At 71.2% G+C, this 115,343-nt stretch carries 95 protein-coding genes, 4 tRNA genes and 1 pseudogene (1 of these 100 cut by a window edge); 29 read left to right on the plus strand and 71 right to left on the minus strand.

The genetic code is table 11. The features are described 5' to 3' along the window. The 6 genes from E5083_RS13465 to hrcA all read right to left on the minus strand — a co-directional run. Positions 1-342 carry the beginning of a S41 family peptidase gene (locus E5083_RS13465; RefSeq protein ID WP_135785878.1) on the minus strand. The gene continues 2,871 nt to the left of window position 1, outside the view, so the window shows 342 of its 3,213 coding nt (coding positions 1-342); its start codon is at positions 340-342; its stop codon lies off the left edge, out of view. Positions 343-392: 50 nt separating this feature from the next. Beyond that, positions 393-920, minus strand: a complete 528-nt coding sequence (locus E5083_RS13470) for a hypothetical protein (protein ID WP_135785879.1) — start codon at positions 918-920, stop codon at positions 393-395. A gap of 78 nt (positions 921-998) precedes the next feature. Next, the gene (locus E5083_RS13475) at positions 999-1,745 is read right to left on the minus strand and encodes a 16S rRNA (uracil(1498)-N(3))-methyltransferase (protein ID WP_135785880.1); all 747 of its coding nucleotides are present in this window, start codon (positions 1,743-1,745) and stop codon (positions 999-1,001) included. Then, entirely contained in the window at positions 1,742-2,842 is a 1,101-nt protein-coding gene (locus E5083_RS13480) for a nitronate monooxygenase (protein ID WP_135785881.1), read from the minus strand. Before E5083_RS13480 ends, E5083_RS13475 begins: the two co-directional genes overlap by 4 nt. Before the next feature lie 76 nt (positions 2,843-2,918). Beyond that, complete coding sequence (gene dnaJ / locus E5083_RS13485) at positions 2,919-4,058, minus strand: molecular chaperone DnaJ (protein WP_030814887.1); 1,140 nt, start codon at positions 4,056-4,058, stop codon at positions 2,919-2,921. Continuing rightward, positions 4,059-5,075, minus strand: coding sequence for a heat-inducible transcriptional repressor HrcA (hrcA, locus tag E5083_RS13490; protein ID WP_135785882.1), 1,017 nt, complete (start codon positions 5,073-5,075; stop codon positions 4,059-4,061). Between the two features lie 158 nt (positions 5,076-5,233). Here hrcA and E5083_RS13495 point away from each other — a divergent pair, with 158 nt between their 5' ends. Beyond that, positions 5,234-5,956, plus strand: coding sequence for an MBL fold metallo-hydrolase (locus tag E5083_RS13495; RefSeq protein ID WP_135785883.1), 723 nt, complete (start codon positions 5,234-5,236; stop codon positions 5,954-5,956). Positions 5,957-5,990: 34 nt separating this feature from the next. Continuing rightward, positions 5,991-6,797 (plus strand): DUF3097 domain-containing protein, encoded by an 807-nt coding sequence (locus tag E5083_RS13500; protein ID WP_135785884.1) that lies wholly within the window; start codon positions 5,991-5,993, stop codon positions 6,795-6,797. Positions 6,798-6,800: 3 nt separating this feature from the next. On the opposite strand, the gene hemW is transcribed toward E5083_RS13500, so the two are convergent. The 4 genes from hemW to lepA form a co-directional block, all read right to left on the minus strand. Beyond that, positions 6,801-8,033: a radical SAM family heme chaperone HemW gene (gene hemW, locus E5083_RS13505; RefSeq protein WP_135785885.1), complete on the minus strand. Its 1,233-nt coding sequence runs from the start codon at positions 8,031-8,033 to the stop codon at positions 6,801-6,803. A gap of 36 nt (positions 8,034-8,069) precedes the next feature. After that, positions 8,070-9,935 carry a SpoIIE family protein phosphatase gene (locus E5083_RS13510; protein ID WP_208754049.1) on the minus strand — a complete coding sequence of 622 codons (1,866 nt, stop codon included), beginning with the start codon at positions 9,933-9,935 and terminating at the stop codon, positions 8,070-8,072. A 169-nt stretch (positions 9,936-10,104) separates the two neighbouring features. Then, positions 10,105-11,979, minus strand: a complete 1,875-nt coding sequence (locus tag E5083_RS13515) for an AMP-dependent synthetase/ligase (protein WP_135785886.1) — start codon at positions 11,977-11,979, stop codon at positions 10,105-10,107. A gap of 306 nt (positions 11,980-12,285) precedes the next feature. After that, positions 12,286-14,163, minus strand: a complete 1,878-nt coding sequence (gene lepA, locus E5083_RS13520) for a translation elongation factor 4 (protein ID WP_135785887.1) — start codon at positions 14,161-14,163, stop codon at positions 12,286-12,288. A 228-nt stretch (positions 14,164-14,391) separates the two neighbouring features. Here lepA and rpsT point away from each other — a divergent pair, with 228 nt between their 5' ends. Beyond that, positions 14,392-14,658, plus strand: a complete 267-nt coding sequence (gene rpsT, locus E5083_RS13525) for a 30S ribosomal protein S20 (RefSeq protein WP_030814907.1) — start codon at positions 14,392-14,394, stop codon at positions 14,656-14,658. A gap of 182 nt (positions 14,659-14,840) precedes the next feature. Here the strand turns inward: rpsT and holA are convergent, their stop codons facing one another. From holA to E5083_RS13550, 5 genes are all read right to left on the minus strand, one after another. After that, positions 14,841-15,830, minus strand: a complete 990-nt coding sequence (gene holA, locus E5083_RS13530) for a DNA polymerase III subunit delta (protein ID WP_202448114.1) — start codon at positions 15,828-15,830, stop codon at positions 14,841-14,843. 175 nt (positions 15,831-16,005) lie between these two features. After that, on the minus strand, positions 16,006-16,251 hold the full coding sequence (locus E5083_RS13535) for a hypothetical protein (protein WP_037856065.1): 246 nt from the start codon (positions 16,249-16,251) through the stop codon (positions 16,006-16,008). A gap of 55 nt (positions 16,252-16,306) precedes the next feature. After that, the gene (locus E5083_RS13540; protein ID WP_135785889.1) at positions 16,307-17,197 is read right to left on the minus strand and encodes a YceI family protein; all 891 of its coding nucleotides are present in this window, start codon (positions 17,195-17,197) and stop codon (positions 16,307-16,309) included. A gap of 116 nt (positions 17,198-17,313) precedes the next feature. Continuing rightward, positions 17,314-18,105, minus strand: coding sequence for an arylamine N-acetyltransferase family protein (locus tag E5083_RS13545; RefSeq protein WP_135785890.1), 792 nt, complete (start codon positions 18,103-18,105; stop codon positions 17,314-17,316). A 24-nt stretch (positions 18,106-18,129) separates the two neighbouring features. Further along, complete coding sequence (locus E5083_RS13550; RefSeq protein ID WP_135785891.1) at positions 18,130-19,245, minus strand: FAD-dependent oxidoreductase; 1,116 nt, start codon at positions 19,243-19,245, stop codon at positions 18,130-18,132. A 196-nt stretch (positions 19,246-19,441) separates the two neighbouring features. On the opposite strand from E5083_RS13550, the gene E5083_RS13555 reads away from it, so the two are divergent. The 5 genes from E5083_RS13555 (at position 19,442) to E5083_RS13575 (ending at position 21,791) form a co-directional block, all read left to right on the plus strand. After that, the gene (locus E5083_RS13555) at positions 19,442-19,684 is read left to right on the plus strand and encodes a hypothetical protein (protein WP_135785892.1); all 243 of its coding nucleotides are present in this window, start codon (positions 19,442-19,444) and stop codon (positions 19,682-19,684) included. Next, entirely contained in the window at positions 19,656-20,180 is a 525-nt protein-coding gene (locus E5083_RS13560) for a DUF6879 family protein (RefSeq protein ID WP_135785893.1), read from the plus strand. Before E5083_RS13555 ends, E5083_RS13560 begins: the two co-directional genes overlap by 29 nt. Positions 20,181-20,187: 7 nt before the next feature. Further along, a complete protein-coding gene (locus E5083_RS13565; RefSeq protein WP_135785894.1) occupies positions 20,188-21,036 on the plus strand; it encodes a helix-turn-helix domain-containing protein in 849 nt (282 codons plus the stop codon). A 156-nt stretch (positions 21,037-21,192) separates the two neighbouring features. Then, entirely contained in the window at positions 21,193-21,612 is a 420-nt protein-coding gene (locus E5083_RS13570) for an ATP-binding protein (RefSeq protein WP_135785895.1), read from the plus strand. Next, positions 21,609-21,791, plus strand: a complete 183-nt coding sequence (locus E5083_RS13575) for a hypothetical protein (RefSeq protein WP_167513531.1) — start codon at positions 21,609-21,611, stop codon at positions 21,789-21,791. The genes E5083_RS13570 and E5083_RS13575 overlap by 4 nt, the downstream gene beginning before the upstream one ends. Before the next feature lie 16 nt (positions 21,792-21,807). Here E5083_RS13575 and E5083_RS13580 read toward each other — a convergent pair whose 3' ends face one another. The 6 genes and pseudogenes from E5083_RS13580 to leuS all read right to left on the minus strand — a co-directional run bounded on the left by E5083_RS13580 (position 21,808) and on the right by leuS (position 30,405). Beyond that, entirely contained in the window at positions 21,808-24,312 is a 2,505-nt protein-coding gene (locus E5083_RS13580; protein ID WP_135785897.1) for a ComEC/Rec2 family competence protein, read from the minus strand. A 251-nt stretch (positions 24,313-24,563) separates the two neighbouring features. Further along, positions 24,564-24,881 carry a ComEA family DNA-binding protein gene (locus E5083_RS32140; protein ID WP_341869868.1) on the minus strand — a complete coding sequence of 106 codons (318 nt, stop codon included), beginning with the start codon at positions 24,879-24,881 and terminating at the stop codon, positions 24,564-24,566. Beyond that, positions 24,882-25,577, minus strand: a pseudogene (locus E5083_RS13585) (SLBB domain-containing protein); the annotation flags it as partial. Positions 25,578-25,696: 119 nt separating this feature from the next. After that, complete coding sequence (locus tag E5083_RS13590) at positions 25,697-26,542, minus strand: DegV family protein (RefSeq protein ID WP_135785899.1); 846 nt, start codon at positions 26,540-26,542, stop codon at positions 25,697-25,699. Between the two features lie 64 nt (positions 26,543-26,606). After that, the gene (locus E5083_RS13595) at positions 26,607-27,320 is read right to left on the minus strand and encodes a hypothetical protein (protein ID WP_135785900.1); all 714 of its coding nucleotides are present in this window, start codon (positions 27,318-27,320) and stop codon (positions 26,607-26,609) included. A 187-nt stretch (positions 27,321-27,507) separates the two neighbouring features. After that, positions 27,508-30,405 (minus strand): leucine--tRNA ligase, encoded by a 2,898-nt coding sequence (gene leuS, locus E5083_RS13600; protein ID WP_135785901.1) that lies wholly within the window; start codon positions 30,403-30,405, stop codon positions 27,508-27,510. A gap of 416 nt (positions 30,406-30,821) precedes the next feature. On the opposite strand from leuS, the gene E5083_RS13610 reads away from it, so the two are divergent. Then, on the plus strand, positions 30,822-32,015 hold the full coding sequence (locus E5083_RS13610) for a cytochrome b/b6 domain-containing protein (RefSeq protein WP_208754040.1): 1,194 nt from the start codon (positions 30,822-30,824) through the stop codon (positions 32,013-32,015). Then, complete coding sequence (locus E5083_RS13615) at positions 32,012-33,622, plus strand: NADH-quinone oxidoreductase subunit NuoF family protein (RefSeq protein ID WP_031183656.1); 1,611 nt, start codon at positions 32,012-32,014, stop codon at positions 33,620-33,622. The genes E5083_RS13610 and E5083_RS13615 overlap by 4 nt, the downstream gene beginning before the upstream one ends. Positions 33,623-33,681: 59 nt before the next feature. Here E5083_RS13615 and E5083_RS13620 read toward each other — a convergent pair. From E5083_RS13620 to E5083_RS13655, 9 genes are all read right to left on the minus strand, one after another. Continuing rightward, positions 33,682-33,754: transfer RNA gene (locus E5083_RS13620), tRNA-Ala, on the minus strand. A 105-nt stretch (positions 33,755-33,859) separates the two neighbouring features. Continuing rightward, positions 33,860-34,093: a hypothetical protein gene (locus tag E5083_RS13625; RefSeq protein WP_006136074.1), complete on the minus strand. Its 234-nt coding sequence runs from the start codon at positions 34,091-34,093 to the stop codon at positions 33,860-33,862. A gap of 322 nt (positions 34,094-34,415) precedes the next feature. Continuing rightward, a tRNA-Ala gene (locus tag E5083_RS13630) sits at positions 34,416-34,488 on the minus strand. A 107-nt stretch (positions 34,489-34,595) separates the two neighbouring features. Then, complete coding sequence (locus tag E5083_RS13635; protein ID WP_135785903.1) at positions 34,596-35,264, minus strand: histidine phosphatase family protein; 669 nt, start codon at positions 35,262-35,264, stop codon at positions 34,596-34,598. Beyond that, complete coding sequence (gene rsfS / locus E5083_RS13640) at positions 35,264-35,707, minus strand: ribosome silencing factor (RefSeq protein WP_031183654.1); 444 nt, start codon at positions 35,705-35,707, stop codon at positions 35,264-35,266. Before rsfS ends, E5083_RS13635 begins: the two co-directional genes overlap by 1 nt. 152 nt (positions 35,708-35,859) lie before the next feature. After that, positions 35,860-37,554, minus strand: a complete 1,695-nt coding sequence (locus E5083_RS13645; RefSeq protein WP_135785904.1) for a LytR C-terminal domain-containing protein — start codon at positions 37,552-37,554, stop codon at positions 35,860-35,862. Positions 37,555-37,571: 17 nt separating this feature from the next. Next, positions 37,572-38,249, minus strand: coding sequence for a nicotinate-nucleotide adenylyltransferase (gene nadD, locus E5083_RS13650; protein ID WP_135785905.1), 678 nt, complete (start codon positions 38,247-38,249; stop codon positions 37,572-37,574). A gap of 55 nt (positions 38,250-38,304) precedes the next feature. Next, complete coding sequence (locus tag E5083_RS31200) at positions 38,305-38,469, minus strand: hypothetical protein (protein ID WP_030814997.1); 165 nt, start codon at positions 38,467-38,469, stop codon at positions 38,305-38,307. A gap of 119 nt (positions 38,470-38,588) precedes the next feature. Next, positions 38,589-38,753: a hypothetical protein gene (locus E5083_RS13655; protein ID WP_130333618.1), complete on the minus strand. Its 165-nt coding sequence runs from the start codon at positions 38,751-38,753 to the stop codon at positions 38,589-38,591. A 102-nt stretch (positions 38,754-38,855) separates the two neighbouring features. Here E5083_RS13655 and E5083_RS13660 point away from each other — a divergent pair, with 102 nt between their 5' ends. Then, entirely contained in the window at positions 38,856-39,944 is a 1,089-nt protein-coding gene (locus tag E5083_RS13660) for a M48 family metallopeptidase (protein WP_135785906.1), read from the plus strand. A 10-nt stretch (positions 39,945-39,954) separates the two neighbouring features. On the opposite strand, the gene E5083_RS13665 is transcribed toward E5083_RS13660, so the two are convergent. The 5 genes from E5083_RS13665 to proB form a co-directional block, all read right to left on the minus strand. Then, positions 39,955-41,022, minus strand: a complete 1,068-nt coding sequence (locus E5083_RS13665; RefSeq protein ID WP_135785907.1) for an SCO2583 family membrane protein — start codon at positions 41,020-41,022, stop codon at positions 39,955-39,957. 89 nt (positions 41,023-41,111) lie between these two features. After that, positions 41,112-41,672: an SCO2584 family spore wall biosynthesis protein gene (locus E5083_RS13670; protein WP_167513533.1), complete on the minus strand. Its 561-nt coding sequence runs from the start codon at positions 41,670-41,672 to the stop codon at positions 41,112-41,114. 84 nt (positions 41,673-41,756) lie between these two features. Next, positions 41,757-43,043 carry a glutamate-5-semialdehyde dehydrogenase gene (locus tag E5083_RS13675; RefSeq protein WP_135785909.1) on the minus strand — a complete coding sequence of 429 codons (1,287 nt, stop codon included), beginning with the start codon at positions 43,041-43,043 and terminating at the stop codon, positions 41,757-41,759. Positions 43,044-43,118: 75 nt separating this feature from the next. Next, complete coding sequence (locus tag E5083_RS13680; RefSeq protein WP_030815012.1) at positions 43,119-43,544, minus strand: hypothetical protein; 426 nt, start codon at positions 43,542-43,544, stop codon at positions 43,119-43,121. Positions 43,545-43,704: 160 nt separating this feature from the next. Further along, positions 43,705-44,811 carry a glutamate 5-kinase gene (proB, locus tag E5083_RS13685; RefSeq protein ID WP_135786004.1) on the minus strand — a complete coding sequence of 369 codons (1,107 nt, stop codon included), beginning with the start codon at positions 44,809-44,811 and terminating at the stop codon, positions 43,705-43,707. Positions 44,812-44,979: 168 nt separating this feature from the next. Between proB and E5083_RS13690 the strand changes: the two genes are divergently transcribed. Further along, positions 44,980-45,708, plus strand: coding sequence for a L,D-transpeptidase family protein (locus tag E5083_RS13690; RefSeq protein ID WP_135785910.1), 729 nt, complete (start codon positions 44,980-44,982; stop codon positions 45,706-45,708). A gap of 70 nt (positions 45,709-45,778) precedes the next feature. On the opposite strand, the gene galE is transcribed toward E5083_RS13690, so the two are convergent. After that, positions 45,779-46,750 carry a UDP-glucose 4-epimerase GalE gene (galE, locus tag E5083_RS13695; RefSeq protein ID WP_135785911.1) on the minus strand — a complete coding sequence of 324 codons (972 nt, stop codon included), beginning with the start codon at positions 46,748-46,750 and terminating at the stop codon, positions 45,779-45,781. A gap of 280 nt (positions 46,751-47,030) precedes the next feature. Between galE and E5083_RS13700 the strand changes: the two genes are divergently transcribed. Both E5083_RS13700 and E5083_RS13705 read left to right on the plus strand, forming a co-directional pair. Continuing rightward, the gene (locus E5083_RS13700) at positions 47,031-49,262 is read left to right on the plus strand and encodes a bifunctional glycosyltransferase/CDP-glycerol:glycerophosphate glycerophosphotransferase (RefSeq protein WP_135785912.1); all 2,232 of its coding nucleotides are present in this window, start codon (positions 47,031-47,033) and stop codon (positions 49,260-49,262) included. Between the two features lie 27 nt (positions 49,263-49,289). Beyond that, complete coding sequence (locus E5083_RS13705) at positions 49,290-52,853, plus strand: bifunctional glycosyltransferase/CDP-glycerol:glycerophosphate glycerophosphotransferase (protein ID WP_135785913.1); 3,564 nt, start codon at positions 49,290-49,292, stop codon at positions 52,851-52,853. A gap of 72 nt (positions 52,854-52,925) precedes the next feature. On the opposite strand, the gene E5083_RS13710 is transcribed toward E5083_RS13705, so the two are convergent. From E5083_RS13710 to E5083_RS13755, 10 genes are all read right to left on the minus strand, one after another. Continuing rightward, a complete protein-coding gene (locus E5083_RS13710) occupies positions 52,926-54,986 on the minus strand; it encodes a glycosyltransferase family 4 protein (protein ID WP_244317491.1) in 2,061 nt (686 codons plus the stop codon). 215 nt (positions 54,987-55,201) lie between these two features. Next, positions 55,202-56,647: a GTPase ObgE gene (gene obgE, locus E5083_RS13715; RefSeq protein ID WP_135785914.1), complete on the minus strand. Its 1,446-nt coding sequence runs from the start codon at positions 56,645-56,647 to the stop codon at positions 55,202-55,204. Positions 56,648-56,774: 127 nt separating this feature from the next. Beyond that, on the minus strand, positions 56,775-57,029 hold the full coding sequence (gene rpmA, locus E5083_RS13720) for a 50S ribosomal protein L27 (protein ID WP_030815036.1): 255 nt from the start codon (positions 57,027-57,029) through the stop codon (positions 56,775-56,777). Positions 57,030-57,043: 14 nt separating this feature from the next. After that, complete coding sequence (gene rplU, locus E5083_RS13725) at positions 57,044-57,364, minus strand: 50S ribosomal protein L21 (protein WP_030815038.1); 321 nt, start codon at positions 57,362-57,364, stop codon at positions 57,044-57,046. Positions 57,365-57,566: 202 nt separating this feature from the next. Continuing rightward, positions 57,567-58,628 carry an iron-containing alcohol dehydrogenase family protein gene (locus E5083_RS13730; protein WP_135785915.1) on the minus strand — a complete coding sequence of 354 codons (1,062 nt, stop codon included), beginning with the start codon at positions 58,626-58,628 and terminating at the stop codon, positions 57,567-57,569. Then, complete coding sequence (locus tag E5083_RS13735; RefSeq protein ID WP_135785916.1) at positions 58,616-59,368, minus strand: phosphocholine cytidylyltransferase family protein; 753 nt, start codon at positions 59,366-59,368, stop codon at positions 58,616-58,618. Before E5083_RS13735 ends, E5083_RS13730 begins: the two co-directional genes overlap by 13 nt. Before the next feature lie 114 nt (positions 59,369-59,482). Next, the gene (locus tag E5083_RS13740; RefSeq protein ID WP_135785917.1) at positions 59,483-63,820 is read right to left on the minus strand and encodes an Rne/Rng family ribonuclease; all 4,338 of its coding nucleotides are present in this window, start codon (positions 63,818-63,820) and stop codon (positions 59,483-59,485) included. Between the two features lie 266 nt (positions 63,821-64,086). After that, positions 64,087-64,863: a TIGR03936 family radical SAM-associated protein gene (locus E5083_RS13745; protein ID WP_135785918.1), complete on the minus strand. Its 777-nt coding sequence runs from the start codon at positions 64,861-64,863 to the stop codon at positions 64,087-64,089. A gap of 46 nt (positions 64,864-64,909) precedes the next feature. Further along, positions 64,910-65,977 carry a hypothetical protein gene (locus E5083_RS13750; RefSeq protein ID WP_135785919.1) on the minus strand — a complete coding sequence of 356 codons (1,068 nt, stop codon included), beginning with the start codon at positions 65,975-65,977 and terminating at the stop codon, positions 64,910-64,912. Positions 65,978-66,016: 39 nt separating this feature from the next. After that, entirely contained in the window at positions 66,017-66,631 is a 615-nt protein-coding gene (locus tag E5083_RS13755; RefSeq protein ID WP_135785920.1) for a hypothetical protein, read from the minus strand. Between the two features lie 171 nt (positions 66,632-66,802). Here E5083_RS13755 and E5083_RS13760 point away from each other — a divergent pair, with 171 nt between their 5' ends. Together E5083_RS13760 and E5083_RS13765 are read left to right on the plus strand one after the other, a co-directional pair. Beyond that, positions 66,803-68,044: an alpha/beta hydrolase family protein gene (locus E5083_RS13760; RefSeq protein WP_135785921.1), complete on the plus strand. Its 1,242-nt coding sequence runs from the start codon at positions 66,803-66,805 to the stop codon at positions 68,042-68,044. A 131-nt stretch (positions 68,045-68,175) separates the two neighbouring features. Beyond that, on the plus strand, positions 68,176-68,529 hold the full coding sequence (locus tag E5083_RS13765) for a DUF805 domain-containing protein (protein WP_135785922.1): 354 nt from the start codon (positions 68,176-68,178) through the stop codon (positions 68,527-68,529). A gap of 65 nt (positions 68,530-68,594) precedes the next feature. Here E5083_RS13765 and E5083_RS13770 read toward each other — a convergent pair whose 3' ends face one another. The 11 genes from E5083_RS13770 to E5083_RS13820 all read right to left on the minus strand — a co-directional run bounded on the left by E5083_RS13770 (position 68,595) and on the right by E5083_RS13820 (position 84,190). Continuing rightward, complete coding sequence (locus E5083_RS13770) at positions 68,595-70,550, minus strand: TIGR03960 family B12-binding radical SAM protein (protein WP_135785923.1); 1,956 nt, start codon at positions 70,548-70,550, stop codon at positions 68,595-68,597. A 104-nt stretch (positions 70,551-70,654) separates the two neighbouring features. Next, on the minus strand, positions 70,655-72,160 hold the full coding sequence (locus E5083_RS13775; protein WP_135785924.1) for a CYTH and CHAD domain-containing protein: 1,506 nt from the start codon (positions 72,158-72,160) through the stop codon (positions 70,655-70,657). Between the two features lie 99 nt (positions 72,161-72,259). Beyond that, complete coding sequence (gene rodA / locus E5083_RS13780; protein WP_135785925.1) at positions 72,260-73,456, minus strand: rod shape-determining protein RodA; 1,197 nt, start codon at positions 73,454-73,456, stop codon at positions 72,260-72,262. Further along, a complete protein-coding gene (mrdA, locus tag E5083_RS13785; protein WP_135785926.1) occupies positions 73,453-75,699 on the minus strand; it encodes a penicillin-binding protein 2 in 2,247 nt (748 codons plus the stop codon). Before mrdA ends, rodA begins: the two co-directional genes overlap by 4 nt. A gap of 58 nt (positions 75,700-75,757) precedes the next feature. Next, positions 75,758-76,432, minus strand: a complete 675-nt coding sequence (gene mreD / locus E5083_RS13790; RefSeq protein ID WP_135785927.1) for a rod shape-determining protein MreD — start codon at positions 76,430-76,432, stop codon at positions 75,758-75,760. A gap of 13 nt (positions 76,433-76,445) precedes the next feature. Continuing rightward, positions 76,446-77,402 carry a rod shape-determining protein MreC gene (gene mreC / locus E5083_RS13795; protein WP_135785928.1) on the minus strand — a complete coding sequence of 319 codons (957 nt, stop codon included), beginning with the start codon at positions 77,400-77,402 and terminating at the stop codon, positions 76,446-76,448. Between the two features lie 165 nt (positions 77,403-77,567). Continuing rightward, positions 77,568-78,587 (minus strand): rod shape-determining protein, encoded by a 1,020-nt coding sequence (locus tag E5083_RS13800; protein ID WP_020940056.1) that lies wholly within the window; start codon positions 78,585-78,587, stop codon positions 77,568-77,570. A gap of 341 nt (positions 78,588-78,928) precedes the next feature. Then, the gene (gene ndk / locus E5083_RS13805; RefSeq protein WP_030814145.1) at positions 78,929-79,342 is read right to left on the minus strand and encodes a nucleoside-diphosphate kinase; all 414 of its coding nucleotides are present in this window, start codon (positions 79,340-79,342) and stop codon (positions 78,929-78,931) included. A gap of 61 nt (positions 79,343-79,403) precedes the next feature. After that, positions 79,404-79,769, minus strand: a complete 366-nt coding sequence (locus tag E5083_RS13810) for a DUF4233 domain-containing protein (protein WP_135785929.1) — start codon at positions 79,767-79,769, stop codon at positions 79,404-79,406. 12 nt (positions 79,770-79,781) lie between these two features. After that, positions 79,782-81,296, minus strand: coding sequence for a bifunctional tetrahydrofolate synthase/dihydrofolate synthase (gene folC / locus E5083_RS13815; protein ID WP_135785930.1), 1,515 nt, complete (start codon positions 81,294-81,296; stop codon positions 79,782-79,784). A gap of 269 nt (positions 81,297-81,565) precedes the next feature. Beyond that, entirely contained in the window at positions 81,566-84,190 is a 2,625-nt protein-coding gene (locus tag E5083_RS13820; RefSeq protein WP_135785931.1) for a valine--tRNA ligase, read from the minus strand. Positions 84,191-84,327: 137 nt separating this feature from the next. On the opposite strand from E5083_RS13820, the gene E5083_RS13825 reads away from it, so the two are divergent. Beyond that, on the plus strand, positions 84,328-85,365 hold the full coding sequence (locus E5083_RS13825) for a hypothetical protein (protein WP_135785932.1): 1,038 nt from the start codon (positions 84,328-84,330) through the stop codon (positions 85,363-85,365). 62 nt (positions 85,366-85,427) lie between these two features. Here the strand turns inward: E5083_RS13825 and clpX are convergent, their stop codons facing one another. The 5 genes from clpX to E5083_RS13850 form a co-directional block, all read right to left on the minus strand. Continuing rightward, positions 85,428-86,714: an ATP-dependent Clp protease ATP-binding subunit ClpX gene (gene clpX / locus E5083_RS13830; RefSeq protein ID WP_086692315.1), complete on the minus strand. Its 1,287-nt coding sequence runs from the start codon at positions 86,712-86,714 to the stop codon at positions 85,428-85,430. 170 nt (positions 86,715-86,884) lie between these two features. Continuing rightward, entirely contained in the window at positions 86,885-87,547 is a 663-nt protein-coding gene (locus tag E5083_RS13835) for an ATP-dependent Clp protease proteolytic subunit (RefSeq protein ID WP_135785933.1), read from the minus strand. A gap of 70 nt (positions 87,548-87,617) precedes the next feature. Then, entirely contained in the window at positions 87,618-88,235 is a 618-nt protein-coding gene (locus E5083_RS13840; RefSeq protein ID WP_086692310.1) for an ATP-dependent Clp protease proteolytic subunit, read from the minus strand. Between the two features lie 315 nt (positions 88,236-88,550). After that, entirely contained in the window at positions 88,551-89,900 is a 1,350-nt protein-coding gene (gene tig / locus E5083_RS13845; RefSeq protein WP_135785934.1) for a trigger factor, read from the minus strand. A gap of 174 nt (positions 89,901-90,074) precedes the next feature. Continuing rightward, positions 90,075-90,151 (minus strand) — tRNA-Pro (locus tag E5083_RS13850). A gap of 168 nt (positions 90,152-90,319) precedes the next feature. Here E5083_RS13850 and E5083_RS13855 point away from each other — a divergent pair. Next, positions 90,320-90,390, plus strand: a tRNA-Gly gene (locus E5083_RS13855). Between the two features lie 67 nt (positions 90,391-90,457). On the opposite strand, the gene E5083_RS13860 is transcribed toward E5083_RS13855, so the two are convergent. Beyond that, a complete protein-coding gene (locus tag E5083_RS13860) occupies positions 90,458-90,652 on the minus strand; it encodes a hypothetical protein (RefSeq protein ID WP_030814126.1) in 195 nt (64 codons plus the stop codon). Between the two features lie 454 nt (positions 90,653-91,106). Here E5083_RS13860 and E5083_RS13865 point away from each other — a divergent pair, with 454 nt between their 5' ends. Next, a complete protein-coding gene (locus tag E5083_RS13865) occupies positions 91,107-92,252 on the plus strand; it encodes an acyltransferase family protein (RefSeq protein ID WP_244317492.1) in 1,146 nt (381 codons plus the stop codon). A gap of 10 nt (positions 92,253-92,262) precedes the next feature. Here E5083_RS13865 and E5083_RS13870 read toward each other — a convergent pair whose 3' ends face one another. From E5083_RS13870 to E5083_RS13885, 4 genes are all read right to left on the minus strand, one after another. Then, positions 92,263-92,715, minus strand: a complete 453-nt coding sequence (locus E5083_RS13870; protein ID WP_135785936.1) for an HD domain-containing protein — start codon at positions 92,713-92,715, stop codon at positions 92,263-92,265. A 22-nt stretch (positions 92,716-92,737) separates the two neighbouring features. Continuing rightward, on the minus strand, positions 92,738-93,910 hold the full coding sequence (locus E5083_RS13875) for a PP2C family protein-serine/threonine phosphatase (RefSeq protein ID WP_135785937.1): 1,173 nt from the start codon (positions 93,908-93,910) through the stop codon (positions 92,738-92,740). Positions 93,911-94,149: 239 nt separating this feature from the next. Continuing rightward, a complete protein-coding gene (locus tag E5083_RS13880; protein ID WP_135785938.1) occupies positions 94,150-94,959 on the minus strand; it encodes an Fpg/Nei family DNA glycosylase in 810 nt (269 codons plus the stop codon). Between the two features lie 68 nt (positions 94,960-95,027). Continuing rightward, positions 95,028-95,513, minus strand: coding sequence for a ribose-5-phosphate isomerase (locus tag E5083_RS13885; RefSeq protein ID WP_135785939.1), 486 nt, complete (start codon positions 95,511-95,513; stop codon positions 95,028-95,030). A gap of 245 nt (positions 95,514-95,758) precedes the next feature. Between E5083_RS13885 and E5083_RS13890 the strand changes: the two genes are divergently transcribed. Next, positions 95,759-97,183: an amino acid permease gene (locus E5083_RS13890; RefSeq protein WP_135785940.1), complete on the plus strand. Its 1,425-nt coding sequence runs from the start codon at positions 95,759-95,761 to the stop codon at positions 97,181-97,183. Between the two features lie 69 nt (positions 97,184-97,252). Further along, complete coding sequence (locus E5083_RS13895; RefSeq protein ID WP_135785941.1) at positions 97,253-97,948, plus strand: alpha/beta fold hydrolase; 696 nt, start codon at positions 97,253-97,255, stop codon at positions 97,946-97,948. 70 nt (positions 97,949-98,018) lie between these two features. On the opposite strand, the gene E5083_RS13900 is transcribed toward E5083_RS13895, so the two are convergent. Further along, positions 98,019-98,597 carry a biotin transporter BioY gene (locus tag E5083_RS13900; RefSeq protein ID WP_135785942.1) on the minus strand — a complete coding sequence of 193 codons (579 nt, stop codon included), beginning with the start codon at positions 98,595-98,597 and terminating at the stop codon, positions 98,019-98,021. A 317-nt stretch (positions 98,598-98,914) separates the two neighbouring features. Between E5083_RS13900 and E5083_RS13905 the strand changes: the two genes are divergently transcribed. Together E5083_RS13905 and E5083_RS13910 are read left to right on the plus strand one after the other, a co-directional pair. Continuing rightward, positions 98,915-100,297, plus strand: a complete 1,383-nt coding sequence (locus tag E5083_RS13905; protein WP_135785943.1) for an amino acid permease — start codon at positions 98,915-98,917, stop codon at positions 100,295-100,297. 132 nt (positions 100,298-100,429) lie between these two features. Then, on the plus strand, positions 100,430-101,077 hold the full coding sequence (locus E5083_RS13910; protein WP_135785944.1) for a superoxide dismutase: 648 nt from the start codon (positions 100,430-100,432) through the stop codon (positions 101,075-101,077). A 123-nt stretch (positions 101,078-101,200) separates the two neighbouring features. On the opposite strand, the gene E5083_RS13915 is transcribed toward E5083_RS13910, so the two are convergent. Next, positions 101,201-101,863 (minus strand): mycothiol-dependent nitroreductase Rv2466c family protein, encoded by a 663-nt coding sequence (locus E5083_RS13915; RefSeq protein ID WP_135785945.1) that lies wholly within the window; start codon positions 101,861-101,863, stop codon positions 101,201-101,203. A 140-nt stretch (positions 101,864-102,003) separates the two neighbouring features. On the opposite strand from E5083_RS13915, the gene pepN (E5083_RS13920) reads away from it, so the two are divergent. Beyond that, the gene (pepN, locus tag E5083_RS13920) at positions 102,004-104,574 is read left to right on the plus strand and encodes an aminopeptidase N (protein WP_135785946.1); all 2,571 of its coding nucleotides are present in this window, start codon (positions 102,004-102,006) and stop codon (positions 104,572-104,574) included. Between the two features lie 206 nt (positions 104,575-104,780). Further along, the gene (locus E5083_RS13925) at positions 104,781-105,818 is read left to right on the plus strand and encodes a hypothetical protein (protein WP_135785947.1); all 1,038 of its coding nucleotides are present in this window, start codon (positions 104,781-104,783) and stop codon (positions 105,816-105,818) included. Here the strand turns inward: E5083_RS13925 and E5083_RS13930 are convergent. Next, positions 105,815-106,282: an NUDIX hydrolase gene (locus tag E5083_RS13930; RefSeq protein ID WP_208754041.1), complete on the minus strand. Its 468-nt coding sequence runs from the start codon at positions 106,280-106,282 to the stop codon at positions 105,815-105,817. The genes E5083_RS13925 and E5083_RS13930 overlap by 4 nt on opposite strands. Positions 106,283-106,482: 200 nt before the next feature. Here E5083_RS13930 and E5083_RS13935 point away from each other — a divergent pair, with 200 nt between their 5' ends. Both E5083_RS13935 and E5083_RS13940 read left to right on the plus strand, forming a co-directional pair. Beyond that, entirely contained in the window at positions 106,483-109,785 is a 3,303-nt protein-coding gene (locus E5083_RS13935; RefSeq protein ID WP_135785948.1) for a S8 family serine peptidase, read from the plus strand. A 331-nt stretch (positions 109,786-110,116) separates the two neighbouring features. Then, entirely contained in the window at positions 110,117-111,133 is a 1,017-nt protein-coding gene (locus E5083_RS13940) for an aspartate-semialdehyde dehydrogenase (protein ID WP_135785949.1), read from the plus strand. Between the two features lie 48 nt (positions 111,134-111,181). On the opposite strand, the gene E5083_RS13945 is transcribed toward E5083_RS13940, so the two are convergent. Next, on the minus strand, positions 111,182-111,676 hold the full coding sequence (locus E5083_RS13945) for a DUF1203 domain-containing protein (protein WP_208754042.1): 495 nt from the start codon (positions 111,674-111,676) through the stop codon (positions 111,182-111,184). 112 nt (positions 111,677-111,788) lie between these two features. Here E5083_RS13945 and pepN (E5083_RS13950) point away from each other — a divergent pair, with 112 nt between their 5' ends. Together pepN (E5083_RS13950) and E5083_RS13955 are read left to right on the plus strand one after the other, a co-directional pair. Next, positions 111,789-114,359: an aminopeptidase N gene (pepN, locus tag E5083_RS13950; protein WP_135785951.1), complete on the plus strand. Its 2,571-nt coding sequence runs from the start codon at positions 111,789-111,791 to the stop codon at positions 114,357-114,359. A 158-nt stretch (positions 114,360-114,517) separates the two neighbouring features. Beyond that, positions 114,518-115,051, plus strand: a complete 534-nt coding sequence (locus tag E5083_RS13955; RefSeq protein ID WP_135785952.1) for an NUDIX hydrolase — start codon at positions 114,518-114,520, stop codon at positions 115,049-115,051. The last annotated feature ends 292 nt before the right edge of the window (positions 115,052-115,343 follow it).

The raw sequence follows: 115,343 nt of genomic DNA on the forward strand, positions 1-115,343 counted from the left end.
GGCGGCGCTGACCGCGAGCACCTCGCCGTCCGGGGTCCAGTCGCGGACCTGGGTGCGGGCGTTGCCCCAGTGGGTCAGGCGCCGGGAGGGCCCGCCGTCCACGGGGGCGGTGTGCACCTCGGGGGCGCCGTCGCGGCGGGAGGTCCAGGCGAGGGTGGTGCCGTCGGGCGAGATGCGGGGGTGGTTCACGGGGACCCCGTCGGCGCTGACCCGCCAGGCCCGGCCACCGTCCAACGGGGCGACCCAGACGTCGTTCTCGGCGGTGAAGGTGACCAAGTCGCCCCGCACATGCGGGGATCGGAGGTACGAGGCGGCGTTTTCCGTGGCAGCACCGTGAGTCACGCGATCACCCTACGCGCGAACGTCCCTGTACGGACCCGGAATTGATCAGTCTATTTGCCCTGGACCGGGCGGCACGAGGGGTCGTTCTCGCACCACAGGGTGCGGGTGACGGTGACGGTCACCGTGGGCCGGGGCTGTCCCGGCGGCCGGTAGGTGGCGGGCGGGGTGTAGGCCGGGGCGGCCTCGCAGTTGCCGAGCCCGCTCACCCGGAAGACCTGCCGTCCGCCGACCTTGCCGACGAGATTGCCGCGCACACAGGCCCCGTTCACCGCGCGGGTCACCTTGCCGGTGACGGTGATGTCCCGCCCGTCCTTGGTCTTCCCCTGGCAGTCGACGGTGACCACGGTGGACTCGCTCGGCGACCCACTGGCCGACGACCCGCCGTCCTGCCGCCCGGTACAGGTCAGCCAACTCACGTCCACATCACGCTTCTTCAGCGCGTCGGTCGCCGTCGAGTCGGTGGTGTACGCGACCGAGGCCGCCCCCAGCTCCCCCGGCTGACACGCCGTCACCGCACCGACGACGAGCGCCACGAGCCCACCGGCGGCGAGCACCCGAATCCCACGCGAAGCCCCCATACACCCCAGCGTCCCACCGAGGCCCCCACGGCGGAAGGCCGCATACGGCCAGTCACCCGAACGTGCGGCGGGGGCGTCTCAGGACCAGCGGCCGGTGCGGCCCAGCAGGAGGGCGGTCGCGGCGGTGCCGGCGGTGGAGGTGCGCAGGACGGAGGGGCCGAGGACGCAGGCGCGGGCGCCGGCTTCCTCGAAGAGGGCCAACTCGTCGCGGGAGACGCCGCCTTCGGGGCCGACGACGAGCACGATCTCGCCCTCGGCGGGGAGTTCGGCGGTGGCCAGCGGGACCGACTCGTGGTCGAAGTCGGAGTGCAGCACGGCGGCGAAGTCGGCCTTCGCGAGCAGCGCGGCGACCTGCTTGGTGGAGGCGGCGTCCGCGACCTCGGGAAAGCGCACCCGGCGCGACTGCTTGCCGGCCTCGCGGGCGGTGGAGCGCCACTTGCCCAGCGCCTTCAGCCCCCGCTCGCCCTTCCACTGGGTGATGCAGCGCGACGCCTGCCAGGGCACGATCGCGTCGACCCCGGTCTCCGTCATGGTCTCCACCGCGAGTTCGCCCCGGTCACCCTTGGGCAGCGCCTGCACGACGGTGATACGCGGCCGGGGCTCGGGCTCCTCGCGCACCTCGGGAAGGTCGACGATCAGCCGGTCCTTGCCCTCGGTGCCGGTGACCCGGCAAACCGCGTACCGTCCGGCGCCGTCGGTGAGGACGACCTCCTCGCCGGGCTCCAGCCGCTTCACCGAGACGGCGTGCCGCCCCTCGGGTCCGTCGAGCACGTACCGGGTGCCGTCCGTGCGGAAGTGGTCGACGACGAAGACGGGCGCGGTCATCGCGCGTCCCCTCCCTGGGCTCGGACGGGCCGGTACTGGCGCCCCGACTCGCCCCGTACGAGGTTGAGTTCGGCGGCGAGGGTGCGGACGAGTTCGGCCGCGGGCAGCGGGCGGGCCAGCCGGTGGCCCTGGCCCGCCCAGAGCGACATGCCCTGGGCGTCCCCGGCGGCGGTGGCGGCCTTGCGCAGCGGCGAGGTCAGGTGGTGCACGTCGGGGTAGGCGGCGGGCGCGTACGGGCCGTGCTCGCGCAGGAAGCGGTTGGTCAGGGCGCGCGCCGGGCGCCCGGAGAAGGCGCGGGTCAGCTCGGTGCGCGGGAACACCGGGTCGGTCAGCGCCCGCTTGTGGACCTCGGGGGCGCCGGACTCGGGGGTGGCGAGGAAGGCGGTGCCGAGCTGGGCGGCGGTGGCCCCGGCGGCGAGGACGGCGGCGATCTGGGCGCCGCGCATGATGCCCCCGGCGGCGACGACCGGGATCTCCACGGCCTGCGCGACCTGGGTGACCAGGGACAGCAGGCCGAGCCCGGTGCCGTCGTTCTCCGCGAGGTCGCGGTGGGTGCCCTGGTGGCCGCCGGCCTCGATGCCCTGCGCGATCACCGCGTGCGCCCCGGCCCGCTCGACCGCGCGGGCCTCCTCGACGGTGGTGGCGGTGACCAGGGTGACGGTCCCGGCCCGGCGCAGCGCGGCCAGCGCCTCCGGGTCGGGCACGCCGAAGTGGAAGGAGACGGCGGCGACCGGGTCGTCCAGCAGCACGGCGAGCTTGGCGTCGTAGCCGTCGTCGCGGCCGCCGTCGGGGTCGCCGGTCTCGGTCTCGTACCAGGCGGCCTCACCGGCCAGTTGCTGCGCGTACAGCTCCACCGCGCCGGACTCGGCGTGGGCGGGCTGGGGCAGGAAGAGGTTGACGCCGAAGGGGCGGCTGGTCAGCCCGCGCAGCCGCTTGATCTCGCGGTACATGCCGTCGGCGGTCTTGTAGCCGGCGGCGAGGAAGCCGAGCCCTCCGGCCTCGGAGACGGCGGCGGCCAGTTCCGGCACGGCGACACCGCCCGCCATGGGGGCCTGCACGATCGGATGCACGACGAGATCGGCCAGTGCGGAGGACATGCCCGCATGGTGTCATGTCGGCCTGACAAGTCCGAATCCGGCCCGGGCGTGGGGGCGCGCGCGGCGCCCCCCGCCGTCAGCGTCCGTTGAACGCGTCCTTCAGCCGGGAGAACAGCCCCTGCTGGCCGGGCTGGAACTGCCCGGTGGGCCGCTCCTCGCCGCGCAGCTTGGACAGCTCCCGCAGCACCCGCTCCTGCTCGGCGTCGAGCTTGGTCGGGGTGGTGACCTCGACGTGCACGATCAGGTCGCCCCGGCCGCCGCCGCGCAGGTGCGTGACGCCCCGGTTGTGCAGCGGGATCGACTGGCCGGACTGGGTGCCGGGCCGGATGTCGACCTCCTCCATGCCGTCCAGCGTCTCCAGCGGCACCTTGGTGCCGAGGGCCGCGGCCGTCATCGGGATGGTGACCGTGCAGTGCAGGTCGTCGCCGCGCCGCTGGAAGGTGGAGTGCGGCAGCTCGTGGATCTCGACGTAGAGGTCGCCGGCGGGGCCGCCGCCGGGGCCGACCTCGCCCTCGCCCGCGAGCTGGATGCGGGTGCCGTTGTCGACACCGGCGGGGATCTTCACGGTCAGGGTGCGCCGGGAGCGGACCCGGCCGTCGCCCGCGCACTCGGGGCACGGGGTGGGGACCACGGTGCCGAAGCCCTGGCACTGCGGGCAGGGGCGCGAGGTCATGACCTGGCCCAGGAAGGACCGGGTGACCTGGGAGACCTCACCGCGGCCGCGGCACATGTCACAGGTCTGCGCGGAGGTGCCGGGGGCCGCACCCTCGCCGCTGCACGTGTTGCAGACGACCGCGGTGTCGACCTGGATGTCCTTGGTCGTGCCGAAGGCCGCCTCGTCCAGCTCGACCTCGATCCGGATCATCGCGTCCTGGCCGCGCCGGGTGCGCGAACGCGGGCCGCGCTGCGACGCCGTACCGAAGAACGCGTCCATGATGTCGGAGAAGTTGCCGAAGCCGCCGGCCCCGAATCCGCCCGCGCCACCGGCGCCGCCGGCCTGCGAGAGGGGGTCGCCGCCGAGGTCGTAGACCTGCTTCTTCTGCGGGTCCGACAGCACCTCGTAGGCGGCGTTGATCTCCTTGAACCGCTCCTGGGTCTTCGGATCGGGATTGACGTCCGGATGCAGCTCGCGCGCGAGCCTGCGGAACGCCTTCTTGATCTCATCCTGCGACGCGTCGCGGCGCACGCCGAGAACGGCGTAGTAATCCGTGGCCACTTACGACTCCGCCAGGATCTGTCCGACGTACCGTGCCACTGCGCGTACCGCTCCCATCGTTCCCGGATAGTCCATGCGGGTCGGTCCGACCACGCCGAGCTTGGCAACCGCCTCGCCGCCCGAACCGTAGCCGACCGACACGACGGACGTGGAGTTGAGTCCCTCGTGGGCGTTCTCGTGCCCGATACGCACGGTCACGCCCGGATCTTTGGCTTCGCCGAGGAGTTTGAGGAGCACGACCTGTTCCTCCAGGGCCTCCAGCACGGGCCGGATCACCAGGGGGAAGTCATGTCCGAAACGGGTGAGATTGGCGGTGCCGCCGATCATCAGCCGTTCCTCGTTCTCCTCGACCAGTGTCTCCAGCAGAGTGGAGAGCACTGTGGAGACCGTACCGCGATCCTCCGCCTCGAAGGCATCGGGGAGGTCCTCGACCAGTCGCGGTACGTCGCTGAACCGGCGCCCGGCCACCTTGCTGTTGAGCCGCGCGCGCAGGTCCGCGAGCGGTGCCTCGCCGAACGGGGCGGGGCAGTCGACCATCCGCTGCTCGACCCGGCCGGTGTCGGTGATCAGCACGAGCATCACGCGGGCGGGCGCGAGTGAGAGCAGTTCCACATGCCGCACGGTGGACCGGGTCAGCGAGGGGTACTGCACGACGGCGACCTGCCGGGTGAGCTGCGCGAGCAGCCGGACGGTGCGGGCCACGACGTCGTCCAGGTCGACCGCGCCCTCCAGGAAGTTCTGGATCGCGCGCCGCTCGGGCGCCGTCATCGGCTTCACACCGGCGAGCTTGTCGACGAAGAGCCGGTAGCCCTTGTCGGTGGGGATGCGCCCGGCGCTGGTGTGCGGCTGGGCGATGAACCCTTCCTCCTCCAGCGCGGCCATGTCGTTGCGCACGGTGGCCGGGGAGACGCCGAGGCTGTGCCGCTCGGTGAGGGCCTTGGAGCCGACGGGCTCCTCGGTGCCGACGTAGTCCTGCACGATGGCGCGCAGTACCTGCAGCCTGCGTTCGCTCAGCATGCGCACCTCCGTCACGTCGCCCCACGGCCCTTACGGTGTCCCGCCTGGCACTCTGCGCGTGCGAGTGCCAGACATCCCCGGCCAGTGTACGGCCGTGGGGTGCTCACCGGGCAAGGTCGGTGCCCTCCGCCCGGCTTGTCCAGAGCTAGCGTCCGGGTATGACGGTGACTTGGGAAGACCTCGGGTGGGAGCGCTTGGCCGAAGGGGTGGGCCGGTGCCGGCTGCCGGGCTGGGACTGCACGGTGGGGCTGGTGGTGGGCGCGGGCACGGCACTGGTGGTGGACGCGGGGTCGAGCCTCGCGGAGGGGGCCGCGCTGCGGGCGGCGGTACGGACGCTGGCCGGGCGCGATGTGACCCATCTCGCGCTGACCCACCCCCACTTCGATCATGTCCTGGGCGCTCCCGCCTTCGCCGGGGCGGAGGTCTACGGCGCGGTCGGCCTGGACGTGGTGTTCCGCCACGAGCGGGAGGCGCTGCGCCGGGACGCGGTCGAGCACGGGGTCCCGGCCGAGGAGGCGGAGGCCGCCGTACACGCCCTGCTGCCGCCCGCGCACCTGGTGTCCGGCGAGTGGACGCTCGACCTCGGCGGCGGCCGTCAGGCGCTGCTGGCCAACGTCGGGCCCGGGCACACCGCCCACGATCTCGCGGTGCTGGTGCCCGGCTCCCCCGAGGTCGTCTTCTGCGGCGACCTGGCGGAGGAGTCCGGCGAACCGCAGGCGGGCCCGGACGCGGTGCCGTCCCGCTGGCCGGACGCGCTGGACCGCCTGCTGGCCCTCGGCGGCGAGGACGCGCTGTACGTGCCCGGTCACGGAGCGGTGGTCGACGCGGCCTTCGTACGACGCCAACGCGACGCCCTGGCAGCGCGTTTCGGCGTGTCCTGAGTACCGCGCCGCGACTTCTCCTATCGTCTGCGGAATGCGCGACTACTCCCCCGACCTGACCGCCCCCTGGAAGAAGCCGCAGCCGGTGCCGGAGGTGGCGGCGGAGCCGGGACTGGTTGTCGAGGAGCCCGGTACGGGATTCTGCGGGGCGGTGATCCGCTGCGAGGCGGGGACGGTGACGCTGGAGGACCGCTTCGGCAAGCACCGGGTGTTCCCGCTGGAGCCGCGCGGCTTCCTGCTGGAGGGCCGCCCGGTCACCCTGGTCCGCCCGGCCGCCGCCGCCCCGGTGAAGCCCGCCCGCACCGCCTCCGGCTCGGTGGCCGTGCCAGGCGCCCGCGCCCGCGTGGCCCGCGCGGGGCGGATCTACGTCGAGGGCCGGCACGACGCCGAGCTGGTCGAGAAGGTCTGGGGCGACGACCTGCGCATCGAGGGCGTCGTCGTGGAGTACCTGGAGGGCGTGGACGACCTGCCCTCGATCGTGGCCGAATTCGATCCCGACGCCGACGCCCGCCTCGGCGTCCTGGTGGACCACCTCCTGCCCGGCACCAAGGAGTGGCGCATCGCCCAGTCGGTCACCAGCGACCACGCCCTGGTGGTCGGCCACCCGTACATCGACATCTGGGAGGCGGTGAAGCCCTCAGCTCTGGGCATCCCCGCCTGGCCCCGCGTCCCCCACGGCCAGGACTGGAAGAAGGGCGTCTGCAAGGCCCTCGGCTGGCCGGAAAACACCGGCGCGGTGTGGCAGGCGATCCTGGCGAAGGTGACGTCTTATCGGGACCTGGAGCCGGAACTCCTCGGCCGGGTCGAGGAGTTGATCGACTTCGTCACGGCCGAGGCGTAGTGCTCAGTCCACCAGATCCCGCACCACCGCGTCCGCCAGCAGGCGGCCGCGCAGGGTGAGGGTGGCGCGGCCCTCGGCGTAGGGCTCGGGGTTCAGCAGGCCGTCCGCAAGGGCGCGGGCGGCGGCGGCCAGACCGGCCGGCTTGAGCAGGGTCAGGGGGACGCCGTCGCGCAGGCGGAGCTCCAGGAGGATGCGTTCGACGCGGCGGTCCTCGTCGGAGAGGAGTTCGCGGCCCGCGCCGGGGGTGCGGCCGGCGGCGAGGGCGGCGGCGTAGGCGCCGGGGTGTTTGACGTTCCACCAGCGCACCCCGCCGACGTGACTGTGGGCGCCGGGGCCGGCGCCCCACCAGTCGGCGCCGCGCCAGTACAGCTCGTTGTGCAGGCAGCGGGCGGCCTCGGTGGTGGCCCAGTTGGACACCTCGTACCAGTGCATACCGGCCGCGGTGAGCAGCTCCTCGGCGATGAGGTACCGGTCGGCGTGCACGTCGTCGTCCGTCATCGGGACCTCGCCGCGCCGGATGCGCCGGGCGAGCTGGGTGCCCTCCTCGACGATCAGGGCGTAGGCGCTGATGTGGTCGGGGCCCGCGCCGAGCGCCGCCTCCAGCGAGGCGCGCCAGTCGTCGTCGGACTCGCCGGGGGTGCCGTAGATCAGGTCGAGGTTGACGTGCTCGAACCCGGCCGCGCGGGCCTCGGCCACGCAGGCTTCGGGGCGGCCGGGGGTGTGGGTGCGGTCGAGGATCTGCAGGACGTGCGGCTTGGCGCTCTGCATGCCGAAGGAGAGCCGGTTGAAGCCGCCCTCGCGCAGGGTGGCCAGGTAGGCCGGGTCGACGGAGTCCGGGTTGGCCTCGGTGGTGATCTCGGCGTCGGGTGCCAGGCCGAACTCGTCCCGGATCGCGTCCAGCATCCGTACCAGGTCACCGGCGGCCAGCAGGGTGGGCGTACCGCCGCCGACGAAGACCGTACGGACCTCGCGGGGGTCGTCGCCGAGCACCTTGCGGGCGAGCCGGATCTCCTCGACGACGGTGTCCGCGTAGTTGTCCCGCGAGGCGAGCACGCCACCGGTGCCGCGCAGCTCGGTGGCGGTGTAGGTGTTGAAGTCGCAGTAGCCGCAGCGGGTCGCGCAGTACGGGACGTGCAGATAGAACCCGAGGGGCCGCTCGGCGGCACCGGCGAGCGCGGCGGCGGGCAGCGCGCCGTCGTCGGGGACGGACTCGCCGTCGGGGAGTGCGGAAGGCATGTCCTCCATTGTCCCGCACCGCGCGCGGGACCCGGTTCACTGCGCCTGGAGTACCAGGAGCGCGAGGTCGTCCTCGGGGGCGTCCTCGCCGAAGCCGTGCACCAGGGCGCGGATGCGCTCCGCGATGTCCTCGGCGCTCAGGCCGGTGCAGCCGGAGAGGGCGCGGGCGAGGCCGTCGCCGTCGTCGAACTGGTCGGTGCCGGAGCGGCGCTCGGTGACGCCGTCGGTGACGCACAGCAGGCTGTCGCCGGGCCGCAGCTCGATGGTCTCGCTGGTGTAGGTCTCGTCCTCGACGACACCGAGCAGGGTCTGCGGGCGGGCGGCGGCGCTGACCTGGCCGTCGGGGTGCAGCACCAGGGGCAGCGGGTGCCCGGCGGAGGCGAGGGTGCAGCGGACCCCGCCCTCGACGGGGGTCAGCTCGCCGTAGAGCAGGGACAGGAACCGGGTCTGCGGGCCGTCGCCGGGGGCGAAGGGTCCGCCTCCGGCGGCGATCAGGGCGCGGGCGGCGGCGTCGGCGGCCTCCGTGGCGTCGTCCAGGAGGAGCTGGTTGAGGCGGTCGAGGACGTCCGCTACGCCGTACCCCTCGCGGGCGAGCAGCCGGAGCCAGGGGCGGGCGAGGCCGATGACGACGGCGGCCTCGGGGCCCTTGCCCTGGACATCGCCGACGGCGAAGCACCAGCGGCCGTGTCCGGCCGGGAAGAGGTCGTAGAAGTCGCCGCTGGGACCGCCCTGGTCGCGGGGTTCGTAGACGAGGGCGCTGGTCATGCCGGGGATCTCGGCGACCGCGCCGGGCAGCAGGCCGCGCTGGAGGACGGCGCTGATGGTGGCCTGGCGGGCGTACTGGCGGGCGGCGCCGATGGCGAGCGCGACCCGGCGGCCGAGGTCCTCGACCAGGCCGGTGACCTCGTCGGGGAAGCCGAGCAGGCCGCAGCGGCCGATGAGGAGGGTGCCGAGCGGGCGGCCCCCGGCGACCAGCCGGTAGGCGAGGGCGGTGCCGTGGGTGCCCTCGGGGCCGAGCGCGGTGCCGGGCCAGGGGTAGGGCTCGGGGCCGGAGCGCACGGTGTGGCGGGAGCGCGGAGGTTCCTTCTCCAGGGCCCGCTGGAGGTCCTCGATGCGGGCCTCGCTGGTGTGCCAGACCCGGGCCGGCCCGTCGCCGCCGCTGCGTACGGTCGCCTCGTCCTCCAGCCAGATCGCGCACCAGTCCGCGAGCCGGGGCACGATCAACTGGCCGGTGAGGGCGGCGACCAGGTTCTCGTCGAGCTGTCCGGCGAGCAGGTCGGAGGCTTCGGCGAGGAAGGAGAGCGCGCCGCGGCCGAGCCAGTCCCGGTCGCCCGCGGCGCGCTGCGGCTGCGGGGCGAGGGCCTCGGCGGCGACCAGGGCGGGGGCGGGCGCGGGACCGGCGGGTTCCTCGGTGCCGCCGGGCGGCAGGCGGGCCCAGACGGTCTTGCGGCCGGTGCGGTAGGTGACGCCCCAGGACTCGGCGAGCGTGGCGACCAGCCGCAGCCCGCGCCCGTGCTCGGAAGACTCCTGCGGGGTGTCGTCGGCGGGGTCGCGCGGGGCGCGGGCGGGGTGCTGGTCGTGGACCTCCACGGTGAAGGCGCCGTTCTCCTCCAGCCGCCAGTCGACCTCGACCTCGGTGCCGGCGTGGACGACGGCGTTGGTGACGAGTTCGCTGACGACGGCGGTGGCGTCCTCGCCGAGCCGGGCGGCGCCGTCGGGGCCGGTGAGACCGAGGCCGGCCCAGTCGGCGAAGGCGGCGCGGACCAGGGCGCGGGCCGAGCCGGGGGCGGCGGGGCTGCCGGGGAGGGTGGCCCGGCCCTCGGCGAGCGGGGGCGTGCCGGAGGGCGCCGGCGCCTCCTCCGCCCCGGCGCCGCCCGCCCGCTGCACGGGTATGGCCGCCATGTCCATGCGGCCAGGGTGACAGACAGGCGGGGCGCATAAGCACCGAGTCACCGAAGTGAACGCTCGTGACGGCGAACTGCGTTACCGCCCGGCCAGAACACGCTCAATTCCGGTCATGGCCGAAAGAGAACCCACCGGGGCGGCCGAAAACCACCCCGGCGGGTGCCGCTCACGCCTCGCGGGCGCCGTTGTACATCTCGTCGATCAGGCCCTTGTACTCCCGCTCGACCACGGGCCGCTTCAGCTTCAGGCTCGGCGTGATCTCGCCGTGCTCCACGTCGAGGTCGCGCGGCAGCAGCCGGAACTTCTTGATGGTCTGCCAGCGCTGCAGCCCCTCGTTGAGCTGCTTCACGTACCCGTCGACCATCTCGACGGTCTGCGGCGCGGCCACCACCTCGGCGTACGACTTGCCCTCCAGGCCGTTGTCGGCCGCCCACTGGAGGATCGTGGGCTCGTCCAGTGCGATGAGGGCGGTGCAGTAGTTCCGGTCGGCACCGTGCACCAGGATGTTGGAGACGTAGGGGCAGACCGCCTTGAACTGGCCCTCGACCTCGGCGGGCGCCACGTACTTGCCGCCCGAGGTCTTGATGAGGTCCTTCTTGCGGTCGGTGATGCGCAGATAGCCGTCGGCGGACAGCTCGCCGATGTCACCGGTGTGGAACCAGCCGTCGGACTCCAGCACCTCGGCGGTCTTCTCGGGCTGCTGGTGGTAGCCCTCCATGACGCCGGGGCCGCGCAACAGGATCTCGCCGTCGTCCGCGATGCGCACCTCGCAGCCGGGCAGCGGCTTGCCGACCGTGCCGGTGCGGTACGCCTCGCCGGGGTTCACGAAGGAGGCGGCGGAGGTCTCGGTGAGGCCGTACCCCTCCAGGATGTGGATGCCGGCGCCGGCGAAGAAGTAGCCAATCTCGGGGGCGAGGGCGGAGGCGCCGGAGACGCAGGCGCGCAGTCTGCCGCCGAACGCCTCGCGCAGCTTGCCGTAGACCAGGGCGTCGGCGGCCTTGTGCTTGGCGGCCAGCGCGAACGGCACGGAGGCGGTGCCGGTGCGGCGGAAGCTGTCCTGGGACGCCTTGGCGTACTCGCGGGCGACCTCGGCGGCCCACTGGAAGATCTTGTACTTGGCCGCGCCGCCCTCGCGGGCCTTGGCGGCGACACCGTTGTAGACCTTCTCGAAGATGCGCGGCACGGCGGCCATGTAGGTCGGCTTGACCACGGGCAGGTTCTCGATGATCTTGTCCACCCGGCCGTCGACCGCGGTGACGTGGCCGACCTCGATCTGGCCGGAGGTGAGCACCTTGCCGAAGACATGGGCGAGCGGCAGCCAGAGGTACTGCACGTCGTCGGCGGAGATCAGGTCGGTCGAGGCGGTGGCCCGCGCCATGTAGGCCCAGTTGTCGTGCGGCAGGCGCACGCCCTTGGGGCGGCCGGTGGTGCCGGAGGTGTAGATGAGGGTGGCGAGCTGCTCGCGGGTGATCGCGCCGACCCGCTCCTTGATCAGCTCGGGGTGCTGCTCAAGGTAGGCGGTGCCGCGCTTCTCCAGCTCGGCGAGGGTGATCACCCAGTCGCTCGTCTCGGCGCCCGCCGGGTCGATCACGACGACCTTGGCCAGCGCGGGCAGCTCGGCCCGCCGCTCCAGCGCCTTGGCGACCTGGGCCGCGTCCTCCGCGATCAGCACCCGACTCTCGGAGTCGGACAGGATGAACGCCGACTCGTCGGCGTTGGTCTGCGGATAGACGGTGGTGGTGGCACCGCCCGCGCACATGATGCCGAGGTCGGCCAGAATCCACTCGACGCGGGTCGAGGAGGCGAGCGCCACCCGCTGCTCGGACTCGATCCCCAGCTCGATCAGGCCGGCCGCGATCGCGTACACCCGCTCCGCCGCCTGGCCCCAGGTCAGCGACCGCCACTCGTCGGGGCCCTCGCCGGAGGCCGCCGGGACCGGGTACCGGTACGCCTCGGCGTCCGGTGTGGCCGCCACGCGCTCCAGGAAGAGGGCCGCCACGGACGGCGGACGGTTCTCGATCAGGGTCTGTGTGTCGCTCACGACATCCTCCGGGGCCCGCGACGGTGCGGCTGACTCGGTGCGGCTGGGTGGACTCACGCTGGTTCGAAGATGTTGCTCGAAGCTGTTGCCCGAGGCTGTTGTTTAACCCGCGAGTAACTAGCGAGCAGGGATCAGGGTAAGGGGCGACCGGCCACCGCGTAAGAGGCCACGGCCTGTCACTTCGCACCGGAACCCCATCGAGATCCGCCCCCGGACCGCCCCCCGTACGAGCGGGGGCCCGCCGTACACATGTACGGCGGGCCCCACTTTGCCCGTTTCGCTCCGACAACTCGGCGCGATCGCGGGCTACTTCTTGCCCTTGCCCGAGCTTCCGGCACCGTCGTCGCTGGAGAGGACCGCGATGAACGCCTCCTGGGGAACCTCCACGGAACCCACCATCTTCATCCGCTTCTTGCCCTCCTTCTGCTTCTCCAGCAGCTTCCGCTTACGGGAGATGTCACCGCCGTAGCACTTGGCGAGGACGTCCTTCCGGATGGCGCGGATGGTCTCGCGGGCGATGACCCGCGAGCCGATGGCGGCCTGGATCGGCACCTCGAACGCCTGCCGCGGGATCAGCTCGCGCAGCTTGGCGACGAGCCGGACCCCGTAGGCGTACGCCTGGTCCTTGTGGGTGACCGCCGAGAAGGCGTCCACCTTGTCGCCGTGCAGCAGGATGTCGACCTTGACCAGGGAGCTGCTCTGCTCGCCCGTGGGCTCGTAGTCCAGGGAGGCATAGCCGCGGGTCTTGGACTTGAGCTGGTCGAAGAAGTCGAACACGATCTCGGCGAGCGGCAGCGTGTAGCGGATCTCGACCCGGTCCTCGGAGAGGTAGTCCATGCCGAGCAGGGTGCCGCGCCGGGTCTGGCACAGCTCCATGATCGAGCCGATGAACTCGGACGGCGCGAGGATCGTGGCCCGCACGACCGGCTCGTACACATCCGCGATCTTGCCCTCGGGGAACTCGCTCGGGTTGGTCACCGTGTGCTCGGTGCCGTCCTCCATGACCACGCGGTAGACCACGTTGGGCGCGGTGGCGATGAGGTCGAGGCCGAACTCGCGCTCCAGGCGCTCCCGGATCACGTCCAGGTGCAGCAGGCCGAGGAAGCCGACGCGGAATCCGAAGCCGAGGGCGGCGGAGGTCTCCGGCTCGTAGGCCAGGGCGGCGTCGTTGAGCTGGAGCTTGTCCAGCGCCTCGCGCAGCTCGGGGTAGTCGGAGCCGTCCAGCGGATACAGGCCCGAGAAGACCATCGGCTTCGGGTCCTTGTAGCCGCCGAGCGCCTCGGTGGCGCCCTTGGCCTGGCTGGTGACGGTGTCACCGACCTTGGACTGGCGGACGTCCTTCACACCGGTGATCAGATAGCCCACCTCGCCGACGCCGAGACCGTCGGCCGGGAGCATCTCCGGCGAGCTGACGCCGATCTCCAGCAGCTCGTGGGTGGCGCCGGTGGACATCATCCGGATGCGCTCACGCTTGTTGAGCTGGCCGTCGATGACACGGACGTACGTCACGACACCGCGGTAGGAGTCGTAGACCGAGTCGAAGATCATCGCGCGGGCGGGGGCGTCCGGGTCGCCGACCGGGGCCGGGATCTCCTGGACGACCTTGTTCAGCAGCGCGTCGACGCCGAGGCCGGTCTTCGCGGAGACCTTCAGCACGTCGTCGGGCTCGCAGCCGACCAGGTTCGCCAGCTCCTCGGCGAACTTCTCCGGCTGCGCGGCCGGCAGGTCGATCTTGTTCAGCACCGGGATGATCTTGAGGTCGTTCTCCATCGCCAGGTACAGGTTGGCGAGGGTCTGCGCCTCGATGCCCTGCGCGGCGTCCACGAGGAGGACGGTCCCCTCGCAGGCGGCCAGCGACCGCGAGACCTCATAGGTGAAGTCGACGTGGCCCGGCGTGTCGATCATGTTGAGGATGTGCGTCGTGCCCTGGTCGGGGCCCTCGGTCGGGGCCCAGGGCAGACGCACCGCCTGGGACTTGATCGTGATGCCGCGCTCGCGCTCGATGTCCATCCGGTCGAGGTACTGAGCACGCATCTGCCGCTGCTCGACCACACCGGTGAGCTGGAGCATCCGGTCGGCGAGCGTGGACTTGCCGTGGTCGATGTGCGCGATGATGCAGAAGTTGCGGATCAGAGCCGGGGCGGTACGGCTCGGCTCGGGCACATTGTTAGGGGTCGCGGGCACGCAGGGTCCTGTCTCTTGAGGCGCCTTATGCCTCGGGTCGGATCGATACGTAGCTTCCATGGTCCCACGCGGAACGACCGGGAAGCGTTTTGGGCCGTCGCCGGGGCCGCTGGTACTGTAGAGCGCTGTGCCTCATGCCCTCTCAGCGCGAGGCGCGACTGCAAATTTCTGGATCACCGGTACGGGACCTTCAACGGGCCCGTACCTGAACCTGTAAAGGCTCCTTTCGTGGCGAACATCAAGTCCCAGATCAAGCGGATCAAGACCAACGAGAAGGCTCGGCTGCGCAACAAGGCCGTCAAGTCCTCCCTGAAGACCGCGATCCGCAAGGCCCGCGAGGCCGCTGCCGCGGGTGACGTCGAGAAGGCCACCGAGTACCAGCGCGCTGCCGCGCGTCAGCTCGACAAGGCCGTCTCGAAGGGCGTCATCCACAAGAACCAGGCCGCCAACAAGAAGTCGGCGCTCTCGGCCAAGGTCGCGGACCTCAAGGGCTGAACCTCCTTCTGATCTGACCGCCGGAGGGACACACGAGCGGGCCCTCTCTAACCGCTCCCGTCCGGCACCCCGAAGCCACACGCGGCCTGCGTTCGCCACGCGGGTGTGGCTTCAGCATCTTGGTCCGAGGCCCCGGTGTCCTTCCCTTCCCAGGGAGGCGCCGGGGCCTTCGGCATGTCCGACTACGCCCGCCCCCGGGAGCGGGCTGCCCTGGCGATGGTCACGACCGCCTTCTCCAGCGCGTACTCGGGGTCGTCGCTGCCGCCCTTCACGCCGGCGTCGGCCTCCGCGACCGCGCGCAGCGCCACGGACACCCCGTCCGGCGTCCAGCCCCGCATCTGCTGGCGGACCCGGTCGATCTTCCACGGCGGCATCCCCAGCTCACGGGCGAGGTCGGCCGGCCGGCCGCCGCGCGCCGAGGACAGCTTGCCGATGGCTCGCACGCCCTGGGCCAGGGCGCTGGTGATCAGCACCGGTGCCACCCCGGTCGACAGCGACCAGCGCAGCGCCTCCAGCGCCTCCGCCGTACGCCCCTCCACCGCCCGGTCGGCGACGGTGAAGCTCGATGCCTCGGCGCGGCCGGTGTAGTACCGGCCGACCACGGCCTCGTCGATCGTGCCCTCGACGTCGGCCACGAGCTGGGCCGCCGCTGAGGCCAGTTCGCGCAGGTCGCTGCCGATCGCGTCGACCAGCGTCTGGCACGCCTCGGGTGTCGCGGACCGCCCGAGCTCCCGGAACTCCCCCCTCACGAACGCCAGCCGGTCCGCCGGCTTGGTCATCTTCGGGCAGGCGACCTCGCGGGCGCCCGCTTTACGGGCCGCGTCCAGCAGCCCCTTGCCCTTCGCACCACCCGCGTGCAGCAGGACCAGCGTGATCTCCTCGGCGGGCGAGCCGAGGTACGCCTTGACGTCCTTGACCGTGTCGGCAGAGAGATCCTGTGCGTTGCGTACGACCACGACTTTGCGCTCGGCGAAGAGCGAGGGACTGGTCAGCTCGGCGAGGGTGCCGGGCTGCAACTGGTCCGGGGTGAGGTCGCGTACGTCCGTGTCGGCGTCGGCGGCCCTCGCGGCGGCCACCACCTCCCGCACGGCACGGTCGAGCAGGAGGTCCTCCTGGCCCACGGCAAGGGTCACCGGGGCGAGAGGGTCGTCATTCGCAGTCTTTCTTGCCATCACTGACAGCATCCCACGCGGCACGGACAATCAAGCGGGGCGTGGACCCTGGGTGATCCCTGAGCGGACCCTGAGGCGGGGGTCAGGGGCGTGAGGGGCGCGTGTGCGGGGAGTGCGGGCGCGTTAGCTCGGGGCGCGGGCGTAAGGTGCGTTGGCCTATTGCGCGGGCGCCGGCTCACGGCTCCTCCCGCCAGCCCTCCCACTCGGCCGCGAAGGCGTCCAGCTCGGCGGGGTCCAGGCGGGCCGCCTCATCGCGCAGGACCAGCAGCCACTGGGCGTCCTCCGCGTCGTCCTCGCCGGCCAGCGCGTCCCGGACGAGCCGGGGCTCCTCGTCGACCCCGAACCGCGCCCCGAGCGCCTCGGCCGCCTCCTCGGCGGCGTCACGGTCGGGAAGCACCAGCACATGTCTCACATCACTCACACCGGACATTGTCCGGTACGGCATGAGAGAGCGGCCGGGCGGACCTCCTGGGGGCTCAACCCGTGAGCGCGCGCGGCACGATCTGCACGTCCAGGTCGACCCGGATGCTCGGCCCGATCGCCGCGATGCCACGGGCCAGCAGGGTCTGCCAGTTGATCGTGTAGTCGTCGCGGTGGAGTTCGGTGGTGGCGCGGCAGGCGGCGCGGGTCTCGCCCTCCATGCCGTTGCCGAGGCCGAGGTACTCGGTGTCGAGGGTCACGGTGCGGGTCACGCCGTGCAGCGAGAGCCCGCCGGTGACGGCCCAGCGGTTGCCGCCCCGGCGCACGAACCGTTCGCTGTAGAACTCCAGCGTCGGATACCGCCCCACGTCCAGGAAGTCGGGCGAGCGCAGGTGGTCGTCGCGCATCCGGAAGCCGGTGTCGATGGAGGCCGCGTCGATCACCACGTGCATCGCCGAGTTCTCGACCCGGTCCGCGATCCGTACCGCGCCCGCGAAGGAGTTGAACCGCCCGTGGATACGGGCCAGTCCGATGTGCCGGGCGGTGAAGACGATGGAGGAGTGGACCGGGTCGATGTCCCAGTCGCCCCGCATCGGCGGCTCGGTCGGCGGCGCCACCTGAAGGGTCACGTCACCGAGCGAGGCGAGGGAGTTCTCCGCGACCATGGCCGTGGCGCGGTACGGCGTGTACCCCTCGGCGGACACCGCGAGCCGGTACTCGCCGGCCGGGACGGTCGCCATGAAGGAGCCGTACGGATCGGTGCCGCCGGTGACGACCTTGCGGCCGAGGCTGTCGCTGACGGTGAACTCCGCCGCGGCGACCGGCTGGTTGACCGGATCGAGCACCCGGCAGCTCAGCACGCCCGCGTCGGCCGGGGTACGGACCGCCGCCAGTGGACTCGTCCGGTGGACCCGGTCCGTTCGTTTCTCCAGCCACCGGCCGAACATGTACGCCACTCCTGTGCGCCTCCGCATCCTGCGTTGCCGAAGAGTCATTCGATCACCGATGCGGCTTTCGAGCAAAACGGGACCAGATCACGGGAGTACGGCCCATGCGCCGGAAGTCACCCGAATTGGCCGCCCCGGACGGTGGGGACTTCACTCAGCCCGATCCCGAACCCGTCCCGGTACACGGTGAGCACCTCCTCGTCCGTCCCCAACTCACGCGCCCCCTTCCGCCCCTCGGCGTCCGTGGTCGTCAACGTCCGTCCGCTGAGCGTGATCCGGCCGCCGTCCTCCGTGATCCGCGAGCACACCAGGGATTGGGTGAAGTGCGACTCCGGCGAGGTCGAGTGCCACCAGGCTCCGGCGCGGAAGTCTGGGAGCTGGCGGGGTCGTTGCTCAAGCCGGTACTGGGGCTTGCCGTCCCGAAGGACGTCCAGGTCCCCGTCGCCCGCCTCCACCAGCCGGAACGTACCGCCGGGGTCCGCCTGATCCCCGCGCTCACCGAAGATCAGCGGGCCGTGGCTGTGCGCCCCGAACCCCACGTCGGCGATCAAGTCGCCCCCGTCCACCGTCCGCACGCGCAGGGCGAGATGGTCGTACGGGATGCCGAGACCGTCGTCCCCGTGGACCCGGCCCGCGAGGTACTGGACCTCGTAACCGAGCGAGGCCAGCAACAGGCCGAAGGCTCCGTTGAGTTCGTAGCAGAAGCCGCCCCGGCGGGCTTCGACCACCTTGTCCAGCAGGGCTTGTTCATTGAGGACGACCGGCTCGCCGAGGTGGATCGAGAGGTTCTCGAAGGGGACGGTTCGGAGGTGGCGCAGGTGCAGATCCCGCAGGGCTTCCGTGGTGGGGCGCGCGGGGCGCTCCGCGCCGAGGCGGCGGAGGTAGGCGTCGGTACGGGTGGGGTTCATGGGGCCAGTGTGCGGAGTGACCCGCTACTCCGTGAACATGCTGATCAGGTTGTACGGCGTGTCCTCGCCCAGCATCTCGCGGAGATCGGCACCCTCCAGCGCGGCCGCGGCACTGCGGGGGAACATCTCCCGCTCGTACGCGGTGAGTGCGGCCTCCACGTCGCCCGGGTGCGCGGCGATGGCCTTGCCGAGTTCGGCGCCGTCGTAGAGGGCGAGGTTGGCGCCCTCGCCGTTCGGAGCCGTGAGGTGGGCGGCGTCGCCGAGGAGGGTCACGCCCGGTGTGCGGTCCCAGCGGTGCTCGGCGGGCAGCGCGTGGATCTGGCGCGACACCGGCGCGGTGTCGCCGTCGGCGATCAGCGCGGTGAGCTGCGGGGCCCAGTCGTCGAACTCGTGGGCGATACGCGCGAGCGCGGCGGCGGAGTCGGAGAAGTCGATCCCGTCGGACCAGTCGCGCGGCCGGACGAGCATCACCCAGGTGTGCAGGCTCCTGCCCCGCTCCCGGTGCACCAGGACCCCCTTGCCCGGCGCGAGGATCATCGTGGAGCCGTCGCAGACGAGCTTCGCGCTCTCCGGGTGCCGGGTGTCGGCGTCGAGCAGATGGGTCTCCACGAAGGAGACGCCGGTGTACTCGGGCGTCGCGCCGGACAGCAGCGGCCGGACCCGGGACCACGCACCGTCCGCGCCCACCAGCAGCTCCGTCCCGACCGTGACGCCGTCGGCGAAGGCCACCTCGTGCCTGCCGCCGCCGAGCCCTCGGACCCCGGTGACCTTGTGACCCCACCGCACGGTGCCGTCCGGCAGCGAGTCGAGCAGCATCTGCCGCAGTTCGCCGCGCGGCACCTCGGGGTTGGTGCCCGTACCGTCGTCGGGCAGATCCAGCAGCACCTCGCCCTCCCGGCTCAGGACACGCGTCGCCTGGCGCCCTTCGAGGATGAGGGCGCGGAACTCGTCGTACAGACCCGCGTCCCGCAGCGCGGGCTGGCCGTTGTAGTCCCGGATGTCGAGAAGCCCGCCCTGTGCGCGCGCAGTGGGGGAGGTCTCCGCCTCGTAGACGGTGGACCGGATGCCGTGGACATGCAGAACACGGGCGAGCGTGAGGCCGCCGAGTCCGGCACCGATGATCGTGACGTGAATGCTCATGGGGTCACGCTCGCTAGGGGGGCCGACAGAGCTCCGACATGGGGCCGACAGGCACCTTGCGTGGCCGACAGGGGGACGACATTGTCCGTGAAGGCCCGGGCCCCCGTGGGAGTGGCGTTCTGGCGGTATTGACCTCACCGCCGCCATAGGCGACGGTCGTAGAAGCCCGTAGAAGTCAAAGGAATTGGGGAAAGCCATGTCGTTACGCTTCATCGCCAAGGACCCGAACACGAACGGGGACAACTGCCCGACCGTCTGGGTCGACGAGGCGAATGGGGACTTCGTCGTCCAGGGGTGGAAGGCGGACGCTGAGACGGAGCGGGAGTGCTTGCAGGCTGGCGGCATTCCGGACACCGAGGCCGTCGTCAGGCTGCCTGCTCGGATGGTGGCGGCGATCAGGGAGGCGTGTGATGTCGCAGACGGTCCCGCCGTTCACTGAGCTGCTGTCCCGTTGCCGGCACAGCGCCGTTCACCTGGAGACCCGTGACGTCTACGGAGTTGCGGACGAGGACGCGGACTTCGCCGCCTGGCGGGCCGGCCGACGGCACAGCCGGGAGAACCGGGAGGAGTGGTGGAACGACTTCCACGCCTCCGTCGCCGAGGCCGTGGAGCGGGGCGTGCGAGTTCGCCGGGCCCGGGTCGTCTCGGAGCCGCTCTCGGAGTACATCCGCTACGAGCACGCGTGTACGTTCCAGAACGTCATGGCGGGCGAAGAGGTGCGGTGGCTGCCCCGGCGGATGGCCTCGGACCTGCTGCTGCCTGGCAACGACCTGTGGCTCTTCGACACGGACCTGATCCGGTTCGGCCTCTTCTCCGGCGACGGCGCCTTCGTCGGCCACACCCTCAGCGACGATCCCGTCCTGATCAAGAGGGTGTCCGAGGCGTTCGAGAACATCTGGACCCGAGCCCTCCCGCACGACCGCTACCTCACCTGAGCGAGGCATGACCGAGTCACCGACGGCCGCCGTACAAGCTGCCCGGCAACAACTGGCCGCCCGTCTGCGGGAGATCCGCAAGGAGGCGGAGCTGACGGCCACCGAGCTTGCACGGCGGCTGGACTGGTACCCCTCGAAGGTCTCCCGCATCGAGCACGCCCGGACCCCTCCCGGCACAGCCGACATCCGGGCCTGGTGCGCGGCTTGCGGTGCCGAGAATCTGGCCGACGACCTGGTGGCCTCCGCCCAGACAGCCGACTCTATGTACATGGAGTGGCGGCGCGTGCAGCGCACCGGCCTGCGGCATCTCCAGGAGTCCCGGGTCGAACTGTACGAGCGCACGCGGCTGTTCCGGATCTACTGCTCCACCGTGGTCCCCGGACTCCTCCAGACCCCCTCCTACGCCACCGCGCTCCTCAACTCGATCTCCCGGTTCCACCGCACGCCGAATGACGTGGCGGAGGCCGTTGATGCCCGGATGCGGCGCTCCCAGGTGCTCTTCGTCAACGGCAACCGGTTCTCCGTGCTGGTGGAGGAGTCGGTCCTCCGGTACCGGATCGGCGACTCCGAGACCATGGCGGGCCAACTGGGCTATCTGCTCACGCTGATGTCCCTGCCGTCGGTCAGCCTGGGCGTGATCCCCTTCTCCGCTTCACGGCCGCTCTGGACCCTGGAGACCTTCAACGTCTTCGACGATGCCCGCGTGCATGTCGAGCTGCTGTCGGCGGCCGTCAAGATCACGGCTCCCGGCGAGGTCGAGCAGTACGTCCGGGCAAGTAAAGAGCTGGCCGGCATGGCGGTCTACGGCAGTGCCGCGCGGGACCTGATCACCAGCGCCATTGCCCACCTCAGGTAGTCCTTGTAGAAAACGGTAGAAACTCGTAGAGGCGCCTTTCGCGCCTTCCCTACGGTCACTTCACACCGCTTGCTGCTCGGGGCATCCGCTTTTCGGAGCCGACACGTGACGAGCCGTCGGCGGCTTCCTGGACGTTCGACAGCGGACGAGGTCCCGATGACAGTGACCGTCACACCCCGCCCTACGGGGCATCCCGGGTACTCACAGACCCTCCCCCGGCAACCGGAAAGTGCCGCCGAGGCGCGCAGGCTCGTTCGGACCGCTCTCGCGGCGTGGCGTATGGACGGGCTGGTCGAGGATGCCGTCACCGTCGTGTCGGAGCTGGTCGCCAACTCTGTGGAGCACGCCCGGTGCGCCTCGATCCGGGTGATCGTCGGGCGGCCCACGGCGAACACGGTCCGGCTGGGCGTGGTCGACCGGTCGAAGGTTCTGCCAGTCCTTCGGACCGAGTTCACCAGCATCCCGTTACGGGGGCGGGGCCTCCTGATCGTGGACAGGCTGACGGCCCGATGGGGCACCGAGCTGTACCCGTGGGGCAAGCAGGTGTGGGGCGAGCTGTGGGTGGAGGGGCGATGAAGGACGGCAAGCCCTGGGTGGGGGACGCGGTACGCGACGAGGTCACCGGAAGGAAGGCCATCGTGACCGATGTCCAACACGGCTCCCGGTACATCCTTCGGCCTCACGCGGGCGGCGGGCCGACGTGGGTGGCCGAGGACCCCGAGAGGCTGACGGTAGTCCCGCGCGAGCAGGAGTAGGTCAGCGGTCTCGCCCTCAGTCCCGCATCACCTTCATCCCGCCATGTGGTCCGCCTATCCCCGTCAGCGCGAGCGCGCCGTCCCGGTCCGTGCGGAGCACCGTGGCTCCGGTGGAGCGGAGGGCCGTCACGGTGGAAGGGGCCGGGTGGCCGTATGGGTTTCCGGTGCCGCAGGAGATGAGGGCTACGCGAGGGGCAGCCAGGTGGAGGAGGGCGGGGTCCTGGTAGGCGGAGCCGTGGTGGGCGACTTTCAGGACGTCTACTCGGGCCAAGTCGGCCGCCTCAGGGGTACGCAGCAGCTCTTGCTGGGCGGGAGGTTCCAGGTCGCCGAGGAGGAGTAGGCGGAGGCCCGCCGTGTGGACCAGGAGGGTGATGCTGGCGTCGTTCGGGTCGTCGGGGGCAACCGGAGCATCGGGCTGCGGCCAGAAGACGCGCCAGGTCAGGGGGCCCACTCGGCGTTCCTCGCCCGCTGCTGCCGTGGTGAGGGGGATGTGGTGGGTGGCGGCCTCTCGGCGTACGGACTCGGCCTGGTCGGGGGGTTCGGCGAAGGTCGTGGTTTCGATGGCGGCTACCGTGCGGCCTCGCAGTACTCCGGAGAGCCCTCCTACGTGATCGGCGTGGAAGTGGGTCAGGACGAGCAGGGGGATGCGGGTGATGCCCAGTTCGCGCAGGCAGCGGTCGACCGGGGCCGGGTCGGGGCCCGCGTCCACGACTACGGCGGTGCCGGGGCCGGCGGACAGTACGGTGGCGTCGCCCTGGCCGACGTCGCACATGGCGTAGCGCCAGTTCGGCGGGGGCCAGCCGGTGACCGCGCGGGTCAGCGGGGCGGGGCGTACGACCGCCAGCAGGAGGAGCAGGGCGAGGGCGCCGCACCACCAGGGGTGGCGGATCAGGCGCCGGCCGAGGAGGACGAGGGCCACGGTGACCGCGGCCAGCAGGAGTGCCCCCGGCCAGCTTCCCGGCCAGTCCACGCCCGCGCCGGGCTGGGCCGCGCCGGTACGGGCCACGGTGGCGATCCATCCGGCGGGCCAACTCGCGCACCACGCCAGCGCCTTGGCCAGCGGCATCGACACCGGTGCCGCCGCCAGCGCCGCGAATCCGAGTACGGTCGCGGGGGCCACGGCCAGTTCCACCAGCAAGTTGCACGGCACCGCCACCAGGCTCACCCGCGCCGACAGCACCGCCACGACCGGCGCGCACGCCGCCTGCGCCGCCGCGGCCGCCGCGAGTCCCTCCGCGAGGCGGGCGGGCACTCCGCGCCGTAGCAGGGCCTCGCTCCAGCGCGGCGCCAGCAGGAGCAGCGCGCCGGTCGCCAGTACGGAGAGGACGAAGCCGTAACTCCGGCTCAGCCAGGGGTCGTACAGGACGAGCAGGAGTACGGCCGTGGCCAGCGCCGGTACGAGCGTTCTGCGGCGGCCGGTCGCCAGGGCCAGCAGGGCGACCGCACCGCACGCCGCCGCCCGCAGCACGCTGGGGTCGGGGCGGCACACGATCACGAACGCCAGGGTCAGCGCGCCCGCGAGCAGGGCGGTGGTGCGGAGGGAGAGGCCCAGGAAGGGGGCGATGCCCCGGCGTTCGGCGAGGCCGGCCATGCCCGGGGGGCCGATGAGGAGGGCCAGCAGGATCGTGAGGTTGCTTCCGGAGACGGCCAGGGTGTGGGCGAGGTCGGTCGCCTTGAAGGCTTCGTCCAGTTCGGGGGTGATGCGGGAGGTGTCGCCTACGACCAGGCCCGGTAGCAATGCGCGGGCGTCCGGGGGTAGTTCCTCGGTTGCCTGCCGGAGCCCGGCTCGGAGGTGGCCCGCCAGGCGTTGGGGGGCGGTCGGGCCCGATGCGATTTCCGGGGGCGGCCAGTTTCGTACGCGGAGGACGGCAGCCGTGCGGTCACCGGTCGTCGTGGGCGGGGCGAGTCTGCCGGTCAGGCGGAGTCGGGTGGAGGGGAGCAGGAGGAGCCAGCCGTCACGGGCCTCGGGGCCGCCGCCGTGGGCTCCTGGGGCCGGTACGTCCGCGTCCACGACGAGGAGTACGGGACTACGGGTGAGGGCCCCCTCCCCTCCCCCCACCCCCTCCGCCCCCGCCTCCCCAACCCTCCGCACCTCACCCCGCGCCAACACCCCCACCGGCGCCGCATGGTCCCCCCGCACCCGGGGCTTGCTCAGCCACGGGTCCCCCGTCAGCTCCACCTCGACCATCACCGTCCCGAACCTCCGCGCCACCTCCGGCACCGGCCCGCGCCGTACGTCGGCCCCGTGCAGCCCCGCCGAGACGGCGGACGCGGCGACGCACAGCAGCACCGCCGCCACCGGAGCGCGATACCGGCCGGACCCCGAGCCCACCTGGAGCAGCGCGACCCCGACGACGAGGCACACGCCCGCCACCCCCAGACACCACGCCAGCGGAACATCCAGGACCACGGCGGCCGTTGCCCACGCGGCGAGCGCGGGCCCTGCCAGCCGCAGATCGACCGGGCCCTCCTGACGAGGGTGGGAGTCGCCCTTCCAGCCAGGGTCGGACTCGGCCCCCACAGCCGGAGGGCGGGCGGTGTCCGTCCAGTCGGAGTCGGTCTCGGCCCTCCCAGCCGGAGGGTGGGCGGTGTCCGTCAAGCCGGACCCGGACTCGACCCCCACGCCCGGAGGACGGGCGGTGTCCGTCAAACCGGACCCGGACTCGACCCCCACGCCTGGAGGGTGGGCGGCGTCCGTCAAGCCGGACCCGGACTCGACCCTCACGCCCAGAGGATGGGCCTCACCCCTCCAGCGGGACCCGGACTCGACCCTCACGGCCCCACCCGTGCCCGGAGGTCCGAGAAACGCCGGTCACCGATGCCGTCCACCTGGCGCAGCTCGTCCACCGAGCGGAAACCGCCGTGCTGGGTGCGGTAGTCGATGATGCGCTGAGCCAGCACCGGGCCCACACCGGGCAGCGTGTCGAGCTGCTCCACCGTCGCCGTGCCCAGCGAGACCGGAGCCGACGGGCCCCCACCGGCCGGCGCCACCGCACCCACCCCCACCGGAGGCGGCGCACCCGACGCCCCCACCACGATCTGCTCCCCGTCCACCAGGAACCGCGCCCGGTTCAGCCCCTCCTCTCGCACCCCCGGCCGCACTCCCCCGGCAGCCTTCAGCGCATCCGCCACCCGCGACCCAGACGGCAGCCGCCGAACCCCCGGATCACGCACCTTGCCGCTGACATCCACGACGATCTGCCCACTGCGAGAAGCGGACACGGAAACACCCCCTGCCTCCCCCGCCCCCTTCACCCGCCCCGGAGCCTCCCGCACCACCTGAGGCGCGCTCACACTCTCCGTACGCCCCGCCCAGAAATGCTGCCCGGCAAGCACAGCGGCTAGCACCAGCACCACCCCGAGCGCCACCACCCCCCGCCGCTCCACCCCGCACCGCGCCTGCACCCACATCGGCACCCGGTCCCGCAGCGCGAGCACGACCCGCTCCCGCCGGCCGGGATCACCGAGCCGGCCCTCGCCGGCCAGGGCCCCCGCACCGTGGGCTCCCGCACCCAAACCCCGCGCACCCACACCCCGCGCCCCAAGAACCCGCGCCCCCCGAACCCCCGCATCCAAACCCCCCGGCGGCCCGCTCCCCGACTCCCCCGGAGCCTCGCCGAACAACTGCCCGGCCCGTCGCCGCACCTCCTCCCCCGGCACCGGCGCCCGATGCCGGCCCCGCCCCCGCTCGGTGGGACGCCGGTACCGCATACGGCTGTCGGAGGAAGGCCCCCTGCCGGGACCGCTGGTCGGAGTGGCTGCACGGGTCAGTGATCGAAGTGTCATGACCCGAGGATGGGACACCTCGCCAGAAAAAGTGGATCTTGGTCAATTACCGTGGAAAAGCCCCCCGTTGTGGATAACTCCGTCACCCTCAGGAGTGAGGGACGGGAGCGAACGGCACCTCAACGCGGCGAAACCACAACCCCCAACAACCCAGGCCCCGTATGCGCCCCGATCACCGCCCCCACCTCACTGACATGCAACTCCGCCAGCCCAGCCACCCGTTCACGCAACCGTTCCGCCAACACCCCAGCCCGCTCGGGCGCGGACAGATGGTGAACGGCAATGTCCACCTCCGCCCCAGCCGCCCGCTCCACCACGATCTCCTCCAGCCGCGCGATCGCCTTCGACGCCGTACGCACCTTCTCCAGCAGCTCGATCCGGCCGTTCTCCAGCCGGAGCAGCGGCTTGACCGCGAGGGCGGAGCCGAGGAGGGCCTGGGCGGTGCCGATGCGGCCGCCGCGGCGGAGGTAGTCGAGGGTGTCGACGTAGAAGTGGGCGGAGGTGCCCGCGGCACGCTTCTCCGCGGCCGTCACCGCGTCGTCGACCGTGCCGTCGCCCTCCGCGGCCTCGGCGGCGGACAGCGCGCAGAAGCCGAGGGCCATGGCGACCATGCCGGTGTCGACGACCCGGACCGGTACCGGGGCCTCGCGGGCGGCCAGTACGGCCGCGTCGTAGGTGCCGGACAGCTCGGCGGAGAGGTGCAGGGAGACGATGCCGTCGGCGCCCGTGTCCGCGACCTCGCGGTAGGTGCGGGCGAATTCCTCGGGGCTGGGGCGGGAGGTGGTGACCGGGCGCCGTTTCTGGAGGGCCTGGGCCAGGGAGCGGGTGGAGATCTCGGTGCCCTCTTCGAGCGCCCGGTCGCCGAGGACCACGGTCAGCGGCACCGAGGTGATGCCGTGGCGCTCCATCAGCCCCGGCGGCAAGTAGGCCGTTGAATCGGTGACGATAGCGACATGGCGGGACATGAGCTGGAGGTTACCTGCCGTAGGTCCGGCACGGCAGTCCAGCCCCGGAGGAGGGCGCCGGGGGTCAGGCGGTGCTCTCCGGGCGGGGCTTCTTCTGCCAGGGGTAGGCGGGCCGGGCGGCGGGCGGGGTGATGGCCTGGGCCTCCGGTTCCTGGGGCCAGGTCTGGCGGCGGGCGGCGGCCTCGTCGGTGCCGGCCGGGGCCTCGGGCCAGGGGGCGGTGGTCTGGGCCGAGGTGGTGGTCCAGTGCCGCAGGGCGCCCGCCTCGATGTCGATCTGGGAGCTGAGGGCGTCCAGGTCGTCCTCGGCGAAGCGGCTCGCGCGGTCGCGGGCGGCCCAGCGCAGGGAGTCGGCTGAGGCGGTGATCCGCTCGGTGCGGGTGCGCAGCTCGGGGAGGCGGGCGGTGAGGGTGGCGCGGTCGGGCTCGGACTCCAGGTGCTTGAGGACGACGTCCAGCTCGCGGCCGTGCACGCTGAGGCGCTCGAACAGGCCGAGGGACTCCTTCAGCGAGGCGTCCTCGGCCGGTCCCGCGTACAGGGCGTCCTGGGTGGCGCGCATCGAGGTGCGCAGGGTGAGCCGGAGCTGGGCGATCTCCCCGGCGGGGCCGGGGCGGGTGAGGGACTTGGCGCGCAGGGTGTGGTCCTCGACCGTGCGGCGGCCCTGGGCGATGGTGCGGTCCACGCTGCGCTTGGCGGCGCCGACCGCCTTCACCGTGGCGTAGGTGCCGAGGACGACGAGCAGCACGAAGAGCACGGCGAACACGGTGATCACTGCTTCCATGACGCGTTCCTCCTCCGGGCGCGGCCGCGAGCCGCCTCGCTCTACACGGTAAACGCAACGGGCAGGCCACGGGTTCCATCGGAACCCGGAACCTGCCCGTAGGGGATCACCCCGACACTCGCCCCGGCACCCGTCCCGGCACCCGACGCACCGGCCGCACATCAGCCACCCGGCCGAGGAAAACCCCTCAGCCGCTGACGATGTTCACCAGCTTCGGCGCCCGCACGATCACCTTCCGGATCGGCGCCCCGCCCAGCGCGGCGACGACCTTCTCGTCACCCAGCGCCGCCTTCTCCAGCTCCTCGTCGGAGATGCCCGGCGGCACCTCCAGGCGGGCCTTGACCTTGCCCTTGATCTGCACGACACAGGTCACGGTGTCGTCGACCAGGTAGCGCGGGTCCGCCACCGGGAAGTCCTGGTGGACGACGGAGTCGGTGTGGCCCAGCGTGCGCCACAGTTCCTCGGCGATGTGCGGGGCCAGCGGGGCGATCATCAGCACCAGCGGCTCGGCGACCGTGCGGGGCAGGGCGCCGCCGCTGCCGTACGCCTTGGTGAGGTGGTTGTTCAGCTCGGTGACCTTGGCGATGGCCGTGTTGAAGCGCAGCCCCTCCAGGTCCTGGCCGACGCCGTCGATCGCCTTGTTGAGGGCGCGCAGGGTGTCCTCGTCGGGCTCGGCGTCGGTGACGGTCGGGGCGCCGGTGTTCTCGTCGACGATGTTGCGCCACAGCCGCTGCAGCAGCCGGAACTGGCCGACCACCGCGCGGGTGTCCCAGGGGCGGGAGACGTCCAGCGGGCCCATCGCCATCTCGTACAGGCGCAGGGTGTCGGCGCCGTACTCGGCGGCGATCTCGTCCGGGGTGACGGCGTTCTTCAGGGACTTGCCCATCTTGCCGAGCAGCCGGGTGACCTTCTCGCCCTGGTACCAGAAGGCGCCGTCGCGCTCCTCGACCTCGGCGGCGGGGACGGCGATGCCGCGGCTGTCGCGGTAGACGTACGCCTGGATCATGCCCTGGTTGTACAGCTTGTGGAACGGCTCGGCGGACGAGACGTGTCCCAGGTCGAAGAGGACCTTGGACCAGAAGCGGGCGTACAGCAGGTGCAGTACGGCGTGCTCGGCGCCGCCGACGTACAGGTCGACACCGCCGTGCGGCAGGCCCTCGCGGGGGCCCATCCAGTACTGCTCGATGGCGGGGTCGACCAGCTCGCGGTCGTTGTGCGGGTCCAGGTAGCGGAACTCGTACCAGCAGGAACCGGCCCAGTTCGGCATGGTGTTGGTCTCGCGGCGGTACTTGCGCGGACCGCGCCCGTCGCCCAGGTCCAGGGTGACGTGGACCCACTCGTCGTTGCGCGAGAGCGGGGTCTCGGGCTGGGTGTCGGCGTCGTCGGGCTCGAAGGTGCGCGGGCTGTAGTCCTCGACCTCGGGGAGCTCCAGCGGGAGCATCGACTCGGGCAGCGCGTGGGCGATGCCGTCCTCGTCGTAGACGATCGGGAAGGGCTCGCCCCAGTAGCGCTGGCGGCTGAACAGCCAGTCGCGCAGGCGGAAGTTGACGGTGCCCTCGCCGATGCCGGCCTCGGTCAGCCACTCGGTGATGCGGGCCTTGGCCTCGGGGACGGCCAGGCCGTCCAGGGTGACGGAGTCGCCGGCGGAGTTGACCAGCTTGGCGTCGTAGGAGGAGAAGGCGTCGTCCCAGGTGGCGGTGTCGGTGCCGCGGCCGTCGGTGGGCTCGACCACGCAGCGGATCGGCAGCTCGAAGGCGCGGGCGAACGCGAAGTCACGCGTGTCGTGGGCGGGGACGGCCATGATGGCGCCGGTGCCGTAGCCCATGAGGACGTAGTCGGCGATGAAGACCGGGACCTGCTCGCCGTTGACCGGGTTCACGGCGAACACGCCGGTGAACACGCCGGTCTTGTCCTTGGCCTCGGCCTGGCGCTCGACGTCGGACTTGGCGGCGGCCTGCGCGCGGTAGGCGGCGACAGCCTCGGCCGGGGTGGCGTGTCCGCCGGTCCACGCGTCGTGGGTGCCCTCGGGCCATGCCTCGGGGGTGAACTTCTCCACCAGCGGGTGCTCGGGGGCCAGCACCATGTAGGTGGCGCCGAACAGGGTGTCGGGGCGGGTGGTGAAGACGGTGATGCGCTCGCCGTCGACGGGGAAGTCGACGCGGGCGCCCTCGCTGCGGCCGATCCAGTTGCGCTGCTGGAGCTTGATGGCCTCGGGCCAGTCCAGCCCCTCCAGGTCCTCGATCAGACGGTCGGCGTAGGCGGTGATGCGCATGTTCCACTGGCGCAGCTTGGCCTTGAAGACGGGGAAGTTGCCGCGCTCGGAGCGGCCGTCGGCGGTGACCTCCTCGTTGGCCAGCACGGTGCCCAGGCCCGGGCACCAGTTGACCGGCGCGTCGGAGGCGTAGGCCAGCCGGAACTCGCCCAGGACGTCGGCGCGCTCGGCGGCGGTCAGCTCGCTCCACGCGCGCGTGTGGCCCGGTACGGGGCGCTCACCGGACTCGAAGAGGGCGACCAGCTCGGAGATCGGGCGGGCCTTCCTGGCCTCGTCGTCGTACCAGGAGTTGAAGATCTGGACGAAGATCCACTGGGTCCACTTGTAGTACTCGGGGTCGATCGTGGCGAACGACCGGCGCTTGTCGTGGCCCAGGCCCAGCCGGCGGAGCTGGGCCTTCATGTTCTCCATGTTGGCCTCGGTGGACACGCGGGGGTGCGTGCCGGTCTGCACCGCGTACTGCTCGGCGGGCAGGCCGAAGGCGTCGAAGCCCAGGGTGTGCAGGACGTTGTGCCCGGTCATGCGCTGGAAGCGGGCGTAGACGTCGGTGGCGATGTACCCCAGCGGGTGGCCGACGTGCAGGCCCGCGCCGGAGGGGTAGGGGAACATGTCCATGATGAACTTCTTGGGCTTCGCCGCCAGCTCGGCGTCGTCCGCCAGGTCGCCGGTGGGGTTCGGCGCGGCGTAGGTGCCGTCGACGTCCCAGAAGTCCTGCCAGCGTGCCTCGATCTCGGCCGCCAGGGCGGCCGTGTAGCGGTGCGGCGCGGCCTCCGCCGACGCGGCAGCGGTGGCGGCGGGGTTCGTCTCGCTCATGATCCTCAAAGCTCCATCGATCGTCTCTGCCCGCGGAAATCTGCCCGCGGAAACGAAAAAGCCCCTCACACAGGAGGGGACGCCGCGCCGATGCCGACCGTCCGGTGCGACCGGTGGTCGGTACTGATCAGCGCGGCTCGCTAAGCAGAAGGCGTACAGCACGCATGGCGCTAGGGTACCGCAGCCCTTGAGCAAGCCGCGACGCGCTTGCGTATGCAGGTGAGACATGTCCGTACGGCCGCCAGATCTGAATCCGGGTCAAGGATTACTTCGCGTAACAGTCACTAAGGGACGACGCCGCAGGTGATTCGTCCTTTGATAACAACGCAATAACTCAAACCTCGTACTGATCGGTATGGCTCCACCTAGAGTTCGGCAGCGGGACCGCCTTCCCGAAACTGCTCGGAGTTGCCCCCATGAACCCTCGTCGTAGTAACAGCTCGCTCCCCAAGCCCGGCCGGTCGGCCTATGGGGTGGCGTCCGCTGTCGTCCTGCTGCTCATACCGGTGGTCGTGCTGGTGGGAGGCAGTCAGTTCCAAGAGTTCCTGAACTTCGGCGCGGGCGTGCTGTCCCTCGTCTCGCTGAGCTGTTCGGTCATCTGGGGCCTGGTCGCCCAGGACCGGGTGCTGCTCAACACGCGCCAGCGGATCATCGGCCAGGCGGTGCACCGGACGACGGCGGTCGGCTCGATCGCGTTCCTGCTGCTGCACATCACCACCAAGATCGCGCTGGACCACACCCAGCTCATCGCGGCCCTCATCCCCTTCTCCCTCGGCGTCACCGGCAGCGGCGGTCTGATCGGCCTGGGCTCCCTGGCGGGCCTGCTGATGGTCTTCGTCGGCGTCACCGGCGCCCTGCGCAGCAACTTCGCCACCCCGGCCCCCGTGGCCGCCCGCTGGCGCGCGATGCACATGCTGGCCTACCCGGCGTGGTGCGCGGCCCTGGTGCACGGGCTGTACGCCGGCCGCCAGGCCAAACCCATCTTCGTGATCCTCTACGGCCTCTCCCTGCTCGGCGTGATGGCCGGCCTGGCCCTGCGCGCCGCCCCCCGCCCGGTCAAGCGCCGGATCGCCGACCGCCTGGTCGGCCTCTTCGGCGGCGGCGAGCCCTCCGACCTGGACCGCCTGGAGGCGAGCCGGAGCCGCCGCAACGAGCCGGGCTTCGACAACCGCCGCGAACCCCGCCGCGCCCCCGAGGCCCCGTCCGGCCCGCTGTACCAGTCCCCGGCCGCCCCCGCCCCGGACCCCGGCTTCGCCGCCGCCTACCGCACCGCGGGCGCACCGGGCACCCCCCGGCAGACGGTGAACACCGCCGGTCCCGCGTCGAGCTGGCCGGTGCCGTCCCCGCCCCCGGTCGGCGAGGCCCCGCCCTCCTCCTACGACCCGATGCAGGACACCGGATACAACATCCCCGCCTATGGCAATCCGGGCACCCCCGGATACGGCGGAAGTGATGTGTACAACACCGGTGAGACGAACGCCCGCTACGGGACGTACAACTCCTCCGACACGTTCAACAGCGGTCCCGCCTCTGAAGCGACCCCCGGCGCCGGATACGACGCGCCGGGTTCGGGCGAACCCTGGAACACGCCTTCCGGAGGCCATAGGTGAACGAGGCCCTTCCCGACGTCCCCGAGGTCCGCGTGGTCGGACTTCCCCAGCTCACGTCGGGTTTCGACCTTGTGGAACGGCTCGACCTGCCCATGCATCTCAAGGTGCACGGGCCGCTCGAGCCGCTCGGCGGTGAGCAGCTCGCGCAGCTCGCCGAGAAGATCCATCTCAAGGGGCGCGGCGGCGCGGGCTTCCCCTTCCACAAGAAACTCCGCTCGGTCGCCGAGTCGGCGATCAAGAAGGGCGTACGCCCGGTCGTCGTCGTCAACGGCAGCGAGGACGAGCCGGCCTGCCGCAAGGACACGGTGCTGATCAACCGGGCCCCGCACCTCATCCTGGACGGCGCGCTGCTGTGCGCCGAGGCGATGGGCGCGCGCACGCTGGTGATCGGCGTGACCCGCGAGTCCACCCAGCGCTCGATGGAGGCGGCCCTCGCCGAGCGCGGCCTGAGCAACTCGCGCCGCTCGGCCCTGCGCGCCTGGGTGCAGCGCAACCCGGTCCGCATGGTCACCGGCGCCGCCGCCTCCCTGATCCGCTCGGTGGACGGCGGCCCGGCGATCCCGCCCGGCCGGAAGATCAGCGCCTCGCAGAGCGGCGTCGGCGGGGTCCCCACCCTGCTCTCCAACGCCGAGACCTTCGCCCAACTGGCCATCGCCGCCCGCATCGGCCCCGAGCGCTACGGCAACACCGGTCTGTACGACGAGCCGGGCACGGTGATGCTGACGGTGTCCGGCGCGGTCGCCCGCCCGATGGTGATCGAGGCGCCCACGGGTGTGCCGCTGCGCTACATCCTGCAGCTCGCCGGTGCCCCGCCGGTGCCGCAGGGCGTGCTGACCGGCGGCTACCACGGCAAGTGGATCGACGCGGCGACGGTGAACGAGGCGGTCGTCTCCCGCAACTCGCTGGACGCGGTGGGCGGTGCGCTGGGCGCGGGCGCGATCCTGCCGATCAGTCAGGAGACGTGCCCGCTGGGCGAGTCGCTGCGGGTGGCGCAGTGGCTGGCCGACGAGAGCGCCGGGCAGTGCGGCCCGTGCTACCTCGGGCTGCCCGCCGCCGCGCGGGGCATGGAGGACATCATCAACGGCGGCGGGCCGGCCGCGCTGGAGGCGCTGAAGCAGGTCGCCAAGAACGTGAAGCGGCGCGGGGCGTGTTCGCACCCGGACGGCTCGGCGATGTTCCTGGAGTCGACCATCAAGGCGTTCACGGACGACCTGGCCGCCCATGTCCTGGGCAACGGCTGCGGCCGCCCCGTGGAGGGCGTGCTGCCGCTGTTCGAGGACGGCAAGCTGCCCGCCGGCATCACGGGCGGCGCGGCGCCGGAGGAGTCCGGGGGCAGCCGCCAGAAGATCTACGTGGACTGGACGCTGTGCCGGGGCCACGGGCTCTGCGCGGACATCCTTCCGGAGGTCTTCGAGCTGGGCGCGGACGGCTTCCCGACCGTCGCCCAGGCCCAGGTCCCGCGCTACGCGGAGGCGAAGGCGCTGCGCGCGGTACGCCGCTGCCCGGCGCTCGCCCTGCGCATCGAGGAGGACACCCGCGGCCAGGCGCCCGCCCGGAACCTCCCGGTGGTCTCCCAGGGCCGCGGACGGCGCGCACTGGGCCGCTGACCCCGCTGCCAACACGGCGAAGGCGGACCGTCTTTACGACGGTCCGCCTTCGATTTCTGTGGAGCTAAGGAGAATTGAACTCCTGACCTCCTGCATGCCATGCAGGCGCTCTACCAACTGAGCTATAGCCCCTTGTTGTTTTCCGCCCGGTTTCCCCGGCGGCGATGCCAACATTACACGGACCCCGGGGTGGAACACCAAATCGGTTCCGCTATGTCCGTTATGCCGCGCTGCCGGTTATGCGGTGACGAAGGAGTAGAACCGCTTGAGCGTGCAGTGCTCCTCCAGCAGCCGGCCGTAGATCGGCTCCCCCTCGAGTTCGCGGTACGTCTCGATGGGGTCGCCTTTTATGATCAGCGCCCGTGCGCATTCCTCGCACCAGTACTGGTAGTCGGGGTTGATCGGCTCCATGTCACGGACGATCGGGGTGCCGCTCCCGCACCAGTCGCACTTCCGCCTGTGTGCACCCATCGCTCAGCTCCGGCTGTGGCCGCAGGCCACGTGCGCGGAACCTCCAAGGATGCGCGCAGGCATCGCCACTCCCTCCCGTCGGGCCGAGCCCCCTTCCGGCCGTCTGATTCTGCCACGGCCGGGCCTGCACGGTCAGCGACGCCTCAGTACCGGTCCGGACACGGTCGCCCCCGGACGAAGACCGTTCGCAGAGGTATACGACCATGGAACGCGATCGACTCAAGCGAGCGGCTGACGCGGGGGAGATGCAGAAGATCCCGCCCCTCGAAGGGACGGGATCTTCATCACCGATCTCTGATCACTCACCAGGAGTGCCGATCTGTGGAGCTAAGGAGAATTGAACTCCTGACCTCCTGCATGCCATGCAGGCGCTCTACCAACTGAGCTATAGCCCCTCGCGTTCCTCCCGCTCCGCGGGCCGAACAAGAAGAACTTTAGCCTGTGACCTGCCGGAAAGTGAAATCCGGGTCCCGGGCCCCCGACCAGGGGGCTTCGGCGCGGCTCAGTCGTCGTCGCCGAGGACCGGCTCGGGCAGGGTGCCCGCGTTGTGCTCCAGCAGCCGCCAGCCGCGGGCGCCCTCGCCGAGCACCGACCAGCAGCAGTTGGTCAGGCCGCCGAGGCTCTCCCAGTGGTGCGACTCCAGGCCGAGCAGCCGGCCGATGGTCGTACGGATGGTGCCGCCGTGGCTGACCACCACCAGGGTGCCGTCCTCGGGGAGCTTCTCCGTGTGCCGCAGCACCACGGGGGCGGCCCGGTCGGCGACCTCGGTCTCCAGCTCGCCACCGCCGCGCCGGACCGGCTCGCCGCGCTTCCAGGCGGCGTAGTCGTCGCCGAACCTGGCGATGATCTCCTCGTGCGTCAGGCCCTGCCAGACGCCCGCGTAGGTCTCCCGCAGCGCCTCGTCGCGGACGACGTCGAGGCCGGTGAGGGCGGCCAGCTCGTCGGCGGTGTCCGAGGCGCGCTTGAGGTCCGAGGCGATGATCGCGTCCGGGCGCAGCGAGGCGAGCTGCCGGGCGGCCCGGCGGGCCTGGGCGACGCCGGTCGCGGTCAGCTCGACGTCCGTGGTGCCCTGGAAGCGGCGTTCGACGTTCCACGCGGTCTGGCCGTGCCGCCACAGGATGATCCGGCGGCCCCGGCCCGGGCGGTCGGTCACCTCACCGGTGGCGCTCATCAGCGCTCCTGGCCGGGCTCGTCACCGGCCTCGTCCGCGTGCAGCTTGGCGTGCTCCTCGGCCTTGCCGCGGGTGGCGCGGGCCTCCTCGGGCAGCTCCAGCTCTGGGCAGTCCTTCCACAGGCGCTCCAGGGCGTAGAAGACGCGCTCCTCACTGTGCTGGACGTGGACGACGATGTCGACGTAGTCGAGCAGAATCCAGCGGGATTCGCGGTCGCCCTCGCGGCGGACGGGCTTGGCGCCCAGCTCCTTCTGCAGGCGCTCCTCGATCTCGTCGACGATCGCCCGGACCTGGCGGTCGTTCGGCGCGGAGGCCAGCAGGAACGCGTCCGTGATCGACAGCACGTCGCTGACGTCGTAGGCGATGACGTCGTGGGCGAGCTTGTCGGCGGCCGCCTGGGCGGCGGTGTTGATGAGTTCGAGGGAACGGTCGGTGGCGGTCACTGTGCGGCTTTCGTTCGAGGACGGGGTGCGGTGTGCGAAGACTCGGGTCGGGCGCGGGGCGCTTGCCGGAGGCACCAGGACTCCAAGGGTCTCACGCGCGGCCGGGCCCACCCCACGTGTTCCGGTGCTCACGTGGGGTGTGCCGCGCCGGTTCAGGAGGCGGCAGGCTGGTAGTCCTGGCCGAGGACGACGAGGACGTCGGCGCCGGAGGAGACCGCGCCCTTGCTCACGGAGCCCGCGGGCAGGCCCAGGGTCTTGGCGACCTCGACGGCGTTCTGCTTGTCGGCGGGGTCGGAGTAGACCACCTTGGAGGCGGCCTGGGCGCCGGAGGCGGTGCCGCCCTCGATGAAGCCGAAGCCGCCGCCGAGCAGGGTCACGCGGGCCTTGTCGGTGTCGTCCTTGGCGCCGGTGGCGTTCTGTACGGCGACCCGGACCGCGGAGCCGGCGTCGGGGCTCTTGGCGGTACCGCCCAGGATGTTCTTGACCACACTGTCGCTGGTCCCGGCGCTCAGCGTGCCGTCGCTCTGCACCGGCAGCGGCACCGTCTGGTACTTCCCGTCCTTGGCGAGGTCGGCCAGCTTGGCGAGGAAGGTGCCGAGGTCCTTGTCGGTCAGCGGCGGGTCGAGGATCTGCGCGAGGGTCTGCACGGTGGTCGTCGCGGCCGACGGGTCGGACGACAGCTTGCGCAGGGCGCCCTGCATGACCTCACCGAACCGCTTGAGCTGGGCGTTCTCGGTCTCGCCGGGCCCCCGGTAGGTGGCGTAGGCGACGGCCGCCTTGCCGCTGAGGGTCTGCGCCGTGCCCTGGTGCACCAGGGGGGCGGAGCCCTTCTTCTTGGCGTCGGGGTCGGGCACGTCGGTGTCGGTGTCGATCTCGATGTTGCCGACCAGCTCCACGAGGTTCTGGAGGTAGGGGGTGTCCAGCCGCCAGGTGCCCTGGATGTCGGTGCCGAGGACGGTGTCGAGCTGGTCGCGGGTGCCGGAGGAGCCGTCGTCGTCCACCGACTTGGCGAGCGTGGTGGTGGTGCCCGAATCGTCGGTCAGCGCGAGGGAGTTGGGGAGCAGGACGGTGGTGCCGCGCTGGGTCGTGGTGTTGTCGACGAGCAGCACGGTGGAGGTGCCGCGCTTGCCGGTGTCGTGCAGGTGGACCACGATCACGTCGCGCTTCTGGGCGCCCGCGGTGACGGTGGTGCCGGTCGCGGTGCCGGGCGAGGAGACGCCGGGCAGCTTCCCGGCGTACCAGAGGTAGCCGACGCCGCCCGCGACGACCAGGGCGAGGACCACGCCGAGGGCAATGATCCGGCTGCGGGCGCGGCGGCGGGCCTCCTCGCGGCGCTCGGTGCGGTTCTCGGTGAACTTCAGCCAGTCGATGACGTCCTCGGAGTCGCCGTCCGGCTCCTCGACGAACGCGAACTCCCCGTCCTGGCCCGCCTTTTGGCCTTCGGCCGGGGGCGCCTCGGTCCTGGCGTCCTCGTCGGGCCGCGTCTGCTGCGGGATGTAGGCCGTCTGTTCGGTGACCCTGGGCTGCTGTCCACTGGTCGCGGCCTGCCCGTAGGGGTCGTAGCCGGGGGCGGGGTCCTGGGCGCCGGTCCCGTACGGGTCGTAGGGGGCCTGCTGGTTCCCGTAGGGGTCGTAGCCGGGCGGTATGGGCTGTTGCTGCCCGGTGTCGTAACCGCCCTGGGGGTAACCCTGTTGCTGCCCGTAGGGGTCGTACGTCCCCTGCTGCGGCTGCTGTTGGGACGGGACCTGCTGGTACACCGGGCGGCCGTAGTCGTCGTAGCCGACGATCTCGTACTGGTCCCCTCCGTAACTGTCGTCGCCGTACCCAGCTTCGTATCGGTCGTTCACCGGTGGCCCCTCTCGGCTCACTCGCCGCGGTACAGCTCGCGCTTGTCGATGTAGCGGACGACCCCGTCCGGGACCATGTACCAGATGGGGTCCCCCTTGGCGACTCTCGCCCGGCACTCGGTGGAGGAGATGGCCAGCGCGGGCACCTCGACCAGGGAGACACCGCCCGCCGGCAGCCCGGCGTCGGTCAGTTGGTGGCCGGGGCGGGTGACGCCGACGAAGTGGGCGAGGGAGAAGAGTTCCTCGGAGTCGCGCCAGGTGAGCAGTTGGGCGAGGGCGTCGGCACCGGTGATGAAGAACAGGTCGGTGTCGGGGTTGAGGGCGCGCAGGTCGCGCAGGGTGTCCACGGTGTAGGTGGGACCGCCGCGGTCGATGTCGATGCGGCTGACGGAGAACTGCGGGTTCTCGGCGGTGGCGATGACCGTCATCAGATAGCGGTCCTCGGCCGGGGAGACGGCCCGGTGCGACTTCTGCCAGGGCTGGCCGGTGGGCACGAACACCACCTCGTCCAGTTGGAACCGGGCGGCGACCTCACTGGCCGCCACGAGGTGCCCGTGGTGGATCGGGTCGAAGGTGCCGCCCATGACGCCGAGCCTGCGCCGGCCCGTGCGGGCGGGGCCGTGGTCCGCCGTGCTCCGTGCCGGCTCGTCCACGGTGCCCTCCGCCGGACCGGTAGGCATGTCCTGCTCTCCCATGCGTGCAGACCCTACCGGCCCGGCCTGCGGCTTCTCGCCGGGGACCGGCCGGGCTTCAGCGGTCGCGGTTGAAGCGGGTGGTGATCCACAGCAGGAGCAGCAGGATGAACAGGGCGCCGCCGCCGGTGATCGCGGGGTTCAGGCTGTTGTGGTTGCCGCCGTGCTCTGCGCCCTCGGCGGCGAGAGTGACCAACTGGGCAGCGGTGCTGTGGAGGCTCATCTTCGGCGTGACCTATCGCGTGTGGGCGGGATAAAGACGTCTGTCCATCGTAAGCGGGCACCCCCTCGGCGATCACGCCGACTCCGGCAAAGGGGCCCGGCGGGAACCCGGCGGAGGTGTCAGTCGTCCTTCTGCTTGTAGCCGCGCAGGAGGAACCAGCCGGTCAGCGCGCAGCCCACGACCATCACGATCAGCACGATCCGGAGCAGGTTGCCCGGCCCCTGCTGCTGGGCGGCGCTCGACGCGGCCTCGGTCAGCCAGGCGGCTGCGGGGTGGTGCTCCATGACATGACTCCTTTGGGGGTGCTGCCCGTCCACGGTATATCCGCCTAGGCTGGGCCCGGTCCGGGGGGCGCAGCGGGTTATCCGAGACGCAGGGGGAACGACATGTCCGACGACCGCCACGAGCAGGCCGGCCAGGAGCGGGTGCCCGGCAGGCACCGCAGCCGCTTCCCGGGGATCTCCTCGCGCGCGTACGAGCATCCGGCGGACCGCTCCGCCCTGGTGGCGCTGCGCAAACTGACCGGATTCGACACGGTGTTCAAGGCGCTGAGCGGGCTGCTGCCCGAGCGGAGCCTGAAGCTGCTGTTCCTGTCCGACTCGGTGCGGGTCTCCGACCGCCAGTTCGCCCACCTCAGCGACATGCTCCGGGACGCCTGCTACATCCTGGACCTGGACAAGGTCCCGGCGATGTACGTCACGCAGGACCCGAAGCCGAACGCGATGTGCATCGGGCTGGACGAGCCGGTGATCGTGGTGACCACCGGTCTGGTGGAGCTGCTGGACGAGGAGGAGATGCGGGCGGTCGTCGGCCACGAGGTGGGCCACGCGCTGTCCGGCCACTCCGTGTACCGCACGGTGCTGCTGTTCCTGACCTCGCTGGCGCTGAAGGTGGCGTGGATTCCGCTGGGCAATGTGGCGATCATGGCGATCGTGACGGCGCTGCGGGAGTGGTTCCGCAAGTCCGAGCTGTCGGCCGACCGGGCCGGGCTGCTGGTGGGCCAGGACCTTCGGGCGTCGATGCGCGGCCTGATGAAGATCGCGGGCGGCAACCACCTGCACGAGATGAACGTGGACGCGTTCCTGGAGCAGGCCGAGGAGTACGAGGCCGGGGGCGACCTGCGGGACTCGGTGCTGAAGATCCTGAACGTCCTCCCCCGCTCGCACCCCTTCACCACGATCCGGGCGGCCGAGCTGAAGAAGTGGGCGGACTCCCGTGACTTCCAGCGGATCATGGACGGTCACTACCCGCGCCGCGAGGAGGACAAGGACGCCCGCGTCGGCGAGTCCTTCCGCCAGTCCGCCGCGAGCTACGCGAGCGAGGTGCGCACCAGCAAGGACCCGCTGATGAAGCTGGTCTCGGACCTCGCGGGCGGTGCGGGCGACCTGGGCGGCCGGGTGAAGCGGGGCTTCAACGGCTTCGCCGGGCAGCCGCCGAAGGACGGTCCCGCGAAGGACGCCCCGGCAGGAGGCTGAGCGCCCGCGCTCACACGTGCGGCTGGGCGGTGTCGGCGAGCGTGCCGCACAGCGCCGCGGCGCCGGTCCCGTAGGGGTCGGTGCCGGGCGGTCCGCCCGCCTTGGCGTGCTCCCCGGCCAGCAGCGGCCGCAGATAGGCGGCGGTGTCCGCGGCGCAGGAGAGCGGGCCCGCCTGGGTGCTGGAGACGGTCAGCCGGGTCTGGCCGATGCGCAGGGTGTCGCGGTCGAAGCGGAAGGTCAGCTCGCGGCGCACGGTGAACAGCGACACCGGGGTCCTTCCTTCGGTGCCGGCCGCGCGCACGGCGTAGACGAAGGTGCCGTCGGCCACGACCTGGAGGGTGGCCGCGTCGGTCTCGGTCACCTTCAGGGCGCCGCGGGTGCGGATGTCGTCGTCGGCGAGGGCGGTGCGGGCGGGGTCGAAGCGGACCATCCAGCCGGTGGGCGCGTGCCTGCCGTCGGCCGCCGGGGCGTCCATGCTCCGGTCGAACTGGTCGAGCTGGTCGGCGGCGATCAGGGCCCGTACGGGGCGTACCTGGCGGCCGGTGAGCACGTCGGGGTCGAGCGCGGAGTGCAGGACGTACTTGCGGGCGGTGTCGAGGGCCGCGAGGACCTGGCTGTCGGAGAAGTGCGCGGTGGGCTGCGAGGGAGGCAGCGGCATCCCGGCGAGGCCCACCGCGAACCGGGCGGCGGGGCTGCGGGCGTACAGCGTGCGGGCGTCGGGGGCGCCGGGCACCGGGCCGCGCGGGGCGAGGGGGACGACGCTCATCCGCAGCGGCTCGGTGGATCTCTTCACGGGGGCTGCGCCGTACGGGTGGCGGAAGCCCATGAAGACGGCGGTGCCGAAGGCCACGGCGAGCAGCAGCAGGAGCACCATCGCCTGCCGGGGGATGCCCCGGCGCAGTGGCGGGCGGCGGCGTACGGCGGGGGCGTGGTCGCTGACGCGTTCGCGGGCGGAGGACTCCTGGAGCCGGGCAGCGCGGACGAACGACTCGTCGAACACGACGGATCGGTACTCGTCCTCGGCACCGCCGGGAGCGCCCTCGGGGGTGCCCTCCGGTGGGTCTCCAGGCCCGCCCATACCTTCAGGGTAGGTCGCGGCGGGCTCGGGTAAACGCGCTGGTACGCGACAAGTTCTGACAGGTTCCCACCAAAGACGCCGAGCGGGTGTCAGGGGGTGGGCGGTATCGCGGTGACGGCCGGCCGGGACTGCTCGGCGGTCAGGGAGGGCACGGCGGCGCCGTCCCGGCCGAGGCCGGTGGAGGCGGGGGCGGGCACCCGGTCGCGGCTGCCCGAGGAGGCGCCCCGGTAGACGGCGGCGAAGGCCAGCGCGACCATGCCGACGCCCATCACCACGGCGAGCAGCCAGGCCACCGGCCGGTGCCAGCGCAGGCCCGCGAGGGGGCCCTCGTGGCCGTCGTGCGCGTAGCGGCCGTCGAAGTCGTCGTCGTCCAGGTCGTGGCCGAAACCGCTGCCCTCGGGGCCGTAGCCCTCGTCGTAGGGGTCGGCGGGGGCGTGGGTGCGGCGGCCCTCGGCATCGGCGGCCTCGGCTCGTGCCTCGGCGGCGGCGAGGAGGCGTTCCACGGCGCTGGGCTCGTGGACGGTGGCGGCGGCGACGAAGGCCGCGTCGAAGACCACGGAGGCGAACTCTTCGTCCGACCTTCCGCGGTCGTGGTCGTCGTCGGGCTCCCAGCCGTCAGGGAACGGCGTGCCCCCCACGTCCTCCGGCACGGGTCCAGAGTAGACCTGGGGGGTCAATTTGGGCAGACGGTACGGAAATTCGTCCGTCGTCCCGTGGGCGCTTCGCGGAGAGGCTCAGGGGCGTACGTGGCCGTCGCCGGTGACGATGTACTTGGTGCTGGTCAGCTCCGGAAGACCCATGGGGCCACGGGCGTGCAGCTTCTGGGTGGAGATGCCGATCTCCGCGCCGAAGCCGAACTGGCCGCCGTCGGTGAAGCGGGTGGAGGCGTTCACGGCGACCGTGGTGGAGTCCACCAGACGGGTGAAGCGCCGGGCCGCCTGCTGACTGGTGGTGACGATCGCCTCGGTGTGCCCGGAGCTCCACAGCCGGATGTGCTCGACGGCCTTGTCGAGGGAGTCGACCACGGCGGCGGCGATGTCGTACGACAGGTACTCGGTCTCCCAGTCCTCCGGCACCGCCTCCACCACGGTCGCCTTCGTGCCCTCGGCGTGGGCCAGGACGCGCGGGTCGGCGTGCACGGTGACCCCGGCCCCGGCGAGCGCGTCCAGGGCGCGGGGCAGGAAGGCGGCGGCGATGTCCTGGTGGACCAGCAGGGTCTCGGCGGCGTTGCAGACGCTGACCCGCTGGGCCTTGGAGTTGACCAGGATGTCGATCGCCATGTCGATGTCGGCGTCGGCGTCCACGTAGACGTGGCAGTTGCCGGTGCCGGTCTCGATGACGGGGACGGTGGACTCGCCGACCACGGTCCGGATGAGGGAGGCGCCACCGCGCGGGATGAGCACGTCGACCAGGCCGCGGGCGCGCATCAGCTCGCGCACGCTCTCCCGGCTCTCCCCCGGCACGAGCTGCACGGCGTCGGCGGGCAGTCCGGCGCCCCCGACGGCGTCCCGGATCACCCGGACCAGGGCGGTGTTGGACTCGTAGGCGGAGGCGGAGCCGCGCAGCAGGACGGCGTTGCCGGACTTCAGGCAGAGCGCGGCGGCGTCGACGGTGACGTTCGGCCGGGCCTCGTAGATGATGCCGACGACGCCGAGGGGGACGCGGACCTGGCGCAGGTCGATGCCGTTGGGCAGCGTGTTGCCCCGGACGACCTCGCCGACCGGGTCGGGCAGCTTCGCCACGTCCCGCACGTCGGCGGCGATGGCGCGCACCCGCTCCGGGGTGAGGGTGAGCCGGTCCACTACCGACTCGCTGGTGCCGTTCTCCCGCGCCTTGGCCACGTCGCGGGCGTTGGCGGCCACGATCTCGGCGGTGCGGACCTCCAGCGCGTCCGCGACGGCGAGCAGCGCGTCGTCCTTGTCGGCACGCGGCAGCGGCGCGAGGTCGGCGGCGGCCGCCCTGGCCCGGTAGGCGGCCTGGGTGACCGGCGAGAGGGAGTCGTACGGGGAGAGCGTGGTCATGGGGGAAGGGTAGTGCGGTGCGCGCATCCCTCCGGAGGCTGTTCCACCCCGCGAGACGGGGCAAAACGCCCCGGCTCAGAAGGGGTGGACCCCTACGGGGGTGGCCGGTGCGGGGCCGTAGCCCTCGGCAATGCGCTGGTGGTAGGTCTCGCGGTCGATGACCTCCAGGCCGACGATCTCCCAGGGCGGCAGCCCGGCGGTCTGCCGGTGCTCACCCCACAGCCGCAGCGCGACGGCGGCCGCGTCGTGCAGGTCGCGGGCCTCCTCCCAGTACCGGATCTCCGCGTGGTCACCGGCGTATCTGCTGGTCAGGAGGAAGGGGTGGTCGTGGGCGAGCTGTTCGAGGGCCCGCCGCAGATCCTGTACGGGGACGCGCTCCCCGGAGACGCTGAGGGTGACGTGCCACAGGCGGGGCAGGTCCTTGGGCTCCTCGTAGGTGTCCCCCGCCGCGACGCTCGTCAGAGCACCGCGGGACGCCGCCCCAGGACGGACTCGTCTCACGACGGCCTCCTTCACGCATGGCCCCTTGACGGAACGTGTCCCTTCAACACGCCCCCGCAACAAAGTTGAGCAGGCCGCAGGGCTCCGCGTGGCGGTTTTACGGAACGTCCCCCACCGGGGGCGTCCGGCGTGCCCGGCTTTTCCGGCGCGGGGGCGGCGGTCAGGGGTGCAGGAGTACCAGGTCGTCCCGGTGGACGACCTCGCGTTCGTAGGCCGGGCCCAGCTCGCGTGCCAGCTCGCGGGTCGAACGCCCGAGCAGCTGGGGCAGCTCCCGGGCGTCGAAGTTCACCAGCCCCCGCGCCACCGCCTGCCCGGCCCGGTCCCGCAGCTCCACCGGGTCCCCGGCGCTGAACTCGCCGGTGACGGCGGCGATCCCGGCCGGCAGCAGCGAGCTGTGCCGCTCGACCACCGCGCGCACCGCGCCGTCGTCCAGGGTGAGGGAGCCCTGCGGGGTGGAGGCGTGCTGGAGCCAGAGCAGCCGGCCCGCCGAGCGCTTGCCGGTGGGGTGGAAGCAGGTGCCGGTGTCGCCGCCCGCGAGGGCGTCGGCGGCGTGCACGGTGTTGGTGAGGACCACGGGGATGCCGGCGGCGGCCGCGATCCGGGCGGCCTCGACCTTGGTGACCATGCCCCCGGTGCCGACGCCCGCCTTGCCCGCGCTGCCGATCTCGACCCCGGCGAGGTCGGCCGGGCCGCGCACCTCGGCGATGCGGGAGGTGCCGGGGCGGGCGGGATCGCCGTCGTAGACGCCGTCGATGTCGGAGAGGAGGACCAGCAGGTCGGCGTGGACGAGGTGAGCGACGAGGGCGGCCAGCCGGTCGTTGTCGCCGAAGCGGATCTCGTCGGTGGCGACGGTGTCGTTCTCGTTCACGATCGGGAAGGCGCCCATCGCCAGCAGCTTGTCCAGGGTGCGGGAGGCGTTGCGGTGGTGGGCGCGGCGGCTCATGTCGTCGCTGGTGAGCAGGACTTGGCCGACGCGGACGCCGTAGCGGGCGAAGGAGGCGGTGTAGCGGGCGACCAGCAGGCCCTGGCCGACGCTGGCGGCGGCCTGCTGACGGGCGAGGTCCCCCGGGCGGCGGTCCAGGCCGAGCGGGGCGAGTCCGGCGGCGATGGCGCCGGAGGAGACCAGCACGATCTCCTTCTCCCCGCCACCGCGCGCCTTCGCCAGCACGTCGACCAGCGCGTCCACGCGGTCCGCGTCGAGTCCGCCGGCGGCGGTGGTCAGCGAGGACGACCCCACCTTGACGACGATCCGCCGGGCCTCGCCCACGGTCTGCCTTGCGCTTGCCACCTTGCCCGCTTCTCCTCTCGCCCCGGTCCGTGTGCCCGCAATCTACGGGAATGCCGGTGGCCGGTGCAGCCGGGTTTCAGCAGGCGGACGGCGGGTGCGGTGAAGGTACGGCATGCGGACGGGGCACGTTCTGCGACCATGGAGCCCATGCGAAAAGGCGGTGCGGTACGAGCGGTTGCGGCTCTCGCGGGCGGGGCGTTGCTCGTCCTGGGGGCGACGGGGTGCGGGGGCCCGGACAAGAAGGACTCGGGTGCCGCGCACGCCCCGGACGACAGGAAGGCCCCGGAGACCGGCCTGAAGCGGCTGCCCGGCGTCGGTGACCGGCTGTGGAAGCGCGTGCCCGCGCAGTCCCGGCAGGTACTGGTCGTCTCCGGCGAGGGACGGAACTCGGCCGATTCGCACGCGGCGCTGTACACGAAGAAGGGGTCGGCCTGGACGCGGGAGCGCGACTGGGCCACGCACAACGGCCGCAAGGGCTGGACGACGAACCACCACGAGGACGATCTGCGCAGCCCGGTCGGGGTGTTCACCCTCAGCGACGCCGGCGGGGTGCTGGCCCAGCCCGAGGCGAAGCTGCCCTACACCGAGTCGGCCGCCTTCCAGGCGCCGCACTACTGGAAGAAGTCGTACTGGCACGACTTCGACCTGGTCATCGCCATCGACTACAACCGCGTCAAGGGCACTCCGCCCAACGACCAGACGCGCCCGCAGGGGCAGTCCAAGGGTGGCGGGATCTGGCTGCACATGGACCACGGCAGCGGTACGTCGGCGTGCGTGAGCCAGTCGAAGGCGGACATGGAGTACCTGCTGCGCACGCTGGACCCGAAGCAGCACCCGGTGGTGGTGATGGGGGACCAGGCGGATCTGAAGGTGTGAATACGGTGAAGCGCCGGTGCGAAAGTCCGCACCGGCGCTTCTCGCTGTACCCGGTCCCGCTGTATCCGGATCAGCCGTGGCGGTGACGCCAGCCCTGCCAGGCGGAGTCGATCATCTCGTCCAGACCGTGCCGGGCCGTCCAGCCCAGCTCGGCGTGGATGCGGCTCGCGGCGGCCACCACGCGGGCGGGGTCGCCGGCGCGGCGCTCGGTGACCTCGGGGGTGACGTCCTCGTTGCCGGTGGTCTTGAGGATGCGGTCCACCATCTCGCGGACCGAACTGCCCTCACCCCGGCCGATGTTGAGGACCAGCGAGGTGCCCTCGGGGGCCTCGCGCAGCCGGACGGCGGCGGCCTGGTGGGCGGAGGCGATGTCCTGGACGTGGATGTAGTCCCGTACGCAGGTGCCGTCCTCGGTGGCGTAGTCGTCGCCGAAGATGCGGGGGGCCTCGGACGCCTCCAGGCGCTCGAAGACCATGGGGATGAGGTTGAACACACCCTCGTCGGAGAGTTCGGGCGCGGCCGCTCCGGCGACGTTGAAGTAGCGCAGGCTGACGGCGCGCAGGCCGTGGGCGCGGGCGGCGGCCGCGATGAGCCACTCACCGACGAGCTTGGTCTCCCCGTAGGGGCTCATCGGGGCGCACGGGGTGTCCTCGGTCACGAGGTCGACGTCGGGCATGCCGTAGACGGCGGCGGAGGAGGAGAAGACGATCCGCTCGACGCCGGTGGCCGTCATGGCGGCCAGCAGGGTCTGCAGGCCCGTCACGTTCTCGCGGTAGTAGTGGAGCGGGCGCTCGACCGACTCCCCCACCTGCTTCCTGGCGGCGATGTGCACCACGCCGGTCACGCCGTGCTCGCGCAGGGTGCCTTCGAGCAGCTCCTGGTCCAGCACGCTGCCCACGACCAGCGGGACCCCGGCGGGGACCCGGCCGGCACTGCCCGTCGACAGGTCGTCGTACACGACGACGCTCTCGCCGCCCGCCGTCATCGCGCGCACCACGTGCGAGCCGATGTATCCGGCGCCTCCCGTGACCAGCCAGCTCATTCCAGGGCCTCCTCGAAGTTCCTTACCGGCAGCAGACTCCTTGATGGTCCGGGGAAAATCTAATCCGACATCCCGTGACGGACATTCCGAAAAAGGACGTGAGCGGAGATATGAGATGGACCACGTCGCGCGGCGGAAAGGAGCGATTCGCGCTGCGGGAGCGTCCTTGTACTCTGTGGCGGCGGCACGATTGGGCCCGTCGGCGGACAGAGTTCACTCCCAGTTCACTCCGGTCCCGGCCCACACTCACGTGATCGGTTCTCGGAACAGGTTGTAAAGGATGCCCAAACTCTCTCTCGTCGTCCCTGCGTACAAGGTGCAGGCGTACCTCGCGGAGTGCCTCGACTCGATCCTCGAACAGGACTTTCCGGACTTCGAGGTCATCGCCGTCGACGACTGTTCCCCGGATGCCTCGGGCGCCATTCTGGACGAGTACGCGGAGCGTGACCCCCGTATTCACGTGATTCACCTCACGGAGAACGTGGGCCTCGGCCGGGCGCGCAACGCGGGCATGGAAAAGGCGACGGGCGAGTACCTCCTGTTTCTCGACAGCGACGACACCCTCACCGAGGGCGCGCTGCGGGCGATAGCCGGGCGGCTGGAGGCCGCCGGTGATCCGGAGATACTCGTCTACGACTACGCGCGCAGCTACTGGGACGGCAGAATCCTCCCCAACCAGCGCGCTGCCCTGCTCCGCCCCGACGGCCCGGAGTCCTTCCCGCTGTCCGAGCGTCCCGAGCTGCTGGACCTGCTCCAGATCGTCTGGAACAAGGCGTACCGGCGCGACTTCGTCCTCCGCATGGGCCTGAGCTTCCCGCCCGGCTACTACGAGGACGCCCCCTGGACGTTCTGCTCGATGATCAGCGCCGAGCACATCGCCCTGCTGGACCGGGTCTGCGTGATGTACCGCCAGCGCCGCGAGGGCGGCAACATCCTGAAGACGGTCAGCCGCAAGCACTTCGACGTCTTCGACCAGTACGGCCGCATCTTCGACTTCCTGGACGCGCACCCCGAACTCGACCAGTGGCGCGGGCCGTTGTTCCGCAAGATGACCGACCACTACCTGACCGTCCTCACCAAGCCCGGCCGGCTGCCGCAGAACGCGCGCGCCGAGTTCTTCCGCCGCGCCTCCGCCGACTACCGCGCCCGCCTCCCCAAGGGCTTCGCCCGGCCCGGCGGCAACCTCGGCCACAAGTACGCGATGCTGGAGCGGGGTTCGTACCTCACGATGGCGAGCGCGCTGGGCGCGGTGAAGCTGCGCCAGGCGGTCCGCCGCCGGGCCCGCACCACGCTGAACCAGTCCAAGCGCAACGCGATGGGCGTGTTCTACCAGTCCCAGCTCAAGCTGCCGCTGGACGAGAACCTGGCGCTGTTCTCCGCCTACTGGAGCCGCAGCGTCTCCTGCAACCCGGCGGCCATCGACGCCGAACTCGCCCGGCTGGCACCGCAGGTGCGCCGGGTGTGGGCGGTCCAGGCGGACGCGGTGGACCGGGTGCCGGCCGGACACGAGTTCGTGCGGGTCGGCTCGCGCGAGTACTGGTCGGTGCTGGCCCGCGCCAAGTACCTCGTGAACAACGTGAACTTCGCGGACAGCGTGGTCAAGCGCGAGGGCCAGATCCACCTCCAGACCCATCACGGCACCCCGCTCAAGACCATGGGCCTGGACCAGCGCAAGTACCCGGCGTCCACCAGCATGAGCTTCGACAAGCTCCTGGAGCGCTGCGACCGCTGGGACTACAGCCTCAGCTCCAACCGGTTCTCCACCACGGTGTGGGAGCGGGTCTACCCCTGCTCGTACGTCTCGCTGGAGACCGGCTACCCGCGCAACGACATCCTCGTCAACGCCACCGCCGAGGACGTGCGCCGGGCCCGCGCCTCACTCGAACTCGCCGACGGCACGCGGGCGTTCCTCTACATGCCGACCCACCGCGAGTACCAGGCCGGCTTCACCCCCAGCCTCGACCTGGTCCGGCTCGCCGACGAACTCGGCCCGGACGTCACGCTGATGGTGCGCGGCCACTACTTCTACGGCAACTCCAGCCACGTGGAGGAGCTGCGCCGCAGCGGCCGTATCGTCGACGTCTCGGGGCACCCGCGCGTGGAGGAGCTGTACCTCGCCGCGGACGCCCTGATCACGGACTACTCCTCCGCGATGTTCGACTACGCGGTGCTGGACCGGCCGGTCATCATCTACGCCTCCGACTGGGACATCTACTCGGCGGTGCGCGGCACCTACTTCAACCTGATGGAGGAGCCGCCCGGCGCGGTGGCCACCTCGCAGGCGGAGCTGATCAGGCTCCTCGAATCGGGCGAGTACGACGGGCCGGAGGCGGCCCGCTACCGTGACCGGTTCCGCAGGCGCTACTGCGAATTCGACGACGGCCGCGCGGCCGAGCGGGTGGTGCGCCGGGTCTTCCTCGGCGAGGAGGACATGCTGCCCCTCGTCCCGTTCGCCGACCGTCACCACGCACCGACTCCCCCGCAGGCGCTCGAACCGCTCGAGCGGGCCTGACCACTCATGAGGAGAGACAACCCGACCATGGCCCCTCGGCTCAGTGTGATCGTTCCCATCTACAACGTGGAGCGCTACCTGCCCGCCTGCCTCGACTCGCTGGCGGCGCAGACCTTCCAGGACCTCGAGGTCCTGATGGTCGACGACGGCTCCCCCGACGACTCGGCCGCGATAGCCGCCGAGTACGCGGCCCGCGACGAGCGGTTCCACCTCATCCGCAAGGAGAACGCCGGTCTCGGCGCGGCCCGCAACACGGGCATCGCGCACATGTCCGCCGACGCGGAGTACCTGACCTTCGTCGACAGTGACGACGTCATCCCGCCGGACGCCTACCGGCTGATGGTGAGCAGCCTGGACGAGACCGGCTCGGACTTCGCCACCGGCAACGTCTTCCACCTCAAGGGCGAGCGCTCCTGGCAGGTGCCGCTGCTGAAGATGCTGGCCGGCGAGGCCCGCAAGCGCACCCACATCTCGAAGATCCCGAAGCTGGTCGCCGACCGCATCGCCTGCAACAAGGTCTTCCGCCGCACCTTCTGGGAGGGCCAGGGCTTCTCCTTCCCCGAGGGCATCCTCCACGAGGACATCCCGGTGGTGCTCCCGGCGCACTACAAGGCCGAGGCGATCGACATCATCGGCGAGCCGACCTACTACTGGCGGCTGCGCGAGGGCGAGTCGGCGCCGTCGATCACCCAGCGCCGCCGGGAGCCGCAGGCCATCCGCGACCGGGTCACCGCGGTCAGCATGGTCAGCGACTACCTCGCCCAGCAGCCCGGCGCCGAGTTCGCCGAGTACAAGCGCCAGTACGACGACCGCGTGCTCCGCGACGACCTGCGGCTGTTCCTGCGGGTCGTGCCGGACGCGACCGCCGAGTTCCACGAGGCGTTCCTGGAGGCGACCAACCGTTTCCTCGACACCATCGACCCGAAGATCGTCATGGCGCTGCCGACGGACCTGCGCGTCCAGTGGCTGCTGGTGCGCAAGCACGCCATGCCCGAGCTGATCGCCCTGCTGGCCTCCCAGCGCCGCAAGGACCCGGTCGAGGTCTCCGGCACCTTCCGCAAGTACGCCAGCTTCCGCACGTTGGAGGAGAGCGGCTTCGAGCTGCCCAAGGCGGCGCTGCGCATCGACGGCGACCTCGGTCTGCGCGCCCCGCTGCGCGCGGCGACCTGGCAGGGCGGCAAGCTGCTGCTGTCCGGCGACGCCTACATCGACAAGATCGACATGTCGGCCAAGCGGAGCAGCCTGAAGGTCGTCCAGCTCAAGCGGTCCGGTTCGCGCCAGCGCATGTTCCTCCCGGCGAAGAACGTCTACCGCCCGGAGACCACCACCGACTCCGGCCAGAAGCGCTACAACTACGACTGGGCCGGCTGGGAGCTGGAGCTGGACCCGGCCAAGCTGCGCAAGGGCGGCGCCTGGCGCGAGGGCCTGTGGCACGTCGGCATCAACGTCTACGCCTCCGGCCTGGTGCGCCGCAGCGCGGTGTGGGCGCGCGGCGGCGCGGCGGCCAACTTCGCGCCGTACCAGTGGCTCGACGACGACTTCCGGATGCTCCCCGTCGTGGAGCGCGGGGCGCTCAAGCTGCGCGTGGAGAAGGTGCGCGCGCTGATCACCGACCGCCGGATCACCGCGGACTCGGTCGAGATCGACGGCGAGCTGCGCACCGACCTGAAGTCCGGCGAGGAGCTGTCGCTGCGGCTGACCAACGCCAAGAGCGGCGAGGTCCGCTGGTACCCGATCGACGTCGGCCGTGCGGGGGCGCGCACCACGTTCCAGAGCCGGGTGCCGCTGTCCGACGTGGTGCTGCTGGCCAGCGAGGACGTCGAGGACCACGCCCAGCCCGAGCGCCGGCTGTGGAGTGTCGCGCTGCTGGCCAAGTCCCCGGACGGTACGCAGCGCCAGTTCGGCAGTGTCATGGGCGAGGGTCTCGCGGACCTCTCCGCCGACGTGCCCGAGTCCTTCGGCGCGGCCGGCGCCAACCGTGAGGTCGCGCTGATCTCCGGCAACAACGGCTATCTGAAGATCGTCGGCCGGGTGCGCCGGGCCGTGCTGACCTCGGTCGCCGTCCGGGAGGGCCGGATCGCGGTCGGCGGGCGCGCCTCGCGCGAGCTGATCGGCTCCGAGCTGGTGCTCAAGGCCAGCAACCGCTTCGACGAGCGCCGGGCGTCGGTGGACTGGGCGGACGACGGCACCTTCACCGTCTCCTTCGACCCGTCCGTGATGGGCGGCTCCGGCGGGGTCCCGCTGAAGGCCGGCCGCTGGAACCTGCTGCTGCGCAGTGAGAACGGGAGCGTGCCGGACGCCGAGTTCGTCATCGACCGGCTCGCCGCCGCGCAGTTCCCGCTGCACACCGAACTGGGCGGCCGCCGCTACTGGTTCGAGAGCCGCTGGGGCGACTTCCCGCAGCTCAACTGCCGTTCGGAGCTGACCGACCTGGAGCGCGGCCCGTACCGCATGCTCCAGTTGCGCCGCGAGGTGTACGAGCCCGGCCGCGAGCAGCCGCTGCGCGACCAGGTGTTCTTCCTCAGCTACAACGGCAAGCAGTACTCGGACAGCCCGCGTGCCATGCACGAGGAACTGCTGCGCCGGGGCAGCGACCTGAAGTTCCTGTGGGCCGTGCGCGACGGCCAGGTCAACCTGCCGCCCACCGCCGACAAGGTCCGCATGTGGGGCCGGGAGTGGTTCGAGGCGCTGGCCACCTCGCGCTACATCGTCACCAACGGGCACCTGCCCGAGTGGGTGGAGCGCCGCCCCGGCCAGGTCATCGTGCAGACCTGGCACGGCACCATGCTGAAGAAGATCGGTCACGACATCGAGACCCTCTACTTCGACCGCGAGTACCAGAACCGGCTGGCGCTGGAGGCGAAGAACTGGAGCCTGCTGGTCTCCTCCAACCGCTTCTCCACGCCGATCCTGAAGCGTGCCTTCTCCTACGACGGTGAGATCCAGGAAGCGGGTTACCCCCGCAACGACTACCTGTACTCCCCGGACAAGGACAAGATCGCGGACAAGGTCAAGGAGTCGCTGGGCATCCCGAAGGACAAGAAGGTCGTGCTGTACGCGCCGACCTGGCGCGACGACCAGTCGCACAGCGCCGGCCAGTACCTGTTCGACCTGCGGATCGACCTGGAGGACGCGCGCCGCCGCCTCGGCGACGACCACGTGCTGCTGATCCGCCGCCACTCCAACGTGGTCGACGCGGTGCCCGGCGCGGGCAACGGATTCGTCTTCGACGCCTCGGAGTACCCGGACATCGCCGACCTGTACCTGGCGGCGGACATCATGATCACCGACTACTCGTCCGTGATGTTCGACTACGCCCACCTCAAGCGGCCGATGCTCTTCTTCACGTACGACCTGGAGCACTACCGCGACAAGCTGCGCGGGTTCTACTTCGACTTCGAGCAGGACTCGCCCGGCCCGCTGATCGACAACTCCGAGGACCTGGTGAGCGCGATCCGCGACATCGACACGGTGTCCGCGGAGTACCAGGAGCGGTTCGACCGCTTCCACCACCTGTTCTGCGACCTGGACGACGGCCACGCCTCGGCGCGGGTCGTGGACCGGATGCTGGAGCAGGCCAAGGAGATCTGAGGCTGAACGCGTGAAGGGGCCGGGCCCGGAGGGAATGCCCTCCGGGCCCGGCCCCTTTTCGTCCGGGTCTCTTCAGAGGCGGACGGTCTTCACCGCGAACTGGCCGGTCAGGGTGAAGTAGGGGCGCAGCTCGGTCTCCCGGCGGCGGACCTCCGGCTTCGGTCGCGGGGCCGGCTTCAGCACCCGCTTGGCCTCGCGGAGGGCGCGCTCGCCCAGGGAGAAGGACCGCTCCTGGAGGGCGCCGGCCACGGCCTCCTCGGTGACGAGCACGGGCCTGGGCAGCACGAACACGTCGATCGGGCTGAGCACGTCGGTGGCCAGCTTCGCCAGCGCCACCCGCTCGGCACCGGCGGCCGGGCGCACCCAGAAGTCCCAGACGATCTCCGAGCCCGTGCCGCCGGTGTGCTCCCCGGCCAGGGCCGCGCAGTCCACGACGGCGGTGACGGTGCCGCCCCCGGCGTCCTGGAGCGGGTAGGCCAGCACGCGCTTCTTGTCGCGCCGGTGCACCGCCTCCAGCACCGCGCCCTCGCCGACGGCCGCGCCCCACAGACCCGCGCGCAGCCGCAGGGTCCGCTCGCCGGCCTCGATGTCCCCGGCCTCGGCGTGCGTCGCGCGCAGCACGCTGCGCGCCCGCAGCCGGCCCTCCTGGTCCCGGTGCGGCAGCAGCAGCGCGAGCGACGGGCCCTCGGTGCGGGGCAGTTCGACCGCGAGGAGATCCCGCGTGTCGCAGCCGAAGCCGTCGGCGGACAGCGGCACCTCGGCGCCCGCCGGGGTGGCCAGCGCCAACTGCCAGGTGCCCTCCGGGAGTCCGCCGTCCCACGGCACCAGCGCGTCCCCGCCGGGGGTCAGCGCGAACCGGCGCTCCTCGGGGGCCTTGCCCTCCTTGCGCAGCACCAGCTCGGCACCCTCGGCGCTCGCGGGCAGCGGGCCCACGGCGATGTGCAGGCTCCCCTGGTCGTCGGCCCGTACGGTGGCGTCGCGGGGCAGCTCCTTGCGGGCGTACGCCTGCGCGAGGATCTCCTCGAACCGCTCGCGGCTCGCCGTCTCCTGGAACCGCTCGGCGCCGGTCACCGCGGCCTCGGCCATCTTCCGCCGCAGCTCGTCGTCCCGGACCAGCCGCAGCACGGCCTCCGCCATGGCGTCCACGTCCCCGCACGGCACGATCAGGCCGTCCTCGCCGTCGGTGAGGATGTTGCGCGGCCCGTGGTCGGCGTCGGTGCTGACGACGGGCAGCCCCGCCGCCATGGCCTCCACGACGACGTTGCCGAACGCCTCCCGCTTGGAGGGCAGCACGAACAGCGAGCCCTTGCCGAACTCGGGCGTCACCGGCGCGGCCGGCCCCATCAGCAACACATGGCCGGACAGACCGAGTTCATGGATACGGGCCCGCAGCCGGGCCTTCTCGGCACCGCTGCCGTAGATCCGCAGCGTCCAGTCCGGCGCCTCGGCGTGCACGCGGGCGAACGCCTCGACGAGCAGCGCGTGGTTCTTGTTGTCGGTGAGATGGCCGGCGGAGATGACGACCTTGTTGGTGCCGCGCGAGCGGACCGGCGCGGCCGGCACGCAGTTGGGCATCACCGCGAGCCGGTCGCGGACACCCGGCACCTGCCCGGCGATGCTGTCGGCCTCCTCCGGGGTGAGCGCGGTCAGCGCGTCCAGGTGGAGGTAGGCGGGGAAGAGCTTCTTCTTCATGTCGTCGGCGTAGATGAGCGGCATCGAGTGCTCCTGGGCCACGCGCAGAAAGCCCCCCTGGGCGTGCGCCAGCAGCACGGTGATGCGCGGGTTGGAGCTGACCACCACGTCCGCGTCGGTGGTGGCGAGGTACTCCAGCAGCCGCAGCTCGGCCAGCCGGCTGACCACCGGCTTCTGCACCCCGGTGTTCGGCGGGTAGACCAGCGTGAACCGGTCGGCCAGCGGATCGTCCACGTCCGAGACGGGCGAGTACGGGCGCAGATCGGTCAGGGCCCGTACCGTCACCCGCGGGTCCAGCGGGAAGTACGACTCGTCGCGGACCTTGCGCAGTGCGACGATCTCGACCTCGTGCCTCTCGGCGAGCGCCCCGGCGAGGTTCTGGGTCGCGCTCACCACCCCGCCCATGTGGCAGAGGTCGCGGACCAGGAATGCGATCTTCACTGTGTGCTCTTCCCCCATGGCGCGTGAGCGCCTCCCGTGTTCCGGCTCAGGTGACTAGACGGGGAGAAGCGGTAAAAGGTTACTCGCCAAGAGGTCATATGTCGGTCACCCCTTCCCACCGGGGATGACGCGAAGGCCGGGGGCGGCGCCGGAAACCCTGTTCACAAGGGGTTTCCGGCGCCGCCGTCCCGGCCCGTACGGCTGACTTCCGCGTCCTAGAAGGGCTCGAAGTCGTCGAACTCCTTCTGCGCCTCGTCGCGTTCGGCCTGGCGGTCCCTGCGGCGCTGGGCCGCCGGGCGCTCCTCCTCGAAGCGGTGGTCCTCGCCGCGGCGGCCGAGCATCTCGGCGCCGGCGGTGACGGTGGGCTCCCAGTCGAAGACGACCGCGTTCTCCTCGGGGCCGATGGCGACGGCGTCGCCCGCGCGGGCGCCCGCCTTCGTCAGCCGGTCCTCGACGCCGAGGCGGTTGAGGCGGTCGGCGAGGTAGCCGACGGCCTCGTCGTTGTTGAAGTCGGTCTGGCGCACCCAGCGCTCCGGCTTCTCGCCGCGCACCCGGTACACCGGCTCGCCCTCCAGCTCCTCGCGGGAGACGGTGAAGCCCGCGTCGTCCACGGCCTTGGGCCGGATGACGATGCGCGTCGCCTCCTCCTGCGGCTTGGCGGCGCGCGCCCGGCCGACCAGGTCACCGAGGGCGAAGGTCAGCTCGCGCAGGCCGGTGTGGGCCACCGCGGAGACCTCGAAGACGCGGTAGCCGCGCGCCTCCAGGTCGGGGCGGACCATCTCGGCGAGGTCCTTGCCGTCGGGCACGTCGATCTTGTTGAGGACGACGATGCGGGGCCGGTCCTCCAGCCCGCCGTAGCTGCGCAGCTCCTCCTCGATGATGTCGAGGTCGGAGAGCGGGTCGCGGTCGGACTCCAGCGTGGCGGTGTCCAGCACGTGCACCAGCACCGAGCAGCGCTCCACATGGCGCAGGAACTCAAGGCCCAGGCCCTTGCCCTGGCTGGCGCCGGGGATGAGACCGGGCACGTCGGCGATGGTGTAGACGGTCGAACCGGCGGTCACCACACCGAGGTTGGGGACCAGCGTGGTGAAGGGGTAGTCCGCGATCTTCGGCTTGGCGGCGCTGAGCACCGAGATCAGCGAGGACTTGCCCGCGCTCGGGTAGCCGACCAGGGCCACGTCGGCGACGGTCTTCAGCTCCAGGACCACGTCCTGGAGGTCACCGGGCTCGCCGAGCAGCGCGAAGCCGGGGGCCTTGCGGCGGGCGCTGGCGAGCGCCGCGTTGCCGAGGCCGCCCCGGCCGCCCTGCGCGGCGACGTAGGAGGTGCCGTGGCCGATGAGGTCGGCCAGCACGTTCCCGGCCTTGTCCAGGACGACCGTGCCGTCGGGGACGGGGAGGACCAGGTCCTGGCCCTCCTTGCCGGAGCGGTGGCCGCCCTCGCCGGGCTTGCCGTTGGTGGCCTTGCGGTGCGGGGAGTGGTGGTAGTCGAGCAGCGTGGTCACGGACTGGTCGACGGTCAGGATGACGTCGCCGCCCCGCCCGCCGTTTCCGCCGTCCGGACCGCCCAGCGGCTTGAACTTCTCACGGTGGACGGAGGCACAGCCGTGGCCTCCGTTACCCGCGGCGACATGCAGTTCGACGCGGTCCACGAAGGTGGTCATGGTTCGGTGCCTCCAGAAAAGTACGGGTAATACCTATGTCAACACGCGAAAGGCGGACCCGCCTTCCCGACCGGGAAGTGAGGTCCGCCTCGCGCAGCTTTTACGCTCGCGGCCGTGAATCAGGGATTCAGGCGACCGGAACGATGTTCACGACCTTGCGGCCGCGGTGGGTGCCGAACTCCACCGCACCGGGCTGGAGGGCGAACAGCGTGTCGTCGCCGCCACGGCCGACGCCGGCGCCGGGGTGGAAGTGGGTGCCGCGCTGGCGGATGAGGATCTCACCAGCGCTGACGACCTGACCGCCGAAGCGCTTCACGCCGAGCCGCTGGGCATTGGAGTCGCGACCGTTCCGGGTGGACGATGCGCCCTTCTTGTGTGCCATGTCTTCTCAGTCCCTTACTTCGCAGCCGCGGGGATCTCAGTGACCTTGATCGCCGTGTACTGCTGGCGGTGGCCCTGACGACGGCGGTAGCCGGTCTTGTTCTTGTAGCGCAGAATGTCGATCTTCTGGCCCTTGTGGTGGTCCACGACCTCGGCCTGGACCTTGATGCCGGCCAGCACCCACGGGTCGCTGGTCACGGAGTCACCGTCGACAACGAGCAGGGTCGAGAGCTCGACCGTGTCACCGACATTGGCAGTGGAAATCTTGTCAACCTCAACGATGTCGCCGACAGCAACCTTGTGCTGGCGACCACCGCTGCGCACGATGGCGTACACGCGGATCTCACTTTCGCTCGAAGGACGGCACCCCCGCAGGCCAGCCGGACCGGCAGAACACCATGAACGACCTCTCCCGACCGCACCCAGGCGACCGGGAGGAGAAGGTTTACGGGGATGTGGCATGTTCAAATGACACGCCGACGGTCAAGAGTACGGGGGCGCTCCGTACGGGTCAAACCGGGCTCTGAGCAGCGGGTGCTCAGCGCTCCAGCGAGGCCGTGTAGTCGGCGTACGCCTGCCGGATCTGGTCCGGGGCGAGGTCCAGATGCTCCAGGATCGTGTACCGGCCGGGCCGGGTCTCCGGAGCGAACTCCACGGCCCGGACGAACTCGTCCACGCTGAACCCGATCTCCTCGGCCAGCACCGGCAGCCCGTGCCTGCGCAGCGAGGCGGCCATGAGGAACGAGCCCTCGTGGTCGCCGCGCAGATGCATGGCGAAGGCGGCGCCGAGGCCCACCTGCTCGCCGTGGCTGGCGGCCCGCTTGGGGAAGAGCAGGTCGAGCGCGTGGCTGATCTCGTGGCAGGCGCCGGACGACGGCCGGGTGTGGCCGGCGATCGACATGGCGATGCCGGACAGCACCAGACCCTCGGCGAGTACGGCGAGGAACGCGTCGTCGCCGCAGCCGCCGGGGTGCCGGAGCACCGCCTCGCCGGCCTGACGGGCCATGGCGGCGGCGAGACCGTCGATCTTCTCGCCGTTGACCCGGTTGGCCAGCTCCCAGTCGGCGACGGCCGAGATGTTCGACACCGCGTCCCCGATGCCCGAGCGCACGAAGCGCACCGGGGTCTCGCGGATGATGTCCGTGTCGATCAGCAGCGCGATGGGCGTGGGCACACCGTACGAGCCCCGGCCCGCGTCGTTGTCCAGGATGGACACCGGCGAGCAGATGCCGTCGTGGGACAGGTTGGTGGCGACCGCGACCAGCGGCAGGCCGATGCGGGCCGCCGCGTACTTGGCGCAGTCGATGACCTTCCCGCCGCCGAGCCCGACCACGGCGTCATAGCGGCCGGACTTCATCTCGTCGGCCAGCCGTACCGCGTCGTCCAGCGTGCCGCCGCCGACCTCGTACCAGGTGGCGCCCGGCAGTTGGGGCGCGACCCGCTCCCGCAGCCTGGCGCCCGAGCCGCCGCTGACGGCGACGGCCAGGCGGCCGGAGTGCGAGATGCGCTGGTCGGCGAGGATGCTCGCCAGGTCGGCGAGGGCACCCGGACGGATGTCGACGACGACCGGCGAGGGGATGAGCCGGGTCAGTATCGGCACGCGATCTCCCGTCCCTTGGCGAGGTCGTCGTGGTTGTCGATCTCGACCCAGGAGACCTCGCCGATGGGCTGGACGTCGATGCGGAAGCCCCGGTTGACCAGCTCCTGGTAGCCGTCCTCGTAGTAGAGCTGGGGGTCGCGCTCGAAGGTGGCGCGCAGGGCGTCGGCCAGCTCCTCGGCCGCGTCGCCCTCGATGAGGGTGACACCGATGTACTCACCGGTGGCCTCGGCCGGGTCCATCAGCTTGGTGATCTTCTGAACGCCCTTCTCGGGGTCCACGACGACCTTCATCTCCTCGTCCGCCAGGGACTTCACGGTGTCCAGCGCGAGGATGATCTTCTTGCCGTCACCGCGCGCGGCCAGCAGGGTCTTCTCGACGGAGACCGGGTGCACGGTGTCGCCGTTGGCGAGGATCACGCCGTCCTTGAGGGCGTCGCGGCCGCACCACAGGGAGTAGGCGTTGTTCCACTCCTCGGCCTTGTCGTTGTCGATCAGCGTGATCTTCAGGCCGTACTTGGCCTCCAGCGCGGCCTTGCGGTCGTAGACGGCCTCCTTGCGGTAGCCGACGATGACGCCGACCTCGGTGAGACCGACCTCCGCGAAGTTCCCCAGCGTCAGGTCCAGCACCGTCAGCGACTCCTCGTCGCCCTCGGGGCCCACCGGCACGAGCGCCTTGGGCAGGGTGTCGGTGTAGGGGCGCAGACGCCGTCCGGCGCCGGCCGCCAGCACGAGACCTATCATCGCGGGTTCTCCTTAACTTCCCCGGTTCCGGGGCGACTTCCCCGGTTCGCGGGGTGGGGGGCAAAGCCGTGTGGCCCTGTCGCGAACGACAGGACCACACGAGGGTTTTCCGGTTCAGCTCTCGTCGTCCGGCGCGGGGACCGTGGTGGTCTTCTTCGCCGTCGACTTGGCGGCCGTCTTGGCGGTCTTGGCCGCCTTCTTGGCCGTCGTCTTCTTCGCCGTCGTCGTCTTGGCGGCGGTCTTCTTCGCGGCCGCCGTCTTCTTGGCGGGCGCGGCCTTCTTCGCGGCCGTCTTCTTCGCCGGTGCCTTCTTGGCCGCCTTGCGGGCGGTCTTCTTGGCGGGCGCCGCCTCCTCGGGCTCCGCCTCGGCGGCGGGCTCCTCGGTGGCGGGCTCGGCGGCGGCCGGCTCCGGCGCGGACGACGGGACGACCAGCACGGCCGTCTCCTCCGACGCGGTCGGCGCGGTGGCCTTGCGCACCGCACGGCGGCGCGGACGGGCCGGGGCGGCGCTCTCCTCGGCCGCCGGGGCGGCCTCCGGCTCCGGCAGCCGCTCCGGCTCGGCCACCGGCGCGGGCTCGGCGACGGTCACCACGGCGGCCTCGGCCCCGGCCGGCGAACCGGCGGGCGCGGACACCTTGCGGGTGACCCGGCGACGGGCGCGGCCCTTGGGCGCGGCCTCCTCGGCGGCGGGCTCCGGCGCGACCACCGGGTCCTCGGCGGCCATCGGCTCGGCGTGCGCCTCGGCGGCCGGCTCCGGCAGCACCGGGGTGGCGGCGGCCTCCTCGGCGGTGACCGACGCGGCGGTCGGCGCCTCCTCGGCGGCCCGCTCGAACCGCTCGGCCCGCTCGGCGGAGCGGCGGCTGCCCTCCTTCGGCGCACCGGCCGGGGCCGAGGCCCGACGGCCGGCCTTGCGGCGCGAACGGCCGCGTCCGGCGGCGGCCTCCGCCTCGGCGACGGAGCTGTACAGCTCCTCGTCCGGGGTGAAGTCCGGCTCGGGCAGCGCCACCGGCTCGGCGGCCTCGGCGGCCACCTCGGCGACCGTCTCGGTCTCCACCGGCGCGGCGGTCTCGTGCTCGTGGACGTGGCCGTCGCCGCGGCCGCGCTTCTTGCCGCGCTTGCCGCCACCACCGCCACCGACGGAGGTGGGCTGCTCCATGTGCACGATGACACCGCGGCCGTTGCAGTGGACGCAGTTCTCGGAGAAGGACTCCAGCAGACCCTGGCCGACCCGCTTACGGGTCATCTGCACCAGGCCCAGCGAGGTCACCTCGGCCACCTGGTGCTTGGTCCGGTCCCGGCCCAGGCACTCCAGCAGGCGGCGCAGCACCAGGTCCCGGTTGGACTCCAGCACCATGTCGATGAAGTCGATGACGATGATGCCGCCGAGGTCGCGCAGCCGGAGCTGGCGCACGATCTCCTCGGCCGCCTCCAGGTTGTTCCTGGTGATCGTCTCCTCCAGGTTGCCGCCCTGGCCGGTGAACTTGCCGGTGTTGACGTCGACCACGACCATCGCCTCGGTCCGGTCGATCACCAGCGAACCGCCGCTGGGCAGCCAGACCTTGCGGTCCAGCGCCTTGGCGAGCTGCTCGTCGATCCGGTACGTGGCGAAGACGTCGGCCTCGCCGGTCCACTTCTGGAGCCGGTCGGTGAGGTCGGGGGCGACGTGGGAGACGTAGCCGTGGATGGTCGACCACGCCTCGTCACCGCTGACGATGACCTTGGAGAAGTCCTCGTTGAAGATGTCGCGGACGACGCGGACGGTCATGTCCGGCTCGCCGTACAGCAGCGCCGGGGCGTTGCCCGTCTTCGCCTTCTTCTTGATCTCCTCCCACTGCGCCTGGAGCCGCTCGACGTCACGGCGCAGCTCGTCCTCGCTCGCGCCCTCGGCGGCGGTGCGCACGATCACACCCGCGTCCTCGGGGACGATCTTCTTGAGGATGGTCTTCAGCCGGGCCCGCTCGGTGTCGGGCAGCTTGCGGCTGATGCCGGTCATCGAGCCCTCGGGGACGTACACGAGGTAACGGCCCGGCAGCGAAACCTGGCTGGTGAGGCGGGCGCCCTTGTGGCCGATCGGGTCCTTGGTCACCTGGACCAGGACCGGCTGGCCGGACTTGAGGGCGGACTCGATGCGGCGCGGCCCGTTGGCCATGCCGAGCGCCTCGAAGTTGACCTCACCGGCGTACAGGACGGCGTTGCGGCCCTTGCCGATGTCGATGAAGGCGGCCTCCATGGACGGCAGCACGTTCTGGACCTTGCCCAGGTAGACGTTGCCGACGTACGAGGTGGCCTGCTCCTTGTTGACGTAGTGCTCGACGAGCACGCCGTCCTCGAGGACGCCGATCTGGGTGCGCTCGCCGTGCTGGCGCACGACCATCACGCGCTCGACGGCCTCGCGGCGGGCCAGGAACTCGGCCTCGGTGATGATCGGCACGCGGCGGCGGCCCTGCTCGCGGCCCTCGCGGCGGCGCTGCTTCTTGGCCTCCAGGCGGGTCGAGCCCTTGATGGACTGGACCTCGTCGGACGGCTCGGCGGCCTTGCGGGGCTCGCGGACCTTGACGACCGTGCGCTCGGGGTCGTCCGCGGGCGCCGGCTCGGCCTCGCCACCGGAGTCCCCGGCGCGACGGCGACGGCGACGGCGGCGACGGCTGGAGCTGGAGCCACCGGACTCCTCGCCGCGTGCCTCGTCGGCGTCCTCGGCGTCCTCTTCCTCCTGCTCGGCGGTGTCCTCGGCGTCCTGCTCCGCCTGCTCGGCGGCCAGCTCGCCGGACTCGGCGTCCTCACCGTTGTCGTCACCGTCGTACGCGTCGCCACGGCGGCGGCGACGGCCGCCCCGGCGGCGACGGCGGCGCGAACCGGAGTCGTCCGAGCCCTCGGCGTCGTCGGAGTCGTCGGCCTCGTCCTCGGCGGGCTCCTCGACGGGCTCGGGCTTCTCCTCGACCGCGCGGGTCTCCTCGGCGGGAGCGCCACGGCGGCGCCGGCGACGGCGGCCGTTGTCGCGCTCGTCGGTGGCGGCGGCCTCGGGAGCGGCGGTGGTCTCCGCCTCAGCCTTCTCGGCCTCCTCCGCCTGCTCGGGCTCCTGGACACCGGCGGCCTGGGCCGCGGCCTCGGCGGCGGCGCGCTGCGGGGTCTGGAACCTCGGCTCGGTGAAGACCGGCGCCTGGAAGGTGGCCACGGCGGGCCGGGCGGTACGGCGGGGGGCGTCGCCCTCGGCGGGGGCGGGCGCGGAGAAGCCGCCCGCGGCCTGGCGCACGGCGCGGCGACGGCGACGGCCGCCCTCGGGCTCAACGGGCTCGGACTGCGTCGCCTTACGGGCGGGGCGCTGCTCGGGCTCGGCGGCGGCCTCGGGCTTCTCCTCGGCGGCGGCCGGGGCACCGGCGGGCGCGGAGGCCCGGCGGGTGGCGCGACGGCGGGCACGGCCGGGGGCGGCCTCGGTCTCGGGCTCGGCGACCGGCTCGGCCTCCGCGACCGGCTCGGCCTCGACGGCGGGGGCCTCGGCGGCCGGGGTCTCGGTGGGCGCGGAGACACGGCGGGTGGCGCGACGGCGCGTACGACCGGCCGGGGCGGCCTCGGGCTCGGCGGCCGGAGTCGGCTCGGCCTCGGCGGCGGGCGTCTCCGCGACGGCGGCCTCGGCGGCGGGCGCGGAGGCGCGGCGGGTGGCCCGACGGCGCGGACGCGCGGCCGGAGTCTCGGCCTCCGTCTCCGTCTCGGCGGCCGCCACCGGCTGGGCGGGCTGCTCGGCGGCGGGCTGCTCCGCCTCGGGCGCCTCGGCGGCCTTCGGCGCGCCGGCCGGGGCGGAGGCGCGCCGGGTGGCGCGGCGGCGCGGACGCGCGGCCGGAGTCTCGGCGGCGGACTCGGCCGGCTCGGCGGCCTTGTTGTCCTCGGTGTCCTGGGCCACGTCGGCCTCCTCGGCCTTGTTGTCCTCGGCGGTGACCTGCGTGGGCGACCCGGCGGGCGCGGACGCCCGGCGGCGGGTGCGGCGCGGCGCGGGCGCGGTGGTCTGGGTGGCGTCGGCCTGTTCGCCCGCGGACGCGGCCGGCACGGCCGGCTCGGTGACGCTCGCGGCCTCGGCGGCTGTCGGGGTCCCGGCGGGCGCTGAGGCGCGGCGGGTGGCGCGGCGCGGCGCGGGCGTCTCGGCGGCGGCGTCGGCCTGTTCGCCGGCGGACGCGGCCGGTACGGCCGGCTCGGTGACGGTCGCGGCCTCGGCGGCCGTCGGGGTCCCGGCGGGCGCGGAGGCGCGGCGGGTGGTGCGGCGGCGCGGGCGCGGGGCCGTCTCGGCCTCGGGGGCCTCAGCCTGGGGTTCGGGGGCCGCGGCCTGCGCGGTGGTCTCGGTGCCGGTTCCGGCGGCGGGCGAACCCGCCGGGCGGGACGCGGCGCGGCGACGCCTGCGCGGGGGCAGCGTGTCGCTGGGGGTGTTCGGTTCGGAGCCCTCGTTGGGCTCAGTCGGTTCGAGCATGCGGGCATTTCTCCCGTCGGAGCTCCCGGGTCGCCGCGCCTGGTCCGGGGCCGGTCTCGTAGAGAACCGGCCACCGCTGACGTCCGCGGCCCGCGCGATGCGCGGTGGCCGCCGTCCGGGGCGCGGGCGCCGCACGGGAGCACTCTGTGTCCTGTCTCGCCGGTTCCGTACGCCTTGTCGGTACGGCCTGGCGAAAGTCTTCTGGTCGGTGCGCTGCCCGACCCAGGTGGCTCCCGGATCAGAGGGCGGCGCTACGGCGTCCGTCCCTACGCGGGACCTTCCGGCGCCGGCACCGTCGCGGCGGCAGCGGGTTCGGCCTTCGGGGCCGGGGCTGCCTCGCGGTCGGGCGCGAGCGGGTCGGTCACCGTGCCGGTCTCTTCATCGAACAGCCCCTGCGCCAGCCTGGTCACCGCTGCGGGGACCGGCGGCGCCAGGTCGGCCACGGCGCGAAGACCGGACAGGACGTCGTCGGGTCGTACGGCAGGCGTCACGTGCCGAACAACCAGGCGCAGTATCGCACAGGGCCGGTCGCTGGGCCTATCAGCCGACTCGTCCCGCGTTTCCAGGGTGACGACGGCGGCGCGGGCGTCGAAGGTACGGACGCCGTTCTTGGCCATCCGCTGCACCTCGACCGTCTCCGCCGCCATGAAGGCGTCGGTGGCGGCCCTGGCCTCCTCGGGAGTCACGCCGTCCAGCCGCAGCTCCCACACGGAGGCGGTGAGCCGGTCGGCCAGGCCCGAGGTGCGGCCCTCCACGGCGTCGACGATGTCGAGCCCGGCGGGCATCGACTCGTCGAGCAGCGCGCGCAGGGTGCCGGGGTCGCGCGGTGCGGTCAGCGCGATCTCCAGGTACTCCGCCTCACTGCCCGTGCCGGTGGGTGCGGCATTGGCGTACGACACCTTCGGGTGCGGCGTGAACCCCGCCGAGTACGCCATGGGTACCTCGGCGCGGCGCAACGCGCGCTCGAAGGCGCGCTGGAAGTCACGGTGGCTGGTGAACCGGAGGCGGCCGCGCTTGGTGTAACGCAGTCGGATGCGCTGCACCGCGGGTGCGGGCGGCGGGCCTTCGGGCTGTCGCTTGCCCAGTGTCCTAGTCCTTCGTGAGAACGGTCGTACTGCTACCAAGAGTACGTGGATCGCGCGCCGGAGGTTCCCGCCGGTCCACCGCGACCTGCTGCCGGGGTTCCCCGAAGAGGGCCCGGCGTACCTCCCGGCGGGTCTCGCGCAGGGTCTCGCGGGCGGCGGCGAGGGTCAGCCGGGTGACCCGTCCCACCTCGCGCGCGGCCCGTGCGGCGGGCCGCAGCACCGCGTCCCGTACGACGTGTCCGACCGGGGTGAGGACGGTCCGGTACACCCAGCGGGCGGGCTCCACGAAGATCCACCGGAAGAGGGTCCCGAGGGCGCGGCCCACGACACGGGAGAGGTGCCCGGCGATCCGCCAGGCGTGCCCGAGCGCGTCGGCGACCTCCCGCGCGACCACGGCCAGCACCCGGCCCACGGGAGCCAGCACCCAGCGCCACAGGGCGAGGGCGGGCAGCACGAACAGGATGCGCGCCGTCCAGTACAGGACCGCCCCGGCGCCGGTGATCAGCGCCTCGGCCAGCCACAGCAGCGCCCGCCCGGCCGGGCTCAGCACCTGGATGTACAACCACCGGGCCGGGACGACGAGCAGGTACCGGACGAGCCACGCGGCGCCGGTGAACAGCCCGAGCCCGACGGCGGCCAGCAGCGCGCCGACACCCCGCGCGAGCCAGGCCAGGCCCCGGCCGACCGGTGCCAGGAGGTAGGTGACGACACCTCGCGCGGCCCAGCGCAGCGCATGCCCGAGGGGGGTGAGGAGATGGACGTAGGCCCAGGTCAGCGGCGCGACGACCAGGACGTGCCCGAGCCACCGCAGTGCCGTGCCGACCGGGACCAGTACCCAGCGCCACAGCGCGACGAAGGGCCAGACGAACAGGGCCCGGCCGGCCCAGAGCAGCGCGCGGCCGAGGGGCCGCAGCACGGTGGCGTGCAGGAACCGTCCGGCCGCCACCAGCGCGTCCCACGCGAGCCGTACCGGCACCACGAGCACCAGCACGACGATCCGGACGGGCAGCCGGAGGGCGACGACGAGGCAGCCCTCCGGGGGCTGCGGTGCGGGCGGCTTGTCGAGGTCCATACCCTCATGGACGCCGCCGGCCCGCTTTTGGATGCCTTCTCAGCTCGCGGGAACCGCCCGGGACTTGTACGTCTCCGGGTAGCGCTGGGTGAACTTCACCGCCACCACCAGCAGGGCGACCGGGATGACCCAGTTGAACCAGTCGTCCTGGCCAGGGAAGTGGATGGCGAGCCAGGTGGAGGCCGTCATGATGGCGAAGGTGACGCCCCAGTACGCGGTGAGCACCCGGTTGATGTGCCGGAACACGGGCGAGTCCCAGTACTGGCGCGGGGTCGACTCGCGGGCGTACTGCGCGGTGAAGGGGTCGTACAGCAGCGAGGCGAAGGCGACGACGGCGACCAGGCCGTTGGAGATGACCTGGGCGTAGGTCTCCAGCCAGAGCAGGTCCCCGCGGTTCAGGGCGAGGGCCAGGACGGAGAGGACGGCGAAGAACACGATGCCGGCCGCGTCCAGGATGCGGATCTTGCCGTGCAGCAGGTCCTGGGCGGACAGCACGAGGGCCGCGACCAGGGCGGCGAGGGCCGCGTACTCCCAGGTGCTGGGGCTGGCCACCACGCCGAAGATGATCCAGGGGGCGAAGGAGAGGAACACGCTCGCGGTGCCGAGCGGCTTCTTTCTGGGCGTGGTCTGTTCCGTGGTCGCCTGCTCAACCATGAGGACGTCCTCTCCTGAGGTGTGCCGTCGTGGGAGCCCCTTCCCATCGTCGCGCCGGGTGCCCCGGCCCGCACGCCGCCCGCCCGTGGTGCGCGGTGGCGTACGGGCACCTACCGTGGGAGGTGCGGTCCGGACCACCCAGGGGTTCGCTCGGCATGTCCGGGAGCCGTCATGACGTATCGCTTCAGCGAGAACGACCAGTTCAACTTCGAGATCCTGCTCGCCCTCGGTTCGGTGTGGCGGCAGGGAGCCGACGCGGGCGAAGTGCTCAGCACCGCCGCGTCGGTGGCGGGCGGTGACGGGCAGGCGTGGTTCGACGCCTGGCTGGACCTGGGGCGCCGCGTCCGGGTGGAGGCGGAGGAGTGCGCGGCGGCCGGTCACCTGGTGAGCGCCCGCGAGGGGTGGCTGCGCGCGGCCGGCTATCTGGGCACCGCGATGGTGGGCGTGGACGCGGTGCCGGACGCGGAGAAGCGGGCGGCGGAGGCGTTCAGCGAGCACCGGGCCTGCCTCGACCGGTTCCTGCTGGCCCTGGACCCGCCCGCCGAGCCGGTGTCGATCCCGTACGAGGGGACGACGCTGCCCGGCTATCTGGTCAGCCCGCCCGGTACGGACGAGCCGCTGCCGACGCTGATCGCCAACAACGGCAGCGACGGGCCGCTCAGCGCGACCTGGACGCTGCTCGGTGCCCCGGCGGTGGAGCGGGGATACCGCGTCCTGCTCTTCGACGGGCCCGGCCAGCAGTCGATGCTCTTCGAGCGGGGGGTCACTTTCCGGCCGGACTGGGAGAACGTCATCACCCCGGTCGTGGACTTCCTCCTCGCCCGCCCCGACGTCGACCCGCGCCGGATCGCGCTGGCGGGGATCAGCCAGGCCGGGTACTGGGTGCCGCGCGCACTCGCCTTCGAGCACCGGCTCGCGGCGGCGGTCGCCGATCCGGGGGTGGTGCGGGTGGCGGAGAGCTGGTGGCAGCACCTCGGGCCGGATCTGCGGACGCTGTGGGAGTGCGGGGACCGGGACGCGTTCGACGCGATCATCGGCGAGGCGCTGGAGCAGAACCCGGCGCTGGCCGCGATGTGGCGCTGGCGGGCCAAGCCGTACGGGGTGGAGACGCCGTACGACCTGCTGTGCGAGGTCTCGCGGTACGACCTGCTGACCGAGGTGTCCCGGCACGACCTCACCCGCGTCGTGGACCACATCACCACCCCGCTGCTGATCACCGACCCGGAGGGCGAGCACTTCTGGCCCGGTGCGTCGGAGCAGTTGTACGACGCGCTGCCCGGCCCCAAGGAACTGGTGCGCTTCACCGAGGAGGAGGGGGCACATCTGCACTGCGAGCCGCTGGGGCGGGCGCTGTTCGAGGAGCGGGTCTTCGACTGGCTGGACGCCCGGCTGGCCATCGCCGGAACGGTCTGAGGAACGGATTTGATCACCGTACGGCTGCGGGCACGTAACGCCTTGATCTGACCACGCCAAAGCTATGGATTCCGGCCAGGGCTGCTGCTTCCATGGGAGGCCAATCACGCACTTCCCTGGGGGGACGACAAATGCACTGGTACGTGGACGTGCTCAAGAAGTACGCGGTGTTCAGCGGTCGCGCGCGGCGGCAGGAATACTGGATGTTCTTCCTGTTCAACCTGATCATCAGCATCGTGCTGGCGATCGTGGACGCCGCGCTGGACACCTCGATCCTCGGGATCGTCTACTTCCTCGCCGTCCTGATCCCGGCCCTCGCCGTCACGGTCCGCCGCCTGCACGACACGAGCCGCTCCGGCTGGTGGATCTTCATCTCCCTGGTCCCCCTCGTCGGCGGCATCATCCTCCTCGTCTTCACCGTCTCCGACAGCAAGCCGGAGACCAACGAGTACGGCCCCAACCCGAAGTACGCCCCGGCGGCCTGACGCCGACCGAACCGAAGAAGGGCCCCACCGGAGCTGTCCGGTGGGGCCCTTCTTCGCGCTCGGGCTCAGTGAGAGTGGCCGCTCGGAGCGGGAGCGGCGTTCTTCACTGCCAGGGGGAGGAGTTTCTTGCCCGTGGGGCCGATCTGGATGTGGGTGTCCATCTGGGGGCAGACTCCGCAGTCGAAGCAGGGGGTCCAGCGGCAGTCCTCGACCTCGGTCTCGTCGAGGGCGTCCTGCCAGTCCTCCCAGAGCCAGTCCTTGTCGAGGCCGGAGTCGAGGTGGTCCCAGGGGAGGACTTCCTCGTAGGAGCGCTCGCGGGTGGTGTACCAGTCGACGTCGACGCCGAACTCGGCCAGCGCCTTGTCCGCGCAGCCCATCCAGCGGTCGTAGGAGAAGTGCTCGCGCCAGCCGTCGAAGCGGCCGCCGTCCTCGTACACCGCGCGGATGACCGCGCCGACGCGCCGGTCGCCGCGCGAGAGCAGGCCCTCGACGATGCCGGGCTTGCCGTCGTGGTAGCGGAAGCCGATGGAGCGGCCGTACTTCTTGTCGCCCCGGATCTTGTCGCGGAGCTTCTGCAGGCGCGCGTCGGTCTCCTCGGCGGAGAGCTGCGGCGCCCACTGGAACGGGGTGTGCGGCTTGGGCACGAACCCGCCGATGGAGACCGTGCAGCGGATGTCGCCCGAGCCGGAGACCTCGCGGCCCTTCTGGATCACGTGGGTCGCCATGTCGGCGATCTGCAGGACGTCCTCGTCCGTCTCGGTCGGCAGGCCGCACATGAAGTACAGCTTCACCTGCCGCCAGCCGTTGCCGTACGCGGTGGCGACCGTGCGGATCAGGTCCTCCTCCGAGACCATCTTGTTGATGACCTTGCGCATGCGCTCGGAGCCGCCCTCGGGGGCGAAGGTGAGACCGGAGCGACGACCGTTGCGGGTCAGCTCGTTGGCCAGGTCGACGTTGAACGCGTCGACCCGGGTGGAGGGCAGGGAGAGGCCGATCTTGTCGTCCGTGTAGCGGTCGGCGAGGCCCTTGGCGATCTCCCCGATCTCGGAGTGGTCCGCCGAGGACAGCGACAGCAGGCCGACCTCCTCGAAGCCTGTCGCGTTGAGCCCCTTCTCGACCATGTCACCGATACCGGTGATGGAGCGCTCGCGCACCGGGCGGGTGATCATGCCCGCCTGGCAGAACCGGCAGCCGCGCGTGCAGCCGCGGAAGATCTCCACCGACATCCGCTCGTGCACCGTCTCCGCCAGCGGCACCAGCGGCTGCTTGGGGTACGGCCACTCGTCCAGGTCCATCACCGTGTGCTTGGAGACCCGCCACGGGACACCGGAACGGTTGGGGACCACCCGGCCGATCCGGCCGTCGGGCAGGTACTCCACGTCGTAGAACGCCGGGATGTACACCGCGCCCGTCTTCGCCAGCCGGAGCAGCACCTCCTCGCGGCCACCGGGCCGGCCCTCCGCCTTCCAGCGGCGGATGATCTCCGTCATGTCCAGCACGGCCTGCTCGCCGTCACCGATGATCGCCGCGTCGATGAAGTCCGCGATCGGCTCCGGGTTGAACGCCGCGTGCCCGCCGGCCAGCACGATCGGGTCGTCGACCGTACGGTCCCGCGACTCCAGCGGGATGCCCGCCAGCTCCAGCGCCGTGAGCATGTTGGTGTAGCCCAGCTCGGTGGAGAAGCTCAGGCCGAACACGTCGAACGCCTTCACCGGGCGGTGGCTGTCCACGGTGAACTGCGGGACACCGTGCTCCCGCATCAGCGCCTCCAGGTCCGGCCACACGCTGTACGTGCGCTCGGCGAGGACGCCCTTCTGCTCGTTGAGCACCTCGTAGAGGATCATGACGCCCTGGTTGGGCAGACCGACCTCGTAGGCGTCCGGGTACATCAGCGCCCAGCGGACCTCGGCCTCGTCCCAGGGCTTGACCGTGGAGTTCAGTTCTCCGCCGACGTACTGGATCGGCTTCTGCACATGCGGGAGCAAGGCTTCGAGCTGCGGGAAGACCGACTCGACAGACATCGCGGCATTACCTTCGTGAGCTGACTGGGGCATCTCCCGGCCGGAGGCTGGAAGGGTGACCATCAAGCCTAACCCGTTCGGACGCGACTTCCGTACGCCGAGCCTCAGCGCGGGAACGCGGAGCGGGCCTTCGCCCACGTGCGGGGCAGCTTCTCCTCCGTGCTCCGGGCCGCCCGCTCCTCCCGCTCGTACAGCACCCCGTAGGTGAACGCGCTCTCCCCCGCCGCGTGCGCCACCGCCGCCAGCTCGCGCAGGGTCTGCCGGGCCAGCACGCTGTCCTGGTGCTCGCCCAGCAGACTGGTCAGCTTCTTCGCCGCGCGGGCCAGGGCGCGGGCGGAACCGCCGAGCGCGGGGACGGCCGCCTCGGCCGCGTACCGGGCGCGCTTGGCCCGCTTACGGGCCTGGTGCAGGGCGTGGTCGCGGTCCTCGCCGGGCGGCAGCTCCAGCGCGGCCGTCACCAGGTGGGCCAGCTTGGCGCCCTCCTTCTTCAGGGCGCGGGTGAGCACCTTGCCCGGCTTCCGGGCCGCCTTCTTCCGCAGCGGCGGGTCGGCGAGCAGGGTGTCGAGGCTGTCCAGCAGGGCGAGATAGCGGGCGGAGTCCAGCACCCCGAGCAACTGACCGCGGGTACTGCCGTGCCGGGCGGTGGCCCAGGAGCCGAGACGCTCGCGGACCGGGCCGGTGACCTCGCCGGGCGGGACGGCGCCCAGGGCGTCCGACAGCCGTTCCGCCAGCACCTCCTGGTCCCGGCCCACCCCGAGTTCATGGGCCAGCCACTTCAGCTCGGCGGCGACCGGGGCGGTGGCGTCCCGGTCCAGCACGGAGCCGAAGCTGCGGAAGGCGGAGCGGAGCCGGCGGGTGGCGACCCGCATCTGGTGCACGGAGTCCGGCAGGTCCCGGCGGACACCGGGGTCACGGGCGAGGATCGCCTCGCGCTGCTCGCGGAGGTACGCGAGGACGTGGTCCCCCGCCGTCACCGGCTCCGCCGCCCGCCCCGCCTGCCGGGTACGGGAGCCGCCGGTACGGTGCAGGGCCTCGCCCACCTTGGACGACGCCTTCGACGGCCGCACCCCCGCCTCGGCGAGCCGCTCCTCCACGGCGTCCAGCACGGCCGGGTCGGCGCCGTCGGCCAGCTCCACCTCGATCTCGGTCCACCGGGCGGTGCCGCCCGCACGGTTGAGCCGCTCGGCGTCGACGGTGTCCACGCTCGCCTCGGCCAGCAGGGTCCCGTCCGCGCCGACCAGGTGCCGTACGTCGCGGGCGGACCGCAGCCGGACCACGGGGACCAGCTCGGCACCCCGGACCCGTGAGCGGACCAGCGCGGCGATCTCCTCGGGCACGGTGTCCGAGAGCGGAGCCTGGATCTCGTCCCGCACACCGGGAGCGACGGGGAACTTCAGATGCCACCCGGCGCCCGCGCCCCCGGTGCGGCGGCGCAGCGTGAGCGAGGCGGCCCCCAGCCGCTCGTCGGCGGTGTCGTAGTAGACGGCATCCAGCTCGACCACACCTCTGCCGACCACGTCCGCCACCGCACCGGCTCCGGCCAGCCCGGGCAGCGGCTCACCGTCCGCCACCTCGTACTTCCGCTCGATCTCCCGCTTCACGTCCGCCATGAACCGAATCTAGAACGCGCCAGCGATCTCAACCAGCCCCCGGACACGAGTGAGGGCCGGGAGATCGACTACCGGCCCTCGCTCAGTACCGCTTCAGGCTCACGCCGACATCGGCCGCTGCGCCCTGATCGACTGCAGCAGCCCCACCGCGATCCATACCGCGAACATCGAGGAGCCGCCGTAGGAGACGAACGGGAGTGGCAGGCCGGTGACCGGCATGATGCCGAGGGTCATGCCGACGTTCTCGAACGCCTGGAAGGCGAACCAGGCGACGATGCCGGCGGCGACGATCGTGCCGTACAGCTCGGTCGAGTCGCGGGCGATGCGGCAAGCGCGCCACAGGATGACGCCGAGGAGAAGGATTATCAGGCCGGCCCCGAGAAAGCCGAGTTCCTCACCTGCGACGGTGAAGACGAAGTCGGTCTGCTGCTCCGGCACGAACTGGCCCGTGGTCTGCGAGCCGTGGAACAGCCCGGAACCGGTCAGCCCGCCCGAACCGATGGCGATACGGGCCTGGTTGGTGTTGTAGCCGACGCCCGCCGGGTCCAGCTCCGGGTTGGCGAAGGCCGCGAACCGGTTGATCTGGTAGTCGTCCAGGATGTGGAGCTGCCACACCGCGATGGCCCCGATGGCGCCGGCCGAGATGAGGCCGAACACCCAGCGGTTGGAGGCGCCGGAGGCGAGCAGCACGCCCAGGATGATGATCACCATCACCATGACAGAACCCAGGTCGGGCATGAGCAGCACGATGAGGATCGGCACCGCCGCCAGCCCGAGCGCCTGGAGCACCGTGCGGTGGTCCGGGTACGCCTTGTCGCCCGCGTCGACCCGCGCGGACAGCAGCATCGCCATGCCCAGGATGATCGTGATCTTCACGAACTCCGAGGGCTGGAGCGAGAAGCCGCCGCCGAACACGATCCAGGAGTGGGCGCCGTTGACGGTGGAGCCCAGCGGGGTGAGCACCGCGAGGATGCCCGCCACCGAGAGGCCGTAGAGGATCGGCACCGCGTTGCGCAGGCCGCGATGGCCCAGCCAGAGGGTGCCGATCATCAGGGCGAGCCCGATGCCGGTGTTCATGAAGTGCCGGATCAGGAAGTAGTACGGGTCGCCCTGGTTGATCTCGGTGCGGTTGCGGGTCGCCGAGAACACCAGCAGGGAACCGATCATCGACAGCGCGAGCGCCGCCAGCAGTATCGGCCAGTCCAGCCGGCGGGCCAGGGAGTCACGGGCGAAGAGCCTGGTCCAGCCCGCCCGCTGGGGACCGTACCCGGAGACGGAGAAGGTGTTGCCGGTCATGTGCGCGTCCTCCGCTTTCCCCTCCGGTGGGGCCGCCTGCGGGTGTTGCTGTTGGTGTTGGCCGTGGGCGAGGTGGCGGGAGGCTGGTCCTCGCCGTTGCTGGTGTTGTTCTTCTGCGCGTTCTCCACGTCCTTGGCCGGGTCGTTGCCGACCTTGGGCGAGGCGACCGTGCCGTCGGGGCGGACCTTGGGAAGGGTCTTCTGCGGCTGGGGCAGCATCGCCTTCTTGTTGTCGATCGAGCCGTCGCCCTGGACGCCGTACAGCGCGCTGTAGATGTTGCGCACGGCCTCACCGGAGGCTCCGGAACCCGTACCGGCCTGGGCGATCGTCATGATCACCGTGTAGTCCTTGGAGTAGGTCGCGAGCCACGAGGTGGTCTGCTTGCCGTAGACCTCCGCCGTACCGGTCTTGCCGTGCAGCGGGATCTCGTCCTGCGGCCAGCCGTTGAACTTCCACGCCGCGGTGCCTCGGGTGATGACGCCCGCGAAGGCGTCGTCCATGCCCTTGAGGGTCGCCTTGCTGACCGGCAGCTTGCCCGCCGGCCTCGGCTTCAGCTCGCGCACCGACTTGCCGTCCGCGCTGATGACCGCCTTGCCGATGCTCGGGTGGTACATCGTGCCGCCGTTGGCGACGGCGCCGTAGATCACCGCCTCCTGGATCGGCGTGACGAGGGTGTCGCCCTGGCCGATGGAGTAGTTGATCGAATCGCCCTCACGCATCTTGTTGCCCTCGAGGCAGTTCTCGTAGGCGATCTTCTCGACGTACGACCCGTCCTTCTTGCCGTACTTGCACCAGGCGTCCTTGTTGGCCTTCCAGTAGTCCAGCTTCCACTGGCGGTCCGGGACGCGGCCGGTGACCTCGTTGGGCAGGTCGACGCCGGTCTCCTTGCCGAGGCCGAACTGGTGGGCGGCCTTGTAGAAGAAGTCCTTGGGCTGGCCCTTCTTCGGGTTGATACCGCCGTCCTTCTTCCACTCCTGGTCGGAGAGGTAGTAGAAGACGGTGTCGCAGGAGACCTCGAGCGCCCGGTCCAGCGGGATCGGGCCGAAGCTCTCGCCCTCGAAGTTCTTGAAGACCTGGCCGCCCACCGAGTACGAACTCGTGCAGGGGTAGCGGCCGTTGAAGTCGTACCCCGCCTCGACCGCGGCGGCCGTGGAGACCACCTTGAAGGTCGAGCCCGGTGCGGCCTGGCCCTGGATGGCCCGGTTCAGCAGCGGGTAGTCGGAGTTCTTGCCGGTGAGCGCCTGGTAGTCCTTGGCGGAGATGCCGCCGACCCAGACGTTCGGGTCGTAGTCCGGCGCGGAGGCCATGGCGACGATGCGGCCGGTCTTGGCCTCCATCACCACGGCGGCACCGGAGTCCGCCTTGTAGTTGGTGCCGGTGATCTTGTCGAACTGCTGCCGGGCGACCTTCATCGCCTTGTCCAGCTCGAACTCGGTGACCCGCTGGATGCGGGAGTCGATGCTGGTGACCAGGTTGGAACCGGACTCCGCCGGGTCGGACTCGGCCTTGCCGATGACCCGGCCCAGGTTGTCCACCTCGTACCGCGTGACGCCCGCCTTGCCGCGCAGCTCCTTGTCGTACTGCCGCTCCAGACCGGAGCGGCCGACCATGTCGGAGCGCAGGTACGGCGAGTCGGTGTCCTTGGCCTTCTGGATCTCCTCGTCGGTGACCGGGGAGAGGTATCCGAGGACCTGGGAGGTCTTGGCCTTGCCCGGCGCGCCGTACCGGCGGACCGCCTCGGGCTCGGCGGTGATGCCGGGGAAGTCCTCGGCGCGCTCCCGGATCTGGAGGGCCTGCTTGGGCGTGGCCTCGTCGGTGATCGGGATCGGCTGGTACGGCGAGCCGTTCCAGCAGGGCTGCGGGGTCTTGGCGTCGCACAGCCGGACCTTCTGCTGCACGTCCTCCGGCTTCAGGCCGAGCACGGCGGCGAGCTTGGCCAGTACGCCCTTGCCGTCGTCCTTCTGCTTGAGCAGGTCGGTGCGGGAGGCGGAGACGACGAGCCGCGTCTCGTTGTCCGCGAGCGGGACTCCGCGCGCGTCCAGGATGTCACCGCGTACGGCGGGGTCCACGACCTGCTGGACGTGGTTGCCGGACGCCTCCTTCTGGTACGCGGCGCCCTCGCGGATCTGGAGGTACCACAGCCGGCCGCCGAGGGTGCCGAGCAGGGAGAGCACGAGGATCTGGATGACGACCAGCCGGATCTGGACCCTTGGGGTCCGCCCGGTCTCGGGAATGTTCGTCACTGCTGCTGACTCCCCCTCTCAGCGCGGGAACTGATGTGACAGGTGAACTCAGGTGCCGTCACAGCCGCTTGACCCCCTTGATCCGGCCGACGCGGGCCGAGCGGGTGCGGGCCTTGGCCTTCAGCGCGCCGAAGCCCCGCTGGGAGCCGATGCGCAGACCGGTGCCGGAGGAGAGCCAGCCCGAGGAGATGTTCCCGGCCTTGGCGGCGGGGCCGGACTCGGCCAGCGGGTCGTTGTCCGCGCGGCGGGCCAGCCACATCACGCCGGGCACCACGAAGGGGGCCAGCAGCAGGTCGTACAGGGCCGCCGAGAACAGCAGGCCGGGCAGGCCGACATGGCGGGCGGCGGTGTCGCCGACCAGGGCGCCGACGCCCGCGTAGAGCAGGGTGGAGCCGATCGCGGCGGCGACCACGACGGCCATCGGGCCGATCGCCGACTTCAGCCGGCCGGTCTCGGGCTTGACCAGCCCGGCGAAGTAGCCGATGACGCACAGCACCAGGGCGTAGCGGCCGGCCGCGTGGTCGGCGGGCGGGGCGAGGTCCGCGAGGAGTCCGGCGCCGAAGCCGACCAGGGCGCCGCCGACATGGCCGTACACCAGGGCAAGACCGAGGACGGTCAGCAGGAGCAGGTCGGGCACGGCGCCGGGCAGATGCAGGCGGGCCAGGACACTCACCTGGATCACCAGGGCGACGACCACCAGCACGGTGGAGAGCAGGACGCGGTTGAGGCGCATGGGGGTTCAGCTCCTACTGCTGCTGGCCGTCGGTGTCGGTGTCGTCCGGCGCGGAGCCGTCCGCCGAGGGGGTGACCGTGACGGTCACCGTGGGCGTCGGGACCGGCTTGGGCTTGGCCGGGAGGACCTCGTCGCGCGGGTCCTTCTTCGGTCCCGCCACGACCACGCCGACGATGTCGAGCTTGCTGAAGCCGACGTACGGGGTGACGTAGAGCGTGCGGGTCAGGCCGCCGCCGGAGGGGTCGACGCGGGAGACCACGCCGACCGGGACGCCGGGCACGAACGGCTTGTCGGCCTGGGAGCCGAAGGTGACGAGCCGGTCGCCCTTCTTCACCTCCGCCTTGCCGTTGAGGAGTTCGACGCGCAGCGGGCGGTCGCCCTGGCCGGAGGCGAAGCCGAGTTCGTCGCCCGCCTCCATCCGGGTGCCGACGGTGAAGTCGGGGTCGTTGGCGAGCAGGACGGTGGCGGTGTCGGGGCCGACCGTGGTGACGCGGCCGACCAGGCCGTCGCCGTTCAGTACGGTCATGTCCCGCTTGATGCCGTCGTCGGCGCCCGCGTCGATGGTGATGGTCCAGGAGAAGCCCTGGGCCGCTCCTATGGCGATGACCTGGGCGCCCTTGATGCCGTACTGGCCCTGGCCCGCGACCTTCAGCATCTTGTCGAGCTGGTTCAGGCGGCTGCGGGTGCGGTCGTCACTGCCCAGCTTGGCCTTGAGCGCCGCGTTCTCCTTCTCCATGACGGCGAGCCGGTCATGGCGGTCTCCGGAGTCCCGTACGGCGGAGACGGCGTTGCCCACCGGGTCCACCGCCGTGGACATTCCGTTCTCGATCGGGCCGAAGGCCGCGGCCGCGGCCTGCCGGGCTCCGTCGACCGGGGAGTTCCGGCCTCCGCGGATGTCCACCGTGATCAGTGCGAACGCGATGGCGATCAGCAGGACCAGGAGCAGCCGGCTCTCTTTCGTGTCCCTCACGTGCGGCGGCCGTGCCCTTCCTCTATAGGAATTCGGGGACCCCCGATAAAGCGCCGTTGCCGATGCGCGAATCGAAGGGGGTCCGTTGGGGGAGCTTATGCCTCTATATCAACGATCCGCCGCACGAGAGCAGAAGGTCTCGTACGGCGGAATCGAAGTGTCATGTCATCGGCGCGGCTGGGCGTCGAGCACCTGCTGCAGCGCCTCGAACTCCTCGACGCACTTGCCGGAGCCGAGCGCGACGCTGTCGAGCGGGTCCTCGGCGATGTGGATCGGCATGCCGGTCTCCCGGCGCAGCCGCTCGTCGAGGCCGCGCAGCAGGGCGCCGCCGCCGGTCAGCACGATGCCCCGGTCCATGATGTCGCCGGACAGCTCCGGCGGGCACTTGTCCAGGGTCGTCTTGACGGCGTCGACGATCGCGTTGACCGGTTCCTCGATCGCCTTGCGCACCTCCGCCGCGGAGATGACGACGGTCTTGGGCAGCCCGGACACCAGGTCCCGGCCGCGGACTTCGGTGTGCTCGTCGGAGTCGAGGTCGTACGCCGAACCGATCGTGATCTTGATCTGTTCGGCCGTCCGCTCACCCAGCAGAAGGCTGTACTCCTTCTTGATGTACTGGATGATCGCGTTGTCCAGTTCGTCACCCGCGACGCGGATGGACTGGGCGGTGACGATGCCGCCGAGGGAGATGACCGCGACCTCCGTGGTGCCGCCGCCGATGTCCACCACCATGTTGCCCGTGGCCTCGTGGACCGGCAGGCCGGAGCCGATGGCCGCGGCCATGGGCTCCTCGATGATGTGCACCTGGCGGGCGCCCGCCTGGGAGGAGGCTTCGATGACGGCGCGCCGCTCGACGCCGGTGATGCCCGAGGGCACGCAGACGACGACCCGAGGCCGGGCCAGATACCGCCGCTTGTGGATCTTCAGGATGAAGTAGCGGAGCATCCGCTCGGTGATCTCGAAGTCGGCGATCACGCCGTCCTTCAGCGGCCGCACGGCGACGATGTTGCCCGGCGTGCGGCCGATCATCTTCTTCGCTTCGGCGCCGACCGCGAGGATTCCACCGGTGTTGGTGTTGATCGCCACGACGGACGGCTCGTTGAGTACGATCCCGCGACCCCTGACGTACACCAGCGTGTTGGCGGTCCCGAGGTCGACAGCCATGTCACGGCCGATGAACGACATTGAGTTCCCCATCAGGATTCGACGGGCCTTCCCTGGAAGCTTTTGAGGGCTTTTCAGGTCGGCGAGGTGGGTGCGGTGACGTGAAGGCTTCCATCGTAGACGCGCCTGCACGAACACCGCGCGAGGGTCTTCGCCCATTGTCATCAGATGGCGCGCCGCCTCGCTTGTGGAGACGGTCCATCGGGGGCATGCGTTCCCCCGAACGGCAACGCATATGCCGAGGGACGGCCGAAATGGTACGGCCGCCCGGCGGCGGGATATCCGAGGGGCCTGACGACCCCTCAGAAAAAATTCCCTAAAACTCCTTACGGCGTGGCCCCCACGGGCCCGCACCGCACCGGTCAGTCACGGCCCGGAAAGAAAATCTTCACCTCGCGCTCGGCGGACTCCTCCGAGTCCGAGGCGTGGATCAGGTTCTCGCGCACGATGACCCCGAAGTCGCCCCGGATCGAACCGGGAGCCGCCGCGATCGGGTCCGTCGGCCCGGCGAGCTGCCGCACACCCTCGATGACCCGCTCCCCCTCGACGATCATCGCGACGACGGGGCCGGAGGACATGAACTGCACCAGCGGCTCGTAGAACGGCTTGCCCTCGTGCTCGCCGTAGTGCTGCTCCAGCGTGCCCCGGTCCAGCTCGCGCAGCTCCAGCGCCGCGATCCGCCAGTCGGCCTTGCGCTCGATACGGCCGATGATCTCGCCGATCAGGCCACGACGGACGGCGTCGGGCTTGAGCAGGACGAGGGTGCGCTGGGTCACGGGAGGCTCCTTACGACTGACGTGCGGTGGCACGAGGTTACAGGGCGTGTCCGCGCCCTCGTCACGCAGCGTCAGCCGTAGGGGAAGAGCCTGCCTCGGCGGCCGCCGCGAAGCGGGCCTTGGCCTGGTCGACCTTGCGGCCGTAGTGGACCGAGGCCCACCACAGGGCCGCGAAGACGGCGCCCATGAAGTACATCATCGGGACGAAGAAGCCCGAGGCGATCAGGGCGAGCTGGAGGGCCCAGCCGAGGACGACGCCGCCCGGCCGGGTCACCATGCCGCACAGCAGCACGGACAGCACCATGGCGACCCCGCAGACCCACCACACCGTGGACATGGCCAGCGAGGGGTCCTTCATGGCGACCAGACCGGCGAACCCGATGACGAAGAACTCGCCGATCAGCGTCGATGAACAGAGCGTACGCACGAGCGGTTTACCTCAGCCCTTCCGAAGCAGCAGGCGCGCCTCGCCCACCGTGATGACCGAACCGGTGACCAGGACGCCGCCGCCGGCGAACTCGCCCTCCTCCTCGGCCAGCGTGATCGCGGCCTCCAGCGCCTCCGGCAGCCGGGGCTCGACCTGGACGCGGTCCTCGCCGAACACCTCGACGGCGATCCCGGCCAGTTCGTCCGCGTCCATCGCGCGGTGGCTGGAGTTCTGCGTGACGACGACCTCCGCGAAGATCGGCTCGAACGCCTCCAGCAGTCCGCGCACGTTTTTGTCCGCGCTCGCGCCGACCACGCCGATCAGCCGGCTGAAGTCGAACGCCTCGCGCACCGCCTCGGCGGTCGCCTCGGCGCCGCCCGGGTTGTGCGCGGCGTCCAGCACGACGGTCGGGGAACGGCGGACGATCTCCAGCCGGCCCGGCGAGGAGACGGCGGCGAACGCCTTGCGCACGGTGTCGATGTCCAGCGGCTCGGCGCGCTCGGCACCGACGCCGAAGAACGCCTCGACGGCGGCGAGGGCGACGGCCGCGTTGTGCGCCTGGTGCGCGCCGTGCAGCGGGAGGTAGACCTCGGGGTACTCGCCGCCCAGTCCGCGCAGGGTGAGCAGTTGGCCGCCGACGGCGACCTGGCGGTCCACCACGCCGAACTCCATGCCCTCGCGGGCCACGGTGGCGTTCTCCTCGACGGCCTTCTTCAGCAGCACCTGGGCCGCGTCGACCGGCTGCTGGGCCATGATCACGGTCGAGTCCGGCTTGATGATGCCGGCCTTCTCGGTGGCGATCAGCTCGGGCGTCCCGCCGAGGCGGTCGGTGTGGTCCAGCGAGATCGGCATGACCACGGCCACGTCACCGTCGATCACGTTGGTCGCGTCCCAGCTTCCGCCCATGCCGACCTCGACCACGGCGACGTCCACGGGCGCGTCCGCGAAGGCGGCGTACGCCATGCCGGTGAGCACCTCGAAGAAGGAGAGGCGGTGCTCCTGGGCGGTGTCGACCATCTCGATGTACGGCTTGATGTCGTCGTACGTCTCGATGAACCGCTCGGCGCTGATCGGGGCGCCGTCCAGGCTGATGCGCTCGGTCACCGACTGCACGTGGGGGCTGGTGTAGCGGCCGGTGCGCAGTTCGAAGGCGCCGAGGAGGGCCTCGATCATGCGGGCGGTGGAGGTCTTGCCGTTGGTGCCGGTGATGTGGATGGAGGGGTACGTGCGCTGGGGGTCGCCCAGTACGTCCATCAGGGCGGCGATCCGGGTGACGGACGGCTCCAGTTTGGTCTCGCCCCAGCGGGTGGCCAGCTCGGTCTCCACCGCGCGCAGGGCGCGGTCCACCTCGGGGTCCTCGGGGCGGGCCGGTACGTCGGCCTCCGGCGGGCCGCCCTGGGTGCGCAGGGTGCGGCTGCCGGCCTCGATGACGGCGAGGTCGGGGTCGCGGTCGGTCTCCTCGGCGATGATGTCGTCGAAGTCGGCGAGGGGGTCGGGCGTGTCGTTGTTACCGGGCGAGTCGCTCACGTCGCCCAGTCTACGGAGGGGGTGGTGTCTCGCGCGTGGTGGTCCGACGGCGGGCGTCTGCCGTGTCCGGCTGCGGCGCCGTCGTGGCCGGTCGCGCAGTTCCCCGCGCCCCTAGGTATCCGCAGCCGAGCCTCGCTGAATTGGTCCCCTACCTAGCTGCGGGCAGTCGTGCCGCTGGGGCGGCACGGGTGGGCGCAGCGGCACCCCTGCGGCGGCGCGGGCAGGCGACGGCCCCCGGCGTTCAGTGGACGCCGGGGGCCTTTGTTCACCTACGCCTGCGGGAGGCGGTTCAGTTGGGACTGGAGGCGACGCATGTCTTCCTCGGCCTTCGTGAGGCGGCCGCGGATCTTGTCCACCACCGCGTCCGGGGCCTTGGCGAGGAACGCCTCGTTGCCGAGCTTGGCCGTGGCCGCGGCCTTTTCCTTCTCCGCGGCCGCGAGGTCCTTCGCGAGGCGCTTCCGCTCCGCCCCGACGTCGATCGTCCCGGAGAGGTCGAGCGCGACCTCGGCCCCGGCGACCGGGAGGGTGGCCGTGGCCGTGAAGGAGTCACCCTCCGGCTGGAGCCGCAGGAGCTGCCGGATGGCCGCCTCGTGCGGAGCGAGCGCCGTACCGGTCAGCGTCAGCCGCGCAGGCACCCGCTGCCCCGGCTGGAGCCCCTGGTCGGCGCGGAAGCGGCGCACCTCGGTGATGACCGACTGGAGCGACTCGATCTCCCGCTCGGCCGAAGCGTCCCGGAACCCGGAGTCGGCCGGCCAGTCGGCGACGACCAGCGACTCCCCGCCCGTCAGCGTCGTCCACAGCGTCTCCGTGACGAACGGGACCACCGGGTGCAGCAGCTTCAGCGTGACGTCGAGGACCTCACCGAGGACCCGCTTGGAGACCTCGGCCGCCTCCCCGCCCGCCTGGAAGGTCGTCTTGGACAGCTCGACGTACCAGTCGAACACCTCGTCCCACGCGAAGTGGAACAGCGCGTCCGACAGCTTGGCGAACTGGTAGTCCTCGTAGTACGCGTCGACCTCGGCCACGACCGAGTTGAGGCGGGACAGAATCCAGCGGTCGGTCGCGGACATCGCGGACGCGTCCGGCAGCGGCCCCTCGATGGTCGCGCCGTTCATCAGCGCGAAGCGAGTGGCGTTCCAGATCTTGTTGGCGAAGTTCCGCGACCCCTGGACCCAGTCCTCGCCGATCGGCACGTCGACACCGGGGTTGGCACCGCGGGCGAGCGTGAAGCGCAGCGCGTCGGAGCCGTACTTGTCCATCCAGTCCAGCGGGTTGACCGCGTTGCCGAAGGACTTCGACATCTTCTTGCCGAACTGGTCGCGGACCATGCCGTGCAGCGCGATGGTGTGGAACGGCGGGGTGCCGTCCATCGCGTAGAGGCCGAACATCATCATCCGGGCGACCCAGAAGAAGAGGATGTCGTAGCCGGTGACCAGGACGGAGTTCGGGTAGAACTTCGCGAGCGACTCGGTCTGCTCGGGCCAGCCCAGGGTGGAGAAGGGCCACAGGCCGGAGGAGAACCAGGTGTCGAGGACGTCGGTGTCCTGGTGCCAGCCCTCGCCGGCGGGCGGCTGCTCGTCGGGGCCGACGCAGACGACCTCGCCGTCGGGGCCGTACCAGACCGGGATGCGGTGGCCCCACCAGAGCTGGCGCGAGATGCACCAGTCGTGCAGGTTGTCGACCCAGTCGAAGTACCGCTTCTCCATCTCCTGCGGGTGGATCTTGACCTTGCCCTCGCGGACCGCGTCACCGGCGGCCTTGGCGAGCGGGCCGACCTTGACCCACCACTGCATGGACAGGCGCGGCTCGATGGTGGTCTTGCAGCGCGAGCAGTGGCCCACCGAGTGGACGTAGGGCCGCTTCTCGGCGACGATCCGGCCCTCGGCGCGCAGCGCGGCGACGATGGCGGAGCGGGCCTCCAGGCGGTCCAGGCCCTGGAAGGGGCCGGGGGTGGTGATGACGGCGTGCTCGTCCATGACGGTGATGGACGGCAGGTCGTGCCGCTGGCCGATCTCGAAGTCGTTCGGGTCGTGCGCCGGGGTCACCTTGACGGCGCCGGTGCCGAACTCGGGGTCGACGTGCTCGTCGGCGACGACCGGGATGGAGCGGTCGGTCAGCGGGAGCCTGATCAGCTTGCCGATGAGGTGCTGGTACCGCTCGTCCTCGGGGTGGACGGCGACGGCCGTGTCACCGAGCATCGTCTCGGCGCGGGTGGTGGCGACGACGATCGTCTCGTCACCCTCGCCGTACTTCATGGAGACGAGCTCGCCGTCGTCGTCCTGGTACTCCACCTCGATGTCGGAGATCGCGGTGAGGCAGCGCGGACACCAGTTGATGATGCGCTCGGCGCGGTAGATCAACTCGTCGTCGTAGAGGCGCTTGAAGATGGTCTGGACGGCCTGAGAGAGGCCCTCGTCCATGGTGAAGCGCTCGCGGGACCAGGCGACGCCGTCGCCGAGGCGGCGCATCTGGCCGGAGATCTGGCCGCCGGACTCGCCCTTCCACTGCCAGACGCGCTCGACGAACGCCTCGCGGCCGAGGTCGTGGCGGGACTTGCCCTCCTTGCCCAGTTCGCGCTCGACGACGTTCTGGGTGGCGATGCCGGCGTGGTCCATGCCGGGCTGCCACAGCGTCTCGTAGCCCTGCATGCGCTTGCGGCGGGTCAGGGCGTCGATGATGGTGTGCTCGAAGGCGTGGCCCAGGTGGAGGCTGCCGGTGACGTTGGGCGGGGGGATGACGACGGTGAAGGGCGGCTTGTCGCTCTTCTCGTCGGCCTCGAAGTAGCCCCGCTCCACCCAGCGCTCGTACAGCGGCCCCTCTACGTCGGCCGGCGCGTACTGGGTCGGCAGTTCGGTCTCGGGCGCTGATGGCTGCTGCTGAGCGTTCTCGGTCACGGGGGTCAGTTTAGAGGTGCCACGGGGTGCTCCCGAAACGCGTTTGTTCTGTAACGGTGCGGCCCCCGGTGCCACCTGTCCCCCGCCCCTGGGCAAGGATGGCGGCAACACCTGAACATCTGGAGGGGAACCCAGCCATGAGCAGCAACCAGCCGGGCCCGTACGGCGGACAGCCCCCGCAGCCGGGTCCTTACGGTCAGGCTGGTCAGCCCGGCCCCTACGGGCAGCAGCCCCCGGCCCAGCCGGGCCCCTACGGGCAGCCGGGACCCTACGGTCAGCCCCCGCAGGCGCCCCAGCCGGGATACGGCTACCCGCAGTCCCCGCCCGGTCCCCCGGCCCCGCCGCAGGCCCCCTACGGGTACCCGCAGCAGCAGGGCGTGCCCCAGCAGCCGGGCCCCTACGCCCAGCCCCAGCAGAACCCCTACGGGCAGCAGCCCCCGCAGGCCCCTTACGGGCAGGCCCCCTACGGCTCCCCGCAGCCGCCGGTGCAGGGCCGCAACAACTCCAAGCGGAACGGCCTGATCATCGGCGCCGTGGCCGTGGTGGCCGCCATTGCGGTGGGCGTCTACTTCCTGACCAGCGGCAGCGGCGGCGGTGGCGATGTCGCCGACGACGGCCCGCACAAGCTCACCACGCCCTCGACGGTGCTCTCGGAGTACAAGAAGGGCAAGAGCGACAACGGCGCGATGACCAAGGACGACCTCAAGGACGCCGAGAACTGGGGCGTCCAGGACCCGAAGGACGTCAGCGCCGAGTACGCGGCCGGGAACGTCGACAACCCGCTGAGCAAGAAGGTCATCGAGTTCGGCGGGGTGTACGGCAAGATCGCGGACCCGGAGAAGACGGTCGACGGGCTGTTCGCCTACATGAAGGACCAGAGCAGCAAGGACGCCGAGCACAAGTACGAGCTGATCGGCGAGCCGAAGCGGTACGAGCCGGCGGCGCTCGGGGACGCGGTCCTCAAGTGCCAGCAGGCCAAGGGCGATACGTCGGGCAGCGGCGAGGGCGTGCCCAAGGAGATGACGTTCTCCTTCTGCGTGTGGGGCGACCACAGCACCGTCGGTTTCGTGATGCCGATGGACATCGCCACCCTGGCGGCGGGCCGCAGCAGCGACCCGGCGCAGGACGCGGAACTGACCGCCAAGTTCCGCTCGGCGGTACGCGTCAAGGCGTGACGGGATGCACGCAGAAGGGCCCCGGCCGGTCGGCCGGGGCCCTTCTTCTGTGCTGCTGGGGGTTACGCGGTCTTCTGCTCGCCCTGGCCGCGCCCGCGGGAGTCCCTCGGGATCAGCGTCGGGTTGACGTTGGAGTGCACGACGTCGGCCGTGATGACCACGCGGGCCACGTCCTTGCGGGACGGCACCTCGTACATCACCGACATCAGCACCTCCTCCATGATGGCGCGCAGACCGCGCGCGCCGGTCTGGCGGAGGATGGCCTGGTCCGCGATGGCCTCCAGCGCCTCGCGCTCGAAGTCCAGCTCCACGCCGTCGAGTTCGAAGAGGCGCTGGTACTGCTTGACCAGGGCGTTGCGCGGCTCGACCAGGATCTTGAGCAGGGCCTCGCGGTCGAGGTTGTGCACCGAGGTGATGACCGGGAGACGGCCGATGAACTCGGGGATCATCCCGAACTTCACCAGGTCCTCGGGCATGATGTCCTCGAAGATGTCCTTGGCGGCCAGCTCGCGCTTGGAGCGGATGGTGGCGCCGAAGCCGATGCCCTTCGCACCCGCCCGCGCCTCGATGATCTTCTCCAGGCCGGCGAAGGCACCGCCCACGATGAACAGCACGTTCGTCGTGTCGATCTGGATGAACTCCTGGTGCGGGTGCTTGCGTCCGCCCTGCGGCGGCACCGAGGCGGTGGTGCCCTCCAGGATCTTCAGCAGGGCCTGCTGGACGCCCTCGCCGCTCACATCACGGGTGATCGACGGGTTTTCGCTCTTGCGGGCGACCTTGTCGATCTCGTCGATGTAGATGATGCCCGTCTCGGCCTTCTTGACGTCGTAGTCGGCGGCCTGGATGAGCTTCAGCAGGATGTTCTCGACGTCCTCGCCGACATAGCCCGCCTCGGTCAGCGCGGTGGCGTCCGCGATGGCGAAGGGAACGTTGAGCATGCGGGCCAGGGTCTGGGCCAGCAGCGTCTTGCCGGAGCCGGTGGGGCCGAGCAGGAGGATGTTGGACTTGGCCAACTCGATGGCGTCCTCGCGGCCTTGGCCGCCGCCGTTCTCCCCGGCCTGGACGCGCTTGTAGTGGTTGTACACCGCGACGGAGAGGGCCTTCTTGGCCGCTTCCTGGCCGACCACATAGCTCTCGAGGAACTCGTAGATCTCGCGGGGCTTGGGGAGTTCCTCCCAGCGCACCTCGCTGGTCTCCGCCAGCTCTTCCTCGATGATCTCGTTGCAGAGATCGATGCATTCGTCGCAGATGTACACACCGGGACCTGCGATGAGCTTCTTGACCTGCTTCTGGCTCTTGCCGCAGAACGAGCACTTGAGCAGATCGCCGCCGTCACCGATGCGTGCCACGGTGTGCTTCCCCTTCGCCTGGGAGACGACTGGACACAGAACGGGTCCAACGACTCCTGGTGCTGCCTTATGTCGACGGTACCTTGCCGGGCCCCGTGTTCGGGCCCCCCTTGGCAGGGTTCACTTTGACGTGCACCCTGCCAAGAGGCCCCGGAAGTGCGCAACCGCGGTCAGCGGACCGCTTCGTTGTTCATCTTGCGGGTGGAGATGATCTGGTCGACGAGGCCGTACTGGAGCGCCTCCTCGGCCGTGAGGATCTTGTCGCGCTCGATGTCCTCGCGGATCTTGTCCAGCGGCTGGTTGGAGTGCTTCGCCAGCATGTCCTCGAGCTGCTCACGCATCCGGGTGAACTCCTTGGCGATGATCTCCAGGTCGGAGAGCTGACCGCGCCCGGTGGAGCCCGCCGGCTGGTGGATCAGCACGCGCGAGTTCGGCAGCGCCATGCGCTTGCCGGGGGTGCCGGCGGCGAGCAGGATGGCCGCGGCCGAGGCGGCCTGGCCCATGCACACCGTCTGGATGTCCGGCTTCACGAACTGCATGGTGTCGTAGATGGCCGTGAGGGCCGTCATGTCACCGCCGGGGCTGTTGATGTAGATCGAGATGTCCCGGTCGGGGTCCATCGACTCCAGGCACAGGAGCTGCGCCATGACGTCGTTGGCCGAGGCGTCGTCGATCTGGACGCCCAGGAAGATCACGCGCTCCTCGAAGAGCTTCGCGTACGGGTCGTACTCGCGGACGCCCTGGGAAGTGCGCTCGACGAAGCGCGGGATGATGTAACGGCTGTCGGGGCGCGGGCCCTCGTACATGCCGCTGGCGCCGGAGAAGTTGCTCATGGGGTGTTCACCGTCCTGGTGGCGTGCTGGGAGCTGTCGGTGGCGTGCGTGCGGGGCGTTGCCGGGCCGGTCAGGCGCCGGTGCCGCCGCCTCCCGGGACACCCGAGGCGTGCGTGATGATCTCGTCGATGAGACCGTACTCCTTGGCCTCCTCCGGGGTGAACCAGCGGTCGCGGTCGCCGTCGCGGATGATCGCCTCCACCGTCTGGCCGGAGTGCTCGGCGGTCAGCTCGGACATGCGCTTCTTCGTACGCAGCAGGTACTCGGCCTGGATCTTGATGTCCGAGACGGTACCGCCGAGGCCCGCGGAGCCCTGGTGCATCATGATGTCCGCGTGCGGCAGCGCGAAGCGCTTGCCGGGGGCGCCGCCGGTGAGCAGGAACTGGCCCATCGAGGCGGCCATGCCCATGGCGATGGTGACCACGTCGTTCGGGATGTACTGCATGGTGTCGTAGATCGCCATGCCGGCCGTCACCGAGCCGCCGGGGCTGTTGATGTAGAGGTAGATGTCCTTCTCGGGGTCTGCGGCGAGGAGGAGCAACTGGGCGGTGATCTTGTTGGCGATGTCGTCGTCGACCTGCTGGCCGAGGAAGATGATCCGCTCGCCCAGCAGCCGGTTGTAGACCTGGTCGCCGAGGCCACCACCGATGGAGGGCTCGCCGGCGGCGGTAGGCATCAGATTCGTCACGTATCCACCTGCTCGTCTTACGACGGCGCCGGGCCGTCTCACGTAGTCCTGCCGGGGCTTGGCGGGGTCGGCTGATTCCCCTGCCCCCCGTATTCATGGACCCTAACGCTCTGGTCCCCCCGGTGAATCCCGTGAAAGCAGGTGTTCGCCGGGGGCGTAGAGCGCCATGGGGGTTAGCTGTGATGCCGAGTGCGGGTGCGTTGTGGCTTGTCGCGCAGTTCCCCGCGCCCCTGGGTAAGTGCGCCTGGAGCAAGACAGCAGGCCCCCGGGAGACTCGCTCCCAAGGGCCTGCTGTCAGGTCGACGTACCTCGGGGTCAGCCCTCGGTGACCTCGGTGGTCTCCTCGTTCTCGTCCTCGTCGTCCAGGTCGACGATCTCGCCGTTGGTGTCCTTGACGGTGGCGGCCTCGACGACGACGGCCAGGGCCTTGCCGCGGGCGACCTCGCCGACGAGGAGCGGAACCTGGCCGCCCTCGACGACGGCCTGGGCGAACTGGTCGGGGGACATGCCGGAGGAGGCGGCGCGGCGCATGAGGTGCTCGGTCAGCTCCTCCTGGTTGACGCCCAGGTTCTCCTTCTTCACCAGCTCGTCGAGGACGAACTGGGTCTTGATGCCCTTGACCGCGGCCTCACGGGTCTCGGTCTCGAACTCCTCGGCGGTCTTGCCCTGGATCTCCAGGTACTTGTCGAGGGTCAGGCCCATCTGGCCGAGCTGGTGGTGCTCCAGGTTGTGCTTGCGGGTGTTGACCTCGTCCTCGAGGAGCTTCTCGGGGACGGGGACCTCGACCAGCTCGAGGAGCTTGTCGAGCACGCGCTCCTGGGCCTGGGTGGCCTGGTCGTACTGCTTCATGTTGGCCAGGCGCTTGGTGCTGTCGGCCTTCAGCTCGTCCAGGGTGTCGAACTCGGACGCGAGCTGCGCGAAGTCGTCGTCCAGCTCGGGCAGTTCGCGGGCGGCGACCTGGGTGACCTTGACGGTGACCTCGGCCTCGCGGCCGGCGGCGGAGCCGCCCTTCAGCTCGGAGGTGAAGGTGCCCTCCTCGCCGGCGGACAGGCCCTTGACGGCCTCGTCGATGCCGTCGAGCAGCTCGCCGGAACCGATGGTGTAGGAGACGCCGCTGGCGACGCCGTCCTCCAGCACCTCGCCGTCGACCTTGGCCTCCAGGTCGATCGTCACGACGTCGCCGTCCTCGGCGGCACGCTCGACCGGGGAGGTCGAGGCGAAGCGCTCACGGAGCTGCTCGACCGACTTCTCGACGTCCTCGTCGCTGACCTCGATGGCGTCGACCTCGACCTCGATGCCGGAGTAGTCCGGGATCTCCAGGGTCGGGCGGATGTCGACCTCGGCGGTGAAGTTCAGCGTCTCGCCGTCCTTCAGCTCGGTGATGTCGACCTCGGGCTGGCCCAGCGGGGTCAGCTCGGCCTCGTTGACCGCCTCGGTGTAGAACTTCGGGAGCGCGTCGTTGACGGCCTCTTCGAGCACCGCACCACGACCGAACCGCTGGTCGATGACCCGGGCCGGGATCTTGCCCTTGCGGAAGCCCTTCACCGTGACCTGCTGGTTGATCTTCTGGTACGCCGCGTCGAGGCTGTCCTTGAGCTCCTCGAAGGGCACCTCGACAGTGAGCCGAACCCGAGTCGGGTTCAGGGTCTCCACGGCGCTCTTCACGGTTCGGTCTCCTTGTGGCTGACTTCTTGGGTTCTGCCGGAGCCAGACAGCCCCGGCGGATAGCCGCCCGGAGGAGTAGCAGGCCATGAGGCCGGACACACGGGCGCGCAGCTTGCATAGTAACCGCAGCCGGTCAGCGCCCCAAAAGGCGATCTTCACGACACCGTGAGCCAGTGGTCGGGGTGGCGGGATTTGAACCCACGGCCTTCCGCTCCCAAAGCGGACGCGCTACCAAGCTGCGCCACACCCCGTCTGGTGCGAGTCGTAGGGTACATGCCCCGGCCGGGCGCGTCGCCGCATCGCGCGGGGCACCGGGTGCCGCGCCGGGGGCACCCCGCGCACCGCCAGGTTCGCCCGCACGCCGGGGGCTCCGCTACGATGCCTGAAGTGCCGCGGTCACCGACGCGCGGTGCGCTCTCGCGGGCGTAGCTCAATGGTAGAGCCCTAGTCTTCCAAACTAGCTACGCGGGTTCGATTCCCGTCGCCCGCTCTTCATGACTCAAGGGGCCCGGCTGCCGTCACGGCGGCGCCGGGCCCCTTGAGTCGTTCGCGCGGCCTCAGAAGCTGATGGAGTTGACCATCTCCGCTATCGAGTTGAGGAAGCGGCTGATGGAGGGCGCCATCCCGGTGGAGGCGAGGAAGAAGCCGAAGAGGATCGCCACGATGGCCGGGCCGGCCTTGATGTTCCCTCCTCGCATCAACACCACCAGGATGATCGCCAACAGCAGCACCACGGACAGTGAAATGGCCACAACTGATCACACCCTCGGTCGGTTCGCTCTCCCGGCCTGGAGGCACCGTGCAGCACACCTCCGCCAGAACCATCGTGCCACCAACCAGCCCTCTGTATGCGGCTAGTGACACATCGTCGGCCGGGCGTCCCGGCGCGAGGGGCCGTCCGGTCGGCAATTCGCTGCCTCACCAGGGGTTGATGGCGACGGTAATTGCCCAACATCATTTCCATACCCACACATCGCCGTGCGGGGCGTCGGGGCGGGTAATTCGAATTGCGCGGGGGCCGGTCGACATGACCCAATTCGGATGGATGAATCGGGACATTGAGGGGCAAATAACCGGCCCTATTGTGCCCGCCATCACCCCGATCCCGCAGGCAAGTTGTGCGATTTCCCGGGTATCCGGAGCCGATAAACGTGAATGACCTGGATGGTTTTACGGACTCACCCACGCGAGGCTAGGGTGCCTGAGATGTTCGACGCCTCCCCGTCCCCCGGCCAGACCCGTGCGCCCACGCTCCCGGCTGCCCAGCCGGTGCCGGAGAGATCCGCGAAGCAGCGCGACTCGTTCTTCGACAACGCCAAGTACCTGGCGATCGTGCTGGTGGCGATGGGGCACTCGTGGGAGGCGCTGTACGCGGACAGCCGCATCCTCAGGTCGCTGTACATCTTCGTGTACACCTTCCACATGCCGGCGTTCATCATCATCTCCGGCTACTTCTCACGCAGTTTCGACATGCGCCCGGACCGGCTGAAGCGGCTGATCACCGGGGTCGCCGTGCCGTACGTCGTCTTCGAGACGGTCTACTCCCTCTTTCGGGACCACTTCGGCCAGGACGGCGAGACCGGGATCACCCTGCTCGACCCGTACTTCCTGTCCTGGTTCCTGGCGGCGCTGTTCGTGTGGCGGCTGACGACCCCGCTGTGGAAGGTGGTGCGCCGGCCGCTGCCGCTGGCCCTCGCCATCGCGATGCTGGCGACCGTCTCCCCCGCGATCAGCAACGACCTGGACTTCCAGCGGCTGTTGCAGTTCCTGCCCTGCTTCGTGCTGGGGCTGTGCCTGAAGCCGGAGCACTTCCAGCGGGTGCGGACGCGGGCGATGCGCATCGCCTCGGTGCCGATCGTCGCGGGCGCGCTGGTGGTCGCGTGGCTGGTGGTGCCGCACATCAACTTCGGCTGGTTCTACCGCCGGGACGCCGCCCAGGAGATGGGCGCCCCGTGGTGGACCGGCCCGCTGATGACGCTGGCCCTGTTCGCCTGCTCGGTGGTGCTGACGGCCTGCTTCCTGGCCTGGGTGCCGGGGCGCCGGATGTGGTTCACCTCGCTGGGCGCGGGCACGATCTGCGGCTATCTGCTGCACGGCTTCGTCCTCAAGTACACCCGCTGGGAGGGCTGGTACGACGCCCACTGGCTGCACAGCCCGCTCGGCGCGCTCCTGGTGACCGCCTTCGCGGTCACCGTCGTCACGCTGCTGTGCACGGCTCCGGTGCGCCGGGTGTTCCGGTGCGTGATGGAGCCGAAGATGGAGTGGGCGTTCAAGCAGGACCCCGCCCAGCAGGCACGGGAGCGGCAGCACGGCGGGCAGAAGCAGCCCGTACGGGAGAAGGCGGGCGTGTAGCGCCCCTCCCCTATCCCTCTCCGGCCTGGCCGAGAAGCGCGCGCATCCGCGTGTACTTCTCGGCCAGTCGCGTGCGGGTCGGCTCGTCCAGCACCGCGAGGCGGGCCGGGTCGGCGTTGTGGGCGAGGTCGGCGTGCTTGACCAGGGCGGCGCCCGGGGTGGCGAGGATGCGCCGGGCGTACTCCTCGGGCGGCTCGCCGGGGCGCTTGGTGAGGGCGCGCACGACCGCCTTGGTGCGCGGGGTGAGAGCGGCGCCGTCGAGCCACTCCTCGGTCAGCGCGTCGTCCTCCACGGCATCGTGCAGCCAGGCCGCCGCGATCTGCTCCTCGTCGCCCCCGCGCACCCGTACCCCCTCGGCGACGGCCGCGAGGTGTTCGGCGTACGGGCGGCCCGCCTTGTCGGTCTGGCCGGCGTGGGCGCGGCGGGCGAGGTCCTCGACCTGGGCCAGGGTGAGCGGAGTCATCGGCCCAGTCTCGCACCGGAGTTCAGCGGACGGGCGCGGATGCCTCGCGGCAGATCAGCAGCAGGGCGCGGTCGTCGTTGACGTCCTTGGCGACGGCCTCGATGAGGTGCCAGGCGGCGCCGTGGAAGCCGCCGGCGACATAGCGGTCGGCCTCGCCGGTGAGGCGGTCGATGCCCTCGGCGATGTCCCGGTCGGAGGCTTCCACCAGGCCGTCGGTGAAGAGCATCAGGACGTCTCCGGGCCGCAGGGTGCCCTTGGTTGAGTCGAACTGGCCCCCGTCGTACACCCCGAGGAGCGGGCCCTCGGCGGCCTTCTCCTCCCAGCGGCCGGTGCCCGCGCTGAGCTGGAGGCCCGGCGGGTGGCCCGCGGAGTACAGCTCGTAGTCGCCGGAGTCGAGGTCGAGCACCAGGTGGATGGAGGTGGCGAAGCCCTCGTCCCAGTCCTGGCGGAGCAGGTAGCCGTTGGCGGCGGGCAGGAAGGAGTGCGGGGGCAGCGAGCCGAGCAGGCCGCCGAAGGCGCCGGACAGCAGCAGCGCGCGGGAACCGGCGTCCATGCCCTTGCCGGAGACGTCGGTGAGGACGACCTCCAGGGTGCGGCCGCCGTTGGTGCGGGCGGCGACGACGAAGTCACCGGAGAAGGACTGGCCGCCCGCCGGGCGCAGCGCCATCTCCTGGTGCCAGCCTCGCGGCAGCTTGGGCAACTCGCTCTGGGCGCGGATGCGTTCGCGGAGGTCGAAGAGCATGGTGCCGCCGCGCCGCCAGGGCACGCCGACCCGGCTGCGGAACTGCGCGGTCAGCAGCCCGAAGAACCCGCAGGCGGCGACGACCAGCACGATGCCGGGGGTGACCCTGGAGGGTCCCTCGGTGTACGGGCCGAGCCGCACCGACTCCACGATGAGGGCGGCGGCAGCGGTGGCGTAGAGGCCGAGCAGGCTGGCGGGGCGCAGGACCAGGCCGCCCGCGACGATCGGGATGACCAGAGTGGCCGGGGAGCACCAGACGGAGTTGGCCAGTGTGAGGGTCATGAGGACGGGAATGGTGAGGAGCAGGCCGACCAGGGCTATCCAGTCGGGGCCGTCGCCGCGGAAGTAGTCGACCGCGCTTCTGCGCAGCGCGACGCGGACCCGGTGCCACTGCATCTTCCACCGGGCCGTGAACGTCTCGGCCTTCGCGCGCCGTTCTCGTCCTGCTGCCATCAGTTCGGGACCCTATCCATCCAGCCGGCCGCCTGGCACGGGAGGTCCCACTTGTCCCCCGTGCGGGGCTCACTTCGCGTTTCGACCACGCGGTCCGACTACACAGTGAACGGCACGGAAGGCCATCCGCGCTGCCACCCGGCGTAAATTCCCCGGCCTCCCGGGCGGCTGGCTGCGCTTACTGGCAGGACAGAACGGGGCGCACGACCGGTTCACGGATGCGCACGGGGCGCACGGGGTCAGCGGAGCTGGCAGGCGGGGCACCAGAAGAGGTTGCGGGCGGCGAGCCCGGCGGTACGGATCTCGCTGCCGCAGAGGTGACAGGGCAGGGTGGCCCGGCGGTAGACGTACACCTCACCGCCGTGGTCGTCGACGCGGGGCGGGCGGCCCATCGCCTCGGGGGTGTGCTCGGGGCGGACGGTGTCGATGCGGCCCAGGCGTACGCCCTCGCGCATCAGCGCCACCAGGTCGGCCCAGATCGCGTCCCACTCGGACCGGGTGAGGTCACGGCCGGCGCGGTAGGGGTCGATGCCGTGCCGGAAGAGGACCTCGGCGCGGTAGACGTTGCCGACGCCCGCGATGACCTTCTGGTCCATCAGCAGGGCGGCGATCGAGGTGCGGCTGCGGCTGATCCGCTCCCAGGCGGCGGCCGGGTCGGCGTCGGGGCGCAGCGGGTCGGGGCCGAGGCGGTCGTGGACGGCCCTCTTCTCGGCGTCCGTGATCAGCGCGCAGGTGGTGGGGCCGCGCAGGTCGACGTAGGCGGTGTCGTTGGCCAGGCGGAGCCGGACGGTGTCGGCCGGCGGGGGCGCGGGGGCCGGGCCGAAGGCGACCTTGCCGAAGAGGCCGAGGTGGATGTGGACCCAGTCGCTGTCGCGGAAGCCGAGGAAGAGGTGCTTGCCGTGGGCGTCGGTGGTGGTGAGCCCGGCGCCGGTCAGCAGCTCGGCGGCGTCGGCGAACTTGCCCTGGGGGCTGGTCACCAGCGGGGCGGTGCCGGCGAAGCGCTCGGCGTAGTCCCGCGCCAGCCGGTGGATCGTGTGCCCTTCTGGCACGGCCGGGCGTCCTTCCTGGGTCTGCGAGTGCCCCCGCCGTGCTTGGGGCGGCGGGGGCGGCGAAAGCGTTACTGCTGGGGGTGGTGCGCCGGGATGGGCGGGAGGTCGCCGGTGTTCTCGTACTCCGTCAGCATGTCGATGCGGCGGACGTGGCGCTCTTCGCCGGAGAACGGGGTGCCCAGGAAGATCTCGACGAACTTGGTCGCCTCGTCCTCGGTGTGCATGCGGGCGCCGACGGCGATGACGTTGGCGTCGTTGTGCTCGCGGCCGAGCGCGGCGGTCTCCTCGCTCCAGGCGAGGGCGGCGCGCACCCCCTTCACCTTGTTGGCGGCGATCTGCTCGCCGTTGCCGGAGCCGCCGATCACGATGCCGAGGGAGCCGGGGTCCGCGACGGTGCGCTCGGCGGCCCGGAGGCAGAAGGGCGGGTAGTCGTCCTGGGCGTCGTAGATGTGCGGCCCGCAGTCGACGGGCTCGTGCCCCGCCGCCTTCAGCCACTCGACGAGGTGGTTCTTGAGTTCGTAGCCCGCATGGTCGGAGCCGAGATACACGCGCATGCACCGAGTGTGTCACGCCCGATTCCGGGCAGCAGCTCCGGGTTCGATCGGGGATATGTGATGCGGACCATAGAACCTCAAGGAAACCTCAAGTAACAATCCGGATTCAGAGGTTCCCGAATTCGTTCCCCTCAGATTCACTGGACCGCCTCGTACACCGCTCGTGCGAGGCCCCGTACGACGACGTACGACTGTTTCGCCGTCGATACGGGAACCGCTCCACCTGGCGCAAAGGAATTCCGTCCATGTCCCATGGTTCCGGGCTGCAAGCAGGTCTCAAGAACCGTCACCTTTCGATGATCGCCATCGGTGGTGTGATCGGCGCCGGCCTTTTCGTCGGCTCCAGTACGGGTATCGCCACGGCGGGCCCCGGCATCCTGCTGTCCTACGCCCTCGTCGGCACGCTCGTCGTCCTCGTGATGCGGATGCTGGGCGAGATGTCGGCGGCCAACCCGACCTCCGGGTCCTTCTCCGCGCACGCCGACCGTGCGCTCGGCCGCTGGGCCGGGTTCTCCATCGGCTGGCTGTACTGGTTCTTCTGGGTCGTGGTGCTCGCCGTCGAGGCGACGGCCGGCGCGAAGATCCTGGAGGGCTGGATACCGGCCGTCCCGCAGTGGGGCTGGGCGCTGATCGTGATGCTGGTGCTCACGGCCACCAACCTGGTCTCGGTGGGCTCCTACGGTGAGTTCGAGTTCTGGTTCGCCGGGATCAAGGTCGTGGCGATCGGCGCGTTCATCGTGGTCGGCGCGCTGGCCATCTTCGGGGTGCTGCCGGGTGTCCACAGCGACAAGGCGGGGCTGTCCAACCTCACCGCGCACGGGGGCTTCCTGCCGCACGGGCCGGGCGCGATCCTCACCGGTGTGCTGCTGGTCGTCTTCTCCTTCATGGGCTCCGAGATCGCCACGCTGGCGGCCGGTGAGTCGGAGAACCCGCAGCGTGCGGTCACCAAGTCGACCAACAGCATCATCTGGCGCATCGCGGTCTTCTACCTGGGTTCGATCCTCGTCGTGGTCTCGCTGCTGCCGTGGAACGACCCGTCGATCAAGACCGACGGTTCCTACGTGGCCGCGCTGAACTCGCTCGGTATCGCGCACGCCGGTCAGATCATGAACTTCATCGTGCTGACCTCGGTGCTGTCCTGTCTGAACTCGGGTCTGTACACCGCGTCCCGGATGGCGTTCTCGCTCGGTGAGCGGGGGGACGCGCCGAAGGTGTTCGCGAAGACCAACTCCCGCGGTGTGCCGATGGCCGCGATCCTGTCCTCGGTGCTGTTCGGCTTCGTCGCGGTGTTCTTCAACTACAAGTTCCCCGACTCGGTCTTCCTCTTCCTGGTCAACTCCAGCGGCGCGGTCGCGCTCTTCGTGTGGCTGGTCATCTGCTTCTCGCAGCTCCGGATGCGGAAGATCATCCAGCGGGAGGCGCCGGAGAAGCTCGTCGTGAAGATGTGGCTGTACCCGTACCTCACCTGGGCCACGGCCGCCCTCATCGTCTTCGTCCTCGGCTACATGCTGACCGACACGGAACACGACGGCCGCGAGACCGTCCTCCTCTCCCTGATGGTCGCCGCCGTCGTCCTGATCATCGCCTTCGTCAAGCAGTCGATGACGTCGAAGAAGACCCAGCCGGAGATCCCGGCGACGGAGGACCCGGAGAAGGTCCCCGCCGCCTGACCCCCGCTCTCCGAAGCCCGGTGCCACGAGGAACTCCCTCGCGGCGCCGGGCTTCCGTAGTCTTCCGGCATGGTGACGCGGCGGTTCGTCGGTGTGGGAGGGGTACGGCTCGCCTACCGGGTGTGGGGGCCGCCGGAGGGTCCGCCGGTGGTCCTGCTGCCCGCGCTGGGCGAGGTGAGCGACGACTGGGCCACGGTGGCGGCGGAGCTGGCGCGCGGGCGGCGGGTGTACGCGGTGGACCTGCGCGGGCACGGGCGCGGCGATTGGCCGGGGGCGTACTCCCTGGAGCTGATGCGCGCCGACGTCCTGGGGTTCCTGGACGCCCTGGGCCTGGACCGGACCGACCTCGTCGGGCACTCGCTGGGCGGCATCGTGGCGTACCTCGTCGCGGCGGCCCGGCCCGGCGGGGTGGACCGGCTGGTGCTGGAGGACGTCGGTGCGCCGTACCCCCGCCCGGCCACGACACCGGAGCGGCCGGACAGCGAGCTGCCCTTCGACTGGGCGATGGTCCTGGCCGTCCGCCGGCAGATCGACACCCCGCCCGCCGACTGGCTCGCGGCGCTCGGTGACATCACCGCCGGGACGCTGGTCCTGGCCGGCGGCCGTACGAGCCATGTCCCCCAGGAGAGCGTCGCCGAGCTGGCCCGGCTGATCCCGGACTCCCGGCTGCGCACGATCCCCGTGGGCCATCTGATCCACCGGGAGGCGCCGGAGGCGTTCACGGAAGCGGTGACGGAGTTCCTGGGCGGCCCGGTGGCCGGGTGAGGGACCTGCCGGGAACGGCGAAGGCCCGCCCTCTCCACACAAGGAGGGGGCGGGCCTTCGTCGTCGGACTTCAGCTCTTGTTCGTCAGCTTCCACGCCGTGGGGAGGACGCCCATCGCCAGCGCCGCCTTCACGGCGTCGCCGATGAGGAAGGGGGTGAGGCCCGCCGCGATGGCCGCCGTGGCGGACATGTGGGCGGCGAAGGCGAGGTAGGGGACGCCGACCGCGTAGATGATGGCCTCGCCCAGGAGCATCGTGCCGGCCATGCGGAGCGGGGAGCGGTCCGCGCCCCGGCGGGCCAGGGCGCCGACGGCCGCGGCGGCGAGGAGCATGCCGAGGACGTAGCCGAAGGAGACGGAGGCGCCGGAGCCGCCCTGGGCGAACCACGGCACACCGGCGAGGCCGGCGGCGGCGTACAGCGCGAGGGCGGCGACGCCGCGGCGGGCGCCGAGCGTCGTGCCGACCAGCAGCGCGGCGAAGGTCTGCCCCGTCACCGGCACCGGCGAGCCGGGCACCGGCACCGCGAGCTGGGCCGCGAGACCGGTGAGCGCCGCGCCCCCGAGCACGAGGGCGGCGTCGCGCACGCGCGAGGAGGGAAGGAGGTCGGCGAGGACGGCGCCGGGCCGAGCGGTGACGCTGGCGGTGCTCATGGGGACTCCGCGGGTCTGTGGACAGGGTGGACAGGGGCAGGGGACAACACCGTGACGCTATACCGGCCCTCACGCACCGATCACCGTCTGTGCTCGACAAAGGCGTGAACAGCGGCTTGGTGGGCTTCGCACAAAGGATGCGTCTTACACCGGAACCGGCGTGACACCGGTCACCGAGCACTCCGTCGCCCGGTAAGCGGACGTAAGCATTCCGTAAGCGGAACGTCCGCATACCGGACACTCCCCGTACCCCTCGGCCGGCTTCACCCAGACTGGGGGAGTTTTTACCCACCTACCGCACTGGACGAGCCGCGCCGATGCCCAGCACCACCACGCAAGCGCCCCAGGAGCAGAAGCAGGGCGTCCCGCTCTCCTCCGGCCTCAAACAGCGCCACCTCTCCATGATCGCCCTGGGCGGGGTGATCGGCGCGGGCCTGTTCGTCGGCTCCGGCGCCGGTATCGCCGCGGCGGGCCCCTCCATCGTGGTCGCCTACACCCTCTCCGGCCTGCTGGTCCTGCTGGTGATGCGGATGCTGGGCGAGCTGTCCTCGGCGTACCCCTCCTCGGGTTCGTTCTCGGCGCACGCCGAGCGGGCGATCGGACCCTGGGCCGGATTCACGGTCGGCTGGTCGTTCTGGGTCATGCAGTGCACGGTGGTCGGCCTGGAGGGCATCGGCGCCGGGAAGATCGTCAGCGGCTGGCTGCCGGGGACCCCGCAGTGGGCCTGGGTCGCGCTGTTCATGCTGATCTTCTGCGGCGCCAACCTGACCGCGGTGAAGAACTTCGGCGAGTTCGAGTTCTGGTTCGCCGCCCTGAAGGTCGCCGCGATCTGCGCGTTCCTGCTGCTCGGCGTGCTGGCCATCGCGGGCGTGCTGCCCGGCACCCACTCCCCCGGCACCTCCCACCTCACCGACTTCCTCCCCAACGGCGGCGAGGGCCTGGTCCTCGGCCTGCTCGCGTCGGTGTTCGCCTACGGCGGCCTGGAGACGGTCACCATCGCGGCCGCCGAGTCCGAGGACCCGGTGCGGGGCGTGGCGAGCGCGGTGCGCACCACGATGTGGCGGATCGCGCTGTTCTACATCGGCTCGATGGCCGTCGTCGTCACCCTGGTCCCGTGGGACTCCAAGGAGGTCGTGGAGCGCGGCCCGTACGTCGCCGCCCTGGACACCCTCGGCATCCCCGGCGCCGGCCGCGTGATGGACGTCGTGGTGCTGGCCGCGCTGCTCTCCGCGATGAACGCCAACATCTACGGCTCCTCGCGCATGCTGCACTCCCTGGTCCAGCGGGGCCTCGGCCCGAAGGCGCTGGCGAAGGTGACCGGCGGGGTGCCCCGGATCGCGGTGCTGGTCTCCTCGGTGTTCGGCTTCGGCTGTGTGCTGCTGAGCTACTGGCGCCCGGACGACGTCTTCATGTGGCTGCTCAACATGATCGGCGCGGTCATCCTGGTGGTCTGGATGTTCGTCGGCGCCTCCCAGCTCCTGCTGCGCCGCCGCGCCGAGCGCGCCGGTGACGCGCCGCCCGCCGTACAGATGTGGGCGTTCCCGTGGCTGACCTGGGCCGCGCTGCTGGGCATGGTGGCGATCCTGGTCCTGATGGCCCGGCAGCCCGACACCCGCGTCCAGCTCTACTCCACCGGCGGCCTGACCCTGGCCCTGGCGGCGGGCGGTTACGTCTGGCAGCGGGCGCGCGCCCGGAGCTGAGCCCCGCAGCAGAAGGCCCCCACGTGCACGACACGTGGGGGCCTTTCGCGTACCCCCTTGCCCGAGCGGAGCTTTTTGTTGCTAGCGTGTAGTTGCAAGTTAGTTGCAATAAGGCTCGGAGGGGACCCGTCCATGTCCGTCTACACGCTGCCCGAACTGCCCTACGACTACGCCGCGCTCGCGCCCGTCATCAGCCCCGAGATCATCGAGCTGCACCACGACAAGCACCACGCGGCCTATGTGAAGGGCGCCAACGACACCCTGGAGCAGCTCGCCGAGGCGCGGGACAAGGACGCCTGGGCCTCGGTGAACGGGCTGGAGAAGAACCTCGCCTTTCACCTTTCCGGCCACATCCTGCACAGCATCTACTGGCAGAACATGACCGGTCCGAAGGACGGCGGCGGCGAGCCGCTGGAGCGGGACGGCGTGGGCGAGCTGGCGGACGCGATCAAGGAGTCGTTCGGCTCCTTCGCGGCCTTCAAGGCCCAGCTCACCAAGGCGTCGGCCACCACCCAGGGCTCCGGCTGGGGCGTGCTGGCGTACGAGCCGCTGAGCGGCCGGCTGATCGTGGAGCAGGTCTACGACCACCAGGGCAACGTCGGCCAGGGCTCGACCCCGGTGCTGGTCTTCGACGCCTGGGAGCACGCCTTCTACCTCCAGTACAAGAACCAGAAGGTGGACTTCATCGAGGCGATGTGGCAGGTCGTGAACTGGCAGGACGTGGCCCGGCGCTACACCGCCGCCAAGTCCCGCGCGGACGTGCTGCTGCTGACCCCCTGAGCACCCCTGAAGTTCCCTGAGCGTCCCGCCTCGTGATCGTCTTCTCAACCTTCACCCGGCGGGCGGATGAAGGAAGCCCCCCGGTGAGGACGTGACTCACCGGGGGGCTTCTTCGCGCGGCGGCTAGAGGTTGCTGAAGTCCGGGCCGACCGTACGGCTGCGCTTCAGCTCGTAGAAGCCCGGCACCGAGGCGACCGCGAGGGTGCCGTCCCACAGGCGGGCCGCCTCCTCGCCCTTGGGGGCCGGGGTGACCACGGGACCGAAGAAGGCGATCTGCTCGCCGTCCGGGCCGGGAACCGCGATGACCGGGGTGCCCACGTCCTGGCCGACCTTCTCGATGCCCTCCTTGTGGGAGGCGCGCAGCTCGGCGTCGAACTCGAAGTCGGTCTGGTCGAAGTAGTCGATCAGGTCGGCGGGCAGGCCGACCTCGTCGAGCGCGGCCACGACGGCCTCGCGGCTCGGGCCCTCGCCCTCGTTGTGGATACGGGTGCCGAGCGCGGTGTACAGCGGGCCGAGCACGTCCGCGCCGTGCTTCTGCCAGGCGGCGGTGACCACCCGGACCGGCTGCCACGCCTTGGTGGCGAGCATCTCCCGGTACTCCTCGGGCAGCTCGTCGATGCGGTCCTCGTTGAGGACGGCGAGGCTCATGATGTGCCAGTGGACCTCGATGTCCCGGACCTTCTCCACCTCCAGCACCCAGCGGGAGGTCATCCAGGCCCAGGGGCAGAGCGGGTCGAACCAGAAGTCCACCGGGGTCTTGCCCGACGTGGTCGCGGTCTCGGACATGTCTCTCCTCGCGAGAAGGTCTTTCCCAGCGGCAACAGCGCCCTGGGCCGCGCAATTCCCCGATGCCGCCGGTCAGGGCCGCATGGCAGGATCGTGCCGTTCAGTGCCCCACATCATGCGACCACAAGGGAGTGCCGCCCGTGCCCGGTGAGAATCTGTCCCGCGACGAGGCCCGTGAGCGGGCCGCCCTGCTGTCTGTCGACGGGTACGACGTGGCGCTGGACCTGCGCTCCGCCGTGGGCGAGTCCGAAGGCGAGCCGAGGACCTTCCGCTCGGTGACCACCATCCGCTTCCGCTGCGCCGAGCCGGGCGCGACGAGCTTCGCCGACCTGATCGCGCCGAGCGTGACCGCGGTGTCCCTCAACGGCCGCGACCTCGACCCCGGCGAGGTGTTCGACGGCAGCCGGATCGCGCTGGAGGACCTGGCCGCCGACAACGAGCTGATCGTGGACGCCCAGTGCGCCTACTCCCGCACCGGCGAGGGGCTGCACCGCTTCGTGGACCCCGAGGACGGCGAGGTCTACCTCTACACGCAGTACGAACCGGCCGACTCCCGGCGGGTGTTCGCCAACTTCGAGCAGCCCGACCTCAAGGCGCCCTTCCGCTTCGAGGTCCGCGCGCCCGAGGGCTGGACGGTGTGGAGCAACGGCGCCGGTGAACTCACGGACGGGGTATGGCGGTTCGCGGAGACCAAGCCGATCTCCACGTACATCACCTGCGTGGTGGCGGGCCCGTACCACTATGTGACCGACTCCTACGAGCGGGTGCTGGCGGACGGGTCCACGCTGGAGATCCCGCTCGGCGCGATGTGCCGCAAGGGTCTGGCGCCCTACTTCGACGCCGACGACGTCTTCCTGATCACCAAGCAGGGGCTGGACTTCTTCCACGAGAACTTCGACTACCCCTACCCCTTCGGGAAGTACGACCAGGCGTTCGTGCCCGAGTACAACCTCGGGGCGATGGAGAATCCCGGACTGGTCACCTTCCGGGAGGAGTACATCTTCCGGGGCAAGGTCACGCAGGCGTCGTACGAGGCGCGGGCCAACGTCATCCTGCACGAGATGGCGCACATGTGGTTCGGCGACCTGGTCACCATGGTCTGGTGGGACGACCTGTGGCTGAAGGAGTCCTTCGCGGACTTCATGGGCACCTTCGGCAACGTGGGCGCGACCCGCTTCAAGGACGCCTGGACGACGTTCGCCAACCGCCGCAAGGCATGGGCGTACCGCGCGGACCAGCTTCCCTCCACGCACCCGATCACCGCCGACATCCGCGACCTCCAGGACGCCAAGCTCAACTTCGACGGCATCACCTACGCCAAGGGCGCCTCCGTCCTCAAGCAACTGGTGGCGTACGTCGGTCAGGACGCCTTCCTGGAGGGCGCCCGGCGCTACTTCAAGCGGCACGCCTACGGCAACACCCGCCTGGGCGATCTGCTCTCGGTGCTCGCGGAGACCAGCGGCCGGGACATGACGGCGTGGTCGGCGGCCTGGCTGCAGACGGCCGGGGTCAACTCCCTCACTCCGCAGGTGCTGTTGGACGACGAGGGCCGGATCGACGAGCTGGCCGTGGTGCAGGAGGCACCGGAGTCGCACCCCGAACTGCGCCCGCACCGGGTGAAGGTGGGGCTGTACCGGCTGGGCGAATCGGGTGCGCTGGAGCGGTACCGGAGCGTCGAGGTGGACGTCGAGGGTCCGCGCACGGTGCTGCCCGAGCTGGCCGGCGCCGAGGCTCCCGACCTCGTCCTGGTCAACGACGACGACCTCACCTACTGCAAGATCCGCTTCGACGAGACCTCGCTCGCCACCCTCCGCGACCACCTCGGCGACCTGGCCGACCCCCTCGCCCGCGCCCTGTGCTGGTCGGCGCTGTGGAACCTGACACGGGACGGCCTGCTGCCCGCGCGGGAGTTCGTGGCGCTGGTGCTGCGGTTCGCGGGCCGGGAGTCCGACATCGGCGTGCTCCAGATGCTGCACGCCTGGGCCGGCACGGCCCTGGAGCGGTACGCGGCCCCCGAGTGGCGGGCCACGGGCGGGGAGCTGCTGGCGCAGGGCGCGCTGAAGGAGCTGCGGTCGGCCGAGCCGGGCAGCGAGGCGCAGTTGGCCTGGGCCCGGTTCTTCGCCTCGGTCGCCACCGGCGCCGCCGACCTCGCCCTGCTGAAGGACCTGCTGGACGGCGCCGAGACGGTCGAGGGTCTCACCGTGGACCAAGAGCTGCGCTGGGCGTTCCTGGAGCCGCTGGCCGCGCACGGGGTGGCCGACGAGGAGGTGCTCGCGGCCGAGCTGGCCCGCGACGACACCGCGTCGGGCAAGCGGCACCAGGTGCGCTGCCTGGCCGCCCGGCCCTCGGCCGCCGTCAAGGCGCAGGCGTGGGCGCAGGTCGTGGAGTCGGACGCGCTGTCCAACGCGCTGGTGGAGGCGACCCTTTCGGGCTTCGGCCGGCCGGGCCAGGAGGAACTGACCGCGCCGTACGCGGAGAAGTACTTCGCGGTGCTGGAGCGGGTGTGGCGGGAGCGGTCGATCCAGATCGCCATGCACATCGTCAACGGGCTGTTCCCGGCCCACCAGGACCGGCCCGAGACGCTGGCGGCGACGGACGCGTGGCTGGCCGAGCACGCGGACGCGGCCCCGGCGCTGCGGCGTCTTGTGCTGGAGGCGCGGGACGACCTGGCGCGGGCGCTGCGCGCACAGGCGTGCGACGCCGGGGCCTGAGCTTTGGCCTGAGCTTCGGCGCCCGGTGACCGTTACGGAATCCGGGCACGAAGGCCCGTAACCCCTGGTCCTCCCCGATCGGACCAGGGGTTTTCGCCGCCTACTCGGCATCCGAACACCCGTCCTTTAGTACCGTGTTGTCCGCATTGTTCGACGGCTGTGTAACAGCGGTTACGGGTGGGCCGGAAGTAGGGCATTCCAGAGCCATGACGCACGACACCCCCCTCTCCCCCCGCCCCCTCCGCCACCTCACCGAGGTCCACCGCCGGGTGCTGACCGCCGCCCAGTTGCGCACCCACGGGGTGACCACGGCCGAGCTGAACGAGCGGTGCCGCACCGACGGCCCCTGGCGGCTGCTGCTGCCCAACGTGGTGCTGCTGCACGCCGGTTCACCCACGAACGAGGAGCGCCTGCACGGCGCGCTGCTGTACGCCTCCCGCGAGTCCGTGCCCGGCGTGCCCGCCCAGCCGGGCGCGGGCGACCCGCACCGGGGGGCCTATGCCGAGGCGATGCTCACCGGCCTGGCCGCCCTCGCCCTGCACGGCCTGCCCTCCGCGCCCCCGCTGCTCTCCCTGGACCGGATCGACGTCCTGGTTCCGAGGCTGCGCCGGCTGCGCTCGACCGGCTACGTACGGGTGGTGCGCACCCCGGACCTCCCGGTGGCGCGCCCCGTCGCGGGTCTGCCGGTGGCGCCGGTGGCACGCGCGGTGGCGGACGCGGTGGCCCACCTGACGGACGCGGACACGGTACGGCGGCTGCTGGCCGAGGCCGTGCGCGACGGGCACTGCGATCCGGCCGCGCTGGTACGGGAGTTGACCGAGGCCAGGCTGATGGGCCGGGCCCATGTGGTGGACGCGGTGGACTCGCTGGTGGCCGAGGGCCGCGCGGTCGCCGAGGACCGGCTGTACCGGATGGTCACCGGGTACGGGCTGCCCGACCCGGTGTGGAACGTGGACCTGCGGCTGCCCGGCGGCCCCCACCTGGGCGGCCTGGACGCCTACTGGCCCGAGCAGGCGGTCGCCGTCGAGCTGGACACCCGGGCCCCGCGCCAGGACGAGGACGCGACCTGGTCGGAGTACGCCCGCAAGCGGGAGCACCTGGAGCGGCTCGGCATCACGGTCGTCCACATCACCCCGAAGAAGCTGAGGGAATCGGCGGAGCAGCAGGCCGCGGTGGTCCGTACGGCCCTGATGGCCGCCGGCGACCGCGACCCGGCCGCGTACGTGGTCGTACTGCCCCGCTAGCCGGTCTCGCTCAGCGTGCCCGGGCGGCCGGTGGGCGGGCGTTCGCGCCACAGATGCAGGGCGGTGTCGATCAGGGAGACGCGGGGCAGGCCGGGCACTGTGTCGAGGTCGTGCCAGGCGGCGAGGTCGGTGGAACCGCCCACCTCGTGGCGGAGTTCACCGCCGGTGATGTGCGCCGCGTACAGCAGCCGTACGCCGTGGTGGTCGACGGCGCGGCCGGGGAAGCGGCCGGGGAGGACCACGCGGTTGGTGTGCACGCCGAGCAGGTCGGTGACCTCCACCCGGTAACCGGTCTCCTCGGTCACCTCGCGGCGCACGGTGTCGTACGGGTCCTCGCCGAACTCGGCGCCGCCGCCCGGCAGCACCCACTCGTGGCCGCCCTCCCGCGCGGGTGACCGGGCGAGCAGGAGTTGTCCGTCGCGGACACACACGGCGTAGGCCGCCACCCTCAACTTGCGTCGCATGCCGGGACGTTAGCGCGACCGGTGCGGGAACCGAGTGAATTCGGGCCTATTCGGTCCCCAACCGCACACATCGCATCGCGGGTTTTCCCCATACATGGATATCGATTCGGTCAACGAACCCCAAAATTCGGTCGTTTGGGAAAGGCTGCGCTGGTCCGGCACTGGACCTCGCGGACAACCCTCACCGACTAAGGGATGCGATGACCCACTCCCCCGACCGTGACCCGATACCCGGCCCGAGACGCCTGGCGCGCCTGACGCTGGCCGCCGGTGTGGTCGCCGCCCTCTGCGCGGCCGGCCCCGTGCCGATGGCGCTGGCCGCCGACGCGCCGCCCGCTCAGGCCGCCGACCCCGGCGCCAAGCCCGCGCCCCGCAAGCTCGGCGCCGATGACGCCGACCGGCTCGCGGAGGCCAAGGCGGACGGCGCCAAGAGCGTCACGATGATGATCGCCACCGCGCCGGGCGCCACCGAGCAGGTCGCCTCCCAGCTCGACGCCGCCGGCACCGTGGGCCGCACCTTCGACAAGGTCGGCTACGTCCGCGCCACCGTCCCGACCGCCAAGGCCGACTCGGTCATCGCCGCCGCGGCCAAGTTGTCCTCGGTGCACGCGATCGACCTGCGCCAGGAGATCCCGCTGGACGACCCGGCACCGGGCGCGGACACCGCGAAGGACGCCAAGAACGCCCGTACGGCGGCCACTTACCCGGCGCCGAGCAGCAAGACGCCGGCGAAGAACCCGTACAACCCGTCCTTCGAGACCGGTGCCGTCGACTTCGTCGCGAAGAACCCGAAGGCGGACGGGCGCGGGGTCACCATCGGCATCCTGGACTCGGGGGTGGACCTCGGCCACCCGGCGCTGCAGAAGACCACCACCGGTGAGCGCAAGATCGTGGACTGGGTCACCTCCACCGACCCGGTGAGCGACGGCGACGGCACCTGGCGGCGGATGACCGCGGCGGTCTCCGGCCCGTCCTTCTCGGTCGGCTCCGGCGCGAGCACGGAGACCTTCAAGGCCCCGGCCGGCGCCTACAAGTTCAACTACCTGTACGAATCCGCCACCACCGGCGGCGACATGCAGGGCGACCTCAACCGCGACGGTGACACCACCGACGCCTGGGGCGTGCTGTACGACCCGGCCACCGGCACGGTCCGCGTCGACACCGACGACGACCTGGACTTCGGCAACAACCCGCCGATGAAGCCGTACAAGGACGGCTACCAGATCGGCTACTTCGGCACCGACGACCCGGAGACGGACGTCGTCGAGCGCATCCCGTTCGTGGTCGAGATCCGCAAGGACGTCGTCTACAACGCCTCGGGCGCCAAGGCCGATTACGTCAACATCGGCGTCATCCAGTCCGAGCACGGCACCCATGTCGCGGGCATCACCGCGGCCAACGGGCTGTTCGGCGGCAAGATGAACGGTGCCGCTCCGGGCGCCAAGATCGTCTCCTCGCGTGCCTGCACCTGGTCCGGCGGCTGCACCAACGTCGCCCTCACCGAGGGCATGATCGACCTGGTGACCAACCGGGGCGTGGACATCGTCAACATGTCCATCGGCGGCCTCCCGGCGCTGAACGACGGCAACAACGCCCGCGCCGAGCTGTACACCCGGCTCATCGACACCTACGGCGTCCAGCTCGTCATCTCGGCCGGCAACTCCGGCCCCGGCGCCAACACCATCGGCGACCCCGGCCTCGCCGACAAGGTGATCTCGGTCGGCGCCGCCATCTCCAAGGAGACCTGGGCGGCGAACTACGGCTCGGCGGTGGAGACTCCGTACGCGCTGATGCCGTTCTCCTCGCGCGGCCCGCGTGAGGACGGCGGGTTCACGCCGACCATCACCGCGCCCGGCGCCGCGATCAACACCACCCAGACCTGGCTGCCCGGTTCCCCGGTCGCCGAGGCGGGCTACACCCTGCCCGCCGGGTACTCGATGCTCCAGGGCACCTCGATGGCCTCCCCGCAGGCGGCCGGCGCGAGCGCGCTGCTGATCAGCGCGGCCAAGCAGAAGAACATCGACCTCACCCCGGCCGTACTGCGCACCGCGCTGACCTCGACCGCGCACCACATCAAGGGCGCGCAGGCGTACGAGGAGGGCTCCGGCCTGATCGACGTCGTGGACGCCTGGACCGCGATCCGGCTCGGCGCCTCGGCGCACGAGTACACCGTCAAGGCCCCGGTCGACACCGCGATCGACTACGCCCTGAAGACCCCCGGCTTCGGCACCGGCCTCTACGACCGCGAGGGCGGCGTGAAGTCCGGTCAGCGCAAGACGTACGACGTCACGGTCACCCGTACCACCGGCGCCGACCGCGCGGTCTGGCACCTGCTGAGCTTCGCCAACGACCCGGAGCACACCTACCGCGTCGTCGGCAGCCCGCTGGTGAAGCTGCCGCTGAACCAGCCGGTCACCGTCAAGGTGGAGGCCGCGCCCAGGTCGGCCGGGCTCAAGAGCGCGATCCTGCGCGTGGACGACCCGCTGACCGTGGGCGTCGACAAGCAGATCCTCACCACGGTCGTGGTGGCGAGCCCGGTGGACTACACCCGCTCCTTCTCGTCCTCGGTGCAGCGCAACAGCACCCGGTCCTACTTCCTGACCGTGCCCGAGGGCGCGAAGTCGCTGGAGGTGGCCATCGGCGGCTTGACGTCCGGCAGCCAGACCCGGTTCATCGCCATCCACCCCTACGGGACGCCGGTCGACAACACCAGCACCCCGTACTGCTACAACAACTACCTCGACGGCAACGGCTGCAAGCCCGACGTGCGCTCCTACGCCGACCCGCAGGCCGGTGTCTGGGAGGTCGAGGTCGAGGCACGCCGCACCTCTCCCCTGCTGGACAACCCCTACAAGCTGGACGTCTCCGTGCTCGGCGCGGTCTTCGACCCGGAGACCGTGACGGTGCCCGAGGCCAAGGTGGGCGTCCCGGCCACCGCGTCCTGGAAGGTCACCAACAAGTTCGCCGCGCTCGACGGCAAGCTGGTCGGCGGCCCGCTCGGCTCGGCGAAGGCCGCCCGTCCGGCCATCAAGGAGGGCGAGACCGCGACCACCACGGTCGAGGTCCCGGCCGGCGCCAAGTCGCTGGACGTGGCCATCGGCAAGGTCTCGGACCCGGCCGCCGACCTCGACCTCGCGGTGTACGACGCCGCGGGCAAGCTGGTCGGCCAGTCCGCCGACGGCGACTCGGAGGAGGCCGTCTCCATCGCCTCCCCGGCCGCGGGCACGTACACGGTCGAGGTCGCGGGCTACTCGGTCCCGGCCGGCTCCACCGACTACGACTACCGGGACGTGTTCTTCTCCGACACCCTCGGCGCGGTCACGGTCGACGGCTCGGCCCCGGTGAAGCTCGCCACGGGCGCCTCCGCCACGGTGACCGGCCAGGTCACGGCCGCCGCCGAGGCCCCGGCAGGCCGCGAGTTCTTCGGCCGCGTCCAGCTCGTGAACGCGCGCGGCACGGTCGCGGGCACGGCGAGTGTGCAGATCGGGAAGGTCACGCCGTAGCGGTGTGATCTGGTGACCGAGGGGGCGGGCGTCCTGGTGGGCGCCCGCCCCTTCGGCGTGTGCGGCGTGCGTCACACCTCCGTATGGCGGTGGGCCGGACGGGCAGGGACCGGACAGCACGGCTTGCGGCCGACGGGTCCGGGGGAGGGAACTTCTGCGGCCGCTCCCCGCGCGGGACCGCAGGTCCGCAACCGTCTGCCCGGCTATGGGTGTCCCTCACATCGGGCACACCCGTACAAAGGATTGGACACGCGGCCCTGTGTCGGCCGCATGATGGAAAAGTGCCGGTCAAGCAAGTGACCCGGTACTGGGACAGACAGAGGGAGTCGTCGTGAGGGTCGGAATCGTCGGAGCCACCGGTCAGGTCGGCACGGTCATGCGCAAGATCCTCAAGGAGCGGGACTTCCCGGTCACCGAGCTGCGCCTGTTCGCCTCCGCCCGCTCGGCCGGGACCGTGCTGGACGGCGTGACGGTGGAGGACGCCTCGACGGCCGACTACTCCGGCCTCGACATCGTGCTCTTCTCGGCCGGCGGCGCCACCTCCAAGGCGCTCGCGGAGAAGGTCGCCGCGCAGGGCCCGGTCGTGATCGACAACTCCTCGGCGTGGCGCCGGGACCCCGAGGTGCCCCTGGTGGTCTCCGAGGTGAACCCGCACGCCATCGCGGACCGCCCCAAGGGCATCATCGCCAACCCGAACTGCACCACGATGGCCGCGATGCCGGTGCTGCGCCCGCTGCACGAGGAGGCCGGTCTCGAGGCGCTGGTCGTCGCCACCTACCAGGCCGTCTCCGGCTCGGGCCTGGCGGGCGTGGCCGAGCTGCACGGGCAGGCGCAGAAGGTCATCGCCGACGCCGACAAGCTGACCCACGACGGCGACGCGGTGGACTTCCCCGAGCCGGGCGTCTACAAGCGCCCGATCGCCTTCAACGTGCTCCCGCTGGCCGGCTCCATCGTTGACGACGGCCTGAACGAGACCGACGAGGAGCAGAAGCTCCGCAACGAGTCCCGCAAGATCCTGGAGATCCCGGAGCTGAAGGTCTCCGGCACCTGTGTGCGCGTCCCGGTCTTCTCCGGCCACTCCCTCCAGGTCAACGCCCGCTTCGCCCGCCCGCTCTCCGTCGAGCGCGCGACCGAGCTGCTGGCGCAGGCGCCGGGTGTCGCCCTCTCCGAGATCCCGACCCCGCTCCAGGCGGCCGGCCAGGACCCGTCGTACGTGGGCCGCATCCGCACCGACGAGACGGTGGAGCACGGCCTCGCCCTGTTCATCTCCAACGACAACCTCCGCAAGGGCGCCGCGCTGAACGCGGTCCAGATCGCGGAGCTGGTGGCGGCGGAGCTGAAGAGCTGAGTCCGCTTCGAGAGGGGCGCGCGCCGGTTTCGGTGCGCGCCCCTTCTTTCACGCCCTGCGGACCTCATACAGGAAGCAGCCGTACTCCACCGCCCTCACGTGCACCATTGCCACCTCCGGGTCGGTGAACGCCTCGGTCAGGGCGGCCTCGAAGTCCTCGGGCGGGGTGACCAGTCGGCCGCCGAGGATGCGGCCGTCATGCGAGTAGCGGCGCAGGACGCGGTGGGCGCCGGTGAAGGCGAGCCCGTCCTCGGGCGCCGGTCCGCCGCAGGGTTGGGCGTGGATGAACACCGGGCCCTGCTCGTCGTACGCACCCGGTTCGGCGCCGGTGTCCGCCGCCCAGCGGCGCAGGGGCGCGTAGGACACCAGGGCGATGCGCTCACCCGGTTCGCTGCGGCGCAGACAGCAGCGCAGCGGGGCGCCGCCCTCCGGGTCCGTGACGGCGGTCGTCCGGCGTCCGGCGTCGTCCGAGGCGCGCAGTTCCGCGAGGGCCGGTTCCGTGATGGCGCGCGCGGTGTGCGGGGTCGTGGCGTGGGTCGTCATGTGTTCCAGGCTGGTCCTGCGAAGGCCCCGTGACCGGCGGCATAAGGACATCGCGTTCGCGGATCTCCCGTGGAAGGATGGCGCAACCCACACATAACGAGGAGATGACCGCGTGCCTGGCACAAACCTGACTCGGGAAGAGGCGCAGCAGCGGGCCGACCTGCTCAGCGTCGACTCGTACGAGATCGATCTCGACCTCTCCGGCGCGCAGGAGGGGGGCACCTTCCGGTCCGTCACCACGGTGCGCTTCGACGTGGCCGAGTCCGGCGCCGAGTCCTTCATCGACCTGGTGGCACCGGCCGTGCGCGAGGTGACGCTGAACGGGGACACGCTGGACCCGGCGGAGGTCTTCAAGGAGTCCCGGATCGCGCTGCCCGGTCTGCTCGAGGGCCGCAACATCCTGCGGGTGGTGGCCGACTGCGCGTACACCAACACCGGTGAGGGTCTGCACCGGTTCGTGGACCCGGTCGACGAACAGGCGTACCTGTACACGCAGTTCGAGGTGCCGGACGCGCGGCGGGTGTTCGCCAACTTCGAGCAGCCGGACCTCAAGGCGACGTTCCGCTTCACGGTGACCGCGCCCGAGGGCTGGACGGTGATCTCCAACTCCCCGACGCCGGAGCCCAAGGACAACGTCTGGGCGTTCGCGCCGACCCCGCGCATCTCGACGTACATCACCGCGCTGATCGTGGGCCCGTACCACTCGGTGCACAGCGTGTACGAGAGGGACGGGCAGTCCGTGCCGCTCGGCATCTACTGCCGGCCCTCGCTCGCCGAACACCTGGACTCCGACGCGATCTTCGAGGTCACCCGGCAGGGCTTCGACTGGTTCCAGGAGAAGTTCGACTACGCGTACCCCTTCGAGAAGTACGACCAGTTGTTCGTACCGGAGTTCAACGCGGGCGCGATGGAGAACGCGGGCGCGGTGACCATCCGCGACCAGTACGTCTTCCGGTCCAAGGTGACCGACGCGGCGTACGAGGTGCGGGCGGAGACGATCCTGCACGAGCTGGCGCACATGTGGTTCGGCGACCTGGTCACCATGGAGTGGTGGAACGACCTGTGGCTGAACGAGTCGTTCGCCACCTTCACCTCCATCGCCTGCCAGGCGTCCGCGCCCGGCTCGCGCTGGCCGCACGCGTGGACGACGTTCGCCAACTCGATGAAGACGTGGGCGTACCGGCAGGACCAGCTCCCGTCCACGCACCCGATCATGGCGGAGATCCGGGACCTGGACGACGTCCTGGTCAACTTCGACGGCATCACGTACGCCAAGGGCGCCTCGGTGCTGAAGCAGCTCGTGGCGTACGTCGGTGAGGACGAGTTCTTCCGGGGTGTGCAGGCGTACTTCAAGCGGCACGCGTTCGGCAACACGCGCCTGTCCGACCTGCTGGGCGCGCTGGAGGAGACCTCCGGGCGCGATCTGAAGACCTGGTCGAAGGCGTGGCTGGAGACGGCGGGGATCAACGTCCTGCGTCCCGAGCTGGAGACCGACGCGGAGGGTGTCATCACCTCCTTCGCGGTCCGCCAGGAGGCCCCGGCGCTCCCCGCCGGCGCCAAGGGCGAGCCGACGCTGCGGCCGCACCGCATCGCGATCGGCCTGTACGACCTGGACGACGCGGGCAAGCTGGTCCGGGTGAAGCGGGTCGAGCTGGACGTGGACGGCGAGCTGACGGCCGTACCCGAGCTGACCGGGGTGCGCCGGCCGGCCGTGGTCCTGCTCAACGACGACGACCTGTCGTACGCGAAGGTCCGCCTGGACGAGGAGTCCCTCGCGGTCGTCACCGAGCACCTCGGTGACTTCGCGGAGTCGCTGCCGCGCGCGCTGAGCTGGGCCTCCGCGTGGGACATGACGCGGGACGGCGAGCTGGCCACCCGTGACTACCTCTCGCTGGTGCTGTCCGGCATCGGCAAGGAGTCCGACATCGGTGTCGTGCAGTCGCTGCACCGGCAGGCCAAGCTGGCGATCGACCTGTACGCCGACCCGGCGGCCCGCGAGACCCTGCTGACCCGCTGGACCGAGGCCACACTGGCGCACCTGCGTACCGCCGAGCCGGGCAGCGACCACCAGCTCGCCTGGGCGCGCGCCTTCGCGGCGACCGCCCGTACGCCGGAGCAGCTCGACCTGCTGGAGGCGCTGCTGGACGGCTCCCAGACCGTCGAGGGCCTCGCCGTCGACACCGAGCTGCGCTGGGCGTTCGTGGAGCGGCTCGCCGCGGTCGGGCGCTTCGACGAGGCGGAGATCGCCGCCGAGTACGAGCGCGACCGCACCGCCGCCGGCGAACGCCACGCGGCCACCGCCCGCGCGGCCCGCCCCACCGCCGAGGCGAAGGCGGAGGCGTGGGCCTCGGTCGTCGAGTCCGACAAGCTCCCCAACGCCGTCCAGGAAGCCGTCATCATCGGCTTCATCCAGACCGACCAGCGCGAACTCCTCGCCCCCTACACCGACCGCTACTTCGACTCCGTCAAGACCGCCTGGGACTCCCGCTCCCACGAAATGGCCCAGCAGATCGCGGTCGGCCTGTACCCGTCGGTCCAGGTCTCGGAGGAAACGCTCCGCGCGACGGACGCCTGGCTGACCTCCGTCGACCCCACCCCGGCCTTGCGCCGCCTGATCTCCGAGTCCCGCGCGGGCGTGGAACGGGCGCTGAGGGCACAGCGGGCGGATGGGGCTTCGGCGTAACTGGCTAGCTGTTGAGAGGGGGCGCCCGGCACTATGCCGGGCGCCCCTTTCGTCACCCTGACGCGAATCGGCCCACATCTAGCGGTATCTAGAGCTCATCTAGCGGTTTCTAGCGGTGATTCTGCGATCCTGAAGGCCGATCGAGAGGGGCCGCAGCGATGCAGTGGAAGATCCACGGGGAACGTCCGATCTATGAGAACAGGTGGGTCAACCTGTGGCTCACCGAGGTGGAGACGCCGGACGGCAGCCGCTGGGAGCACCATGTCGTCAGGCTCCGGCACCTGGCCGTGGCCGCCGTGGTCAACCAGCGGCGCGAGGTGCTGATGATGTGGCGGCATCGGTTCATCACGGACACCTGGGCGTGGGAACTCCCCATGGGCCTGGTGGAGGAGGGCGAGACGCCGGCCGAAGCGGCCGCCCGTGAGGTCCTGGAGGAGACGGGCTGGCGCCCCGGCCCGATGAAGCCCCTGATCTACGCCGAACCCGCCAACGGCATCACCGACTCCCAGCACCACGTCTTCCGCGCCGACGGCGCGACCCACGTGGGCCCACCGACCGAGAAGAACGAGTCGGACCGCATCGAGTGGATTCCCCTGACCGACATCCGGGGCATGATCGACCGCCGTGAAATCGTCAGCAGCGGCTCCCTCGTCGGGCTGCTCTACGTACTCATGGACGAGACACTCCGCTGACCTGCCGGGGTGCACGGCCTCGAAAGCGGCGCTCGCCCACCGAAGGGCGCCCGACATCGGCCGAGCGCCCTTCGTTCGAAGTCGTCGGCCAGGGCTTGGACGAGGAGGAGTCCTCGACCGCCGCATTCATCGAGTCCGCCTGCTTTGACCACCGGCACTCCCCCGCCGCAGTCGGGTACTTCGAGACGCACAGCCGGATGTCTTCGTACCGGTCGTGGCACCCCCACACCACTCCAGTGGGCTATCCACGGCGAACTCACGGGCGGTCCTGCTGATTTCTGGCTGCAAGTAG

It is taken from the genome of Streptomyces bauhiniae, from assembly GCF_004784475.1.
In the GTDB taxonomy this organism is placed as follows: domain Bacteria; phylum Actinomycetota; class Actinomycetes; order Streptomycetales; family Streptomycetaceae; genus Streptomyces; species Streptomyces seoulensis.

What these genes read in the sequence shown, in the direction of transcription:
- E5083_RS13470 (WP_135785879.1), bottom strand. Translation starts at nt 920, where the DNA reads ATGGGGGCTTCGCGTGGGATTCGGGTGCTCGCCGCCGGTGGGCTCGTG.
- E5083_RS13475 (WP_135785880.1), bottom strand. Translation starts at nt 1,745, where the DNA reads ATGACCGCGCCCGTCTTCGTCGTCGACCACTTCCGCACGGACGGCACC.
- E5083_RS13480 (WP_135785881.1), bottom strand. Translation starts at nt 2,842, where the DNA reads ATGTCCTCCGCACTGGCCGATCTCGTCGTGCATCCGATCGTGCAGGCC.
- hrcA (WP_135785882.1), bottom strand. Translation starts at nt 5,075, where the DNA reads ATGCTGAGCGAACGCAGGCTGCAGGTACTGCGCGCCATCGTGCAGGAC.
- E5083_RS13495 (WP_135785883.1), top strand. Translation starts at nt 5,234, where the DNA reads ATGACGGTGACTTGGGAAGACCTCGGGTGGGAGCGCTTGGCCGAAGGG.
- E5083_RS13500 (WP_135785884.1), top strand. Translation starts at nt 5,991, where the DNA reads ATGCGCGACTACTCCCCCGACCTGACCGCCCCCTGGAAGAAGCCGCAG.
- hemW (WP_135785885.1), bottom strand. Translation starts at nt 8,033, where the DNA reads ATGCCTTCCGCACTCCCCGACGGCGAGTCCGTCCCCGACGACGGCGCG.
- E5083_RS13510 (WP_208754049.1), bottom strand. Translation starts at nt 9,935, where the DNA reads ATGGCGGCCATACCCGTGCAGCGGGCGGGCGGCGCCGGGGCGGAGGAG.
- holA (WP_202448114.1), bottom strand. Translation starts at nt 15,830, where the DNA reads ATGGCAAGAAAGACTGCGAATGACGACCCTCTCGCCCCGGTGACCCTT.
- E5083_RS13540 (WP_135785889.1), bottom strand. Translation starts at nt 17,197, where the DNA reads ATGTTCGGCCGGTGGCTGGAGAAACGAACGGACCGGGTCCACCGGACG.
- E5083_RS13545 (WP_135785890.1), bottom strand. Translation starts at nt 18,105, where the DNA reads ATGAACCCCACCCGTACCGACGCCTACCTCCGCCGCCTCGGCGCGGAG.
- E5083_RS13550 (WP_135785891.1), bottom strand. Translation starts at nt 19,245, where the DNA reads ATGAGCATTCACGTCACGATCATCGGTGCCGGACTCGGCGGCCTCACG.
- E5083_RS13555 (WP_135785892.1), top strand. Translation starts at nt 19,442, where the DNA reads ATGTCGTTACGCTTCATCGCCAAGGACCCGAACACGAACGGGGACAAC.
- E5083_RS13560 (WP_135785893.1), top strand. Translation starts at nt 19,656, where the DNA reads ATGTCGCAGACGGTCCCGCCGTTCACTGAGCTGCTGTCCCGTTGCCGG.
- E5083_RS13565 (WP_135785894.1), top strand. Translation starts at nt 20,188, where the DNA reads ATGACCGAGTCACCGACGGCCGCCGTACAAGCTGCCCGGCAACAACTG.
- E5083_RS13570 (WP_135785895.1), top strand. Translation starts at nt 21,193, where the DNA reads ATGACAGTGACCGTCACACCCCGCCCTACGGGGCATCCCGGGTACTCA.
- E5083_RS13575 (WP_167513531.1), top strand. Translation starts at nt 21,609, where the DNA reads ATGAAGGACGGCAAGCCCTGGGTGGGGGACGCGGTACGCGACGAGGTC.
- E5083_RS13590 (WP_135785899.1), bottom strand. Translation starts at nt 26,542, where the DNA reads ATGTCCCGCCATGTCGCTATCGTCACCGATTCAACGGCCTACTTGCCG.
- E5083_RS13595 (WP_135785900.1), bottom strand. Translation starts at nt 27,320, where the DNA reads ATGGAAGCAGTGATCACCGTGTTCGCCGTGCTCTTCGTGCTGCTCGTC.
- leuS (WP_135785901.1), bottom strand. Translation starts at nt 30,405, where the DNA reads ATGAGCGAGACGAACCCCGCCGCCACCGCTGCCGCGTCGGCGGAGGCC.
- E5083_RS13610 (WP_208754040.1), top strand. Translation starts at nt 30,822, where the DNA reads ATGAACCCTCGTCGTAGTAACAGCTCGCTCCCCAAGCCCGGCCGGTCG.
- E5083_RS13625 (WP_006136074.1), bottom strand. Translation starts at nt 34,093, where the DNA reads ATGGGTGCACACAGGCGGAAGTGCGACTGGTGCGGGAGCGGCACCCCG.
- E5083_RS13635 (WP_135785903.1), bottom strand. Translation starts at nt 35,264, where the DNA reads ATGAGCGCCACCGGTGAGGTGACCGACCGCCCGGGCCGGGGCCGCCGG.
- nadD (WP_135785905.1), bottom strand. Translation starts at nt 38,249, where the DNA reads ATGGGAGAGCAGGACATGCCTACCGGTCCGGCGGAGGGCACCGTGGAC.
- E5083_RS31200 (WP_030814997.1), bottom strand. Translation starts at nt 38,469, where the DNA reads ATGAGCCTCCACAGCACCGCTGCCCAGTTGGTCACTCTCGCCGCCGAG.
- E5083_RS13655 (WP_130333618.1), bottom strand. Translation starts at nt 38,753, where the DNA reads ATGGAGCACCACCCCGCAGCCGCCTGGCTGACCGAGGCCGCGTCGAGC.
- E5083_RS13660 (WP_135785906.1), top strand. Translation starts at nt 38,856, where the DNA reads ATGTCCGACGACCGCCACGAGCAGGCCGGCCAGGAGCGGGTGCCCGGC.
- E5083_RS13665 (WP_135785907.1), bottom strand. Translation starts at nt 41,022, where the DNA reads ATGGGCGGGCCTGGAGACCCACCGGAGGGCACCCCCGAGGGCGCTCCC.
- E5083_RS13675 (WP_135785909.1), bottom strand. Translation starts at nt 43,043, where the DNA reads ATGACCACGCTCTCCCCGTACGACTCCCTCTCGCCGGTCACCCAGGCC.
- E5083_RS13690 (WP_135785910.1), top strand. Translation starts at nt 44,980, where the DNA reads ATGCGAAAAGGCGGTGCGGTACGAGCGGTTGCGGCTCTCGCGGGCGGG.
- galE (WP_135785911.1), bottom strand. Translation starts at nt 46,750, where the DNA reads ATGAGCTGGCTGGTCACGGGAGGCGCCGGATACATCGGCTCGCACGTG.
- E5083_RS13700 (WP_135785912.1), top strand. Translation starts at nt 47,031, where the DNA reads ATGCCCAAACTCTCTCTCGTCGTCCCTGCGTACAAGGTGCAGGCGTAC.
- E5083_RS13705 (WP_135785913.1), top strand. Translation starts at nt 49,290, where the DNA reads ATGGCCCCTCGGCTCAGTGTGATCGTTCCCATCTACAACGTGGAGCGC.
- obgE (WP_135785914.1), bottom strand. Translation starts at nt 56,647, where the DNA reads ATGACCACCTTCGTGGACCGCGTCGAACTGCATGTCGCCGCGGGTAAC.
- rpmA (WP_030815036.1), bottom strand. Translation starts at nt 57,029, where the DNA reads ATGGCACACAAGAAGGGCGCATCGTCCACCCGGAACGGTCGCGACTCC.
- E5083_RS13735 (WP_135785916.1), bottom strand. Translation starts at nt 59,368, where the DNA reads ATGATAGGTCTCGTGCTGGCGGCCGGCGCCGGACGGCGTCTGCGCCCC.
- E5083_RS13740 (WP_135785917.1), bottom strand. Translation starts at nt 63,820, where the DNA reads ATGCTCGAACCGACTGAGCCCAACGAGGGCTCCGAACCGAACACCCCC.
- E5083_RS13750 (WP_135785919.1), bottom strand. Translation starts at nt 65,977, where the DNA reads ATGGACCTCGACAAGCCGCCCGCACCGCAGCCCCCGGAGGGCTGCCTC.
- E5083_RS13755 (WP_135785920.1), bottom strand. Translation starts at nt 66,631, where the DNA reads ATGGTTGAGCAGGCGACCACGGAACAGACCACGCCCAGAAAGAAGCCG.
- E5083_RS13760 (WP_135785921.1), top strand. Translation starts at nt 66,803, where the DNA reads ATGACGTATCGCTTCAGCGAGAACGACCAGTTCAACTTCGAGATCCTG.
- E5083_RS13765 (WP_135785922.1), top strand. Translation starts at nt 68,176, where the DNA reads ATGCACTGGTACGTGGACGTGCTCAAGAAGTACGCGGTGTTCAGCGGT.
- E5083_RS13770 (WP_135785923.1), bottom strand. Translation starts at nt 70,550, where the DNA reads ATGTCTGTCGAGTCGGTCTTCCCGCAGCTCGAAGCCTTGCTCCCGCAT.
- E5083_RS13775 (WP_135785924.1), bottom strand. Translation starts at nt 72,160, where the DNA reads ATGGCGGACGTGAAGCGGGAGATCGAGCGGAAGTACGAGGTGGCGGAC.
- rodA (WP_135785925.1), bottom strand. Translation starts at nt 73,456, where the DNA reads ATGACCGGCAACACCTTCTCCGTCTCCGGGTACGGTCCCCAGCGGGCG.
- mreD (WP_135785927.1), bottom strand. Translation starts at nt 76,432, where the DNA reads ATGCGCCTCAACCGCGTCCTGCTCTCCACCGTGCTGGTGGTCGTCGCC.
- E5083_RS13800 (WP_020940056.1), bottom strand. Translation starts at nt 78,587, where the DNA reads ATGTCGTTCATCGGCCGTGACATGGCTGTCGACCTCGGGACCGCCAAC.
- E5083_RS13825 (WP_135785932.1), top strand. Translation starts at nt 84,328, where the DNA reads ATGAGCAGCAACCAGCCGGGCCCGTACGGCGGACAGCCCCCGCAGCCG.
- E5083_RS13835 (WP_135785933.1), bottom strand. Translation starts at nt 87,547, where the DNA reads ATGAGCAACTTCTCCGGCGCCAGCGGCATGTACGAGGGCCCGCGCCCC.
- E5083_RS13865 (WP_244317492.1), top strand. Translation starts at nt 91,107, where the DNA reads ATGTTCGACGCCTCCCCGTCCCCCGGCCAGACCCGTGCGCCCACGCTC.
- E5083_RS13870 (WP_135785936.1), bottom strand. Translation starts at nt 92,715, where the DNA reads ATGACTCCGCTCACCCTGGCCCAGGTCGAGGACCTCGCCCGCCGCGCC.
- E5083_RS13875 (WP_135785937.1), bottom strand. Translation starts at nt 93,910, where the DNA reads ATGGCAGCAGGACGAGAACGGCGCGCGAAGGCCGAGACGTTCACGGCC.
- E5083_RS13885 (WP_135785939.1), bottom strand. Translation starts at nt 95,513, where the DNA reads ATGCGCGTGTATCTCGGCTCCGACCATGCGGGCTACGAACTCAAGAAC.
- E5083_RS13890 (WP_135785940.1), top strand. Translation starts at nt 95,759, where the DNA reads ATGTCCCATGGTTCCGGGCTGCAAGCAGGTCTCAAGAACCGTCACCTT.
- E5083_RS13895 (WP_135785941.1), top strand. Translation starts at nt 97,253, where the DNA reads ATGGTGACGCGGCGGTTCGTCGGTGTGGGAGGGGTACGGCTCGCCTAC.
- E5083_RS13900 (WP_135785942.1), bottom strand. Translation starts at nt 98,597, where the DNA reads ATGAGCACCGCCAGCGTCACCGCTCGGCCCGGCGCCGTCCTCGCCGAC.
- E5083_RS13905 (WP_135785943.1), top strand. Translation starts at nt 98,915, where the DNA reads ATGCCCAGCACCACCACGCAAGCGCCCCAGGAGCAGAAGCAGGGCGTC.
- E5083_RS13910 (WP_135785944.1), top strand. Translation starts at nt 100,430, where the DNA reads ATGTCCGTCTACACGCTGCCCGAACTGCCCTACGACTACGCCGCGCTC.
- E5083_RS13915 (WP_135785945.1), bottom strand. Translation starts at nt 101,863, where the DNA reads ATGTCCGAGACCGCGACCACGTCGGGCAAGACCCCGGTGGACTTCTGG.
- E5083_RS13925 (WP_135785947.1), top strand. Translation starts at nt 104,781, where the DNA reads ATGACGCACGACACCCCCCTCTCCCCCCGCCCCCTCCGCCACCTCACC.
- E5083_RS13930 (WP_208754041.1), bottom strand. Translation starts at nt 106,282, where the DNA reads ATGCGACGCAAGTTGAGGGTGGCGGCCTACGCCGTGTGTGTCCGCGAC.
- E5083_RS13935 (WP_135785948.1), top strand. Translation starts at nt 106,483, where the DNA reads ATGACCCACTCCCCCGACCGTGACCCGATACCCGGCCCGAGACGCCTG.
- E5083_RS13945 (WP_208754042.1), bottom strand. Translation starts at nt 111,676, where the DNA reads ATGACGACCCACGCCACGACCCCGCACACCGCGCGCGCCATCACGGAA.
- E5083_RS13955 (WP_135785952.1), top strand. Translation starts at nt 114,518, where the DNA reads ATGCAGTGGAAGATCCACGGGGAACGTCCGATCTATGAGAACAGGTGG.